Source organism: Geopseudomonas aromaticivorans, from assembly GCF_019097855.1.
GTDB classification, from domain to species: domain Bacteria; phylum Pseudomonadota; class Gammaproteobacteria; order Pseudomonadales; family Pseudomonadaceae; genus Geopseudomonas; species Geopseudomonas aromaticivorans.
The window spans coordinates 154,315-264,140 of the sequence record NZ_JAHRGL010000049.1 but is presented as its reverse complement, the minus strand read 5'-3'; the positions used below and the strand labels follow the sequence as shown (position 1 = coordinate 264,140).

The window sequence follows — 109,826 nt, the reverse complement described above, 5'->3', positions numbered from 1 at the left end:
CCGAACAGGCTGATGCCGGCCAGCGCGGCCGAGAGAATCAGGTTACGCATGCTTGACTCCTGAACAGGATGAAGTGGTTTGCCGCACGGCTGATTGGACAGCGAGGCGGTCGACGGATTCCACGCGATTGTAGGCGAGGCGGGCAAAAAAAAGGGTGGCCATGGCCACCCTTTTTTGTGTTGCAGGCTACTGCAGGGGTGCTTAGTGCAGGCCCTGGATATAGCTGGACACCGCTTCGATGTCCTTGTTGCTCAGCTTGGCGGCAATGGAGCGCATGGTCATGGTGTCGCCGTCGTTGGTGCGCACGCCTTCGCGGAAGTTGGTCAGCTGCGTGGCCACGTAGGCCGCGTGCTGGCCGCCCAATTGCGGGAAGCCAGCCAGGTCGTTGCCTTCGCCGTTCGGCGAGTGGCAGCCGGAGCAGGCCGGCATGCCGGCAGCCAGGTTGCCGCCGCGGAACAGCGCTTCGCCGCGCGCCACCAGCTTGGGATCGGCCTGACCGACGCTGCCTTTCTGGCTGGCGAAGTAGGCGGAGATGTCGGCCAGATCCTGATCGCTCAGGTTGTCCAGCAGGCCGGTCATCGGCACCACCGGGCGTGCGCCACTCTTGATGTCCTTCATCTGCTTGAGCAGATAGCGTTCACCCTGGCCAGCCAGCTTCGGGAAGGTCGGTGCCGGGCTGTTGCCGTCAGGACCGTGGCAGGCGCCGCAGACGGCTGCCTTGGTTTGTCCGGCAGTGGCATCACCAGCGGCTTGAGCCAGGCCAGTCACGCCCAGGGTCAACAGCAGACTCACGAGTAGTTTGTTCATCAGCTAATCCAACTACGGCTAAGGGGGGAAAGGGGTGTGTCGGGCTTACTTGGGCGTGCTCATCCACTGGATGATGGCCTGGTAGTCCTCGGCGGTGCAGTCCATGCACATGCCGCGGGGCGGCATGGCATTGAAACCATTGGTGACGCTTGCAACCAGTGCGTCCATGCCCTTGGCCAGGCGCGGTTCCCAGGCGGCCTTGTCGCCCTTGACCGGTGCCGTGGGGATGGCGCCCATATGGCAGACGCCGCAAGCACGATTGAAGACCGCTTCCGGATCCTGGGCAGCCTGCACCGAGAAGGTGGCGGCGACGAGCGACACAGCAAGCAACAGTTTCTTCATGGTCGACCTCATTTCATCAGGGGGAAACGGCCCGGCATTCTGCTGGCGGGGTCCGTCCGCATGGGCACTAACTTGAGAACAAAGCGCACACAAAATCCGTGGCATTATATACAGGCGACGTCAAAACGGAAACGGAACCGCCGCGCGCGACACTTCGTCGCAGCTCACCCCAGTCCCAGCCTGCCATGCATGTGTGCAGGCGCAGCACAGGCCCACGCCATGTTCGTCAAGAATCCCATCCTCGGTCTGTGTCAGCAGGCCTCCTTCATCAAGAGTGCCGCGCAGGTCGATCAGTGCCCGCCGGACGAGGGCTGCGAAGTGGCCTTCGCCGGGCGTTCCAACGCCGGCAAGTCCAGTGCGATGAACACCCTGACCCATGCCCGCCTGGCGCGCACCTCGAAGACTCCGGGGCGGACCCAGCTGCTCAACTTCTTCCGTCTCGACGACCAGCGCCGCCTGGTCGACCTGCCCGGCTACGGCTACGCCAAGGTGCCGATCCCGCTCAAGCAGCACTGGCAGCGCCACCTGGAGGCCTACCTGGGCAGCCGCCACAGCCTGGTCGGCGTAGTCCTGCTGATGGACATCCGTCATCCGCTGACCGAATTCGACTGCCTGATGCTCGACTGGACCAAGGCCAGCTGCCTGCCCATGCACATCCTGCTGACCAAGGCCGACAAGCTGACCTACGGGGCGGCGAAGAACGCGCTGCTCAAGGTGCAGAAGGACATCCGCCAGGGCTGGGGCGAGGTGGCCAGCGTGCAGCTGTTCTCCGCGCCCAAGCGGCAGGGCATCGAGGAGGCGCAGGCGGTGCTGGCCGGCTGGATGGGCCTGCTGGGGGCGGAAGACGCCGAGGAAGCGGCGGACGCCTGAGGTTGGCGGCGGACAAAAAAAACCCGGTCTTCCGTTGGGGGGATGGAAGTCCGGGCTTCAATACCGGATCGCCAGGGCGGGGGATCCGGATTCTCAGTGTGAACAGAACAACAACAATCCACAGAGGGGTCTGCCAACCACTCAATCAATCTGACTGAGTGCCCTGGCGAAAGTTCAGCCGTTGGTCGGCTTTCGGCGACGTCGAGCGACTGCCGCCGGCCGCGTCTCAGTGCGCCTCGTCCCAGTTGCTGCCCACCCCGGCCTCCACCAGCAGCGGCACGTCCAGCTGGGCGGCACCGCTCATCAGCGGCAGCAGGCCGGCCTTGAGCGCCTCGACCTGATCCTCGCGCACCTCCAGCACCAGTTCGTCGTGCACCTGGAGGATCATCCGTGCATCCAGTCCGGACGCCGGCAGCCAGGCGTCCACCGCCACCATCGCATGCTTGATGATGTCCGCCGCGGTGCCCTGCATCGGCGCGTTGATTGCCGTGCGCTCGGCCGCCTTGCGCATGGCGCCGTTCTTGGCATGGATCTCCGGCAGGTACAGGCGGCGGCCGAACAGCGTCTCCACAAAGCCCTGCTCGGCGGCCTGCGCGCGGGTGCGCTCCATATAGGCCAGCACCCCAGGGTATCTGGCGAAGTAGCGATCGATGTAGGCCTGCGCCTGCTTGCGGTCGACGCCGATCTGCTTGGCCAGGCCGAAGGCGCTCATGCCGTAGATCAGGCCGAAGTTGATCGCCTTGGCGCTGCGCCGCTGCTCGGTGGTCACCTGCTCCAGCGCGACGCCGAACACCTCGGCGGCGGTGGCGCGGTGCACGTCGCGGCCGTGGCGGAAGGCGTCCAGCAGGCCCTCGTCCTGGGCCAGGTGGGCCATGATGCGCAGTTCGATCTGCGAGTAGTCGGCAGCGACCAGCCGGTAGCCCGCCGGGGCGATGAAGGCCTGGCGGATGCGCCGGCCCTCGGCGGTGCGGATCGGGATGTTCTGCAGATTCGGGTCCGAGGAGGACAGCCGGCCGGTGGCGGTCACCGCCTGGTGGTAGCTGGTGTGGATGCGCCCGGTGCGCGGGTTGATCTGCTCCGGCAGCTTGTCGGTGTAGGTGCTTTTCAGCTTGCTGACGCTGCGGTAGTCCATCAGCACCTGCGGCAGCGCGTAGTCCATCTCGGCCAGTTCGGCCAGCACGCTTTCCGCGGTGGAGGCCTGGCCCTTGGCGGTCTTGCTGAGGATCGGCAGGCCGAGCTTGTCGTAGAGGATGGCGCCGAGCTGCTTGGGCGAGGCGAGGTTGAACTCCTCGCCGGCCAGCTCGAAGGCCTGGCGCTGCAGCTGCTGCATCTTCTCGCCCAGCTCGACGCTCTGCTGGCCGAGCAGCCTGGCGTCGACCAGCGCGCCGTGGCGCTCGATGCGCGCTAGCACTGGCACCAGCGGCATCTCGATCTCGGTCAGCACCTTGGCCAGCGACGGGATGGCTTCCAGCTTGCCCCACAGGGCCTGGTGCAGGCGCAGGGTGACGTCGGCGTCCTCGGCGGCGTAGGGGCCGGCCTGCTCGAGGGCGATCTGGTCGAAGGTCAGCTGCTTGGCGCCCTTGCCGGCGATGTCCTCGAAGCGGATGGTGCCGTGGCCGAGGTACTTCAGCGCCAGGCTGTCCATGTCGTGGCGGGTCGCGGTGGAGTCCAGCACGTAGGATTCCAGCATGGTGTCGAAGGCCACGCCGCGCACCTTGATGCCGTAGCGGGCGAGGATGTTCATGTCGTACTTGGCATGCTGGCCGACCTTGGCCTTGGCCGGGTCTTCCAGCAGCGGCTTGAGCGCGGCCAGCACCGTGTCGCGGTCGAGCTGCTCGGGAACGCCCATGTAGCTGTGCGCCAGTGGCACGTAGGCCGCCTCATGGGCGCTGACGGCGAAGGAAATGCCGACCAGCTCGGCCTGCTGGGCGTCGAGGCCGGTGGTCTCGGTGTCGAAGGCGAACAGCTCGGCCGCCTTGAGCTTGGCCAGCCAGGCGTCGAACTGCGCGGGTTCCAGCACGGTCTCGTAGTGCTGCTCGGGCGCGGCGGGCGCTGGCTCCGCGCTCTCGGCGGCGTCCGCGGCAGGGGCCGCGAGGTCGGCGGCCGGAGCGCCGGCCGCAGGACCGCCTGCCGCCTTGGCCTCGCGCAGCAGGTCGTCCAGCCAGTTCTTGAATTCCAGCTCGCGGTACAGCGGGACCAGCGCCTCGCGGTCCGGCGCGCTCGGGTGCAGCTGGTCGAGGCCCAGCTGCAGCGCCACGTCGGTCTTGATGGTGGCCAGCTGGTAGGACAGGTAGGCCATCTCGCGGTGTTCCTCGAGCTTGGCCGGCAGCGACTTGGCGCCGCGGATCGGCAGCGCCGGCACCTGGTCGAGGTTGGCGTAGATCACGTCGAGGCCGCCGCCCAGGCCCTGCAGCAGGCCCAGCGCGGTCTTCTCGCCGACCCCCGGCACGCCGGGGATGTTGTCGACCTTGTCGCCCATCAGCGCCAGGTAGTCGATGATCAGCTCCGGGCCGATGCCGAACTTGGCCGTGACGCCGTCGCTGTCCATATAGGTCGGCGGGTTGGTCATGGTGTTGACCAGGATGATGTGGCCGTTGACCAGCTGGGCCATGTCCTTGTCGCCGGTGGAGATCACCACCGGGCGGTCGGCCGCCGCGCTGGAGCGCGCCAGGGTGCCGATCACGTCGTCGGCCTCCACCCCCTCGATGCATAGCAGTGGCAGGCCCAGCGCCTTGACGCAGGCGTGCAGCGGCTCGATCTGCACCCGCAGGTCGTCCGGCATCGGCGGGCGGTGCGACTTGTAGTGCTCGAACAACTCGTCGCGGAAGGTCGGCCCCTTGGCATCGAACACCACCGCGAACGGGCTGTCCGGGTACTGGCGGCGCAGGCTCAGCAGCATGTTCAGCACGCCCTTCACCGCCCCGGTGGGTAGGCCGCGCGAGGTGTGCAGCGGCGGCAGCGCGTGGAAGGCGCGGTACAGATAGGAGGAACCGTCCACCAGGACGAGAGGGGCTAGACTCATAGGGAAATCGACTCTTGGGCAATGCGACCGAGGTAAGATGACGGGGTCATTCACTTCAAAGGGACAAGGTTACCATCATGCGTGCAATCAACCTTCTGCTGCTCGCCGGCCTCCTGGCCGCCGCCCCGCTTGCCGCCATCGCCCAGGACGAGGCGCCGAGCGCCGAGCCGGACGTGACCATCCGCCAGGAGGGCGACAAGACCATCCAGGAATACCGCGTCAACGGCTTCCTCTACGCCATCAAGGTCACGCCGAAGATCGGCAAGCCGTACTTCCTGGTGCGCGCCGACGGCGACAGCAACTTCATCCGTTCGGACAAGCCGGACATGCTGATTCCGCAGTGGGAAATCTTCCGCTGGTAAGGCGCACCACGAACTGCCGCAGGTAACCGTCATGTCCGTCTTCACCCCGCTGGAACGCCACGAACTGGAAGCCTTCCTCGCGCCCTATGGGCTCGGCCGCCTGCTGGAGTTCGAGGGCATCGCCGCCGGCACGGAGAACAGCAACTTCTTCGTCAGTCTGGAGCGCGGCGAGTATGTGCTGACCCTGATCGAGCGCGGGCCGCGGGAGGACCTGGGCTTCTTCATCGCCCTGCTCGACGTGCTGCAGCAGGCCGGCCTGCCGGTGCCCTACGCGGTGCGTACCGCGGACGGCCAGGCGCTCGGCGAACTGGCCGGGCTGCCGGCGCTGCTGCAGCCGCGCCTGCCCGGCCGCCACGTGGCGCAGCCCAACCCGCACCACTGCCACGCGGTCGGCGAGCTGCTGGCGCGCCTGCACCTGGCCACCCGAGGCGAGATGATCGAACGGCCGAGCGACCGCGGCCTCGACTGGATGCTCGCCGAAGGCCCGCTGCAGGCCCTGCGCCTGGACGACGACAGCCGCCAGCTGCTGAAGACGGCCCTGGCGGAAATCGTCCAGCTGCGCCCGCGCCTCGCCCACCTGCCGCAGGCCAACCTGCATGGCGACCTGTTCCACGACAACGTGCTGTTCGACGGCAACCGGCTGAGCGGGGTGATCGACTTCTACAACGCCTGCTCCGGGCCGATGCTGTACGACTTGGCGATCGCCGCCAACGACTGGTGCGCGGAGCCGGGCGGCCAGTTCGATGCGCAGCGCCTGCACGCCCTGCTGGGTGGCTACGCCGCCCTGCGACCGTTCAGCGCCGCCGAGGCCGAGCTGTGGCCGGCCATGCTGCGCATCGCCTGCGTGCGCTTCTGGCTGTCGCGGCTGATCGCCGCCGAGACCTTCGCCGGCCAGGACGTGCTGATCAAGAACCCCGACGAATACCGGCGGCTGCTGGCCGCGCGGCAGACGCTGGATGCCGGGCTGGGCCTGCCGTTCGCCCTGTGAGGACGGCCGGTCGGTCGCTCAGCCGAGATACTTCGCCTTCAGCTGGTGCAGCAGCGTATGCAGCTGTTCGTGGCGCCCCTGGCCGATGACCTTCTCCTCGTGCGCCGCGAAACCCTGCTGCAGCGCCGCCAGGGTGGCATCGTCGAGCAGGCGCTCGGCCATGGGGAACAGCACGTCGTTCTCCTTGGCGATGTGCGCGCGCAGGTGCTCGGCGTAGGCCGTGGTGGTGGCGGCGAGCTCGGCGGCGTTGATGGTCGGTGTGCCGGCCTGGCTCATGGCCTGGACCAGAGCGCGGCCCTGGGCGTGCTCGGCCAGCAGTTCGTCGATGAAGCCGCCGTGTTCGGCGAGGCCGGCCCTGGCCATGGCCGGAAACAGCAGGCCTTCCTCCTTGCCGTGGTGGCACTGGTCGACGAACTCGCGAAGGAAGCCGAGGAACTCGGCCAGGTCGCCGGGCGCCAGTGCGTTGCGCTGCGCCCGCTCGGCCATGCGCTCGAGAATCCGCAGGGCGGAGAGGATGGCGTCGTGCTCGTGGGTGAGATCGCTGATGATCTGGCTCATGGGGCTCTCCGCAGCAAGGGCAGGCTTTCAAGGCAGTCTAGGGGGCCGCGGTGGCTTGTCCAGCGGGACTGCCGCAGGCCCTGGCGCGAGCCCGGCTGTCGGCCCGCCGCCGGCCGGCATGGCGGCGCGCGGTCGTCCACCTAGACTTGTCAGCCTCTTCTGCGGCGCGCTGCCGCTGTGCGGAGGTTGCCATGAAAGTCGAACCCTACCTGTTCTTCAACGGCTGCTGCGAGGAGGCGCTGGACTTCTACGTCAAGGCGCTGGGCGCCGAGATCACCTTTCTGATGCGCATGAAGGAGTCGCCCGAGCCGATGGAGCTGCCGCCCGGCGCGGAGGACAAGGTGATGCACGCCAACCTGCGCGTCGGCGACAGCAGCCTGATGATGTCCGACGGCATGTGCGCCGCGCCGACGACGTTCAGCGGCTTTTCGCTGTCGCTGGCGGCCGCGACACCGGAGCAGGCCGCGGCCTGGTTCGCCGCCCTCGGCGAGGGCGGCAAGGTCGAGATGCCGCTGCAGAAAACCTTCTGGGCCCGGTCCTTCGGCATGCTCAACGACCGCTTCGGGGTGAGCTGGATGGTCATCTGCGAGTAGCGTCGCCAGGTCGCGCCGTTGCGCAGGCCGCGCGCAGCGGGGAGCCGTGGTACTCCCCGCGCTGGCGTCGCAGCGACTCGCGCGGCCGCCGGGTTCAGGCCGGCGCCGCGTCTGCGGCGGCGGCTGGCGCCAGGGGCTGGGCCGCCAGCAGTTGTTCGGCCTGCTCCAGCGGCAGGGGCTGGCCGAACAGATAGCCCTGATAGGCCTGGCAACCCAGGCTGGCGAGCAGATCGCGCTGGCTGGCGCTCTCCACCCCTTCGGCGATCACCGCCAGGCCCATGGTCTGGCTGAGGACGATAATGGTGTGGGCAATCGCTGCGCTGTTGGGGTCCACCAGCAGGTCGCGCACGAAGGACTTGTCGATCTTCAACTGGTCCAGCGGCAGGCGCCGCAGGTAGGCGAGGGACGAATAGCCGGTGCCGAAGTCATCCAGCGAGAAGCCCACGCCGCGGGCCTTCAGAGCGGACATCTTGGCGATGACTTCCTCCACCCGCGCCACCAGCAGGCTCTCCGTCAGCTCCAGCTTCAGCCGCCGGGGGTTGGCGCCCGTTCTGGCCAGCACCTCCAGCACCTGCTCGACGAAGTCCGCGCGGGCGAACTGGCTGGCGCTGACATTGACGGCCAGGCTCAGTCCGGCGCTGGCCGGCTGCCGCGCCCAGGCGGCCAGTTGGCTGCAGGCGCTTTCCAGCACCCACAGCCCCAGTGGCAGGATCAGTCCGGATTCCTCGGCGACGGGGACGAACTCCGCCGGCGATACCAGGCCGCGCTGCGGGGATTGCCAGCGCAGCAGCGCCTCGAAGCCGAGCAGGCGGCCGTCGCGGTCCACCTGCGGCTGGTAGTACAGCCGGAACTGCTGCTTGCGCAGGCCCTCGCGCAGGCCGCTGACCAGCGCCGCGCGCTGGGTGACGGCGGCCTGCATCTGCGGATCGAAGAAGCGCAGGGCATTGCGCCCCGCTGCCTTGGCCTCGTACATGGCCAGGTCGGCCTGCTTCATCAGCTCATCGGTAGAGCTGTCCTGGGTCGGGAACAGGGTGATGCCGATGCTCACGCTGCCCTCGTAGCCATGGCCGCGCAGGCGGTAGCGCTGGTTGAGGGTGGCGAGGAGCTTGCGGCCGGCGGCTTCGGCCCGGCTGGCCGCCTCCTGCGGACTCTGGCCCAGGTCCTCGAGCATGACCACGAACTCGTCGCCGCCCAGGCGGGCGGCGGTGTCCTTGTCGCGGATGCTGGCGATCAGGCGCGCCGCCACCTGTTGCAGCAGCAGGTCCCCGGTGTCGTGGCCGCGGGTGTCGTTGAGGGTCTTGAAGTTGTCCAGGTCGATGAACAGCAGGGCCCCGCCGCTGTGGTTGCGCTGGCTGGCCGCCAGCGCCTGTTGCAGGCGGTCGAGCAGCAGGCGCCGGTTGGGCAGCCCGGTCAGCGGGTCATAGAAGGCCAGCTGCAGGATCTTGGCTTCCGCCTCCTTGCGCTGGGTGACATCGGTCTGGGTGCCCACGTAGTGGGTCACGCGGCCCTGGGCATCCCTGACCGCGGTGATGGTGACCCAGTCCGCATACTCTTCGCCGTTCTTGCGGCGGTCCCAGATCTCGCCCTGCCAGCTGCCGTTGTCCTGCAGGCTCCGCCAGATGGCCGTGTAGAAGTCCGGGGTATGCCGGTTGGACTTGATCAGGCGCGGCGTATGGCCGACGGCTTCCTCGGCCGCATAGCCGGTGGTCCGGGTGAAGGCCTGATTGACCCGCAGGATCACGCCGCGGGCGTCGGTGATGAACATGCCCTGCTGCGACTCGAAGGCGGCGGCGGCCACGCGCAGTTCGGTCTCGGCCTGCTGCAGGTGGCTCATGTCCGCATCCATGCAGAACAGCACCGGCGGATGGCCGGGGACGGTGACCAGCGTGTGGCTGGAATAGACCGGCACGCGCTGCCCGTTCTTGTGCCTGAGCTGCAGGCGCGCCGGCGGTATGCCCTGGCCGGACTCGAACATCCAGCGCATGGCGGCTTCTACCTCGTGGTGCAGGTCGGCCGGAATGATCAGCTCCAGCAGGTTGGCGCCGAGGGCTTCGCTAGCGCTGTAGCCGTAGATCCGCTCCGACGCGCGATTCCAGTAGACCACGGTGCCGTCGGCCAGATAGCCCTGGATCGACATGGCGTCCGCCTCGTCGAACAGCTTCTGGAAGCGCGCCTCGCTGACCTCCCGCGCGGGTTCCCCGGCCCACAGGGCCGGGCAAGTCGATGCCTTGGTCATGATCGTCCCTACTTCCCTGTGTGACGCGCTGCGTTAAGCATATGCCTCCGATCCGTGGGGGCGAGGTTATTTTTCAACTGTCGGCCTGGGCGAGGCCGGTGCCCTGCCGATCCGCGTCGCCGCGCGGCGGCTGGCGGCCCTCGTGGCGGCTCCGGCCGCCAGCCGCGGGGTTACGGTGCGCAGTGCGGCTGGTGGGTGAAGGTGCGCGACACGTCGATCGGGCCGAGCTTCTCCAGGGTGCGCCGACCGATCAGCACGGGATAGAGCATGTCGCCGCGGTCATTCAGGGAGAACTGCTCGGAGTAGACGCGCTGGCCGATGCACATCTGCATCAGCACCACCGGGCGGCTCTCCGCGCCGCCGGCGCCGCGCACCTTGATGCTGCGCTCGATCTTGCGCTCGAACGGTGCGCTGACCTGGGCGCCGGACTTGCTGTCCTTGACCTCGACGTTGAAACGCACCCATTTCTCGCCGTTCTTCTGGAAATGCTGGAGATCCTTGGCATCCATCGACGAGGTCAGGGCGCCGGTATCCATCTTGATCTTCACCGAAATATTCTCCGGCTGGATGATGCCTTCCTCGATCCAGCCGTACACTTCGCGCGGCTGGCTGGCGGCGAATGCCGCCGGAACCGCGAGCATGCCGAGCAGGGCCGCTGCCAGCCATTTGCGGGTTGTCTGTGCCAAGGTGTTGCCTCCTGTGGGGTGAGTGCGCCGACTATGCGCGCCGGCGGGTGAAAGCTTCGTCAACGGCAGTGGAAAAAGCCAGGGTCGACGCCGGCCAGCGGCCTGCTCGATTGCGATCCGCCGAATTCTCGTTCAATACTCCGCGCAACGCCCCCGCCAGGGGCCGGACAATAACGCCGAGAAAGTCGCATGAACGAGTTCGAATCCCCCCTGTCCCCGCCCAGCCTCGCCCCGCCGTCGCAGGTATCGCCCGCCCGGCGCATCGAGGAAATGGGCGGCGATCCGAACTTCATGAGCTCGCTGGCGCGCGGGTTGGCGGTGATCGACGCCTTCCACGAGCGCAAGCGCCAGTTGACCATCGCGCAGATCAGCCATCGCACGGCGATTCCGCGCGCGGCCGTGCGCCGTTGCCTGCACACGCTGGTCAAGCTCGGCTACGTGGGCAGCGACGACGGGCGGACCTACACGCTGCTGCCCAAGGTGCTGACCCTCGGCCACGCCTACCTGTCGTCGACGCCGCTGGCGGTGGCGGCGCAGCCGTTCCTCGACCGCCTCAGCGAGCAGCTGCGCGAGGCCTGCAGCCTGGCCACCCTGGAGGGCGACGAGGCACTCTACCTGGCCTGCACCGCCACCGCGCAGCGCTTCCTCTCGGTGGAGATCCGCGTCGGCACCCGCCTGCCGGCCTACTGCACCTCGCTGGGCCAGGTGCTGCTCGCCGCGCTGGATGAGGCGTGCCTGGACGAGTACCTGGCCGGCGCCACGCTAGCGGCGCGCACCAGCCGCACCCTGTGCGAGCCGCAGGCGCTGCGCGAGCGCCTAGCCGAGGTGCGCGCGCAGGGCTGGTGCTTCATCGACCAGGAGCTGGAAGCCGGGCTGCGCTCGATTGCCGTGCCGGTGCACGACGCCGAGGGCCGCGTGCTGGCGGCGATGAGCGTCAGCGGCCATGCCGCGCGGGTCAGTCGCGCCGAGGTGGAGGGGCGCTACCTGCCCGCCCTGCTGGCGGCCAGCCGCGAGCTGAGCGCGCAGCTGCTACGCTGAGGCAGTCGTCACGAAAGTGGGCGATTACCGCCCGCGGCCCTGTTCGGGGCAGGGCGCAATCCCTTAGTGTGCGCGCGGTCATTGCCGGTCGTCGCTGCCGCACAGTTGCCCGCGGCCCTCGCGGCTGGCCGCAAGCGCTCTGGCGCGCGGCTTTCGAGCGTTCCGGCGGCTTTCGCCAGGGGCCGCGCGGCTTTCGGCTGGGTTGCCGGGGACGCAGCGTTGTGGGTCAATGCACAAAACAGGCTGCCGCCCCGTATCCCGGGCCGCCGTCAGTGCCCATAAAAAATACAAGAGCACCGCGAGTCATGGACCGTCGTTTGTTGAACGAAAAGAGTCTGGTTTTCGCCAATGCCGATCCCCATGCGGTATCGGACTACGTCAACCAGCATGTCGGCGCCCATCGCATCCTCCTGCCCAACAGCGGGCATCCGGAGGCGAGCCTGAGCCATCGTGCCTTCGGCAGCCTGGACCTGTGCCAGATCAGCTACGGCGGCCGCGTGCATGTCACCTCGCCGGCGCTGGAAACCCTCTATCACCTGCAGATCCTCCTGCGCGGGCACTGCCTGTGGCGCGGTCGCGGCGAGGAGCACTACTTCACCCCCGGCGAACTGCTGCTGATCAACCCCGACGATCCGGTCGACCTGACCTACTCGGACGATTGCGAGAAGTTCATCGTCAAGCTGCCGGCCACCTTGCTCGACAAGGCGTGCAGCGAGAACCAGTGGCGCCATCCCGGCGAGGGCGTGCGTTTCGCGCCGCGCCACCGCCTCGAGGAGCTGGACGGCTTCGTCAACCTGATCAGCCTGGTCTGCCAGGAGGCGGAAGCCGAGCAGACGATTCCCCAGGTGCAGGAGCACTTCGCCAAGATCATCGCCAGCAAGTTGCTCGGCCTGCAGGGCAGCAACGTCAGCCGCGAGCCGCTGACGGCGGGCTGCCCGTCGTTCGAGCGGCTGGTCGAGTTCATCGACAACAACCTCAAGCAGGACATCAGCCTCGAGCAGCTCGCCGAGCTGGCGCACATGAGTGCGCGCTCGCTATACGCGCTGTTCGAAAAGCATGCCGGCACCACGCCCAAGCACTACATCCGCCAGCGCAAGCTGGAGACCATCCATGCACGGCTGAGCGACCCGCGAGCTGCGGTGCGCAACGTCACCGAAGTCGCCCTGGACTACGGTTTCCTGCACCTCGGGCGCTTCTCCGAGTGCTACAAGAGCACCTTCGGCGAGCTGCCCTCGGACACCCTGCGCCGCCGCAACTGAGCCCTCCCCGAGCGGCGGGCGCCTGCCCGCCGCGCCGCTGTCGCCTTCGTCTGCCTCCTCCGCCCCCTGCTCGCCCTGCGCTGCCGCGCGGGCCTGTCCGCTTTCGACGCGACTGTCCGCTCTGTGCAGAAAGCGGATAGCGATCGTGCAGAAAGCGGATATTGCCCGCCCGGTCGCGGGCTTAGTCTGATCTCCACAGCACAAAAACAACAACGGAGAGCACAGCCATGTCCGTGGGTCCTGATTATCTCAATTCCCTGCTCGAAGAAGACCAGGAAAAGGGTATCTACCGCTGCAAGCGGGAGATGTTCACCGACGCCGAGTTGTTCGAGCTGGAGATGAAGCACATCTTCGAGGGCAACTGGATCTATCTGGCCCACGAGAGCCAGATCGCCGAGAAGAACGACTACTACACCGTCACCATGGGCCGTCAGCCGGTGTTCATCGCCCGCAACCGTGCCGGTGAGCTGAACGCCTTCATCAACTCCTGCAGCCACCGTGGCGCCACCCTGTGCCGCTTCAAGCACGGCAACAAGGCGACCTACACCTGCCCGTTCCACGGCTGGACCTTCGACACCAACGGCAAGCTGCTCAAGGTCAAGGATCCGCTCGAAGCCGGTTACCCGGACAGCTTCAACTGCGACGGCTCCCATGACCTGACCAAGATCGCCCGCTTCGAGTCCTATCGCGGCTTCCTGTTCGGCAGCCTGAATGCCGACGTGGTCCCGCTGGTCGAGCACCTCGGCGAGTCGGCGAAGATCATCGACATGATCGTCGACCAGTCGCCGGAAGGCCTGGAAGTGGTCCGCGGCTCCTCCACCTACGTGTTCGAAGGCAACTGGAAGCTGCAGGCCGAGAACGGCGCCGACGGCTACCACGTCACCGCCACCCACTGGAACTACGCGGCCACCCAGGGCAACCGCAAGGAAAAGGATGCCGGCGACGACATCCGCGCCATGAGCGCCGGCGGCTGGGCCAAGAAGGGCGGCGGTTTCTACTCCTTCGAGAACGGCCACCTGCTGCTGTGGACCCGCTGGGACAACCCGGAAGACCGTCCGCTGTACGAGCGTCGCGACCAGCTGGCCGAGGAAGTCGGCCCGGCCCGCGCCGACTGGATGATCCAGAACTCGCGCAACCTGTGCCTGTACCCGAACCTGTACCTGATGGACCAGTTCAGCTCGCAGCTGCGCATCGCCCGGCCGATCTCGGTCGACAAGACCGAAGTCACCATCTACTGCATCGCGCCCAAGGGCGAGAGCGCCGAGGCGCGTGCCCACCGCATCCGCCAGTACGAGGACTTCTTCAACGTCAGTGGCATGGCCACCCCGGACGACCTCGAGGAATTCCGTGCCTGCCAGGAAGGCTTCCAGGGTCGCGCCCTGCCGTGGAACGACATGTCCCGCGGTGCCAAGCACTGGATCGACGGTGCCGACGAGGCTGCCAAGGAAATCCAGCTCAAGCCGCTGATGAGCGGCGCGCGCGCCGAGGACGAGGGTCTGTTCGTCCTCCAGCACCGCCACTGGCTGGCCAGCATGAAGAAGGCCGTCGAACAAGAACAACAGAACCTGATCCCCGTGGAGGCCGTGAAATGAGCATCTCCTACGAAGCCGTACGCGATTTTCTCTATCAGGAAGCGCGCTTCCTCGACGACAAGGACTGGGACAGCTGGCTCGAGCTGTACGCCGAGGACGTCAGCTTCTGGGTGCCGGCCTGGGACGACAACGACGAGCTGACCGAGGATCCGCAGAAGGAAATCTCGCTGATCTGGTACGGCCGCCGCGCCGGCCTCGAGGACCGCATCTTCCGCATCCGCACCGAGCGCTCCAGTGCGAGCATCCCGGACACCCGGACCTCGCACAACATCAACAACCTGGAGATCGTCGAGCAGGGTGAAGGCTTCTGCAAGGTGCGCTTCAACTGGCACACCCTGAGCTTCCGCTACAAGACCGTGGACCAGTACTACGGCACCAGCTTCTACACCCTGGATACCCGCGGCGCCAACCCGCTGGTCAAGGAGAAGAAGGTGGTCCTGAAGAACGACTACGTGCGCCACGTGATGGATATCTACCACATCTAAAAGAGGCGAGCGGGCCGCCCCGGCGGCCCGCATCGCTCCGGAAGGCGCGCCTTCCACCCTGCGTGCGCGCAAGGCTGCGGCCTGCGCGAAATACCAGCTCCAAGCGAGGTGCAGCATGTCGCACAAAATCGCACTGAATTTCGAAGACGGGGTTACCCGCTTCATCGACGCCAAAGGCAGCGAAACCGTGGCCGACGCCGCGTACCGCCAGGGCATTAACATTCCGCTGGACTGCCGGGTCGGCGCCTGCGGCGCCTGCAAGTGCCAGGTCGAGTCCGGCAACTACGAACTCGGTGAGGATTTCATCGAAGACGCCCTCAGCGCCGACGAGGCCGCCCAGGGCATGGTGCTGACCTGCCAGATGCGCGCGCAAAGCGACTGCGTGGTGCGCGTACCGGTGGCCTCCAGCGCCTGCCGCATCAAGCAGGGCAGCTTCCGCGCCGCCATTCGCGAGGTGAAGGCGCTGTCGGACAGCACCATCCGCCTGGCCGTCGAGGGTGACGAACTGGGCAAGCTGGCGTTCCTGCCCGGCCAGTACGTCAACCTGCAGGTACCGGGCAGCGAGCAGAGCCGCGCCTACTCGTTCAGCTCGATGCCCGAGGACGGCAAGGTGTCGTTCCTGATCCGCAACGTGCCGGGCGGCCTGATGAGCGGCTACCTCACCCAGCTGGCTAAGGTCGGCGACGTGATGACCATGACCGGCCCGCTGGGCAGCTTCTACCTGCGCGACGTGCGCCGGCCGCTGCTGCTGCTGGCCGGCGGCACCGGGCTGGCGCCGTTCCTGGCCATGCTGGAAAAGCTCGCCGCCAGCGGCAGCGAGCAGCCGGTGCACCTGATCTACGGCGTCACCAACGACTTCGACCTGGTGGAGATGGACAAGCTGGCGGAATTCGCCCAGCGCCTGCCCAACTTCACTTGGAGCGCCTGCGTGGCCAATCCGGACAGCCAGTACCCGCACAAGGGCTACGTGACCCAGCACATCGCGGCGGGCCAGCTGAACGACGGCGACGTCGACATCTACCTGTGCGGCCCGCCGCCGATGGTCGAAGCGGTCAACCAGGATCTGCGCCAGCGCGGAATCCAGCCGGCCAACTTCTACTACGAGAAGTTCGCGGCCAGTGCCTGACAGTCCTTTGGGCCCGCGGTCCGGCTGAAGCCGCGCGGGCTATTTTTTTCACGGATGCCTCGCCATGCACAAACAACAAGTACAACAACGCTTTGAACAAAAGGTGGCGGTGATCACCGGCGCCGCCCAGGGCATCGGCCGTCGCGTCGCCGAGCGGATGGCCGCCGAGGGTGGTCGTCTGGTGCTGGTCGACCGCTCCGAGCTGGTCCACGAGCTGGCCGACGAGCTGGCCGGCGTCGCCGAGGTGCTGACCCTCACCGCCGACCTCGAACAGGCTGGCGACTGCCAGCGGGTGATGGCGGCGGCGGTCGAGCGCTTCGGTCGCCTCGACATCCTGGTCAACAACGTCGGTGGCACCATCTGGGCCAAGCCGTTCGAGCACTACCGGGAAAACGAGATCGAGGCCGAAGTGCGTCGCTCGCTGTTCCCCACCCTGTGGTGCTGCCACGCGGCGCTGCCGCAGATGCTCGCCCAGGGCAGCGGCGCCATCGTCAACGTCTCCTCGGTCGCCACCCGCGGCGTCAACCGCGTGCCCTACGGCGCGGCCAAGGGCGGCGTCAACGCGCTGACCGCCTGCCTGGCGCTGGAGACCGCCGAACGCGGCATCCGCGTCAATGCCACCGCACCGGGCGGCACCGAGGCACCGCCGCGGCGCATCCCGCGCAACAGCGCCGAGCAAAGTGCCGAGGAGAAGGTCTGGTACCAGCAGATCGTCGACCAGACCATCGACAGCAGCCTGATGAAGCGCTACGGCACCATCGACGAGCAGGCCGCGGCGATCCTGTTCCTCGCTTCCGACGAAGCTTCCTACATCACCGGCGTGACCCTGCCGGTCGGTGGTGGCGACCTCGGCTGAACCGCCTGTTTGACTCCCCGCCCGCTGCTCCCACGAGCCGCGGGTTTTTCCTGTGCTGCAAATAAAAACAAGAGAAAAGCCATGAGAAAGATCGACGTTCACGACATCATCGACAATGCGTCCTTCACCCGCTTCCACTGGATGGTCATGTGCCTGTGCGCACTGCTGCTGATCTTCGACGGCTATGACCTGTTCATCTACGGCGTGGTCCTGCCGGTGCTGATGAAGGAGTGGGGGCTGACCCCGTTGCAGGCCGGCGCGCTGGGCAGCTATGCGCTGTTCGGCATGATGTTCGGCGCCCTGTGTTTCGGCACCCTGGCCGACAAGATCGGCCGCAAGAAGGGCATCGCCATCTGCTTCGTGCTGTTCAGCGGCGCCACCGTGCTCAACGGCTTCGCCAGCGGCCCGACCGAGTTCGGCCTGTTGCGCTTCGTCGCCGGCCTCGGCTGCGGCGGCCTGATGCCCAACGCGGTGGCGCTGATGAACGAGTACGCGCCCAAGCGCCTGCGCAGCACGCTGGTGGCCATCATGTTCAGCGGCTACGCGGTGGGCGGCATGCTCTCCGCCGGCGTGGGCATGTACATGCTGCCGACCTTCGGCTGGCAGGCGATGTTCTTCGCCGCCGCCGTGCCGCTGCTGCTGCTGCCGGTGATCATGCTGTTCCTGCCCGAGTCGGTCGGTTTCCTGGTGCGCCAGGGCCGCAGCGAGCAGGCCCGCGCCCTGCTCAAGCGGGTCGATCCGGCGCGCCAGCTGCGCGCCGACGACGTGCTGGACATGGCTGACGTGAAGGGCAAGGGCGTGGCCGTACTGGAGCTGTTCCGCGAGGGCCGTGCCGTGCGCACCCTGTCCATCTGGGTGGCCTTCTTCTGCTGCCTGCTGATGGTCTATGCGCTCAGCTCCTGGCTGCCCAAGCTGATGGCCAACGCCGGCTACAGCCTGGGCTCCAGCCTGTCGTTCCTGGTCGCGCTCAACTGCGGATCGGTGGTCGGCGCCATCGGCGGCGGCTGGCTGGGTGATCGCATGAACCTGCCGCGGGTGCTGGTGGCGTTCTTCATCATTGCCTCGGTGTCGATCAGCCTGCTCGGCTTCAACAGCCCGATGCCGGTGCTCTACCTGCTGATCGCCGTCGCCGGTGCCACCACCATCGGCACGCAGATCCTCCTGTACGCCCTCGCCGCGCAGTTCTACGGCCTGTCGATCCGCTCCACCGGCCTCGGCTGGGCCTCCGGCATCGGCCGCAACGGCGCCATCGTCGGGCCGCTGCTCGGCGGTGCGCTGCTCGGCATCAACCTGCCGCTGCAGCTCAACTTCATGGCCTTCGCCATTCCCGGCGCCATCGCCGCCATCGCCATGCTGGTGTTCTCGCTGAGCGGCCGCGAGGCCGTGCCGGCACGCCTGGCGGATCCCGCCGTCTGATCCAGACTGCCGGCCAGCGCGGCGTGCGCTGGCCGGCAGTCGGTCAGGCCGCGCGCACTCCAGTCCGCATTCGCGGACCTATATTGCGCCGTCGTTGCGGGGGGGGATTGTTCAATTATCCCGGCAGGATTTCTGCTGCCTGTTCTGCCCGACCGGATAGCGTTCGGTGAACTTATTGGGTGTGCGGTAAACGCACAGATAAGCCGGCGCGATGTTGTTTTGCGCGGGAAAAACTAGAAGATAGGGCTGCAGCTGTTGCGCAATATCCGTCGGGTGGCGCTGCAGTAAAAGCCGGCGAATTACCTGTGGTGACAATGGATTGATTGGCGTCTTTTCGGAATAGCGCCGAAGGGACGTTGCTTGGCCTGTCGTCCTGTGGCGGCGGTGTTTCTCAAAAATAAAAAGCCAAATAATAAGAAGAGTTAGCACATGAACAAAAAAGCGAATCTTCCCCTGTTGATGATGGCCTCCAGCGGTATGGCGCTGGCACTCCCGGTCGCGGCCTTGGCGGCCGAGGGCGGCTTCATCGAGGACTCCACCGCCACCCTGACGGCGCGCAACTACTACTTCAGCCGCGACTACTCCGACATCGTCGGCAGCCCGGCGGCGCAGAACAAGTCCAGGGCCGAGGAGTGGGCGCAGGGCTTCATCCTCAACTTCAAGTCCGGCTATACCCCCGGCACCGTAGGCTTCGGCGTCGACGCCATTGGCCTGCTCGGCCTCAAGCTGGACAGCGGCAAGGGCCGGGTCGGCACGGGCCTGCTGCCGGTGCAGGAAGACGGCGAGTCCGCCGACGAATACAGCCGCCTCGGCGCGGCGCTCAAGGTCAAGCTGTCGAAGACCGAGCTGAAGGTCGGCGAGCTGCAGCCCAACCTGCCGGTGCTGACTTTCTCCGACATCCGCCTGCTGCCGCCGAGCTATCAGGGCGCCAGCCTCGTCTCCCAGGAAATCAGCGGACTGACCCTGCAGGGCGGCCATCTGCGCTCCACCAGCCTGCGCGACGAGGCGGGCGACGACAAGATTCGTGCGCTGATCCCGACCGGCAGTGTCTACCGGCGGACGACCGTCAGCGACGGCTTCAACTACGCCGGTGCCGACTACGCCTTCAACCAGAACCGCACTTCGGTGGGCGCCTGGTACGCGCAGCTGGAAGACATCTACAACCAGCGCTTCTTCAGCCTCAAGCACAGCCAGCCGCTGGGCGCCTGGACCCTGGGTGCCAACCTCGGCTACTTCGACTCCGCCGAGGACGGCAACGAGCTGGCCGGCGAGATCGACAACCAGGCGTTCTATTCCCTGCTGTCGGCCAAGCGCGGCGCGCATACCTTGTATGTCGGCTACCAGGCCATGTTCGGTGAAAACGGCCTGCCGCGGGTGTTCGCCAACGTGACGCCGCTGGGCAACGAAGTGCCGACCTTCGAGTTCGCCGCGCCCGACGAGCGCTCCTGGCAGGCGCGTTACGACTACGATTTCAGCTCCCTCGGCATTCCCGGTCTGACCACCACCGTGCGCTACATCACCGGCGACAACGTCGACGCTGCCAACGCCGGTGGCCGCTTCGAGGGCAAGGACTGGGAGCGCGACCTGGATATCGCCTATGTGGTGCAGAGCGGGCCGCTGAAGAATGTCAGCGTGCGGCTGCGCAACGTGACCGCGCGTTCCAACTACCGTACCGATATCGACGAGAATCGTCTGATCATCAGTTACACGCTGGCATTGTTCTGATCTGACCGGCAGATAACCGGCAGTTCAAAGGTGCACGACGGGGCTTGCCCGCCGCCAGGCGGGCTTTTTTAACCCGTAACCAATATCCGGATGCACTAACTGGCGAGTGGAACTCGCCCCTGCTGTTGCGGATATATCCGCTGATCCTGCGTGAAACTCAAATAACGAAGTTGCAGTCATGTTGTTCCGGTGACGGGATGGCTGCACCTGTCGTTCGTCTGCTTGGTTCTGGAGAAAGCAATGCACAACAACAAGAAAGCATTTCAGGCCTGTTTGAATACTCCGCGCAAACTGTTCGCGGTCAGTGCCATGGCGTTGGCGCTGAGTACCTCCCTGGTCGCCTCCGTGCAGGCGGCCGATGCGGTCAAGGTCGGCATCCTGCTGCCGTTCACCGGTACCTTCGCCGCCCTCGGCGAGGCCACCAACAACGGCCTCAAGCTGGCCATCGAGCAGCAGGGCGGCACCCTCGGCGGCCGCGCGGTCGAGTACGTGGTGGTCGACAGCGAGGCCGATCCGGGCAAGGCGGTGCAGAACATGCAGAAGCTGGTGTCCGGCGCCAAGGTCGACGTGGTGGTCGGCCCGGTGCACTCCGGCGTCGGCATGGGCGCGGTCAAGGTCGCCCGCGAGAGCGGCGTGCCGCTGATCATCCCCAACGCCGGCTTCAACGCCGCCACCGGCCCGCTGTGCGCGGCCAACATCTTCCGCACCTCGTTCACCTCCTGGCAGACCGCCTTCCCGATGGGCAAGGTCGCCGCCGACAAGGGCTACAAGAACATCGTCACCGTGGCCTGGCGCTACGGCTTCGGCACCGAGTCGGTGGACGGCTTCAAGGAAGGCTTCGAGCAGGCCGGCGGCAAGATCACCAAGGAGATCTACCTGCCGTTCCCGGAAGTCGAGTTCCAGTCGCAGCTGACCGAGATCGCCGCGCTCAAGCCGGACGCGGTGTTCGTGTTCTTCGCCGGCGGCGGCGCCGCCAAGTTCGTCCAGGACTACGCCGCGGCCGGCCTCAAGGGCAAGATCCCGCTGCTCGGTTCGGGCTTCCTTACCGAGGGCACCCTGGCCGCCCAGGGCCAGGCCGCCGAAGGCCTGCTGACCACCCTGCACTACGCCGACTCGCTGGAGACGGAGCAGAACGCCAAGTTCCGCAGCGCCTACAAGCAGCAGTTCGGCAAGGAAGCGGACATCTACGCGGTGCAGGGCTACGACACCGGCCTGCTGCTGGCGCAGTCGTTGCAGGCAGTGGCCGGCGACACCGCGGACCGCGCCGCCTGGATGCAGGCCATGGAAAACGCGCGCATCGCCAGCCCGCGCGGCGAGTGGACCTTCTCCAAGGCGCACAACCCGGTGCAGAACGTCTACCTGCGCGAAGTGCGCAACGGCGCCAACGTGGTGGTCGACGTCGCCCGCGAGAAGCTCAGCGATCCGGCGCCGGGCTGCAAGCTTGCGCAGGTGGCGGCGAACGCGCGCTGACCTGCCGATGACCCGCGCGGCCGGTCCGCGCGGGTCGCTCGTGTTCACCCCCGGGCGCCGGCGGCACTCCCATCCCCTGGCTGTCGGCGTCCGGGCCTTCTGCACCCCATCGCGTGGGTAAGTAGCACATGGACCTTTCCAGCATTCTCATCCAGACCCTGAACGGTCTGCAGTACGGGCTGCTGCTGTTTCTGATCGCCAGCGGTCTGACGCTGATCTTCGGCATCATGCACATCATCAACCTGGCCCACGGCGCGCTGTACATGGTCGGCGCCTACCTGGCCTGGTGGCTGACCGCGCTGGTCGGCCACCTGTTCCTCGCCATCCTCCTCGCCGTGCCGCTGGCGGTCGGCCTCGGCGTGCTGATCGAGCGCTTCCTGATGCAGGCGCTGTACCGGCGCAACCACCTCGACCAGGTGCTGCTGACCTTCGGCCTGATCCTGGTGTTCGACGCGCTGCAGGGCATGCTCTGGGGCAACGACGTGCACAGCGTGGCGATCCCGGCGTTTCTCGCCGGTTCCATCGCCCTCACCGACACCCTCGACTACCCGGTCTACCGCCTGTTCGTCTCCGCGCTGTGCGCGCTGATCGCCCTGACCATGTACCTGATCCTGCAGCGCACCCGCCTGGGGATGATCATCCGTGGCGGCGCCAGCAACCGCGAGATGGTCCAGGGTCTGGGCATCGACATCCGCCGCATCTACACCCTGGTGTTCGCCGCCGGCGCGGCGCTGACCGCCTTCGCCGGGATGATCGCCGCGCCGCTGTCCTCGGTGTATCCGGGGATGGGCAACCAGGTGCTGATCATCGCCTTCGTGGTGGTGGTGATCGGCGGCCTCGGTTCGATCCGCGGCGCCTTCCTCGGCGCCCTGCTGGTCGGCCTGACCGCCACCTGGGGCGCGGTGCTGGTGCCGGACTTCGCCGGCATGGTGGTCTACGTGCTGATGGCGGCCGTGCTGCTGTTCAAACCCCGCGGCCTGTTCGCCTGACTGGAGACCCTATCCATGCGCATTCTGCCCACCCCGGTCCGCCTGCTGCTGCTCGTGCTCACCCTGCTGCTGGCGGCCTATCCGCTGTTCGGCGCGGCATTGTTCGGCGAGCAGCACGACTTCTACCTGCAGAAGCTGACCAGCATCATGATCATCGCCATCGTCGCGCTGAGTCTCGACCTCTTGGTCGGCATCAGCGGCATGGTCAGCCTGGCCCAGGCCGCCTTCTTCGGCATCGCCGGCTACACCCTGGTGCTGGTCGCCCCCGAATACGAGGCGCTGAGCATCTGGATCGCCCTGCCGGTGTGCCTGGGTGTCAGCGCCCTGGCCGCGCTGGTCATGGGCCTCTTGATCATCCGCACCTCCGGCATCTTCTTCATCATGGCGACCATCGCCTTCTCGCAGATGCTGTTCTACCTGTTCCACGACGCCTCCTTCGCCGGTGGCTCGGACGGCGCCTACCTGTTCATGAAGCCGGACGTCAGCATCGCCGGTGTGCAGCTGCTCGACCTGGAGAAGCGCAGCACGCTGTTCTACGTGGCGCTGGCCTCCCTGGTCGGCGTGTTCCTGCTGCTGCGCACCTTCCTGCGCGCGCCCTTCGGCCAGGTGCTGCTGGGCATCAAGGAGAACGAGTCGCGGGTGCGCGCCATGGGCTACAACCCGCTGTTCTACAAGCTGGCCGCCTTCGTCATCGCCGGCACCCTGGCCGGCTACGCCGGCATGCTGTCGGCCACCCAGTACGGCTTCGTCAGCCCCAGCCAGGTCGGCTGGGAGCTGTCGGCGCACGTGCTGGTGATGGTCATCCTCGGCGGCATGGGCAGCCTGTTCGGCGCCATCCTCGGCGCCTTCGCCTTCGAGGGCCTGCATGCCGGCTTCGCCGCGCTGACCCCGCACTGGGAACTGCTGATGGGCCTGGTGGTGATCGGCATGGTGCTGCTGCTGCCGCGCGGCATCGCCGGGCTGCTGCTGCAGTTGAGCGAACGCAAGCGTGTGAAATCCGCCGCCACTCCGCTGGCTGGCGCGCAACCCAAGGAGGCTGCCCAATGAGCGCGATCATTCTGGAAACCCGCGGCCTGACCAAGACCTTCGGCGGGCTGAAGGCGGTCAACGACGTGTCCCTGCAGGTCGGCGAGTGCGAAGTGCACGCCATCATCGGCCCCAACGGCGCCGGCAAGAGCACCATGGTCAACCTGCTGTCCGGGCACCTGCCGCCCTGCGACGGGCAGATCATCTTCAAGGGCCAGGACATCACCGGCACCTCGCCCAACCGCATCTCGCACCTGGGCGTGGGGCGCAGCTTCCAGCGCACCAACATCTTCCCGACCTTCACCTGCATGGACAACTGCTGGCTGGCGGCGCAGTCGCGGCTGAAGAACTCGTTCCGCTTCTTCCGCCGCAGCGAGAGCTACGCCGCGGTGCGCGAGCGCGCCGAGCGGGGTCTGGAGCTGTGCGGTCTCAGTGCCAAGCGCGACGTGATCGCCGGCAGCATGAGCTACGGCGAGCAGCGCCAGCTGGAGATCGGCATGGTGCTGGCCACCGAGCCGAGCTTCCTGCTGCTCGACGAGCCGATGGCCGGCATGGGCAAGGACGAGTCGAGCCGGGTGGTCGAGCTGCTCGCCAATCTTGCCAGGAGCTACTCACTGGTGCTGGTCGAGCACGACATGGACGCGGTGTTCAGCATCGCCGACAAGCTGACTGTGATGGTCAACGGCCAGATGCTGGCCAGCGGCCCGCTGGAGCAGGTGCGCAACGACCCGGCGGTGCAGGAAGCCTATCTGGGCGACGGGGAGGAGAACTTCTGATGAGCGCAGCAACGGCAATCGCCACCCGCAATGAGGCGGCCACCCCGCTGGTCGAGGCCCGCGGCCTGCACACCTACTACGGCAACAGCCACATCCTGCACGGCGTCGACTTCACCATCGCGCCGGGCGAGACCCTGGCCCTGCTCGGCCGCAACGGCATGGGCAAGAGCACCACCATCCGCTCGATCCTCGGCCTCACCGCGCCGCGCCGCGGCGAGGTGCGCATCCGGGGCGAGCTGATGACCGGCCAGCCGACCTACAAGATCATCCGCCGCGGCATCGGCTTCGTCCCCGAGGGGCGCGGCATGTTCCCCAACCTGACCGTGCGCGAGAGTCTGGTGATGGCCGCCCGTCCCGGCGTCGACGGGCGCTGCGACTGGGATCTCGAGCGCGTGCTGGCGACCTTCCCGCGCCTGGCCGAGCGCTTCGCCCACTACACCGGCAACCTCTCCGGCGGCGAGCAGCAGATGGTCGCCATCGGCCGCGCGCTGATGACCAACCCCGAGCTGCTGATCCTCGACGAGGCCACCGAAGGCCTGGCGCCCTTGATCCGCAAGGAGATCTGGCAGGTGATCCGCGCGGTCAAGGACACCGGCATCGCCACCCTGGTGGTCGACAAGAACGTCGGTGTGCTGCTCGACCTGACCGACCGCAGCATGATCATGGTCAAGGGCCGGGTGGTCTACGACGGCCCCAGCAGCGAGTTGAAGCAGCGGCCGGAACTGCTCCAGGAGCATATCGGCCTGTGAGCCGTCCGGGCCGCGGTCAGGATTCTGGCCGCGGCCCGGCGGCCCTTTCGCGGTGGCCGCAGGGAGTCCTGCGTCCACCGCACCATCACTTCAGCGCGCCGCCTGGCCGTTGTATTTGGCCACCAGCTGGCGTGCTGTCTTGAGCAGGCCGGCGCCGTTGGCGTAGCCCTGGCCTTCCACCGCGGTCACCCACTCGCCGTCCAGGCTGCGTGCGGCCTCCATCCAGCGCTGCTGCTCCTCGGGCGCGAGGGTGTGGATCTGGTTGTCCTGGGCGCGGGCCAGCTGGCGGCCGTTTTCTTCCACACGGGTATCCCACAGGCGGCCGGCCTGGGCCGACAGGGCGCGGCCGCTGTTGGCGTCGATGATCTGCCGCAGGTCGGCCGGCAGGCTGTCGTAGCGGGCCTGGTTCATGGCCAGCACCAGGGCCGCGTGCATCAGCTTGGGCATGCCCTCGGCCATCTCGGTGTGGTGCTTGACCCGCTTCTGCAGCTTGACCGCGGTGGCCACGTCCCACGGCACCGCCGCGCCGTCGAGTAGGCCGCGGGCCAGCGCGGCGGGCACCGGGTTGATCGGCATGGCCTGCGGCAGGCCGCCGAACAGCTCGATCAGCCGGCTCTGCACCGGGTTGGCGGTGCGCAGCTTGAGCCCGGCGAAGTCGGCCATGCTGAGGATCGGCTGCTTGCGCGTGTGCAGCAGCACGCTGTCGGTCAGGTGGGTGGCGAGCAGATGGATGCCCTGGTACTCGCGCTGGCCGTTGGCCTGCAGGAAGTCCCACAGCGCCTGGCTGCTGGCTTCGGCGGAGCGGTTCATGAACGGCAGTTCGAAGGCCCCGGTCAGAGGGAAGCGACCGCTGCTGTAGCCGGGCAGGGCCCAGACGATATCCGCCGTGCCGTCGCGCACCTGGTCGACCAGCTGCGCCGGCGTGCCGCCGAGCTGCATCTCCGGGAAGAAGTGGAAGCGGATGCGGCCAGCGGATTCGCGGGTGATCTTCTCGGCCCAGGGCTGGATGAGCTCGCGCTGGGTCAGCGAGTCATTGGGCATGAAGTGGTGCACCTTGAGGGTGACGGTCGACTGGGGGGCGGCTGTGGCCGCCAGGCTGGCACTCATGCAGAGTGCAGCGAGACTGGTGCGCAGAAGTTTCACCGTGACTGTCCTTCTTCTTGTTGGGTCGTGGGTGCCAATGCTGCCCGGCCGGGCAGGCGCGCCTATGCTGGTGCGCGGCCGGGACCGGCGACAATCCGCTGCGGCAGCTTGTGGGCGATAGGCGCACACAAAGTGAGGGGAATGTTCGTGGCTGGGCGCCTGCGGCCCGACTCGCCAGCCGGGCGCGCAATGGCGGGCAGGTCGCCCGCCATGCCGGCATCGAGGCGCCGGGCGACTACTGCAGGCGCACTGCCAGCTTGGCCACGTGCTCGCCCTGGAAGCGCGCCAGGGCCAGTTCCTTGGCGCTGGGCTGGCGCGAGCCGTCGCTGCCGGCGATGGTCGCCGCGCCGTAAGGCGAGCCGGCGCGCAGCTCGCTGGTGTCGGTCAGCTCCGGGGCGCTGTAGGGCAGGCCGACGATGAGCATGCCGTGGTGGGCCAAGGTGTGCCAGAACGAGGTGATGGTGGTTTCCCCGCCGCCGCCGGTGCCGGTGGAGGTGAACACGCTGCCCAGCTTGCCGATCAGCGCGCCCTTGACCCACAGGCCGCCGGTCTGGTCGAGGAAGTTGCGCATCTGCCCGGTCATGTTGCCGAAGCGGGTCGGCGTGCCGAACAGGATGGCGTCGTAGTCGGCCAGCTCCTGCGGGCTGGCCACCTCCGCAGCCTGGTCGAGCTTGGCGCCGGCCTGGCGCGCGAGGTCCTCGGGCATGGTTTCCGGCACGCGCTTGAGGGTCACCTCGACCCCCGGCACGCTGGCTGCGCCGGCCGCTACCGCCTCGGCCATCTGCTCGATATGCCCGTACATCGAGTAGTACAGCACCAGGATCTTCTTCATCGACGAGCCTCCAGACAGGGTGTGCCCGTTCAGCCTAGCAGGGTGGCGGGCGGCTGCCGTTCGTTCAGGGCTGCGCGGCCAACTGCCGCCAGGCGGCCCGTTCCTGCCAGTCGCGCAGCCAGACGGGCAGGTGTTCCGCCGGCATCGGCCGGGCGATGCCGTAGCCCTGGGCAAGGCGGCAGCCGAGGCGCTGCAGGGCCTGGCCGTGCTCGAGGGTTTCCACGCCCTCGGCGATCACGTGGCGGTTGAAGGCGGCGGCCAGGCGAATCACGCCGTCGACGATGGCGCGGTCGTCGGGGTCGACCAGCATGTCGCGCACGAAGCTCTGGTCGATCTTCAGGGTGTCCACCGGCAGCTTGCGCAGGTAGGTGAGCGAGGAGTAGCCGGTGCCGAAGTCGTCGAGGGCGAAGCGCACGCCCAGCCTGGCGCAGCGCTGCATGACCACGATGGCGCGCGGCATGTCGGCGATCGCCGCGGTTTCGAGGATCTCCAGTTCCAGCCGGGCGCGGGGGATCGCGGGGTAGCGGCACAGCAGGCGATCCAGGCTGTCGGCGAAGTCGTCGTGCATCAGCTGGTGGGCGCTGATGTTGACGCTCATGTCGACTTGCAGCCCGCTGCCCAGCCACTGCTCGAGCTGGGCCAGGGCCGTGTCCAGCACCCATTCGCCCAGCGCCCGCTCGAGGGTCCCGACGCTCTCGATGTAGGGGAGGAACTCGCCCGGCGCGATCAGCCCGCGCTGCGGGTCCTGCCAGCGGATCAGCGCCTCGACGCCGAACAGCCGGCCGTCGCCGAGGTCGACCTTGGGCTGGTAGTGCAGCACGAACTCGCCCTGCTGCAGGGCCAGGCGCAGGCGCTCCAGCTGCTGGCGGTGGCCCTGGGCCTTGCGGTCGCTCTCCGGGTCGAACAGGTGGTAGCAGTTCTTGCCGGCCTCCTTGGCCAGGAACATCGCCTGGTCGGCATGGCGCAGCAGGGTGTCGCCGTCGCCGTTGTCCTGCGGGTAGAGGGTCACGCCGATGCTCGCCGTGGTGTGCAGGTGGCTGCCGGCGATGGTCACTGGCGCGGCGATGGCCGCCTGCAGGCCGGTGAGGGTCGACGCGCAGTCCTGGGCGGAGTCGAGGTCGCCGAGCAGCAGGGCGAAGCCGTCGCCGCCCAGGTGGGCCAGGGTGTCGTCGCTGCGCAGCGCCGCGCGCAGGTTGCCGGCCATGCGCCGCAGCAGGGCATCGCCGGCGGCGTGGCCGTGGCGCTCGTTGATCTGGCGGAAGTCGTCGAGGTCGAACTGGCAGACCGCCAGCGACTTGCCGGAACGCGCCGCGCGGGCGATGGCCTGTTCCAGGCGGTCGCCGAGCAGGCGGCGGTTGGGCAGGCCGGTCAGCGGGTCGTAGTGCGCGGCGCGGTCCAGCTCGGCCTGGTGGTTCTTCAGCTGGCTGATGTCGGAGAACAGCCCGACGTAGTGCTGCACGCTGCCGTCCTGGTTGCGCACCAGCGACAGCGACAGCAGCTGCGCATAGCGCTCGCCGTTCTTGCGCCGGCTGCACACTTCGCCGCTCCAGAAGCCCTGCGCCTGCAGGCTGCGCCACGGGGTGTCGTCGTTGCTGGTGGTGTCGGCGGCCAGCCACGCCGGCTGCTGGCCGAGGGCCTCGGCCGGGCTGTAGCCGGTGATCCGAGTGAAGGCCGGGTTGACGCGGACGATCTGCCGCGCGCCGTCGAGCACCATGATGGCCTCGTAGCTGGATTCGAACACCGCCGCCGCCTCGCGCTGCGCCAGCTCGATGCGCCGGCGCTCGCTGATGTCGCGGGCAATGCCGAACAGGCCGGAGACGGCCCCGGATTCGTCGAGCAGCGGCCCGCGGCTGATCGAGAACACCAGGTTGCGGCCCTGGTCGCTTTCCAGCGCCTCGTCGCAGGTACGCACCTGGCGGCTGGCGATCACCTCGGCGTCGTGCCGGGCGATCAGCTCGGCGCTGGCTGGTGCGAACAGCTCGGCATCGCGCTTGCCGATCAGCTCGTCGAGCGGGCGACCGACGAAGGCGGCCGCGGCCCGGTTGCCCAGCAGATAGCGGCCGCCGCGGTCCTTGACGAAGATGGCGTCCTCGCTGCCCGAGACGATGCCGTCGAGCAGCCGGCGGTTGAACTCCAGCCCCTCGCGGGTGCGCCGGTGCAGCTCGATGATAACGCTGAGGGCGACGGCGATCAGCACGAAGAAGAACAGTTGCAGGCGCTCGGCCTGCGAGTGGATGGCCAGTTCGCCGCTGGGCGAGAGGAACAGGAAGGCAACGCCCAGGGCGGCAACCAGGGTGGCCAGCAGGCCGGGCTGCAGGCCGCCGAGCAGGGCGCTGAGGGCCACCGGCAGGATGAACAGGATCAGCAGCGGGCGGCCGTCGAGCAGGCCGTCGAGGCTCTGCCGCAGCCCCAGCGTGGCCAGGGTGATGGCCAGGGCGAACAGGCAGGCGACGCAGCCCCGCCGGCGCCCCTCCGTCATGCCCATGGCCAGGCGGCCGAGCTGCGCGGCGCTGCCATCGGCCGAGGGTGGCACCGCGCGCAGGGCGAGGTACAGCAGCACGCTGGTGGTCAGCACGAACAGGCCGCCCTTCCAGCTCGAGGCGCGCAGGATGGCGTCCTTGTCGGCGAACAGGGCCAGCAGGTGGTCGGAGAGGAAGATCCAGCCGAGCGCGAACAGGCAATAGGTCAGCGTCACCAGGCGAATGAACGGCGTGCGCGCCAGCTTGACCATAGGGAGTCCCCCTTCTTCTTTCGGGCGATGGTGCCACAGCGCCGTGGGGCCGACCACGCACGGAACGCAAGGTCTTTGCGCTCGCCGCTCCTGCCGGTGCACCGGCCGTTGTGCGCCGTGCCCGCTGCGGTGCCTGCCGCCGCAGCGGATGGGTGCCCCTGGCCGGCGCGGGCCGCTATCATCCGTCGCCTGATCCGGGGGAGATACAACATGCTCAACGGCCTGTGGCTGGGGTTTTTCGTCGTCGCGGCCATCGCCGCCTGCAGTCGCTGGCTGATCGGCGACGATGCCGGGGTGTTCGCCGCCATGGTCGAGAGCCTGTTCGCCATGGCCAGGCTGTCGGTCGAGGTGATGGTGGTGCTGTTCGGCACCCTGACCCTGTGGCTGGGTTTCCTGCGCATCGCCGAGCGCGCCGGCCTGGTCGAGCGCCTGGCCGTGCTGCTGGCGCCGCTGTTCCGCCGGCTGATGCCGGAGGTTCCGAGCGGCCATCCGGCGCTCGGGCTGATCACCCTCAATTTCACCGCCAACGCCCTCGGCCTCGACAACGCGGCGACGCCGATCGGCCTCAAGGCGATGCGCGCGCTGCAGGACTTGAATCCCAGCCAGACCACGGCGAGCAACGCGCAGATCCTGTTCCTGGTGCTCAACGCCTCGTCGCTGACCCTGCTGCCGGTGTCGATCTTCATGTACCGGGTGCAGCAGGGCGCCGCCGACCCGACCCTGGTGTTCCTGCCGATCCTGCTGGCCACCAGCGCCTCGACCCTGGTCGGCCTGCTGTCAGTGGCCTTCATGCAGCGCCTGCGCCTGCACGATCCGGTGGTGCTGGCCTGGCTCGGCACCGGTGCGCTGGTGCTGGGCACTTTCATGGCCTTCCTCGCCGGGCTGTCGGCCGCCGCGCTGGCTTCGCTGTCCTCGCTGCTCGGCAACCTGACCCTGTTCGGTCTGATCCTCGCCTTCCTGCTGTTCGGCGCGCTGCGCCGGGTGCCGGTATACGAGGCGTTCGTCGAGGGCGCCAAGGAAGGCTTCGAGGTGGCGAAGAACCTGCTGCCCTACCTGGTCGCCATGCTCTGTGCGGTGGGCGTGCTGCGCGCCTCCGGGGCGCTGGAGTTCGGCCTCGACGGCATCCGCTGGCTGATCGAGGCGCTCGGCTGGGACACCCGCTTCGTCGACGCCCTGCCCACCGCGCTGGTCAAGCCGTTCTCCGGCAGCGCGGCGCGCGCGCTGCTGATCGAGACCATGCAGAGCCACGGCGTCGACAGCTTCCCGGCGCTGGTCGCAGCGACCATGCAGGGCAGCACCGAGACCACCTTCTACGTGCTGGCGGTGTACTTCGGCGCCGTCGGCATCCAGCGCGCCCGCCACGCGGTGGGCTGCGCGCTGCTCGCCGATCTGGCCGGGGTGCTGGCGTCGATCGGCGTGTGCTACTGGTTCTTCGGCTGAGGCTCGCGGGTGCGCGCGGTGCACCCTAGCGCACGGGCGCCCGCCTCGTAGGGTGCGCCGCGCGCACCCGCGGGGACTTTGCTGACGTCACTCAGAACGCCGGCAGCACTGCGCCCTGGTACTTGTCGGCGATGAACGCCTTCACTTCCGGGCTGTGCAGGGCCTGGGCCAGCTTCTGCATGGCTTCGCTGTCCTGGTTGTCGGCACGGCTGACCAGGATGTTGACGTAGGGCGAGTCGCTGCCCTCGATGGCCAGCGCGTCCCGGGTCGGGTTGAGGCCGGCTTCCAGCGCGTAGTTGGTGTTGATCAGCGCCAGGTCGACCTGCTTGAGCACCCGCGGCAGGGTGGCCGCCTCCAGTTCGCGCACGCGGATGTGCCTGGGGTTGGCGGCGATGTCCTTGGGCGTGGCGGTGATGCCGGCGCCGTCCTTGAGGGTGATCACCCCGGCCTTGGCCAGCAGCAGCAGGGCGCGGCCGCCGTTGGTGGCGTCGTTGGGGATGGCCACGCTGGCGCCCTCGGGCAGCTCGGCGAGCTTCTTGTACTTGCTGGAGTAGGCGCCGAACGGCTCGATGTGCACGCCGGTCACGCTGACCAGCGCGGTCTTGCGGCTGGCGTTGAATTCGTCGAGGTAGGGCTGGTGCTGGAAGAAGTTGGCGTCGAGGTTCTTCTGCTGGACCTGCAGGTTGGGCTGCACGTAGTCGGTGAACACGCGCACCTTGAGTTCCACGCCCTGCTTGGCCAGCAGCGGCTTGACCACCTCGAGGATCTCGGCGTGCGGCACCGGGGTGGCGGCGACGCTGAGGGTTTGCGCCTGGGCGGTGGCGGAGCAGGCGGCGAACAGGGCCAGAGCGGCCAGCCGTTTTTTCATGGTCGAACTCCTTGTGGGATGCGGCGCCGGGGCGGCGGATGGCCGGCCCGGGCGGGTCATTTGCGCGAGAAACGGATCACCAGGCGGTCGCCGACGCCCTGCAGCACCTGCACCAGCACCAGCAGCAGGACCACGGTGACCGCCATGACGTCCGGCTGGTAGCGCTGGTAGCCGTAGCGCACCGCCAGGTCGCCGAGGCCACCGCCGCCGATCAGGCCGGACATGGCGGTGTAGGACACCAGGGTGATGGCGGTGACGGTGAGGGCGGCGAGCAGGCCCGGGCGCGCCTCGGGCAGCAGGGCGTTGAGGACGATCTGCCGGGTGGTCGCGCCCATCGCCTGGGTCGCCTCGATGATGCCGCGATCCACCTCGCGCAGCGCGGTCTCCGCCAGACGGGCGAACAGCGGCGTGGCGCCGACCACCAAGGGCGGGATGGCGCCGAGCGCGCCCAGCGAGGTGCCGACGATCAGCTCGGTCAGCGGGATCATCAGGATCAACAGGATGACGAAGGGCACCGAGCGCAGCACGTTGACCACCAGGGAGAGCAGGCGGTAGACGGGTTGGTTGTCGAACAGCTGGCGCGGGCCGCTGAGAAACAGCAGCACGCCGAGCGGCAGACCGAACAGCACGGTGAACAGCAGCGAACCGCCGAGCATCGCCAGGGTGTCGAGGCTGGCCTGCCAGATTTCCGGCCAGAACACGTTGGGCAGCAGTGTCTCCAGCATCAGCGCAGTACCTCCACATGCACGTCGGCGGCGGCGAGGCGCGCCAGGGCGGAGTCCGGGTCGCCGCCGCTGAGGGCCAGGGTCAGCTGGCCGTAGGGGGTGTCCTTGATGCGGTCGATGCGCCCGGCGAGGATGCTGTAGTCGACCCCGGTGTCGCGCGCCAGCTGGCCGAGCAGCGGCGCGTAGGTGGCCGCACCGCGGAAGGTCAGGCGCAGGATGCGCCCCGGCACCTGGGCGAAGTCGCCCTGCTGCTCGCCCTCGTCGACGTGCTCGGCCTCGAGTACGAAGCGCCGGGTGGTCGGGTGCTGCGGGTGGAGGAACAGGTCGGCCACGGCGCCCTGCTCGACGATCTCCCCGCCGTCGAGGACCGCCACGCGGTCGCAGACGCGGCGGATCACCTCCATCTCGTGGGTGATCAGCACGATAGTCAGGCCCAGCTCGCGGTTGAGTTCGGCGAGCAGCTGCAGCACCTGGCCGGTGGTCTGCGGGTCGAGGGCGCTGGTCGCCTCGTCGCACAGCAGGATCTTCGGCTCCAGGGCCAGCGCGCGGGCGATGCCGACGCGCTGCTTCTGCCCGCCGGACAGCTGCGCCGGGTACTTGTCGGCGTGCTCGCTGAGGCCGACGCGCGCCAGCAGCTGGGCGACGCGCGCGTCGATGGCCGCGCCCTGCCGCTCGCCGGCGAGCTTGAGCGGCAGGGCGACGTTGGCAGCCACGCTCTGCGAGGCCAGCAGGTTGAAGTGCTGGAAGATCATGCCGATGCGCTGGCGCAGGCGGCGCAGGCCGGCGGCATCCAGCGCGGTGGCGTCCGCGCCGTCGATCAGGATGCGCCCGCCGGAGGGCTCCTCGAGGCGGTTGATCAGGCGCAGCAGGGTGCTCTTGCCGGCACCGGAGTGGCCGATCAGGCCGAAGATCTCGCCGGCGCTGATCTGCAGGGAAGTCGGCTGCAGGGCGGGGATATCGCGGCCATTGACCCGGTACGCCTTGTGGACGTTGTCGAAGTGGATCACGGGAAAACCTTGTCGGTGGAGCGCGGACCGCGCAGAGGAGCCGCGGTCGGCTTGCGGCGCGTGCCGGAGGCCGGCGCGGGCGGGTTGCCAGGGCGGCCGCGGCAGCCGGGTCATGCGGAGCGGCGCCGGCGAGCCGCCGTACTGTGGTCAGTCTAGCGGCTCGTTTTGGAACGAGAAATTCTTTGGACGACTATTGATATAGCCGAATGCTGAAGGGCGCGCTTACTGGCTGCCGGCCGCTGGCGCCTTGCGCTGCACGTTGCCGCCGAGGCCGTTGGTCAGCGCCGGCGCCTTGGGCATCAGCGCGCGGGCCTTGGCCAGCGCGGTGGTGGCGGCATTCAGGTCGCCCTTCTCGAGCGCCCGCTGGCTGCGCTGCAGCCAGGCATCGGCGAGCAGCTGCTGGTAGTCCTGGAGACGTTGCCCGTCGCCCTGCTGGCGCAGGCGGTCGAAGGTGCGGCTGGCGGCATCCAGGTCGTCGGCCGCCAGCTGCGCCTCGAACTGCTGGGCCAGGGTCTGCGGCTGATCCTGGGCCTGCGGGGCAGCCGGGACCGCGGTCTGCGGCGCAGGCTGCACCGGGTCCAGGGCGCGCGGCGATGGGCTCTGGCAGGCGCCGAGCAACAGCAGGGCCAGCAGCGGCAGGCAGCGAAGGGCGGTGGACATGGCAGGAAGGCCTCGGGGTGTGCACAAACTGAGCAAAGTCTACACCGCCCGGCGCGGCAGCAGGAAGCTGGGCGAGGCGGGCGCCGGGAGCGTGGCGTACAGCTCTTAAAATCTTGTACACAAGTTGTTCTATAATATGATCATGTATAGGATCTTGCGCCTGACCGGTATCGGCGCCTCTGCCACTGCCCACATGAGGGATTGCCCATGAACACGCCCGCCGATGCGCCCCAGGCCCGCACGCCCCGGCTGAAGACTGCCTGCCAAGAGCAACTGGCCGCGCTGGCTGCGTCGATGGACGGCCTGCGCGTGGCGGTCGTCGCCTCGGCCGACGGTTTCCCGCTGGCCAGCGTCGGCCTGCAAGCCGAGGAGAGCCGGCGCATCACCGCGATGGCCGCGGCGCTAGACGCCCTCGGCCAGCGGCTGGTGCAGGAGCTGGCGCTGGGCGCGCAGGAAAGCGCGCTGATCGAGTCCGCTGAGGGGCTGGTGCTGTGCCGCCAGGTGGTCAACGGCATCACCCCGATGATCCTGCTGGTGGTCACCGGCGAAGGCAGCAATCCCGGCTATGCGCTGTGGGCGGTAAAGAAGGCCGCCCGCGCGCTGAGCGAATCCCTGGGCGCGCCGGGGAGCGGCGCGCCAACCACAAGCGAGAGAGAGCAATGAGCGCAATCAACGACAGTCTGCAACAACTGATGGCCATCGACGGCGCCCAGGCCTGTGCGGTGGTCGATTACGGCAGCGGCATGCTGCTCGGCGCGGCCGGCGGCGGCCTCGACCTGGAGCTGGCGGCCGGCGGCAACACCGAGGTGATGCGCAGCAAGGTGAAGACCATGCAGATGCTCGGCCTGGACGACAGCATCGACGACATCCTGATCACCCTGGGCAAGCAGTACCACCTGATTCGCCCGCTGGCCAAGGCCAGCGACCTGTTCGCCTACTACGTGCTGGACAAGTCGAAGGCCAACCTGGCCCTGGCGCGGCGCAAGCTGGCCGAGGTGGGCGACGCGCTGGAGGTGTGAGGCTGCGGGAGTCGCTGAACAGGGCGCTGTTGCCGTTCTCGGCTCACCCCGGGACCGGCCGCAGCCAGCGCCGCAGCCAGCTCTGCGTGGGGGCGCGGAAAGCGGCCAGCAGGCCGGCGACGTCGATGCGGCGCTGTATCGGATCGAGAGCCAGCGCCGTGCGCAGCGCTGGCCAGCAGTGCGTCGGCAGGTTGGCCGGGCGCTGCAACTGGCAGTCCAGCGCCTGTTCGCGCGCCTGCCTGGCGTCGAGGCGGCCGAACGGGTGACTGCCGCTGCACAGCTCGAACAGCAGGCAGCCCAGGGCGTAGACGTCGGCGGCGGCGGCCAGCGGGGCGCCGTCGAGCAGTTCAGCGGCGGCGTAGCGCGGCGTCCAGGCGGTGATGCGCTCGCGGCACAGGCGGGGCAGGCCGGGCAGCCGGCCTGCGACCGCCTGGCCGAGGCCGAAGTCGAACAGGCGCAGGCCATCGGCGGCGAGCAGCAGGTTGCCGGGCTTGAGGTCGCCGTGCAGCACGCCGAGGCTGTGGGCGTGGGCCACGGCTTCCAGCAGGGGCACGGCGATGTCGCGCAGCTCGGCCCACGGCAGGCCGCCAGGCCGCTCGTCGAGCAGCTGGTCGAGGGTCGGCCCCTTGAGCAGTTCCAGGGTGATGAAGGCGCGCTGGCTGGCGCTGTCCACCTCGAAGTTGAACAGCCGCACCACATGGCGATGGTTGACGCGGGCGGTGAGGGCGAACTCGCTGTACAGCAGCGCGTGGGCGTCCGGGTAGTCGGCGCAGTCGTCGCTGAGGGTCTTCAGCGCCACCCAGGGCTCGGGATCGCCGAACTGTTCGCGCAGCAGGTCGCGGGCGCGGTACACCGCGCCCATGCCGCCGACGCCGAGCAGCCGTTCGATGCGGTAGCGCCCGCCGAGCAGCTCCGGCAGTGCGCCGACGGGTCGCGCCGTGCCGCGCGGCGCCGCGGGCGTGGCAGCGCTGGCGAAGGCGAAGTAGGTCAGGTTGGCCGCCGCCGCGGCCGGCAGGCGGTCGTTCATCGGCGAATCACCACGGCGCTGAGGTTGTCGCGCGCCGGCCCCTGCAGCGCCTGGTCGAACAGGCGCTGCAGGGCCAGGCTGGCGGTGGGCAGGCTGAGGGCGGCGCCGAGGGCCTCCGGCGCCAGTTCCTGATACAGCCCGTCGCTGCACAGCAGGAAGGTGTCGCCGGGCAGCACCTCGAGCTCGAGGATCTCCAGCGCCAGCTGCTCGCCGGCCCCCACGGCGCGGGTCAGCGCGTGGGCGGCCGGATGCTCGGCCGCCTGCTCGGGCGTCAGTTGCTGCTGGTCGATCAGTTGCTGGAGCAGCGAGTGGTCACGCGACAGCTGGTAGAGCCGGCCCGCGCGCCACAGGTAGCAGCGGCTGTCGCCGGCCCACACGCAGGCGACGCGCGCGCCGCTTGCCAGCAGGGCGACCACCGTGCTGCCGATCACCGGGTCGGGGCGCGTGGCGGTCACCGTGAGGGTCTGGCCGAGGCGCCGGTTGAGGTCGTGCAGGCAGCGGCGCAGCTGCGCCAGGCGCTGTGTCAGGTCGCCGGCCTCGGGCAGTTCGGCGAGGCTGTCGACCACCAGGCGGCTGGCCAGCGCGCCGTTCTGGTGGCCGCCCATGCCGTCGGCGACCACCCACAGGCCCTGCTGCGGGCGGTCGAGCAGCGCATCCTCGTTGCGCGTGCGGACCTTGCCGGTATCGGTGCGCGCGGCGCTGCGCCAGGCCGTGGCAACCGGGCCCATCACAGCACCGCCGGCAGCTTGAAGTCGCGCAAGCGCGCGACGTCGAACGGGTTCGGCGCGCGCTGGCTGTGCAGCAGGTAGTTGGCGCGGCGGCCGCCAATGCTGGCCTTGACCAGCAGCACGTCGCGCCCGCTGTGGTAGCCGACCTCCATCAGGTCGAGCAGGCGGAACAGCGCCCAGGGTCCGCTGTTCTTGCGGATGCCCAGCTTGCGCCCGCCCAGCTCCTCCACCACCAGGCTGGTCTGGCCGTTGTCGGCCTCGCTCGGCCAGTGGAAGGCGGCCGGCACGATCGGGCCGTGGCGGTACTCCAGCTGCTGGTCGCCGAGGCGGAAGTCGGCACGACCGAGGCTGGAGTCCAGCGAGTAGGGCTCGAGTTTGAACAGCACCTGCGGCTCGTTGGGGTTCTCGGCGAAGAAGCTGCGGCGGATGGTCTGCGCGTGGCCCATCTGGGCGAGAAACTCGCTGGACAGCGGCAGGCCGCGGCCCTCCAGGCGGCGCAGCCGGTATTCGCCGGCGCTGCCGCTGACGAAGGGCTTGAGGTAGCGCTCGAAGAAGCTGTCCGCCACGCCCTGGGCCTTGAAGAACTCGCGGAAGTCGGCCAGCGCCACGTCGCTCTCGCTGTCGGCGCTGAACGGGTAACGCTGGCGCAGGGAGTGCTGGTACACGGCGTAGAGCTCGCTCTGGTAGCGCTGGTTGAGGTACTCGTAGGCGTCGCTGAGCACCAGCGTCCAGCTGTCCTCGGCGAGCAGGACCAGCCAGCTGCCGAGCGGCTGCGGCAGGCGTGCGGCGCTGCTGCGCAGGCGCTGGATGGCGTCGCGCTGGCCGTCCATGCGTGCCTTGGCCAGCTCGAAGGCGGCCTGGTCCGGCGCGCTGGCGTGGCTCAGCTCGGCGAGCTGTTGCTGCAGGGCATCCAGGGCCTGCAGGGCTGTCGCCAGCTCCGCACCGGCCCCGCCGTTGTCGTCGAGCAGCTGGTGCAGTGGCGCGAAGCGCCGCTCCAGGGCCTTGCGCGCGGTGTCCGGCAGGCTGTTCGCCAGTGCGGCCTCGGTCTTCTGCGCCGCGGCGGCGGCCAGCTGGACGGCGTTGCCGAGCTTGCCGCCCTGGTCGCCGAGCGCCTCGCCAGCCGCGGCGGTCTGGTCGGCGGCACTGGCCAGGCCGGGGAAGCGGGTGTTGTCGCGCACTTCCACCAGCAGGGCCAGCAGCGGCGAGTTGGCGGCGGTCAGCCCTGCCAGCTGCTCGGCACCCTGCTGGGTGCTGCCGAGCGGTTCCAGCGCCAGCTGCGCCAGGGCCTCGCCCCAGTGATTGGCGTAGTCGCGGAAGTACAGCTGCTCCATTTCCACCAGCAGGCGGCCGAGGTCGTTGACGCTGAGGCTCTCGCCCTCGCCGAGCACCCAGTTGTCGCGCAGGATCTCGCGCACCAGTCCGCTGCCCTGGGCGACGAAGTACTGCTGGTAGCCGCGCTGGGTATAGAAGCCGGGGATGGCCTGGTCGCTGCCGGCGAGCAGCGCGCCCTGCGGGCCGAGCTTCTGGTTCAGGCGGTAGTCCGCCAGGCTGCGCGCCTGCTCGCGGAGCATGCGGTAGACCACGCTGGCCAGCGACTCGCGGCGCAGCACCTCGCGGGCCTGGGCGACCAGCTGGTCATTCAGGGCGTAGGGCGCGAAGGCGCCGTCGAGCAGGCGGGCGAAGTGGCCGTTCAGGCCGTCCTGCGCCGCCGTGTTGCCGGCGTGGCGCTGCGACCAGTCGGCGGCCAGCCATTCCTTGAGGAAGGCCGGGTCGCGGCGCTCCTCGAGGCCCAGCATCAGGTAGGCGCGCAGGCTGCCGAGCAGGCGCTCGCGGTCATTCAGGTTGGCGCGGATCTGCGCCTCCAGCTGGCGGCCGACGCGCGGCAGCAGCAGGCCTTCCAGCTCGCGGCGGTAGGCTTGCTGCAGGATCGGCAGGGCCTTCTCGCCCTGGTACAGGCCGCCGCGCTGCGCCCAGGGAGCCTCGGCGGCGGACGGGAACAGCTGGGTCGCGGCATGGCTGCGGTCCAGCGCCGCGAGGGTGCGCAGGGCGTCGTCCTGGGCGGCGATGCCCTGGCGCTCGCGGCCCAGTTGCTGGGCATGCTCGCGCAGCTGTTCGAGCCGGCCGTGGTTGGCCGAGTAGCTGTTCGCCCAGGTCAGGCCGAACAGCGCCAGGCAGGCCAGGGCGCCGGCGTACAGCGCGCGCTGGCCCCAGTCGATGCGCCGCACTTCCTGCTGGTCGAGGCTGGCGAGGTCGGCCTCGGGGAAGATCACCCGACTCAGCAGGTTGTGGATGAAGCGTGTGCGCCCGCTGCGCAGGGTCGGCAGGACGCTGCTGGCCAGGCCCAGATTGCGGCCGATGCTGGCGCTCAGCGGGTCCAGCGGGCTGTCCAGCCGCGGCGCACTGGTCAGGTAGAAACCGCGCAGCTGGCTGGCGCGCTGGTAGCGGTTGCCGGCGAAGGCCAGCTCGACGAACAGGCACAGGCGCTCGCCGATCTGTCCCAGCTGGTGCGGGAAGTCGAGGATCCGCCCGCGGCGCTGGGTGTCGCGCTCCTGGTGCATGCGCTGGATCACCTGGCTGTTCAGGCGGCGCAGCAGCTCCTCGAATTCCTGGCGCACCACCGAGGCAGCGGTGCTGTCCTGCTCCTTGCGGAAGCTGGCGCCGAGCACCTGCTCGCTCTCCTCGCGCGACAGCTGGTCGAAGAACTCGTCGAAGCCGAGCAACTGGTCGGCCTTGCTCAGCACTAGATAGACCGGCAGCTCGGCGCCGAGGCGCTGGTGCAGTTCCTGCAGGCGCTGGCGGACCTGGCGGGCCAGGGCCTCCAGCTCCAGTTCGTTGCCGCCCTGCAGGCGCTCCAGCGGGATGTTCACCAGCACGCCGTTGAGCGGCCGGGCACGGCGCTTGCGCAGCAGGCCGAGCAGGCAGTCCCAGGCGCTGGCGTCGACCTGGGCGTCGGGCTGGGTCAGGTAGCGGCCGGCGGTGTCGATCAGCACCGCATGCTCGGCGAAGTACCAGTCGGCGTGGCGGGTGCCGGAGACGTCGCGGGTCAGGCGCTGGCTGTCGCCACGGTTGAGCGGGAAGTCCAGGCCGGAGAAGTCCAGCAGGCTGGTCTTGCCGCTGCCCTGCGGGCCGAGCAGCAGGTACCAGGGCAGCTCGTTGCGCCACTGCTCGCTGTGGCCACGGTACAGGCTGGAGTGCTTGAGAGTGCGCAGGGCGTCCTGGTAGCGCTGGCGCAGGATGCCCTGCTCCTCGCTGACCTGCTCCTCGCGGCGCAGGCGATCCTGGGCGGCCTGGTCCTGTTCCTCGGCCTGCTGGCGGCGGTTGCTGCGCCAGCCGGCGAAGACCACGAACAGCCCCCACAGCAGGCACAGCGCGGCGATGCTCAGCAGGCGGCTGGTCGGCTCTGCCCAGAACTTGTGTTCGGCGACCGCCAGCAGCGGGCCGGCGAACCAGACCAGCAGGGCCAGCACCAGCAGCAGGCACAGGCTCCACACCCAGGTCTGGCGGAAAAAGGCGCCGAGTTTGGCGAAGAAATCTTTCATCGTGCATTCATCCCTGAATTACGGCTGCCCGGCGGCGTTGCCGCCGAGCGACTGATACGGCTGCAGAACGGTGTCGCGCTGTTCGCCCAGCACCCAAGCGAAGCCGCCGTACATCATGGTCAGGCAGGCGAGGGTGAACAGCGCCACCAGCCACCAGGGCACGATGCGCACCCGATGGCGGCGGGTGTCCTTGAGGCCCTGCCAGTGCGGCGACACTTCGCGCGGCACGTCGCCGCGCAGCTGGCGGATCTGTCGGTACAGGCTGTCGCGGATCGCCTCCAGTTCGAGCATGCCGCGTGGCTGTACGCGGTACTTGCCCTCGAAGCCCAGCGCCAGGCACAGGTACATCAACTCGAGCATCGGCAGGTGCTTGACCGGATTGCGCGACAGGCGCTCGAGCAGCTGGAAGAACTTCTCGCCGCCGAAGGTTTCGTTGTGGAAGCTCGACAGCAGGCTCATCTGCGACCACTCGCTCTCGTTGCCCCAGGGCGTGGTCACCACCGCCTCGTCGAGCACGGTGCACAGCACGTAGCGCGCGGCCATCACCTGGCTGCTCTCGGCGCCGTCGTGCAGGGCACGGTGCTCGAACAGCTTGAGCTCGCCGCTCAGGCGCTGGTGCAGCGCATGCAGGTCCTCGGCCTCGCCGCTGTGCTTGAGGCGCACGGCCTCGGAGAGCAGCACGGCGGCGGCGTCCACCAGCGGATTGAGGCCCACGTTGAAGCTCTCCGCCGGGCGCAGGCGCGCGGCGTAGACCATGCGCTCCTCCAGCTGTTCGTATCTCGGCGGGCTGGCGAAGTCGGTCAGCGGGCTGTGGGCCGCGGCATCGCCGTGGCGGTTGAGGATGACCGTGCGGTCGTCCTGGGCATAGTCCATTGCGCGGGTCATGTCGGTCAGTTCCTGATCGCCCAGAATTTCAGTTCAAGCCCGGAAAACTCGCCGGAGACGTGGAAGGCGAAGCCGCCGGAGCGCTCCAGCTGGGCCAGCTCCTCGGCGCTCAGCTCGAGGGCGAAGTAGGTCTTGCCGGCGTGGAAAGGGATCTGCCGCGGCGCCACCGGCAGCGGCTTCACCTTGATCCCCGGCAGGTGCAGGTTGACCAGCTGGCGGATGCGCTCCACCGCGCCGACCTTGAGGTGTGCCGGCAGGCGCGAGCGCAGCTCTTCCGAGTCGCACTGGGCGCTGGCGGCGAGCACGAAGGCGGCCGAGCCGAGCAGCTGGTGGTCGTGCAGCGGCGCCACCTGGATGCCGTACTGGCGCTGCTGCAGGGCCAGCTCGATGGCGTGCTGCTCGAGCACCATCGACAGCACCTGGCGGATGGCGTCCATCAGCCTGCGGAAGCTGGCGCCCTGGTCGCTGTGCTGGTAACGGCTGTCCAGGCGCGGGCGCTTGCTCTCGCTGGAGAAGGTCGCCAGTTCGCCGAGCAGGCCGAGCAGTTCGCGGTAGATCTGCTCCGGGTGCACCTGCTCGAGGCCGAGGTAGTGGCGCAGCACCGGCTCGTGGCGGTTGATCAGCTGCAGCATCAGGAAGTCGCCGACCTCGGCGCCGCCGACCTTGCCGGTGGCGCGGATGCGTTCGGCGAGGATGTCGCCGCGGTGGCCGAGCATGCTGATCACTTCCTTGAGGCAGGACAGCAGGTAGCCGGAAGCTTGGAAGTCGATGAAGGTCGGGATGAATTCGCCATCCAGGGCGATCACCCCGTCCGGGGTGGTGTCGAGGATGTCGCACAGCTTGAGCCTGACGTAGGCCTGGTCGCTGCGCTGCTCGCCGAGCAGCAGACGGAAGTCCGGGCGGGCGGTGCTGACCTGGCTGCTGCTGCCGTCGCCGGCGTTGGAGTCGGCGACCTCCTCGTCGCAGGCGGTGTAGCGCGCCAGCACGTCCTTCTGCTCCGGACGGCGGCTCTCGATGTGGTTGCCGGTGACCAGCGGCAATGCCAGGTACACCGGGGTGTTGCCGGTGTTCGGCGGCACGTCGACGGCCAGCGGTTCGCGGCCGCCGTCGAGTTCGAACAGGCTGCCATCGGGGAGGATGCCGCTGGCCTGGCTGAGCACCAGCTTGCCCATGTTGAGGAACTGGCGGTCGATCTCCAGGCTGAAGAAGCCCCAGGCGTAGTGGCCCAGCTTCTGGGTGCGGGTCTTCAGCTGCTGTTCGTAGTACCGGTCGTTCTGCTGGAAGTGCTGCGGGCGCAGCAGCATGCCTTCCTGCCAGACCACCTTGTGCTGGCTCATGGCTCAGTCCTCGCCCTGGGTTTTCGGCTGGTCAGCGGCGGCGAGATCGCGAATGCCGCGCTCGTCGAGGCTCAGCGTGCTGCGGTTGCGCGCGGCGGCCTCGAGCGGGATGACGAAGCGCCATTGGGCTTCCGGCAGATCGCGGTAGGCGGCGAGCACGCCGACGTAGCGGCTGTCGGACTGCACCGACAGCTTCAGCTCGCGGGTCTCGCCGGGACGCAGCTCGAGCTCCTCGAGGGTCACCAGGTCGGGCGACAGGGCTTCCTTGGGGCGCTGGTAGAGGCTGAAGAAGTCGGCGCTCTCGAACGCCACCGGATGCTTGAGCTCGAACAGGCGCAGCACGATCGGCGACGGCCGGCCGTTGAGGTCGGGGTTGAGCTGGTCGCTGCCGGCCAGGCTGAGGTCCAGCTTGGTCAGGTGCGAGTATGGCGACAGCGCCGAGCAGCCGCCCAGGCCGAGCAGCGCGGCCAGCATGGCCAGGGGAAACAGGCGAGGCATGCGGATCATCCTTGCAGGTCGGTATCGAGGGTGGCGATCAGGCGCACCTGTTCTTCGTAGGTCTTGGCGAAGTCGCGGGCGAACAGGCGTTCGCTCCAGTCGTCGTCCTGCGCCAGCGTCTCGTGCAGGCGACGGTAGGCGCGCCAGCGGCTGCCGGCGGTGGCCAGCAGCGGCTTGTGCTCGCGCTCGAAGCGCAGGGTCAGCTGCTCCGGGGCCAGCTGGACGAGCATGCCCTTGACTGCGGCGCGGCTGGCGGCGAGCAGCGCCACCTGGTGCGCCTGCAGGTCGCGGAAGGCACGGCCGAGCGCCTGGCCGGCCGGCAGCTGGCCGGGCTTGCCTGGGCGCAGCAGGGCGGCGAGGGCCGCATCGGCATCGCTACTGTGCTTGAGCGGGTTGTTGCCGGCGCTCTGCACCGTGGTCAGCGCCAGGCGCAGCTCGTTCTTCAGCTCGCTGCGGGTGCGCAGGCTCTGCTGCAGGCCGGCGATGCTCTGGCGCAGCAGCCGCGCGGCGTGCAGCGCCAGCGCCTCGCGGGCGTCGTCGTCGAGGCCGTCGAGGCTGACGCCGAGGTCTGCGCCGAAGCGCTGCCAGAAGGCTGCAGGCAGGCGCGCGGGCTCGGCAGCCGGCCTGGGCTGCGCTGCTGGCCTGGGCATCACCAGCTCCGGTACCGGCAGGTTTTCCTCGTCGATCTGCGCATAGTCGCGCTGCTGCGCCTGGGCACGCGGCGGCTGGAGGATCGCGCTCAGCTCGTCGACCTCGGCATAGCCGCGTTCCTGTTGTTCCAGCGCGGTCAGCGGGTCGAGATCGAGGAAGGCATCGTCGGGGATGATGCTGCCGGCCGGCAGCGGGCGGCCGATCTCGCCGGCGAACGGTGCCGGGTCGCGGACCAGCCGCGCGCGGATCTCGAAGTCGCCCAGACAGTAGGTGCTGCCGTGTTCGATGCGCTGCGGCTGTCCCCTGGTCAGGCTGGCGCCGCTGTCCCTGAGCTGGATGCCGTTGCTGCTGGTGTCGGTGAGGTAGAAGGCGCCGTCGCGGTAGCTCACCTCGGCGTGGCGGCCGGAGAGGATGCGCTTGCGATCGGGGATCACCCAGTCGCAGTCCTCGGCGCGGCCGATGCTGCCGCCGGCCTGCGTGAAGGTCTTGCTTGTCAGCAGGCCCGGGCCGAACTGCTGGGCAGCGAGCATTTCGAAAACCAGTTCCATGGTTGTTGTCCTCCCTGGCGGTCAGTTGCCGCGGTTTTCCACGTGCGGATCGCCCAGCGGGCGGTAGTCGGCGTCGCTGAACTTGTAGTTGCCGCTGCAGCCGGCCAGGCACAGGGCCAAGGCGAGCAGGGCGGCGGGGTAGAGACAGTGCCGCATGGCGGGCTCCCTTCCGGTTGCGATGGGTAAATGGGCTGTGGACATCAGGCGTGCTCCTCGCCGGACCAGTACCAGAGCGTGTCGCCCCAGCTGGAGCCGGTGAAGCAGGGCATGATTTCGCCTTGCTGGAAGTGGCGGCGGGAGTTGGCCTGCGCCGGGGTGAACCAGTAGCCGGCACGCGGGCAGGGCTGACCGGCCTCGACGCGGCCGATCTGAGTCGAGCCGGCCGGCGGGGTGAAGTTGCGCGCATAGGCAACCAGGTCCTTGGGGTAAACCATGTGGTCGATCTGGCTATCGTCGATGCCGTAGAGGAAGGCGATGGCGCCGGCTTCGAAGGCCCAGTAGCCGACGTAGGAGCCCTCTTCGCCATCCAGATGCGAGTCATGCCAGGGTGCCTGCTCGAAGGCGGGATACCACTGGTTGCAGTACTCCTCGAGCAGGCGGGCGGCCTCGACCTTGTCCTCCACGTAGATCGCGCGAATCAGGGGGGTATAGAGGTCGTGATACCACTCGTCTATGTCATGGCGGCCGGGAAGAACCTTGGCGAGCAAGTCTTCGTATAGAGTGTCTTCGCCCGCATAGCCGGCATTATCTATCAGGGCGACGAAACGCTCGAGTAGATCGATGCGGTGCAGCAGAATGCACAGGCTGATTACCTGAACACATTCCTCGTATTGATATGGCCAGTCGTCAATAGCTAGTGGGCATATGTTTGGTGATTTTTCGTAAAGTGCCAAGGATTTTTGAAAGTCCTCGTAAAGAGATATGAGACTCTCTAAAATGGGAGGCAGGTTTTCTATTGGCTCTCCAGCAGTGTAGGTAATAGTTAGCTTGTCTAGGGCTACGGCCTGAAAGTGTCTTGCTCGGAGCGATTTTTCTTGCTCGGGGGAGTCGGATTCCATGAGGTGAATTTTCCAGAACTCCACTGTTTCACTGCAGTATTCCAGGAAATTTTTATACTGGCCGTTGTTAAGGAATTGTTGTCTTCTTTTCATTTTCAGCTCTCGAGCTTCAGTGATTCGTAGTAGCCGTATTTCGAGGTAAGCGCCTTCTTGCGATGATTCACAAGCTCCCTCACTTCGCTTTCTCCGTAATGAAGGGCAGCGTGTTCGCTATGCGCTTGGCTATCGGAGCTTTTCAAGCGGGCCTGAGCATGAGCTTTAGGGCTTAGGCTCGGGTGGTATAGCGGTGAATAGAACAAGTGGCGGCTATATGAGCTGCGGATCAGGTCCAATAGGCGCAGAGGTGCTGATCTCTTAAGGTTTACGTAGATCCACTCTTTGCTAAGCTGAACAAGAATCTCTTTTTCTGCCTTATGTGGAGAAGTTGATGCGGTTTTTTGGTTGGGTGTCTTATTTTTTGATTTAACTTTTGGTTTTTTTGCATTTCCAGATGAATTTTCTTCTTCGACTGGCTCAATGAGCTCGCTCGGATCTGTCAATCCACCTACGCCAAGTCGCGTAGATATTCTAGGTTTGCGCGTGTTATTGGGTTTTCGCATGAACTTCGGCGCATCTTCATTCTTGCTGGCCTTGGCCTCGATAATCGCGAACAACTTGCCGTTGTTGGTGCTCGGGTCGGCACGCCATACCGCGTCGATTCCCGTGCCATTGGCGCCGTCGGTGAGCTTGTAGAGCACATGCGGGGTCTTTGGATTGCCGCCTTTCGACAGCTTGCCCATCTTGGTCGCGCTGGGTTTACCTTGTAGCCATTGCCCGTCAGCTCCGCGGTCGTGGCCATCCCAGTCCTTGCCCCACCCGAGCTCATAGGCGCAGATGTAATCGGCGATGTGCTCGCCGCTGACGCCGAGCCCCTCGTTGGTGAGCCTGGCCAGACTTTGCTGGCCGAGTGTGGCGTGGTCCGCGCTGTTGCTGCGGGTTCGGCTGGCGCCATCGGCAGTTTGGGTATCGTGACTGGCGGGTTTGCGTCCCTCGGCTGGCTTGCTGCTGCCGAAGCTGGTTGCCGCACTGTTGCGCTGCAGGTTTTTCCACTTGTTCAGGCGCTTTTCGACAATGCCGAGCATGGCCGGCATGTTGTCGCGGGCGCCGGCAAGAACGGTCAACACGGCCGACTGCAACAGCGCAGGCAATGCCTCGAAGGCGGACGAGTTCTTTACGCCCGCGATGACTTCGTCCAGTTCGGCGCGCAGTGCCGCGGAATTGAAGATCTGGGCGAGGAGGGCTTCCGGGCTGGTCTTGATCCCGCACTCCTGAAGCACGAAGCGCAGCAGGTCGAACAGCACCGGGGCATAGCGCTGCGGGTCGCGATTGACGATCCGCAGGCTTTTCTTGACGCCGTCACCGGGGCCGGGAATCCAGCCGATGATTGCCAGCAGCAAATCGAACTGGGCGTCTTCTCTGCCGCTCGGGGATTTTTCCCGGTGCAGGCGGGTGGCGGACTCGACCGTGTCCCAGGCATCGACGGCTTGGCCGAGGAAGGGAACGGCGCCAAGTGCAATCCCCTTGGCAAGCTCGATTGCGGCTTCTTCGTAGGCCGCGCGGCGACCCGCGTCTTCATCGTGGTCGTTGCTCTGCTTCACATCATCCTCCCGGCGGCCTGTTCGATCAGGGCCTGCAGATCGATTGCATCCGGCTCAAGGCCGAGTTTGCGCAGATCGTCTTCTATGTTCTGTTCGGTGGTTCGTACGCTCTTGATCGCGTGGCGTGAATATGGGCGCGGGTCTTCGCCGTAATAGACCTTGATCGGCCCGATAGGCACATCCTCCAGGCGGGCATGCCCCTGGGCATCGAGCTGGCCCTCGCGTTGCGAGCCGTCGCTGAGCTCGACGCGGTACGCTGCGTGAGGCACGGGCTCCAGATTCGGGTAGTGCAGGTTCAGCTCCAGCCAGGAGGTATTGGCCTTGGTACGGCCGAGTCGTTCGCCCGCCTTGGCCGCATCGGCGGCGCCGGGGATCACCGGGCCGATGATCTGGATCCCGGAACCGCTGCCTGGTGCCCCGCCCGAATTGATTCGGATGGTCGCGCCGCTCAGGGTGACGCCGCTCGGATCGAGCTTGATCCAGCTGCCGCCGCCCTGGGCGGTGAGCTCCAGGCCGGCGTCGATCACCACCTTGTCGCCGGCGTAGTAGTGGATCTCGTTGCCGGCCTCGACGAAATGGCCGCTGCCGAGCTTGACGTGCTGGCTGCTGCCGACACTGAGGTGGTCGTTGGCGCGTACCTCGGTCTTGCGCTCGCCGTGGGTGGTGCGGTGTTCCTCGGCCTTGAATTCGCTGTAGCTGTTGGCCTCGACGCTGTCGTGGCGCTGATGGCCGACGCGGATGGTCTGGTCGTGCTCGATGTTCTGGTCCCAGTCGCGCTGGGCGTGCAGGTAGATCTGCTCCTGGCCCTGGCGGTCCTCGATACGCAGCTCGTTGTAGCCGCCACCGCCGGGGCTGCTGAGGGTCTTGAACAGGCTGCGGGTCTTGTTGGCCGGCAGGTCGTAGGGGACCACGTGCTCCTTGTGGTACAGGCAGCCGGTGACCAGCGGCTGGTCGGGGTCGCCTTCGAGGAAGCTGACCAACACCTCCATGCCGACCCTCGGGATGGCGATGCCGCCGTAGCGGTCGCCGGCCCAACTGCTCGATACGCGCAGCCAGCAGCTGGTGGTGTCGTCGGCCTGGCCCTCGCGGTCCCAGTGGAACTGCACCTTGACGCGACCGTACGGGTCGCAGTGGATTTCTTCCCCTTGCGGGCCGGTGACCACGGCGCTCTGGCTGCCGAGGAGGCGCGGCTTGGCATGGGCCAGCGGCGGGCGGAAGGGCACGTCCCAGGGCGTGGCGACGAAGCGGTTGCGGTAGCCCTGGGTGAAGCCGTCGCTGGTCGCCGTATCGCTGGTGACCGACTCCTCGAGCACCTGCGGTTGCTTGCTTTCGTGGTGGACTTCGCTGAGTAGCCACAGCTGGTTCCACTCGGGGCGCGGATGCTCGCCCAGCTCGAGGAAGTGCCCGCTGCGCAGGGTCGGCTGGTCGCTGTCGCCCTCGGCCAGCTGGTAGTCGGCACGGTGGCGCTCGAGGGCACGGCGGGCGAGGTGTCGACCGCGGCTGCGGTCGGTGTAGCGGCCGGGGTAGTCGTAGTCCTCCAGGTCCGGGGCGAACTCGCTGGCGAAGGCGCTTTCCAGCGCCAGGCGCGGCTGCTCGAAATCGTAGTCGCGCCGGCTGACCCGGCTGGTACGGGTTTCCAGGCGCACGCCAAAGCGCTTGACCACTCGCGCGTCGGCGACCAGACCGGAGTCCTGCTGGTAGCTCACCGGCGCCAGTCTGGGGAACACGGTCTGGTCGTCGCCGAATACCAGCAGGTGCTCCTCCGGGCTGTGCCGGAAGTGGTAGTGGAGGCCTTCCTCCTCGCACAGGCGCTGGATGAAGTGCAGGTCGGACTCGGCGTATTGCACACAGTAGTCGCGAGGGGGATAGCCGGCCGGGCCGAGCTGGAAGCGGTAGCCACTGCCTTCGAGGATGCCGTGCTCCTCGAGTACCCGGGCGACGATCTGCGGCACGCTGAGGTGCTGGAAGATGCGCCGGTTGCTGCGGTGGGCCAGGTAGGCCAGGCGTGGTACCAGGCTCAGGCGGTAGCGGGTCAGGCGCTGGCCGGAGTCGCCCTGGGCGATCTGGTAGACCAGACCATGCACCCCGGCGCCATCCGGGGCGAAGGCAAGGAAGGCCGGGCGGTTGAGCAGGCTCTGCAGGTCGAGATCGGGACGTTCGCCGACCAGTTCCAGGTCGAAGCGCCAGGGCTGGCTGATGGCTTCGCGGCCGTGGAACTCGAGCACCTGCAGGTCGTGCTCGACGCCGTCGATGCGCAGGCAGAAGTGGGGTTGGTTGGCTGGATTGAACATGCTCTTCTCCCTGAGCCTCAGATATCGCTCGCGCTGATGTTCAGCTTGTCCATGCGGTACAGCAGGGTGCGCCGCGGCAGGCCCAGTTCGCGGGCGGCGTGGGTCTGGTTGCCGCGGTTCTTGCGCAGGCAGTCGAGCAGCAGATTGCGCTCCACCCGTTCGAGACGTTCGCGCAGGCTGAGGGTGCTGTCGGTGGCGTTGTCGACGTGGCGCAGGTTGAGGTGCTCGGGCAGCAGCTCGCCGCCTTCGCAGAGCAGCACGGCGCGCTCGACGATGCTCTTCAGCTCGCGCACGTTGCCGGGGAAGTCGTAGCTGGCCAGACGCTCCTGCGCGGCATCGGACCAGCGGCACGGGTCGCGCTGCAGGAAGGCGCAGGCGTTGGCGGCGAAGTGGCGGGCCAGGCGCAGGACGTCGCTGGAGCGCTCGCGCAGCGGCGGCAGCTCGATGGGGAAGTGCGACAGGCGATAGAACAGGTCCTCGCGAAAGCGGCCTTCCTCGACCTGGCTGCGCAGCTGGCGATGGGTGGCGGCGATGATGCGCACGTCGACCCGGTGGGTCTCGGTCGAACCGAGCGGGCGTACTTCGCCTTCCTGCAGCACGCGCAGCAGCTTGGCCTGCAGGGCCAGCGGCATGTCGCCGATCTCGTCGAGGAACAGGGTGCCGCCGTCGGCGGCATCGAACAGGCCGGCGCGGTCGCGGTCGGCGCCGGTGAAGGCGCCCTTGCGATAGCCGAACAGCTCGCTTTCCAGCAGGTTCTCCGGCAGCGAGGCGCAGTTCTGCACGATGAACGGCCGGCTGCGCCGCAGGCCGCAGTCGTGGATGGCGCGGGCGACCAGCTCCTTGCCGGTGCCGGTCTCGCCGGTGATCAGCACGCTCACCGGGTTGTGCAGGACCTTGCCGATCAACTGGTACAGCTCGCGCATGCGCGGGCTGTCGCCGATCAGGCCGTAGCCGCTGGCCAGAGGGGCCGGTACGGCGGGGCTGGCGTCCTCCGCCGGGCGGGGCGCGCGCAGGCGCTGCAGCAGCTGCAGCTGGGCCAGGGCGAAGCCGCCGAGCCGGCCGAGCGAGCCGGCAAAACCCAGCAGGTCACGGGAACTCTGGCTGGCGACCAGCAGCAGGCCGGCGCAGCGCTGCCGTTCGTCCAGCAGCGGCAGGCACAGCAGGCTGCACCAGGGCTGGCGGGCTGGTGGCAGGAAGCTGGCGTCGTGCAGGCTGGCGTCGAGCCCCGCCAGGCTGAGCACGCGGTTCTGGCACAGGCAGTATTGCAGCAGCTGCTCGTCGCGATAGTCGCTCGGCAGGCTGGCGGCTTCGCGTGGCTGCAGCAGGTCCTCGAGCCATTCGGCCGACAGGCACAGCCGGGTGTGGCTGTCGTCGAGCAGGTACAGCTGGCTCAGCTCGCCGCCGGACAGCTGCGCGGCAGAGCGCACCAGCTCGCCCAGCAGGCTGTCGCCGCTGGCGGTGCGGGCCAGGCTGGCGTAGCACTCCAGCAGGGCTTCGGCGTAGCGCAGCGGCTGCGGGACCTGGGCGAACAGCGGCGCGGCGTCAGGAGAATTCACAGATCAGCGCTCCTTCGCCGTCGAGGGTGGCGTGCACGTGCTGCAGGGGGGCGCCGCCGGCCATGGCGGCGAGCAGACGGTCGACCACCAGCGGCTGCAGGTGGCGGTCGATCAACTGGTCGATCAGCCGGGCGCCGCTGTCGCCGTGGCTGCAGCGACCGCCCAGGTGCTCGACCAGCGCCGCGCAGTGGCTGAAGCGCAGCTGGCGGCGGGCCAGGCGTTCGCCGAAGCGGGCCAGTTTGAGTTCGACCAGTTCGCGCAGCACCTCGCCGGCCACCGGGTAGTAGGGCACCACGCGCATGCGTGCCAGCAGCGCCGGCTTGAAGTGCTGGCTGAGTTGCGGGCGGATGGCCTGCTCCAGCTCGTCGGCATCCGGGCGCTGGCCGCCGGCGCAGAGCGCGGTGATGCGCTCGCTGGCGAGGTTGGAGGTGAGCAGGATCAGACAGTTGCGGAAGTCGATCGCGCGCCCTTCGCCGTCGTTGGCCACGCCCTTGTCGAAGATCTGGTAGAAGAGGTTGAGCACGTCCGGGTCGGCCTTCTCCACCTCGTCGAGGAGGATCACCGAGTAGGGTTTCTGGCGCACCGCCTCGGTGAGCATGCCGCCCTCGCCATAGCCGACGTAGCCGGGCGGGGCGCCGATCAGCCGCGACAGCGAGTGCTTCTCCTGGAACTCGGCCATGTTGATGGTGGTGAGGAAGCGCTCGCCGCCGTACAGCAGGTCGGCCAGGGCCAGGGCGGTCTCGGTCTTGCCGACGCCACTGGGGCCGACCAGCAGGAACACGCCGACCGGCGCGTCGGCCTTGTTGAGGCCGGCGGCGCTGGCGCGCATGGCGCGGTCGAGGGCCTGCACTGCCTGTTGCTGGCCGCGCACGCGCAGGCCGAGGTCGGCGGCGAAGCCGGCCACCTTGCTGCTGTGCTCGCGGGCCAGCTGGGCCAGCGGCACGCCGGTCCACTGGCTGATCACCTCGGCCACCAGGCGCGGGCAGACTTCGTGGCTGACCAGGCGCTCGGCGCTCTGGGCGCTTGCGAGTTCGGCCTGCAGGGCGCGCAGCTCGTCTTCCAGTTGCTCTGCGGTGGGTTGAACTACGTCCCCGGCATCCGCCGCGGCAGTAGTCAGGCGTGCAGTGGAGCAACGCTGGCGCAGCTCGAGCAGCCGCTCGGCCAGTTCGCGCTGGCCGCGCCAGCGCTCTTCCAGTTGTTGCCGTTCGCTGCGCGCGGCGTCCAGGCGGCTTTCCAGTTGCGCCAGGGCATCGCCGTCGATGGCCAGTCCGGCGTCCAGGTCACGGCTCAGGGCCTGCTGCTGGCGCTCGCCTTCGGCGATTTCGCCGCGCAGGCGCTCCAGCGCCGCAGGGGCGGCCGCCAGGCTGATGCGCACCCGCGCGCAGGCGGTGTCCAGAACGTCCACCGCCTTGTCCGGCAGCTGGCGGCCGGCGAGGTAGCGGGCGGACAGTTCGGCGGCGGCCACCACGGCATCGTCGCGCAGGTAGATGCCGTGGCTGCGCTCGTAGACCGGCGCCAGGCCGCGCAGGATGGTCACCGCCTCGGCCACCGTCGGCTCGAGCAGCTGCACCGGCTGGAAGCGCCGGGCCAGCGCCGGATCCTTCTCGAAGTACTTCTTGTATTCACTCCAGGTGGTGGCGGCGATGGTGCGCAGCTCGCCGCGCGCCAGTGCCGGCTTGAGCAGGTTGGCGGCGTCCGAGCCGCCGGCTTGGCCGCCGGCGCCGATCAGGGTGTGCGCCTCGTCGATGAACAGGATGACCGGCCGGGGCGCACCCTTGACCTCGTCGATCACCCCCTGCAGGCGGCGCTCGAACTCGCCCTTGACGCTGGCGCCGGCCTGCAGCAGGCCGAGATCGAGGCCCAGCAGCTCGACGCCCTTGAGCGCCTCCGGCACCTCGCCGTCGGCGATGCGCAGGGCCAGGCCCTCGACCAGCGCGGTCTTGCCGACGCCGGCCTCGCCGACCACGATGGGGTTGTTCTTCCGCCGCCGGGCGAGGATGTCGATCATCTGGCGGATTGCCGCGTCGCGGCACAGCACCGGGTCGAGCTTGCCGTCCCGGGCCTGCTGGGTGAAGTTGTGGGTGAAGCGCGCCAGCGCCGATTCGCCGCCTGCGGCGGGCTGGCCGGCGCTCGGCTGCGGCTGCTGGCTGCGGGCGAAGTCGCGCAGGCGTTCGGCATCTAGCCTGGCCAGCAACGGCTGGTAGCGGGTGCCGGCATGGCGCAGCGGGTTGCGCAGCAGGGCAAGGAGCAGGGCCGCCGGATCGATCCGGCTCTGGCCGAGCTCCAGGCTGGCAACCAGCAGGGCATCCTGCAGCCACCGCACCAGCTCGCTGGCGAACACTGGGTTGCGCGACGCGCTGGCCTCGCCGCGCGGCTGCAGCACGCCGGCCAGTTCGCCGGCGTCCACCCCGGCATCCTGCAGGGCGCGGGCCAGCAGGCCGTCCGGGCGCTCGAGCAGGCCGAGCAGCAGGTCCTCGACCAGGATCCTGCTGCCGCCGCGGGCCATGCAGCGCTCGGCGGCACCTTCCAGGTCGCCGCGGGTCGCGGCGTCGAGGGCCTGGACCAGCTGTTGCAAATCGACGTTGATCATTTCATCGCTCCTTGATTGATGCGGCTGCCCAGGGTGACCAGGCCGTCGGCGCGCTCGCGGCCGAGCCAGCTGGTCCAGCCCAGGCGGCAGGGGTTGGCGGCGCCGATACGCAGCTCGCGGATTTCGTCCCGGCGCAGCTCCAGGCGGATGTCGTAGTCGAGCGGGTCGCGCAGGGTGAAGCGCACCAGCGCGCAGAGCGGCTGGTAGCCGTCGCCCGACGGCAGGAAGGCGTGGAAGCCTTGCCAGTCGAGCTGGCGGATGTGGATGCGGAACTTGCCGCCGCGGTCGCGCACCTGCTCGCCGAGCACCAGACTTTCGCCCAGCTGGCTGTTGGCGCGGCCGAGGCGGTTGCGCTGATCAAAGAGGATGGTCACCCGGCGCTCCAGGCACTGCTCGATGTGCAGTTCGGCGTGCTTGAAGTAGTAGCGCAGCACCGATTCGATCAGCGCTGCCGAGTGGGCGCGCAGGCTGAGCAGACCGAGGTAGGGCAGCAGACGTTTCCAGTTCAGCTCCGCAGCGCTGCGGATCGGCTCGCCGCCGAGGCCAATCAGGGCGAACAGCTGGGCGGACAGCGGATCGCGGGCACCGCGGGCGAAGCGCGCGTGGTAGCGGTATTTTTGCCAGATCGGCAGCAGCAGGCGCTGCAGGCGGTCGTTGAACAGGTCGAGGAAGTGGCGGGTCGGGTTGTCGACCGCGCTGTCGCCCAGCGCCTGTTCGCCGTAGAACGTCGGCAGCGGCGAACCGGCGCCGCACAGGCCGACCAGGTTGACGCACAGGCGCGCGCGCAGCTCGCCGTGCTCCTCGAAGAACTGCACGCGCTCGATGTCGCAGCCGGGAAAGCCCAGGCTGGGGTTGGCCTGGAATTCCAGACGTTCGTACAGCGCCTGCTCGTCCAGCTGCGGATGGGCGGTCTGCAGGCGGTTCAGCACCCGCTGCACGCCCTGGAACAGGCTGTACTCGCGGATGCTCCGGCCGAGCCGGTTCAGAGCAGGGGCTGCTGCCCCATGCGCGGCGTCCATTGGTACACCTCTCCCTGGGTGCTCTGCACGCGCAGCTCGTGGTACGAGTTGAGGCTGGCGTACAGGGCAAAGAATTCGTTGAGCACCGAGGCGAAGAGGAACAGGTCGCCCTCGCCCAGGTAGCAGTCGGCGGCCATGACCAGCTCGGTGCGCACGCCGCGCACCGGCAGGCCGCGGTGCAGGCGATCGACGTGCCGGTGGCCGATCTGCTGCAGTCCGCCGAGCAGGCGCCGGCTGACCTTTTCTGCGTGCTGGTCGTAGTGGCGCGGCAGGTCGTAGGTCTCGAGGATCGCCTTGAGCGCCTCGACGTTGGCCAGCGACAGGTAGTTGAGCGACATGTTGGAAATCAGCTTCCACAGGTAGTCGCGGTGCAACGGCGGTGCATAGCTGGGGGTCACCGCGCCGATGTTGCGGAACGCCAGGAACTCCGGGGTGCCCTCGCAGGGCCGGCAGATGTCGCCGATCCCCAGCTGGCGCGGCAGGTTCTGGTTGGTGCAGGTCAGCTCGACGGACAGGGTTTCCTGCTGGTCGGCCTGGCGCGTGCCGAAGCTCAGCCAGGTCTCCAGGCCGTCGCCCAGCAGCGACGGCTGCTGGCGCACGCTGTAGTGCGGGCGGGCGTGGGGCACATCGAAGCTGGCGTCGTGCTCGAACGATTCGAACGGCACGTACTCCTCGTAGCCCATGCCGCCGGGCCGCCAGCCGGTGACCCGGTCGACCGAGAACACCGCGCAATGCTGCGGGTCGTATTCGGCCGGGCGCAGCAGGTACTGGTCCTGGCGGCCGTCGAGGCGGATCGGCGTGGCGTCGTGGGCGAACAGGTTGACCACCGGGGTGCAGTACAGGCGCAGGTTGTCCAGGGTCGGGCGAATGCGCTGCACGCCGGCCTGGCGGATGTCGAAGCGCAGCTCCAGACCGCGGACGCGCTTGAGCTGCTCATCCGGCAGACGCCGCAGGGCATCCAGGCCGTGCAGGTCGACGAACAGGAACTTGTCCTGGAAGGCGAAGTACTCCTGCAGGAAGCGATAGCCGCGGAAGGTGTTGAGCGGGTAGGGGATCAGCGCCTCGTCCTCGGCGAAGCCGACCGGCTGCACCTGCGCGGCATCCAGGCGCAGGGCGGGCAGCGGTTGGTCGTGGGCATCGCGCAGCGGCCGGCCGTCGGCGTCGAGGGCGACCAACTGGATGCCGTCGAGGTGGCGCAGCAGGCCGAGGTAGAGCAGCTGGCTGATGTAGCGCTCGCCACTCAGGTGCAGGCGCAGCCGGCGCAGGTCCAGCTCGCCGAGATGACCGTCGGCGCTCATGGTCAGGCGCAGGCTGAGCAGCGCGCCCTCACCCTGCACCGCATAGTCGAGGGCGCTCAGCGCCAGCGGCAGCACCTCGGTGGCGTAGGCGGTGCGGAAACGGCAGGTCGCGCCCTGGATCGGCTTCGACTCCACCGGCGTGTGGCGCGCTACCGTCAGCGCCGGTCCCGGGCGCTTGAGTGGCTCGAACTGCAGCATGCTGAGCGCCGGCAGCGGGCGCATGTAGTTCGGCCACAGCAGGTGCATCATCGAGTGGGTCAGCTCCGGCAATTCGTCGTCGAGCTTCTGGCGCAGGCGCCCGGTGAGGAAGGCGAAGCCCTCGAGCAGGCGCTCGACATCCGGATCGCGCCCGCTCTGGCCGAGGAACGGCGCCAGCGCCGGGCTGCGCTCGGCAAAGCGCTTGCCGAGCTGGCGCAGGGCGTTGAGCTCGCTCTGGTAGTAGTGGTTGAAGGACATCAGTTCTACATCCCTGCCATTGGGGCGTTACATGGCCAATCACTAGCTGCTTGGATTTTTGCGTAGTTGTTGGGCTGGTGTTGTGGGATCAGCTTCAAATCCTTGAAGGCCGATGAGGGGATGTCGCCGCTACACCAGTGCGAAGTCATCCAGATGCAGTAACGGGGCTTATAACCGGATGCCTCAATGGCCATAAGGTGCCTGCAGTTCGCCTTAAAAGATTTCACTGAAGACCCAGCCGTTGAAACGAATCAGGGCGCAAAGAGGAAGCAATGCGAAAATCAGCAACGACCAAAGCGACAAGGCATTGCGTGTCTTGAGGAAGCGCGAGAAATAGCGGATCAGCATCACGGCACTAATCCCAAGCAGGGGAATGTAGGCCACAAGAAAGACTGAAAACAGCCAGCCAAAAGCATTGCCTTGAAGCGAGTGGCCGAGCAGCGTCAGATCAACGGGCCAGTAGCTGTCAGGCTCATTGAATGTCATGGCGAGCATCAGCAGGGAGAGGGCGAGGAGCGTGTAACGAAGCATGTTCAGCGCAGTCCCTTTGCATGGAGGGATTTGGCCAGTTGACGACGCCTTGCTCGCCCTGCAGGGTTGTTTCCCGAGTAATGGAAGTGTCCCTCGGCGGTAGGCATCTGATTGGCCAGCTTGAGTGCAGAGTCAACGATCTGTTGGTCACTCATTCCTGCGAAAATAGGGTCACCCTGACTCACTAGATCGACGATGTGGGTGTTTAGAATCTTGGGGTGGTTGCATACTGCCGCTTTAAGGCTGGCATTGATCGGGGCGCCGATTAGAACCAGATGGTTCACAGTGACCCCTTTGCGGGCGTGGAAGATTGCGGTGCGTGCAGCGATCACCGCTCCCCATGAATAGCCAATGATGTTGAACTGGCCTGCTGCTGGCAGGGACTTGCCGATACCTATGCTGGCAAGTGAAAAGTCTGTGCTTTTTATCGCTTTCAGATCTCGGCCGAGTTTGATGGCGAGCAGGTCGCTGGTTGGTATGCACTCGACCCTGTCGTACTGGCGGACGGTGATAAGTCCGAACAGGTATTTCTTCTCGATGTATTCACTGCCGTAGGTGCATTTCTGCAGCTCGCCATACTCGAAAACCACCGGGTCGGTTTCGTCCTGGTTATAGAGGGCCACTGCAGAGGCATCGCCAAGCATGTCGACCAGGGATGGGACGTAGCTGTCCAGCCCGGTGACAAGGGATGAGTAGTTTCCATGGACTGGGTTTGCTATCCCGACCTCCTGTAGCGCGGAGACCATATCCTCGTTGTAGGAGCCGACCATGCCGGCACCGCCGAGAAATACAGTCAGTCCTCGTTCAACGACCAGCGCTTTGGGGGCCGTGTCTGACGCGGGAGTGCTTTGCCGCGATGCAATCTTCTTGTAAGTGCCGGATTGGCTGCTGATCACTTCCTGAGTCATAAGTATCAGTCTTCCATGGCTACGTAGATGTCGATCTTTTCAGCTTTTGCGTGGCGCGCGATGCGGTGTGTCCTACCTTGGGCGTCAGTGGTTCCAGATTCTTGGATACCGTTTTCCCGGACGAGCAGATATGGCTGATTGGCTATGGGGGTACCTTGCTCATCCGTGAGCACGAACTGCTCATCGAACCCGGGAATTTCCACAGGGAGGGGGGAGACAAATGACGCTCCACCCCCACTGGTCCCGATCAACACCGTCCCCGACCCCCCCACCACCACATTGCCATGGCTGCCTACCGAGCCCAGCACCACCGCCGGCTTGCCGTTGATCAGCACGTTCGGAATCAGATTGCCGCTCATGGCGCCCCCACAAGAGGACGCATCGCCCATGCGTGCGGCCGGCAGGCCGTCGAACAGCACGTCGGGCGAGCCGGCGGCGATCGGGTTGCTGCCGTGGCCCGGGAGCGGGCAGGCGGTGGGGTCGCCCAGGCGGGCGGCGGGTTTGCCGGACATCCTTGTTCTCCTTAACTGACCTTGACCTGGCCGCTGCCGTCCAGGCGCGCGGCGAAGCTGACCTGGCGGCTGAAGCCGTCCACTTCCAGCCAGCCCTCGATGGCGAAGGCGAGGCTGAGCGGGTCGTGGTCGCGCGGCAGGGAAACCACCCGCACCTGACGCAGGCGCGGTTCGTAGGCCTCGATGAAGCGCTCGATGGCGGCACGCGCCTGCTGCAGCGAGTCGTGCAGCGACAGGCGCATGTCGTTGAGATCGGGCAACCCGTAGTCGGGCAGCGTCTGCACGCTACCCGCCCGGGTGCTGAGCATCTTGGCCAGGTGGGCAGCCACCGAGGCCATCACGGCGACTTCGTGACTCCAGCCAGCGCGCTGGCCGGCTTCACCGCCGAGACGTTCGAACAGGCTGCCGTAGGCCATGGCCGCTTACTCCTTGTCCAGCTTGCCGACCAGCGACAGGGTGAAGTCCGCCCCCATGTACTTGAAGTGCGGGCGCACGCTGAGGCTGACGCGGTACCAGCCCGGCTCGCCGTCCACCTCGCTGACGGCGATCTGCGCGGCGCGCAGCGGACGGCGGCCGCGCACTTCGGCGCTGGGGTTGTCCTGGTCGGCGACGTACTGGCGGATCCACTTGTTCAGCTCGCGCTCGAGGTCGCTGCGCTCCTTCCAGGAGCCGATCTGCTCGCGCTGCATGACCTTGAGGTAGTGGGCCAGGCGGTTGACCACGAACAGGTAGGGCAGCTGGGTACCGAGCTTGTAGTTCAGCTCGGCGGCCTTGCCTTCCGCGCTGTTGCCGAAGAACTTCGGCTTCTGCACCGAGTTGGCGGAGAAGAACGCGGCGTTGTCGCTGCCCTTGCGCATGGTCAGGGCGATGAAGCCTTCCTCGGCCAGCTCGTACTCGCGGCGATCGGACACCAGTACCTCGGTGGGGATCTTGGTCTCGATCTCGCCCATGCTCGCGAAGTGGTGCAGCGGTAGGTCCTCGACCGCGCCGCCGCTCTGCGGGCCGATGATGTTCGGGCACCAGCGGAACTTGGCGAAGCTGTCGGACAGGCGGCTGGCGAAGGTGTAGGCGGTGTTGCCCCACAGGTAGTGCTCGTGGCTGGCGCTGACGCCTTCCTTGTAGACGAAGGTCTTCACCGGATTCTCTTCCGGATCGTACGGCGTGCGCAGCAGGAAGCGCGGCACGGTCAGGCCGACGTAGCGGGCGTCTTCCTGCTCGCGGAAGCTCTGCCACTTGGCGAACTGCGGGCCGTCGAAATGGTCCTTGAGGTCCTTGAGGTCGGGCAGGCCGGTGAAGCTTTCCAGGCCGAAGAACTTCGGTCCGGCGGCGGCGATGAACGGCGCGTGGGCCATGCTGGCGACGCTGGCGACGTACTGCAGGGTCTTGACGTCCGGCGCGCTGGGATCGAAGAAGTAGTTGGCGATCAGCGCGCCGACCGGCTGGCCGCCGAACTGGCCGTACTCGGCGGTGTAGACGTGCTTGTACAGGCCGGACTGGAAGATCTCCGGGCTGTCCTCGAAGTCCTCCAGCAGGTCCTGCTTGGAGGCATTGAGCAGCTCGAGCTTGATGTTCTCGCGGAAGTCGGTGCGGTCCACCAGCAGCTTGAGGCCGCGCCAGGACGACTCCAGCGACTGGAACTGCGGGTGGTGGAGGATTTCGTCCATCTGCCGGCTGAGCTTGGCGTCGATCTCCGCGATCATGCGGTCGACCATGGCCTTCTTCACCGGCTCGTGTTCGTTCTGCGGCTTGAGCAGCTCCTCGATGAAGGCCGACACGCCGCGCTTGGCGATCGAGTAGGCCTCGTCATCCGGGGTCAACTTGGTCTCGGCGATGATGCGGTCGAGAATGCCGGCATCGGCGGTATTGCGACTGCTTGCTACTGCTGCACGGGTACTCATGAATCAGCGTCCTTGTCGGTTGAGATCAGGAATCCAGCTTGTCCTGGGCGGCCAGGCCCAGCTCGGCGAGCACGCGCTCGCGCGAGTCGTCGTCGGCCAGCACGCTCTCGATGGCCTTGCGGAAGGCCGGCGCATTGCCCAGCGGCCCCTTCAGGGCGACCAGGGCATCGCGCAGCTCCATCAGCTTCTGCAGCTCCGGCACCTGCTCGACCAGGTTGGCCGGGTTGAAGTCCTTCATCGACTCGATGCGCAGCCGTACGGCCAGCTCTTCGTCGCCCGGCTCGTCCTGCAGCCGGTTGGGCACGGCGAGGGTCAGGCTCAGCTCCTGCTTGGCCAGGACGTCGTCGAAGCTCTGCTTGTCGATGGCGATCGGCTTGCGGTCCTCGATCTTGCGGTCGTCGCTGCGCTGGGTGAAATCACCGAGCACCATCATCTTCAATGGCAGCTCGATCTCTTCCTGGGCACCGCCGGCGGCGGGCTTGAAGGTGACGTTGATGCGTTCCTTGGGGGCTACCGTGCCTTCTTTGGCCATGTGGGTTCTCCATGTCGGTCATTCCAGTACCACCTCGAGGTCGAGGTGGCACAACCTGCGGTAGATCTCTTCCTTGCGTTCGCGCACCACGTGGCTCTGCGGCAGCAGCTCGCAGCAGCTGTGCAGAAGTCGCAGCACTTCCAGGGCGAGATCGGGCTCCCAGTCGCCCAGGCCGGCGGCCTGCAGCGTCTGGTCGAGCGATTCGAGTTGGGTCTTGGCCAGTTCGTACTTCTTGGCGGCCAGGCACAGGCGGACCAGGCTCAGTTGCCAGAAGAAGCGTTCCCGTCCGCCGCGAGCCTGGCCCAAGCCCCGCTTGAGCTGCTGCACGGCGGGCTTCAGGCCGTCCGCGCGCAGCTGCGGCAGCACCTGTTGCAGGGCCTCCTCCCAGGCCGGCAGCGCTCCCGCATCCACCGGCACCGCCGGGTGCCCGGCCTGCGGCAGCTGCAGGTGCGGCAGCACATGGCTGGCGATCCAGGCGCGGGTGTGCGCATCGGCGAACGGCGCGCCATCGTGAAAGCGCAGCTCCTCGATGCCAGGCACCCGTTGCAGGAACAGCGCCAGCTGGATCTCCACCTCGCGCATGGCCTGGGCGGCATCCAGCTCCTGCAGGCATTCCCACGCCAGGCGCTGGCCGTCGAGCCAGAACGGCGCGCGGGCCATGCTGGCCTCGAGGTCGACCAGCAGGTCGGCGTACAGGCCCTGGGCAAAGCGCTCGCGAAACCCCGCCAGCTTGTCCGCGGGCAGGCCGCGCAGCGGGGTGACCTGCTCGGCATTGCGCTCCGGCAGGCTGTCGATCGGCAGCCACAGCAGGGTACGGCTCAGGCGCAGGGCGCGCAGGTCGCTGGCCTTCTGCTTGAGCCACCAGGCGCAGAGCGGGCGGGCGGCCTCCTGCTGGCTGCGCAGCGCCTTGTGGGCGTCCTTGTCGTTGTCGACGGGGCTGTTGGCAGCGAGGATCTGGGTGGCGACCTGCTTGACCTGGGCCAGCGCGGCGCCGACCTTGCCGGGTTCCGGGCGGCCCTGGGCGGCCCGTTCGACCAGCTCGTCGAGGCGCCGGCAGAACGGCAGCAGCAGCGGGGCCGCGTCGCCCAGCTGCTCGCTCAGGCAGGCTTCGAGCGCTCTCAGCAGCTCGGCGAGGGCGCGGAACAGCGGCAGCTGCTCGCCGATCGGCACGTCCTCGGCCAGCGCCTGTTCCAGGCGCGGCACCAGCCAGCCGATGGCGGCCGCACGGGTGCGTGGCTTGCGGGGATGCAGTTCGTCCCAGTGCTGTAGGCAGAGGTGATGCAGCAGGCTGAGCCCGGCGTGCAGGCCGGTGAAGGAGTCCCGCTGGTACAGGCTCCAGGTCAGCCAGGCGGCGACCCGCAGATCCTTGGACTGCTCGCGCAGCACGGCCTCGCTGCCGGAGCGCACCAGCTCCCAATCGATGCCGGCGGTTTCGTGCAGGGACGCACTCTTGCCCAGCTCGTTTTCGAGCTGCTCGAAGGCGGTCGAATAGCGCACGTCGCCGCCGGAAAATTCGCCCGGACTAATTGGCGTGCAGGCCACTTCCATATAATGAGTGGCCAACTTGCTGGAATAGGTCATCCGTTGACTCAATATATAGAGAGGTATTATTCAAGTTGCCGCGAGAAACATTACGGGCGCCTGTCGATATCTTTGCTGTGCAACTTCTTGCGCACTTGTGGTGGCAGAAAGCTGCGCACATCCCTTGCTCGGCGGGCATCCTAGAGCGCTGTCGGCGGTTTAACAATGTGCCGGCGAATAAACCATGCTGTTCATATGGAAATATGGGAGTGGTGGCACAGTTTGTGTGTGAATGGTTTCCATATTGTCCGGGGGGATTGCTGCGATATTCCGCCTTGTGGATATTCGCGGCAGGTTTGGCGAGTACGGGTGATATTGCCGTGATGGCAGTTGGATAGACTTTTGCGATGTGGCGTTCGGCTGGCAGAGTGCGAATGGCGAGGCGGGATTTGGCGGCGGGCGGCGGCGTTTGCTTGCGCGGCCGTGCTCGATCGGGTGCGACCGCCTGCCGTCAGGAGGGTTACCCCGCCCAGGGCTGCGCGGCCTGGGCGGGGTGGTGCGCAGGCCTTAGGCAGCCCGACGCGGCAGCAGGAAGCTGAAGAGGAACAGCCCGGCGGCGCTGACCACGATGGACGGCCCGGCCGGGGTGTCCTGGTACCAGGACAGGGCCAGGCCGCCACACACCGCGACCAGGCCGACCAGGCTGGCGCCGGCGGCCATCTGCTCGGGGCTGCGCGCATGGCGCTGCGCGGCGGCGGCGGGGATGATCAGCAGCGAGGTGATCAGCAGCACGCCGACGATCTTCATCGCCACGGCGATCACCACGGCGATCAGCAACATCAGCGCCAAGCGCAGGGCGCCGACCGGCAGGCCCTCGACCCTGGCCAGCTCCTCATGCACGGTGAGCGCCAGCAGCGGGCGCCACAGCCAGGCGAGCACGGCCAGCACCAGCAGGCTGCCGCCGATGATCCACAGCAGGTCGCCCTGGCCCACCGCCAGCAGGTCGCCGAACAGGTAGGCCATCAGGTCGACGCGCACCTCGTCGAGGAAGCTGATGGTGACCAGGCCCAGCGACAGGGTGCTGTGGGCGAGGATGCCGAGCAGGGTGTCGGCGGCCAGCGGCTGGCGCTGCTGCAGGGTGACCAGCAGCACGGCGAGGATGATGCAGCCGACGGTCACCGCCAGGGTCGGGCTGACGTCGAGCAGGAAGCCCAGCGCCACGCCGAGCAGGGCGGCGTGGGCGAGGGTGTCGCCGAAGTAGGCCATGCGCCGCCAGACCACGAAGGAGCCGAGCGGGCCGGCGACCAGCGCCAGGGCGAGGCCGGCGAGCAGGGCGTTGAGCAGGAAGTCAGCCATGGTTGCAGTGGGGGCCGTGGATGTGGGGTTTCTTGGGCAGCACCACACCGCCGTGCAGGTCGTGGGCGTGGTCGTGCTGGTGGTGGTAGATCGCTAGGGCGCGCGCGTCGTTGCCGAACAGCTCGCGGAACGCCGGGTCGCCGCTGACCTTGTCCGGGTGTCCAGAGCAGCACACGTGGCGGTTGAGGCAGATCACCCGGTCGGTGGCGCTCATCACCAGGTGCAGATCGTGGGAGACCATCAGCACGCCGCAGCCGTAGCGCTGGCGCAGGCGGCCGATCAGCCGGTACAGCTCGGCCTGGCCGGCGACGTCGACGCCCTGCACCGGCTCGTCGAGCACCAGCAGTTCCGGCTGGCGCAGCAGGGCGCGGGCCAGCAGCACGCGCTGCAGTTCGCCGCCGGAGATGCGCTGCAGCGGGCTGTCGATGACGTGGGCCGCACCGACCTCGCCCAGCGCGCTGAGGGCGCGAGCGCGGTCGACGCCCGGCACCAGGCGCAGGAAGCGCAGCACCGACAGCGGCAGGGTCGGCTCGACGTGCAGCTTCTGCGGCATGTAGCCGATGCGCAGCTTGTCGCGCCGCCACACCTCGCCACCGTGCGGCTTGAGCAGGCCGAGCACCACGCGCACTAAGGTGGTCTTGCCGGCGCCGTTGGGGCCGATCAGGGTGACGATCTCGCCGGGCTTGAGCTCCAGCTGCACGTCTTCCAGCACCGCCTTGCCGGCGAAGTTCACGCCGACGCCGTCGAGGCGGATCAGGGTGTCGCTCATGCGGCCTCCCGGCACTGTGCGCACAGGCCGACCACTTCCACCACCTGGCCTTCCGCGGCGAAGCCGACGTCGGTCGCGGCGGCGAGGATGGCCTCGCTGATGGTCGGCTGCTCCAGCTCGATGGCGGTGCCGCACTGGCGGCAGATGAGGAAATGCCCCTGGTGGGTCTGCCCCGGATGGTTGCAGCCGATGAAGGCGTTCAGCGAGGCCAGGCGGTGGATCAGGCCCTGTTCGAGGAGGAAGTCCAGCGCCCGGTAGACGGTCGGTGGCGCCGCGCGGCGGCCATCCTCGCTGCTCAGCACGCCGAGGATGTCGTAGGCGCCGAGCGGCCGGTGGCTGGCCCAGACCAGCTCGAGCACGCGGCGGCGCAGGGCGGTCAGGCGCGCACCGTGTTGCGTGCACACCTCATCGGCAGCGCTCAGGGCGCTGCTCACGCAGTGGCTGTGATCGTGGGGATGGCAGGCCAGCGGAGTGGACGTCATGGCAGACACTCCATGGGAAAGGGATGTTATTGTATAACAATTTCCTCCCCGAGAGAGGCTCCATCATGTTCCGTCCGTCTTCTCTGCTGCCCGCCGCCGCCTTAGCCTGGCTGCTGGCCACCCCGGCGCTGGCGCTGGCCGAGGTCCGCGTGCTGACCAGCATCAAGCCGCTGCAACTGATCGCCGCCGCCGTGCAGGAGGGCGCCGGCAGCCCCGACGTGCTGCTGCCGCCGGGTGCCTCGCCGCACCACTACGCCTTGCGTCCCTCGGACGTGCGCCGGGTGCGCGAGGCCGCGCTGCTGTACTGGATCGGCCCGGATCTGGAGGTGTTCCTGCCGCGGGTGCTGGACGGTCGCCAGCAGCCCAGCCTGGCCGTGCAGGAGCTGGCCGGCTTGCACCTACGCCGTTTCGGCGCCGAGCACCGGCACGACGAGGAGGGGCATGCCGACGAGCATGCTGCCCACGCGGACCAAGAGGAACACGACGAGCACGGCCATGACGAGCATGCCGCCACGCCGGGGCACGCCGAGCACGACGAGGCGCACCGCCCCGGCAGCCTGGATGCCCATCTCTGGCTGCTGCCGGCCAATGCCCGGCTGATCGCCGCGCGCATGGCCGCCGACCTGGCCCAGGCCGACCCGGCCAACGCCGCGCGTTACCAGGCCAACCTGGCGGCCTTCGAGCAGCGCCTGAAGGTCGTGGATGACAAGCTCAAGGCGCGTCTGGCGCCGCTGGCCGGCAAGCCGTTCTTCGTCTTCCACGAGGCCTTCGACTACTTCGAGGAGGCCTATGGCCTGCAGCATGCCGGGGTGTTCGCGGTGAGCGGCGAGGTACAGCCGGGCGCCCGCCACGTCGCGGCCATGCGCGAGCAGCTCAAGGCCGCCGGGCCGAGCTGCGTGTTCAGCGAACCGCCGCTGCAGCCGCGGCTGGCGCAGACCCTCAGCGACGGCCTGCCGGTGCAGCTGGCCGAGCTGGATGCCCTGGGCTTCGAGCTGCCGGCCAAGGCGGGCGGCTACGAGCGCCTGCTGGAGAGCCTCGGCGACGGGCTGGCGGGCTGCCTGGAGCAGCTCTGAGCTTCACAGCCAGTAGCGCGGATAGCTGTTGCGACTGCGGGCGTTGTTGAGTCCCCAGGCGACCAGCACCACGATCAGCGAGCCGGTCAGCACTGGCGTGAACAGGAAGCTCAGCGGCGCGTGGCTGGCCAGGACCACCAGCGGATTGGCCCCGGCGGGGGCGTGCAGCGTGCGGGTTTGCTGCATGAGCGCCAGGGCCAGGCCGACGGCGATGGCTCCCGCCCACCAGGCATCGCCCAGGGTGTGCAGCACCAGCAGGCCGACCAGCGTGGCCAGCAGATGCCCGCCAACGATATTGCGCGGTTGGGCCAGCGGCGAGTCGGGGAGGCCGAAGGCCAGTACGCAGCTGGCGCCCAGGGACGCCATGAGCCATGGCGCGCCTGATACCCGGCTCAGCCAGCCCGCGGCACCGATGGCCAGCACGGCGCCGAGCAGCGAGAGGATGGTGAAGCGCCATGAGGGGGCTGGCGGCGCAGCCGATTTGAGCAGGCGGGCGAGGGGCATCGGAGATCTCCGGAAGGGGGAAACGAGGCGGTGTATACTGATCGGTATACTTTGCGAGTGTCAACCGATCGGTATACTTGTGTTCCCGTTTTCAAGAGGCGCAGTCCATGAGCACCGCCGAGAAGATCGCCGAATCGGCCCTGAACCTGTTCTACCGGCAGGGCTATCACGCCACCGGCGTGGAGCAGCTCAGCCAGGTCGCCGGAGTGACCAAGAAGACCCTCTACCGGTACTTCCCCAGCAAGGAGCAACTGGTCGAGGCGGCGCTGCAGCGCCGCGACGTCGAGTTCCTGGCGCGTCTGCAGCAGGAGCTCGCAGCGGCGCCGGCCGAGCAACGGCCGCAGACCTACGTCGAGTTCATCGCGGCCTGGGCGCAGGAGGCCGACTTCAACGGCTGCGCGTTCATCAACGCTGCGGCGGAATACGCCGCCCCGAGCGAGCGGCCGCATGTCCTGGCCAAGGCGCACAAGGAAGCGCTGCTTGCCCGGCTGGTCGAAGTCTGCGCCGCTGCCGGGCTGGCGCAGCCCGTGCTGGCGGCGCACCAGCTGTTCCTGATCGGCGAGGGCTTGATCGTGGCCTGTCAGGTCAACGGCGTGCAGGCGTCAACCTTGGCGGCGGCGCGGCAGATGGTAGCCTGGCTGGTCAGCGGGGCTGGCACGTCCGCCCCGGCCTGAGCCTTCGTCGCGGGGCGGCGCTCGGCTACAGCCAGCGCCGTACCCGCGCGCAGTAGGCCCGGTATTCGTCGCCGAACAGCCGCTGCAGCGCCCGTTCCTCCGGGGCGATCTGGAAGCGGCCGATGAACCCGACGAACAGCGGCAGCAGCAGGAAGTTGAGCCAGTTGCCGAAGACCAGCACCAGGGCGACGAGGATCAGCGCATCGCCCAGGTAGATCGGGTTGCGCGAGCGGGCGAACACCCCGCCGGTCACCAGTTGCGTGGCGCGCTCGGGCTTGAGCGGATTGACCGTGGTGCGCGCGCGCAGCATCGTCCAGGCCGCCGCCGCCATCAGGCCGAGGCCGGCCAGCGCCACCAGTCCGGCCAGCGGCCGCTGCAGGGCGAAGGCGAAGCCGCCGAACGGCAGGTGCCTGGCGAGCTGCCACATGAGGCCGGCGAGCAGCACGACCACCAGCGGCGGGGGGAACAGCAGGGACATGGGCTACTCCTTCGGCTCAGGCGGCAATCGCGCTGACTGCAGCGTAGAACACTCGGCGAGTCGCTCGCCTCATTCTTCCTGCCACGCGCAATAGCAGCCCACCGCCAGACTGCCGGTGCTGTGCACCGCCCGCCCGGCCAGCAGTGCCTCCAGCACCGGCTCGATGAAACTGTTGCCGGAGGTGCAGGTGGCGCCTTCGCTGTAGGGGCCGACGTAGGCCAGCTTGCCGTCGCGATCCCAGATCGCCACTGCCGGGCTGGCCGGCAGGTGTTCGGCGCCGGGCAGCTCGGCCAGCGGCTGCAGGGCCTTGAGGGTGTCCGGCAGCTGGCCGCGGCTGCCGGGTTTCTGCCAGACATGGAAGCTCACGCCCTGGCCGGCGAAGCGCTGCACCAGTTCGGCCAGGTGCTGCTGGTTGCCGACGTTACACGGGCAGGGCGGGTCCCACAGGTGCACCACGCGGATCGCGCCCGGCCCGGCCAGTCCGGCGGGCAGGCGCAGGCCGGCGGCGTCGAACAGCACGGTAGTCTCGCTGAACGGGCGGATGTAGCGGGCCTGGTACCACTGGTACAGGCTCCACAGCGCGACGGCGGCGATCAGGACGAGCAGGCTGGTGATGACGGTCTTGCGGCGAGGCAGGGGCATGGCGGGCGCGTCGGCGGAAAATGACGGTCAAGCTTGCCATGTCGCGCGTCCGGTCTGAAGATCGACATTAGCCACCCATCAGCACAGTCCGCCGCCGCGCGGCCGAGTCCATGAACGAAACCTTCGATCCCCAGCGTCTGCGCCAGCAACTGCCCCCTCTGTCCGCCGCGGCGGCGGAGAGCGGCCCGCAGGTGCAGGCCTACCGGCGCTACTACGGCCTGCAGCACCGCGCGGACATCCACAGCCGCCTCGGCTGGGTCGAGGTCGAGGGGCGCAAGCTGGCCGTGCAGGGCTGGTGGCGTGACGACGCGCGGGCGACCATCCTGCTGCTGCACGGCTACTACGACCACATGGGCCTGTACCGCCACGTGTTCGACTGGGCGCTGGCGATGAACTTCGCCGTGCTGTCCTGCGACCTGCCCGGCCACGGCCTGTCCGAGGGGGCGCCGGCGAGCATCGGCGACTTCGCCGAATACCAGGCCGTACTGGCCGCGCTGTTCCAGGCCGCGGAGTTGCTGCACCTGCCGCAACCCTGGCACCTGTTCGGCCAGAGTACCGGCGGCGCCATCCTGCTCGACTACCTGCTGACCGGCGCGCCGCGGCCCGACCTCGGCCAGACCGTGCTGCTCGCCCCGCTGGTGCGCCCGCACGCTTGGGCGCGGGCCAAGCTCAGCTACCACCTGCTCAACCCCTTCGTCAGCCAGATCGCCCGGCGCTACAGCGACAACTCCGGCGATACGGCCTTCCTCGACTTCGTCCGCCGCGACCCCATGCAGGCGCAGATCCTGCCCACCGCCTGGGTCGGCGCGCTGGCGCGCTGGATCCCGCATATCGAGAGCGCCCCGCGCTCGGGGCAGAGCCCGCTGATCATCCAGGGCGACGCCGATACCACGGTGGACTGGCAGCACAACCTGGGCGTGCTGCAGGACAAGTTCCACCAGCCCGAACAGCTGATCCTGTCCGGCGCGCGCCATCATCTGGTCAACGAGGACGAGGCGCAGCGTCGGCGGCTGTTCGAACTGCTGGGCGAACGTTTCGCCTGAGCGGTGCAGCCGGCGGCGCCTTCCGGGCTGCGCCGCTGTTATCATGGGCGCAGACTCAACCCGTGCGGAGCACGGCATAGACAACCCAGGCGCGCTGGCGCGAGAGAGTTCCACGAATGTTTGAAGGCATAGTCGATTTCATCGGGCAGACGGGCTACCTCGGCGTGTTCCTGCTGATGGTCTTGGAAAACGTCTTCCCGCCGATCCCCTCCGAGCTGATCATGCCGCTGGCCGGCTTCGCCGCTGCCAAGGGCGAGATGAGCGTGCTCGGCGTGCTGCTGGCGGGCACCGCCGGTTCGGTGTTCGGCGCCCTGCCCTGGTACTACGCCGGCTATTTCTTCGGCAGCGCGCGGCTGAAGAAGCTGGCCGGGCGTTTCGGCCGGGTGATGACGCTGTCGCCGCGCGATGTGGACGTCGCCTCCGAATGGTTCGAGCGCCACGGCTGGCAGGCCACCCTGTTCGGCCGCCTGGTGCCGGCGGTGCGCACCCTGATCTCGGTGCCCGCCGGCATGGTGGCCATGCCGATGCGCGCCTTCCTGTTCTATTCGACCCTCGGCTCGCTGGTGTGGACTGGGCTGCTGACCTGCGCGGGCTACCTGCTGCACGGCCAGTACGCACTGGTCGCCGACTACGTCGACCCGCTGTCCAAGGTGGTGGTGCTGGTGGTGGTCGGCGTGTACCTGTACCGCCTGGTGACCCACAAGGGCGCCAGCGCCGAGGCCTGAGCCGGCGGCCCCGCACTCTCGTCATCCAGCCCGAGGCCCGTGCCTCGGGCTTTTTGTTTCTGGCCTTGGGGTCTGTGCGGGCCGCGGCTCAGCCCTTGACGCACACCAGCGGGCGCAGCCGCGCCACCCGCCGCGCCAGGCCGGCGCGCTCGGCGGCCTCGACCACTGCGCCGACGTCCTTGTAGGCCAGCGGCGCCTCCTCGGCGACGCCGCGCAGGCTCGGGCTGCGGATCAGGATGCCGCGCCGCGCCAGCTCGTCGACCACGCCGCGGCCCTGCCAGCGGCGCAGCGCCTCGTGGCGACTCATCGCCCGCCCGGCGCCGTGGCAGGCCGAAGCGAAGGCGTGCTCCGGGTTGCCGCCGCTGCCGGCGAGAATCCACGAGCTGGTGCCCATGCTGCCGCCGATCAGCACCGGCTGGCCGACCGCACGGTACTCGGCCGGCAGCTCATGGTGGCCGGGGCCGAAGGCGCGGGTGGCGCCCTTGCGGTGGACGAATAGGCGGCGGCGCTCGCCATTGACGATATGGCTCTCCTCCTTGCAGGTGTTGTGCGATACGTCGTAGAGCAGCGGCATTTGGATGCCGGGGAACAGCTCGGCGAACGCCTGGCGGGCCAGGTGGGTGAGGATCTGCCGGTTGGCCAGCGCGCAGTTGATCGCCGCGCGCATGGCGCCCAGGTAGCTCTGCCCCAGGTCCGATTTCAGCGGCGCGCAGGCCAGCTCGCGGTCGGCGAGCGCGATGCCGGCGCGCGGCGCGGCGATCACCATCTCTCGCAAAAAATCCGTGCCGATCTGGTGGCCCATGCCGCGCGAGCCGCAGTGGATGGTGGCCAGCACGTCGCCAACCGCCAGGCCGTAGGCCTGCGCCGCCTTGAGGTCGAACAGCTCGTCGACCACCTGCACCTCCAGGTAGTGGTTGCCGGAGCCGAGGGTGCCCATCTCGTCGCGCTGGCGGTGCTTGGCCTCGGCGGACACCTCGGCCGGCACGGCGCCGGCCATGCAGCCGCCTTCCTCGATCCGCGCCAGATCTTCCAGGCTGCCGAAGCCCTGCTCCACCGCCCACTTGGCGCCGCCGCGCAGCATGGCGCCCATCTCCGCGCCGGTCAGGCGCAGCGCGCCAGTGCTGCCGAGGCCGGCCGGGATGCGCCGGAACAGCACGTCGGCGAGGCGCTCCTTGACCGCCTCGATGTCGGTCTCCTGCAGGCCGGTGTGCAGGCTGCGCACCCCGCAGGAAATGTCGAAGCCGACCCCGCCGGCGGACACCACACCGCCCGCGTCAGGATCGAAGGCGGCCACCCCGCCGATCGGGAAGCCGTAGCCCCAGTGGGCGTCGGGCATGGCGTAGGCGGCGTCGACGATGCCGGGCAGGGCGGCGACGTTGGCCAGCTGCTCGCCGACCTTGGCGTCCATCGCCTCGAGCAGCTCGCGCGAGGCGAAGATCACCCCCGGCACGCGCATGGCGCCGTGTTGGGGCATTTCCCACTCGAAGGGGGCGCGCTGGCGGAACTGGTTGAGGTTCATGGTTTGCTCCTGCCGGCCGCTTCGCGCAGCCGGCGCAGTTGTTCGTAGAGGCTGCGCTCCTCGGTCGTGAGGTGCGCCGGCACCTGCAGCACGAGGCGCAGCAGCAGGTCGCCGCGGCCGGCGTGGCCGAAGTGCGGCAGGCCCTTGCCGCGCAGGCGCAGCACGGTGTCGGGCTGGGTGCCGGGCGGCACCCTGACCTTGGCGCTGCCGTCGAGGGTCGCCACCGACAGCTCGGTGCCGAGCACCGCATCCAGCAGCGCCAGCTCCTGCGGGCGCCAGAGGTCGGCGCCGTCGCGTTCGAAGCGCGGGTCGGGTTGCGAGCGCACCACCACGAACAGGTCGCCGGCCTGGCCGCCGGGCGGCGCCGGCATGCCGTGGCCGGGGATGCGCAGGGCCATGCCTTCCTCGACGCCGGCCGGCACCTTGACCGTCAGCGTCTCGCCGCGCTCCAGGCGGCCGCTGCCGTGGCAGTCCGGGCACGGCTGGTCGATGAAGCTGCCGACGCCATGGCATTCGGCACAGGGGCTGATCTGCTGGTAGAGCACGCCGCCCTCGCGGCGGCTCTTTACCGCCTGGCCGCTGCCCTTGCAGGTCGCGCACTGGCGCGGCACCGTGCCGGCCTTGGCGCCGCTGCCCTGGCAGGCCGGGCAGGGTTGCGGGCGTTCGAGGTGCAGCCGCTCCTCGCCGCCGTGTAGCACCCGCTCCAGCGGCACCTGCAGCAGCATCTCGATGTTCTCGCCGCGCGGCGGGCCGGTGTGGCGCGCGTGGCCGCGGCCGCCGAAGAAGCGCTCGAACAGCCCGCCGCCGTCGAAGCCCATGCCGCCGAGTAGGTCCTCGAAGTCGATGCCGCCGAACAGGTCTTCCGGGCGCAGGCCCTCGACCCCGGCGAAGCCGCCGGCGTCGTAGTCGGCGCGCTTCTTCGGGTCGGAGAGCACCGCGTAGGCCTCGGCGATCTCCTTGAAGCGCGCTTCGGCGCCCGGCGCCTTGTTGCGGTCGGGGTGGTACTGCATGGCCAGGCGGCGGAAGGCGTCCTTGATCGCCTTGGCGTCGGCCTCCTTCGCCACGCCGAGCACCTCGTAGTAGTCGCGTTTCGCCGCCGCGGCCTCGGCCATCGCTCACTCCTGGTGGTAGTCGGCATCCACCACGCGGCCGCCGGGACCGGGCTTGGGCTCGTTCGGCTGGGCGCCGGGCGGGTAGCGCACCTCCTGGTAGGGACCGCCCGCGCCGGGCGGCTGGGTCTGCGCATAGATCACCGTGCCGGCCTCCTTGAGCAGCTTGCGCAGAGTTTCGACGCGCTCTTTGGCCAGCGCCACGTCGCGCTGGTCGCAGGCCGCCTTGGTCTGGCGGCGGGCCTGTTCCAGGCGCTCCTTCATCTCCTGGGTCAGCTTGTCGGCGAAGTCGGCGAGCAGCTTCTCGGCCTGGTAGCTCAGGCTCTCGGCGCCGTTGAGCGTTTCGGCGTCCTCGCGGCGCTGCTTGTCGGCGTCGGCGTACTGCTCTGCTTCCTTGACCATGCGCTCCTTGACGTCGCGGGCCAGGCGCGTCGAGCCGCTGATGCGCACCGACTGGCTCTTGCCGCTGGCCAGGTCCTTGGCCGACACCTCGAGGATGCCGCTGGCGTCGATGTCGAAGCTGACCTCGATCTTCGGTACGCCGCGCGGCGCCGGCGGGATGCCGTCGAGGTTGAACTGGCCGAGGCTGACGTTGTCGGCGGCCATCGCCCGCTCGCCCTGGAACACGTGGATGGTCACCGCGCTCTGCAGGTCGGCGGCGGTGGTGAAGGTCTCGGTCTTCTTCACCGGCACCGGGGTGTTGCGCGCGATCAGCGGCGTGGCCACGCCGCCGAGGGTCTCCACGCCGAGGGTCAGCGGCGTGACGTCGACCAGCACGATGTCCTGCACCTCGCCGGTGAGCACCCCGGCCTGGATCGCCGCGCCGCAGGCCACGCACTCCATCGGATCGACGCCCAGCTCGGCCTGGCGGCCGAGCAGCTCCTCGAAGAAGGCGCGCACCACCGGCATGCGCGTCGGCGCGCCGACGAAGACGATGCGGTCGATCTGCCGGGGAGTGATGCCGGCGTCGCGCAGCGCCTGCTCGACCGGCGCGCGGCAGCGCTCAATCACCGGGCGCACCAGGCGCTCCAGTTCGGCGCGCGACAGGTCCAGCTCCAGGTGCTGCGGCTGGCCGCCGGCCACGCCGATGTACGGCAGGCTGAGGTGCGCGGTGACGCTGGTGGACAGCTCGATCTTGGCCAGCTCGGCCGCCTCCAGCAGGCGCGCGGCGGCCTTCGGGTCCTGGCGCACGTCGATGCCACTCTGTGCGCGGAAGCGCTCGGCCAGCGCCTCGAACAGCACCTGGTTCATGTCGGTGCCGCCCAGGCTGGTGTCGCCGCTGGTGGCCTTGACCTCGAACACACCCTTGCCGAACTCCATGACGGTGACATCGAGGGTGCCGCCGCCCAGGTCGATCACCGCGATGCGCAGCTCCTCGCCGGCACGATCGAGGCCGTAGGCCAGCGAGGCGGCGGTCGGCTCGTTGACCAGGCGCACCACCTCCAGCCCGGCGATGCCGGCGGCGTCCTTGGTGGCGCTGCGCTGGTTGTCGTCGAAGTAGGCCGGCACGGTGACCACCGCCTGGGTCACCGGCTCGCCGAGGAACGCCTCGGCGTCGCGCTTGATCTTCTGCAGCAGGAAGGCCGACAGCTGCTCGGGGCTGAACTCGCGCTCGCGCAGGCGGATGCGCTCGCGGCTGCCCATGCGCCGCTTGAACGCGGTGGTGGTGCCCTCCGGGTTGGCCGCCGCCTGGCGCCGTGCCGGCTCGCCGATCAGCATCTGCCCGTCGGCGGTGATCGCCACGTAGCTGGGGAAGGCCTTGCCGCCGAGGCTGATGCCCTCGGCGCTGGGGATCAGCACCGGCCGCCCGCCGCGCAGCACCGCCGCGGCCGAGTTGGAGGTGCCCAGATCGATGCCGATGATGGCCATGGCGTGGTTCTCCGTTGGGGGAGTGGCGCCGTCCCGGGCACGGGTGTCATCGAGTCACTATAGGTCAGCGATTGGTGACGGAGCGGGCCGGTCATCCGCCCGCCAGCCGCTGGGCCAGATAGGCCAGCAACACGTCCAGCGTGGTCAGTTGCTGGTAGTCGGCCTCAGGGATGTTCACCCCCAGGCGCTGGTGCAGGGCGGCGAGAAAGCGCAGCCAGTCCATCGAGTCGAGGTCGACCTCGTCGCGCAGCGGGCGGTCGCCGCGCAGGGTGTCGGGCTCGACTTCCGGGGCGATGCCCTGCAGGGCGGCGAACACCTCGCGGCGCAGCTGGACGTCATCCATCGGTTTTTCTCTCCTCACAGGCAGTCGGGTTGCTGCAGGCGGCGGCGCACCTCGGCGAGGAAGCGCGCGCCGTAGTGGCCGTCGCTGGCGCGGTGGTCGGCGGCCAGGCTGAACTGCGCGGTTGGAATCGCGCACAATTTTCCATCATCCACCCACGGCCGCTCGGCGATGCGGCCGACGCCGACCAGCGCCACCTGCGGCGGGTAGATCACCCCGAACACGCCATCCACCCCCTGGTCGCCGAGCTGGGTGACGGTGAGGGTGGCCTCGCTCAGCTCCGAGCTGCGCAGGGAAAAGCTGCGCGCGCGCTGCACCAGATCGCCCAGCTCCTCCATCAGCTGTGGCAGCGGCTTGGACGCGACGTCGTGCAGCGCCGGGGCGATCAGCCCGCCCTGGCGCAGCGCCACCGCCACGCCGAGGTGGATGCCCGGCCCCGGCTGGAAGGCGCCGTCGATCCAGAAGCCGTTGAGCTGGGGGTAGTCGCCGAGGGCCAGGGCCACCGCCTTGAGTACCAGCACGCCGGGCAGCAGGCGCCGCTCCGGCGGCAGCTCGGCGTTGTACGTCGCCAGCCAGGCCAGCGCGGCGGCCATGGGCACCGTCTCGCTCAGGTAGTAGTGGGGGATCTCGCGCTTGGAGCGGCTCATCGCCGCGGCGATGGCCTGGCGCATGGCGGCGTGGCGCTCCTGCGCGGTCGCCGGTTGCGCGGCGGGCCTGCTCGCGGCAGCGGCTTCGACGTCGGCCAGGCTCACCGCACCCTGCGCGCCGGTGCCGGCCAGAGCGGCGGGATCGATGCCCAGCTCGGCGGCGCGCTGGCGGGCGGCGGGGGTGATGCGCGGGCGGCTGGTCGGCTGTGTGCCGGGCGTCGGTGCAGCCGGAGCTGGTGCCGGTTGGACGGGCTGTGGCGCGGCGACGGTTGGAGGCGGGGTGCGCGGCGCGGTTTCCGGCGACTCGCCGGCTTCCAGCAGGGTGGCGATGGGCGTGCCCACCGGCACCTTGGCGCCGGGCTGGATCAGCAGCTCGAACACAGAGCCTTCCTGCCAGCACTCGATCTCCACCGCGGCCTTGGCGGTGTCGACTACCGCGACCACCTGGCCGCGTTTGACCGGATCGCCCGGGGCGACCTGCCACTCGACCAGCGTGCCCTCGTCCATGTCGGCGCCGAGGGAGGGCATCTTGAATTCGATCATCGGTTCCCCTCACCACGTTGATGGCTCCCACGCTCCGGCGTGGGAGCTCAGGGCCGGGCGCTCCTGCGCCCTCGGGACGCCGGAGCGTCCCCGGCGGCGTGCCCACGCGGGAGCGTGGGCACGATCACGACAGCAGCCCCTTCGCCGCCGCCACGATGCCCGGCACCTGCGGCAGCGCGGCGTCCTCCAGGTGCTTGGCGTAGGGCGTCGGCACCTCGGCGCTGCATACCCGCGCCGGCGGGGCGTCGAGGTCGAAGAACGCCTGCTCGACGATGCGCGCGATGATCTCGGCGGCCAGGCTGCCGCTGCGCCAGCCTTCGTCGACCACCAGGGCGCGGCGGGTCTTGCGCACCGAGGCGATCACGGTGGCGTCGTCCAGCGGGCGCAGCACGCGCAGGTCGAGCACCTCGGCGGAAATGCCCTCGCCGGCCAGCTGTTCGGCGGCCGCCAGCGCCTTGCCCAGGGTGCCGCCGTAGGCGATCAGGGTCAGGTCGCTGCCCGGCCGGCGCACCCGCGCCGAGCGGATGTCGACCACTTCCGTCTCGTCCAGCTCGCCCTCCATGTTGTACAGCGCGCCCTGCTCGAACAGCAGCACCGGATCGGGATCGGCCAGCGCCAGGGCGAGCATGCCGCGGGCGTCCTCCAGGGTGGCCGGGGCGAGGATCTTCAGGCCGGGGATGTGCGCCAGCCAGCCCTCCAGGCTGTGCGAGTGCTGCGCCGCCAGCTGGCGGCCGGCGCCGGTGGTCATGCGCACCACCAGCGGTACCGAGAACTGCCCGCCGGACATGTGGCGCAGGGTGGCGGCGGTGTTCACCAGCGGGTCGAGGGCCAGCAGGCTGAAGTTCACCGTCATCACCTCGACGATCGGCCGCAGGCCGCCGAGCGCCGCGCCGACGCCGGCGGCGACGAAGCCCAGCTCGGACAGCGGCGTGTCGCGCACCCGCTGCTCGCCGAACTCCTCGAGCAGGCCTTTGGTCACCGCGAAGGTGCCGCCGTAGCGGCCGACGTCCTCGCCCATCAGGAACACCCGCGGATCGCCCGCCAGTGCCTCGCGCAGCCCCTGGCGCAGCGCCTCGCGGTAGGTGATGCGGCTCATGCTCCGCCCTCCGGGGTGTACACGTCGCGTTCAAGATCCTCGACTGGCTCCAGCGTACCGGCCTCGGCGAAGGCCACCGCGGCCTCCACCTCGGCGGCTGCCTCGGCTTCCAGCGCCGCCACGCCGCTCGCAGCGAGCAGCCCGTCGGCAATCAGCCGCGCGCTAAAGCCCTGGACCGGGTCGCGCTGCTTCCAGGCCTCGACCTCGGCCTTGTCGCGGTACAGCTCGGGGTCGAACATCGAGTGGGCGCGGAAGCGGTAGGTCTGGTATTCGAGGAACACCGGGCCGTGGCCGGCGCGCACCTGCTTGGCGGCCAGCCGGGTGGCCTGCTGCACGGCGACCACGTCCATGCCGTCCACCGCGCGGGCCGGCACCTTGAACGCCTCGGCCTTGGCGCACAGGTCGGTCTGCGCCTGCGAGCGGGCCAGTGCGGTGCCCATGGCGTAGTAGTTGTTCTCGCAGCAGAACAGCACCGGCAGCTGCCACAGCGCGGCGAGGTTCAGCGACTCGGCGGCGGCGCCCTCGGCCAGCGCGCCCTCGCCGAAGAAGCAGGCGGTGATGCGCTTGCCGCCCTGCATGCGCTCGGCCAGCGCCAGGCCGACCGCCAGCGGGATGCCGCCGCCGACGATGGCGTTGCCGCCGTAGAAGCGCGTGGCGGCGTCGAACAGGTGCATGGAGCCGCCGCGCCCGTGGCAGCAGCCCTCCGCCCGGCCGTACATCTCAGCCATGATCGCCGCCATGCTCACCCCGCGCAGCAGCGCGTGGCCGTGCTCGCGGTAGGTGGCGACCACCGCGTCGTCGGCCTCGAGGGCGTGCAGCGCACCGGTGGCCACCGCCTCCTCGCCGATGTACAGGTGCAGGAAGCCGCGGATCTTACCCTCGCCGTACAGCTCGGCGGCGCGCTCCTCCATGCGGCGGATGCGCTGCATGTCGCGCAGCAGGGTCGTGGCGAACTCCGCCGGGTAGGGCACTGAGCTCGTACTGGGGCTCATGTCGGGTTCTCCAGGGTCGAGGTGTCGCCCTCGGGCAGGCCCAGCTCGCGGGCCTTGAGCAGGCGGCGCATCAGCTTGCCGCTGCGGGTGCGCGGCAGGCTGGGCAGGATATCCAGCTCCTTGGGCGCCACCGCCGCGCCGAGGCGCTTGCGCGCGTGGCCGAGCAGCTCGTCGTGCAGCGCCGCGCTGGCCTGGTAGTCGCCCTTGAGCGAGACGAAGGCCTTCACCGCCTCGCCGAGGATCTCGTCGGGCTTGCCGATCACCGCTGCCTCGGCCACCGCCGGGTGCTCGAGCAGCGCGCTCTCCACCTCGAACGGGCCGATCAGGTGGCCGGCCGACTTGATCACGTCGTCGCTGCGGCCGACGAACCAGTAGTAGCCGTCGGCATCGCGGCGGGCCAGGTCGCCGCTCAGGTACCAGTCGCCGGCGAAGCAGCGCCGGTAGCGCTCCTCCTGGCCGAGATAGGCGCGGAACATCCCCGACCACGGCTGCTTGAGCGCCAGCTCGCCGATGGCCTCGTCACCGAGGATTTCCAGACTGCCGTCCTCGCGCTGGTGGACGATGGCCGCCTCGATGCCCGGCAGCGGCTGGCCCATCGAGCCCGGCTTGATCGCCATGGCGGCGGTGTTGGCCAGCATGATCCCGCCGGTTTCGGTCTGCCACCAGTTGTCGTGGATCGGCAGGCCGAGCACTTCCTGGCCCCACCACACCGCCTCCGGGTTGAGCGGTTCGCCGACGCTGGCGACGAAGCGCAGGGCCGGATACGGGTGCGCGCGCGCCAGCTCGTCGCCGGCCTTGATCAGCAGGCGGATGGCGGTCGGCGCGGTGTACCAGACACTGACCTGCTCGCTTTTGAGGATGCCGTACCAGCGCACCGCGTCGAAGTCGGCGCAGTCGACCACGCTGGTGACGCCGAGCAGCAGCGGAGCGAGGATGCCGTAGGAGGTGCCGGTGACCCAGCCGGGATCGGCGGTGCACCAGAACACGTCGTCCGGGTGCAGGTCGAGGGCGTACTTGCCGGTGACGTAGTGGGTCAGCGCCGCGCCGTGCACGTGCAGGGCGCCCTTGGGCGTGCCGGTGGTGCCGCTGGTGAAGTGCAGCAGCGAGGGGCTGTCCGCCGTGGTCGGCGCCACCGGAAAGTCGTCGCCGGCCTGGTCCAGCAGCCGGCGCAGGTCGTGGGTGGCGGGGATCTGCACGCTGCCGCCGTTGTCGTCGAACAGCAGCACGTGTTTCAGCTGCGGCAGCCGCTCGCGGATCGCCGCGACCTTGCGCCGGTACAGGGATTCGCTGGTCAGCAGCACGCTGCCCTCGCCGAGGCGCAGGCGGGTCTCCAGCGGCTCCGGGCCGAAGGCGGAAAACAGCGGCGACACCACGCAGCCGGCCTTGAGGCCGCCGAGCACGCCCAGATACAGCTCCAGGCCGCGGTTGCACAGCACGAACAGCCGCGCGCCGGGTTGCACGCCAAGGTTGCGCAGCACATTGGCGAAGCGGCTGGTCTGCCGCGCCAGCTCGCCATAGCTGACCTCGCGGCGGCAGCCGTCGCGGAACAGCAGGCGCAGGGCGCAGTGTTCGCGCAGTGGCCCGGCGGCATGCCGGTCGACCGCCTCGTAGGCCAGGTTGAGCCCGCCGCCGGGCAGGCCGGTCAGGCCCTTGGCCTCCTCCTCCCAGGAGAAGGCGGCGCGCGCCTGCGCGGTGGCCGGCCAGTTAGGCGTCACCCGCAGCTCGGCGGGCGTCTTGTCGATCAGGTTCGGGCGCATCGCTGTTCCTCACTCCATGCCCGGCATGGGCGGCTCGTGTTCGTCCTTGCCGGGGATCTCGGTCAGGGTCGCTTCTGTGAGCAGCAGCACGCTGGCCACCGACACCGCGTTCTCCAGGGCGATGCGCACCACCTTGGTCGGGTCGACGATGCCGGCCTGGTACATGTCGACGTACTGGTTGGTCGCCGCGTCGAAGCCGATCGAGCCCGCTTCGCCGAGGATGCGCGCCACCACCACGCCGGCGTCCACCGCCGAGTTCTCGGCGATGCTGCGGGTCGGCGCCTCCAGCGCGCGACGGAGGATCTGCACGCCGGTCCGCTCGTCGCCGGCGCATTGCTCCTCCAGTGCGGTCAGCGCCGGCACCGCGCGCAGCAGGGCCATGCCGCCGCCGGGGACGATGCCCTCCTCGATGGCCGCCTTGGTGGCGGCGATGGCGTCGTCGAGGGCGTCCTTCTTGGTCTTCATCTCCGCCTCGGTGGGCGCGCCGACGCGGATCACCCCGACCCCGCCGGCCAGCCGCGCCAGACGCTCCTGCAGCTTCTCGCGGTCGTAGTCGCTGCTGGCGCTGTCGATCTGCTTGCGGATCTGCGCGATGCGCGCCTCGATGGCCTCCTTGCGCCCGCCGCCGCCGATCAGCGTGGTGCTCTCCTTGTCGACCACCACCCTCTTGGCGCGGCCGAGCTGGCGCAGCTCGACCTGCTCCAGGCGCAGGCCCAGCTCGCTGGAGATCACCTGGCCGGCGGTGAGCACGGCGATGTCCTGCAGTAGCTCCTTGCGCCGGTCGCCGAAGCCCGGCGCCTTCACCGCCACCGCGCGCAGCACGCCGCGGATCTGGTTGACCACCAAGGTGGCCAGCGCCTCGCCCTCGATGTCCTCGGCGATGAACAACAGCGGGCGGCCGCTCTTGGCGATCTGCTCGAGCAGCGGCACCAGCTCCTTGAGCAGGCCGATCTTGTGGTCGCAGAGCAGCAGGAAGGGGTCTTCCAGCACCGCCTGCATCTTGTCGGCGTCGGTGATGAAGTAGGGCGAGATGTAGCCGCGATCGAAGCGCATGCCCTCGACCACGTCGACCACCGTCTCGGTGGTCTTCGACTCCTCGACGGTGATCACCCCCTCGCCGCCGACCCGCTCCAGCGCCTCGGCCACCAGCTCGCCGATGCGCGCCTCGTTGTGCGCCGAGATGGCCGCCACCTGGGCCTTCTCCTTGCGCGTCTGCACGGTGCGCGACTGCGCCTTGAGCGAATCCACCGCCGCCTGCAGGGCGCGGTCCAGGCCGCGCTTGAGGTCGATGGCACTGGCCCCGGCGACCACGTTGCGCACGCCGTCGGCGAGGATGGCGTGGGCCAGCACGGTGGCGGTGCTGGTGCCGTCGCCGACCGCCTCGCCGGTGCGCTCGGCGGCCTGGCGCAGCATCTGCGCGCCGAGGTTCTCCTCGGGGTCCTCCAGCTCGACCTGCTTGGCGATGGTCACGCCGTCGTTGCACACCAGCGGGGTGCCCCACTTCTTCTGGATCAGCACCGACTTGGACTTCGGCCCCAGGGTCACGCGGATCGCGTCAGCCAGCTGGGTGGCGCCGCGCAACACCTTCTCGCGCGCGGCATTGCGGAACAGCAGCTTGGTGTGGGGCATGGGGGCGCCTCCCTCGTCGTCGTGGGGCGGCGGCCATGGGCTGGACAGGATCGGCTCGCCGCCGGAGTCCTTTCAGCGTAGCGAGGGGATGGGGAGTTCGCCGGGCCGTTCGGCCTTGGCGAGGGAGCATGGTGCGCACGGCGCACCCTACGGATGAGCACCCTCCGGGTAGGGTGCGCCGTGCGCACCAAGACTCAGACGTCGGCCACCGCCTGGCGCAGGCCTCCTCCAGCCTGGCACCGGTGCCGCGCACGCCGATGTCGGCTTCGTGGGGGAAGGTTTGGGAGGGCATGGGGTGGGCCTGTGAAGATATTTGGTTAGCGTAGCTGGCGAGAGGCAAGCTGTTTTCTTAATGGTGCTGTGCTGTCGAGTGCTTTGGGGTGTTGCTCGCAGCTCGGTTGGCGCAATAGGATGGCCACTTAATTTACCAAGGAGGTCGAAATGGAATTCTTCGAAAAGCTGAACAGTCTTTCAGCCAAGGTTAGGCAGCAAGGTGCGTCGATTCAGACGGAAGAAGCTACAAAAAATGCTTTCGTCATGCCCTTCATTCACTCCGTGCTTGGGTATGACGTTTTTGATCCTGCCGAGGTGACTCCAGAATTTGTCTGCGATGTTGGCATCAAGAAGGGTGAGAAAATTGATTATGCCATCCTTAAGGATGGTGAAGTTCAGATTCTGATTGAGTGCAAAAAGGTTGGCGAGCCACTGAATATTAATCATGCGGCCCAGCTGTTCCGCTACTTTCATGTCACCAATGCCCGTATTTCCATTCTCACCAATGGTCAGGTTTACAAGTTCTTCACGGATCTTGATGCTCCGAACAAGATGGATGAAAAGCCATTCCTTGAATTGGATCTGCTTGACATCGATGAACATGCCGTTCCGGAGCTGATTAAGCTGACAAAGTCGGCCTTTGATGTGGACTCCATCATCAGTGCTGCGGGCGAATTAAAGTATGTGAGTCAGATCAAGAAACTCATCGCCGCTCAGTTCAGCAAGCCTGATGACGACTTTGTGAAATTCTTTGCCTCTCGCGTCTATGACGGAATGATTACCCAGAAAGTCCGCGAGCAGTTCGGAGAGCTAACCCGCAAAGCCGCAAGCCAGTTCTTAAGTGATCAAATTAACGATAGGCTTAAGTCGGCTATGAGCGGAGCGGTACAGTCAACGGTTACACCTTCGGCAGTCGGTTCCGAGAAAGCGGCTAATGATGAGAGCGATACAGCCGAAGACAAAGTGGTGACCACACTTGAGGAAATGGAGGGCTTCCATATTGTAAAGGCGATTGTGCGGTCGGTCGTCGACGCCAAGCGAATCGTTCAGCGCGATACTCAAAGTTATTGCGGTATTTTGTTGGATGATAATAACCGCAAGCCTATCTGCCGGCTTCATTTCAATCGTAGCCAAAAGTATATTGGTATTTTTGATAAGGAGAAAAATGAAACCCGTCACCCTGTTGGGTCAGTCGATGAGATTTATGACTTCGCCGATCAGCTGAAGGGGACGGTCGAGTTTTACGCCTGAAGATTAAATGTTCTGAAATAAAGCCCAGGCTCTGCGCTGGGCTTGTTTCTGTGCCCTTGGCATGGGCGCAGTTCTGCGGGTGAAAGTCCCGTCGTAAGTTGATCTCTGCGAACGAAGTGAAGCGCAACTGCGCGACCGTGACTGGTCGCAGATCGTTCCGGTCTAGGCCAGCTCCGTGCCCCCCGGCCCCGACTTCGAGGGGCAAGGCATGCAATAGCATGGAAAGTCGGCCAGTAGCTGCCCCTCCAAGTACTCACGCCTCCTCAGCGTCGCCACCCTCTTGCCACTCCAGAAACGCCTTCACCGCCTTGCGCATGGTCGGGAAGTACAGGGTGTCATCATCCTCGAGCGCATGCGCCTTGCGCCACGCCATGAGCTCCTGGTAACGCCCGGCGACGACCAGCTGGACGCCCTGCTGGCGTAGCGTTGCCCTCAGCTCCTCGACTGCGAGATAGCCCGTCACATCCATCTGCGTGATCGGCATGGCATCCAGCACCAGCCAGTGCAGACCAGCGCCGGCACGCTCGACGGCGTGCTCCACCTGTTGCCTGAAGTAGTTGGCGTTGAAGAACACCACTGGCGCATTGAAGCGCAGCAGCAGCAGGCCGGGCCAGGTGGTTGCCTGCGGATGGTTGGCCAGGTGATGGAATCCGGAGATGCCGGCGACCTTGCCGAGCACATCCACCCGCGGCCGCGAGGAGAGCCTGACGAAGCGGATCAGCGAGAGGACCAGCACCACCAGGATCGCCTTGATGGCGCCCACCCAGATCACGCCGAGGGTGGCCAGCATCGCGAAGACGAATTCGATCCGGCTGAAGCGCAACAACAGGACCAAGCCGCGCACATCCAGCAGCGATATCGACGCCATGATCAGCACCGCGGCCAGCGCGGCGATCGGTACGAAGCGCAGGGGCCCGCTGAGGAACAGCAGCACCACGGCAATCGTCAGTGCGGCGATGACGCCGGCCAGTTGGGTTCGGCCGCCCGCGGCATCGCTCATCGCCGTGCGCGAGTCGGCGCCGCTGATGGCGAAGCTCTGGGTCAGCGCCGCCGCGATGTTGGCGGCGCCCAGGGCGGCGAGTTCGCGGTCGGCATCGATCTCGTAGTGGTTCTTGGCGGCGAAGCTGCGCGCGGTCAGCATCATGCTGGAGAAGCTGACCAGCGCCACGCCCAGCGCGGCCGCCACCAGTTCGTCGAGCAGCTCCCAGGGCACGGCCGGCAGCTTCAGTTCCGGCAGGCCGGCCGGTACCGCGCCGACCACTGTCACCCCGAGCTGATCGAGACGGAAGACCGCGACCACGACCGCGGCAACCACCAGGGTTACCAGGGCCGCCGGCAGCCGTGGCAGCAGGCGCGGCGAGAGCAGCAGCACGGCAAAGGCGCTGAGCCCGACCAGCAGGGTCGGCCAGTGAAAGTCGGCGTACTGTTCGAGCAGCTGCACCGCCGCCGGCACCACGCCGGGCGCAGCGACGGACACCCCGGCCAGCTTGCCCAGCTGGCCGGCGAGGATGTGCACGGACACGCCGTTGAGGAAACCGACCAGGATGGGCTTGGAGAGGAAGTCGGCCAGCGCGCCGAGGCGGATGAAGCTCGCCAGGATGCAGAACACCCCGGTCAGCCCGGCGAGGGCGACCGACAGCGACAGATAGAGCTCGCCATCGCCGGCGGCGAGCGGAACCAGCGCCGAGGCGACCAGGGCGCAGGTCGCCGCGTCCGGCCCGACGATCAGCTGGCGCGAGGTGCCGAACAGGGCATAGACCAGCAGCGGCAGGATGCTGGCATACAGGCCGACCACGGGACTGAAGCCGGCGAGCTGGGCATAGGCGACGCCGACCGGCAGGGCGACGGCGGCCACCGACACGCCGGCGACCAGGTCGCCCGGCAGATCGCGGCGCCGGTAGGCGAGCAGCGCGGCGAGGCCGGGAGCCAGGCGCTGCAGTCCTCGGGAGAATCGACCGTGCTGCGCTTTGCCCATGCTGGAGATCCTCTGCCAGAGGCCGGAAGTCAGCGGACGCGTCCTGGCCAGACAAGCCAGGGCGCCCTCCGGCATGGCTCGGCCGACTGCCGCGAACGCAGGCAATTGCCGCGCCGTGGGTTCAACCAGGCCGCCGGGATCACTTCAGCGTAGCGAGGGGGAGGGAAGTTCGCCGGACCGTTCGGCCTTCGCGAGTGAGCATGGTGCGCACGGCGCACCCTACGGATGCGCACCTTCCGGGTAGGGTGCGCCGCGCGCACCGTGGCGTCTCAGACGTCGACCACCGCCTGCGCCAGCCACTGGCCGTCCGCCTGCCGGCAGACCTTCAGCTCGCAGAACGACACGCCCTTGGCCTCCGCCGCCGGCTGGTGGCGTGCCACGTCGATGGGCTCGCCCCAGGCGGTGGCGTGCAGACGGGTGCCGGCGATCTTCACCTCGAAGCGCGCGAACAGCAGGTGGCGGGTGGCCATACGGTAGATCAGCGCGTTGAGCCAGTCGACCAGCAACAGCTCCACATCCGGCGCGGCGCAGTCGATGGTCAGCGCCTCGCGCGGCACGACGGTGGCCGGGTCGCAGATCACCGCGGTCAACGCCAGCGCCGCGCCGGCGAAGGCCTCGTCCAGCGTGGCGCCGGTGCCGCGCACGCCGATGTCGGCTTCGTGGGGAAAGGTCTGGTGGGGCATAAGCTGGGCCGGGCGTGTGGGTGGTTGAGGGAGCGTAGCTGGCTTGATCGCTTGGCACCTGCGGCCAGTTTTGCCCCGCCTTCGGGGCTCGGCACCGATCATCAACCAGATGATCCAGCCACGTTGGCCATCCGGGGCTGCACCCGCGTGGGTCTGCCCGGCACACGCACACATCGGCTACTCGCCGCCAGCCAGGCGTGCTCTTGAGCAACAACACATCCGTATTGGATGTGAATTTTTGCACACTTGGTCTGTAGTTTTGCCTCTGCTGGTTTGGAAGTTTGCACACATATACTCGGGTCGGGCAGTGGCCATCTGCGCTGCCTTGCGTACTTGCAAAGCCCTAACGACAAAAACAATAGAGCAGGCAATTATGAGCGAATCGCTATCGACAGCTGGCCGTTCCGGCCGCAAGCACTACCGCATCGCTGGCCTCGCCAGCATGGCGGGGACCACCATCGAGTGGTATGACTTCTTCCTCTACGGCACTGCTGCGGCGTTGGTCTTCAACAAGCTCTTCTTCCCGGCCCTCGACCCGATCACCGGCGTGCTGGCCGCGTTCGCCACCTATGCCGTCGGCTTTATCGGCCGCCCGCTGGGCGGCATCGTCTTCGGCCATTTCGGCGACCGCATCGGCCGCAAATCGATGCTCCTGCTGACCCTGCTGATGATGGGTATCCCGACCATCGCCATCGGCCTGATTCCCACCTACGAGCAGATCGGCTATTGGGCCGCGCTGCTCCTGGTGTTGATGCGCTTTCTGCAGGGCATGGCGGTCGGCGGCGAGTGGGGCGGCGCGGTGCTGATGGCCGTCGAGCACGCTCCGGAAGGCAAGAAGGGCTTCTACGGTAGCCTGCCCCAGACCGGCGTCGGTGCGGGCCTGGTGCTGGCGTCGCTGGCCATGGGCGCGGTCGCCGCGCTGCCGGAAGAGCAGATGCTGAGCTGGGGCTGGCGCCTGCCGTTCCTCGCCAGCGTGGTGTTGCTCGGTATCGGTTGGCTGATCCGCGTCAAGGTGGCCGAGTCGCCGGATTTCGAGAAGATGAAGCATCAGGGCCGTCAGGTGCGTCTGCCGCTGCTCGAAGTGCTGCGCAATCATCCGCGGGCCACTCTGACCATCATCGGTGCGCGCACCGCGGAGAATGCCTGGTTCTACATGGCGGTGACCTTCGCCCTGGCCTACGCCGCCAACCAGCTGCAGATCCCGCGCGCCGAGGTCCTGCACGCGATCACCGCGGGTGCTGCGCTGTCGCTGCTGACCATGCCGTTCTGCGGTTGGCTGTCGGACAAGGTCGGCCAGAAGCGCCTGTATTTCACCGGCCTGCTGCTGCTCTGCGCTTTCGTCTATCCGTTCTTCACCATGCTGGGTACCCGCGAGCCGCTGCTGGTGTGGTGGGCCATGGTGCTGGCGGTGGGCGTGGTCTTCCCGATCCTCTACGCACCGGAGTCGCTGCTGTTCGCCCGCCAGTTCCCGGCCGAGATCCGCTACAGCGGCATTTCCCTCTCGGTGCAACTGGCTGGCGTGCTCGGCGGCGGCTTCGCGCCGATGATCGCCACCTCGCTGCTCGGCGCTGCCGACGGCAGCCCGCGCTATGTGATTTTCTACCTGGTCGGCATGGGCATCGTCGCGCTGTTCTGTACCTCGCTGATGCAGGGTGACCGGGCGGCAGCCAGCAACATGAGCATGTCCCGCAGGCCCGCCACGCCGGCGCTGGAAACGCTCTGAGCGTGCCCCCTGCGCGGGATTCCCGCGCAGGCTTCAGGAGCCGGCCGCAGGACCGCGAGCGCCGGTTCGATGGGGTCGGCGCGCCCCTCAACTTGCGCTGCGTCCCGCTATCCGTCGGAGTCGCAGGTTATGCTGCTTGCGGATTCCGCCTGCCGGCCGACTCCCGGCAGGGACACTCGCTCTTATGGAGAAGCCGCATGTTCAAGTCGCGTTCAACCGTCGTGCTGTTCACCGGTCTGACCCTGCTGGCCGGGTCGTCGGCCTTGCTGGCCGAGCCCAAGGGCCAGGAGGAGCATCCGCAGCAGATGCACTCGTCGCAGCAGGGCAAGGGCCATCAAGGCCAGAACGGGGCCGCGCCGCAGGGGCATAAGCCGCAGAACGGCAGCCCGGCGCAGCGGGGCGGCAAGTCGGCGAGCGGCGGGCCGTCCTACTCTGACGATCACCGCAGCTTCCATGTCGACGGAGACCGCATCCGCGTGACCATCGGCGACAGCCGCGGCTACTGGAGCCCGGGCAAGGCGTTGCCGCCAGGCATCCGCAACAACCTGCAGCGCGGCAAGCCGCTGCCGCCGGGGATCGCCAAGCAGCAGCTGGACAGCCGCCTGGTCAGCCGGCTGCCCTACTACGAGGGCTATCAGTGGCTTCAGGTGGGGACCGATCTGGTGCAGGTGTCTATTTCCACCGGGCTGGTCAACGAGGTGCTCAACGACCTGTTCCACTAAGCAGCGCCATCAGCGGCAGCAGGCCGTCACTGGTCTGCGCCTCGTCAGTGCCCGCTGGCGTTCTCCGCGCCAGCCGGCGCGGTGCGGGTGACCATCACCTGGTCGATGCGGTAGCTGTCGACGTCCATCACCTCGAAGGTGTAGCCGCCCCAGGTCACGCTGTCGGTGCGCTTGGGCACGCGGCGCAGCATGGTCATCAGGAAGCCGGCGAGGGTTTCGTACTCGTCCTCGTGGGGCACGCTGTCGATCTCCAGCGCGCGGCGCACGTCCTGGATCGGCGTGACGCCGTCGATCAGCCAGGAGTTCTCGTCGCGGCGGACGATCTGCTCCTCGTACCAGGGTGAGACCATGTCGCCCATGACGATGCTCATCACGTCGTTGAGGCTGATCAGGCCGACCACCAGGCTGTATTCGTTGACGATCAGGGCGAAGGTTTCGCCGGCCTGGCGGAATTGCTTGAGCACTTCGGCCAGGGTCAGGCGGTCCGGCACCACCAGCGGCTTGCGGATCAGGGCGGGGTCGGCGAGGGAGATCGGCTGGTCGTTGAGCACCCGCTGGAACAGGTCCTTGATGGTGACGTAGCCGACGATGTGGTCGATGTCGCCGTCGCAGACCGGATACGCGGAGTAGGGCTCGTCGGCGATCCGCGAGCGGATCAGCGCATCGGGGTCGTCGCGCAGGAAGTAGACGATGCCTTCCCGGTGGGTCATGGCGCTGGGCAGGGTGCGGGTTTCCAGCTCGAAGATGTTCTCGATGACCTGCTGCTCGCTGGCTGCCAGGGTGCCGGACTGGGCGCCGGCCTGGGTCATGGCCATGATGTCCTCGGGAGTGACGCTGTCGTCGCGCTGCTTGGGCAGCTTGAGCAGGTTGATCACGCTGCTGACGATCCACGAGTAGAGCAGCACCAGCGGCTTGAGCAACGTGGAGAGTATGCGCATCGGGCCGATGACGCGGATGGCGAGCTGTTCGGGAACCGCCATGGCGACCTGCTTGGGAATCAGGTCGGTGATGACGATGAACAGCGAGGTGGTGAGGGTGAACGACACCACGAAACCCAGGGTGGCCGCCTGCTGCGCCTCCAGCCGCAGTGCGAACAGCTCGCTGAACAGCGGGCTGAACAGGCCCTCGCCGACGATGCCGCCGAGGATGGCCAGCGCATTCATGCCGATCTGCACCACGGTGAAGTAGTGGCCGGGCTTTTCCTGGACCTGCATGACCCGCAGGGCGTTGCTGATGCCTTCATCGGCCATCTGGCGGAGCTTCACCGGGCGCGAGGCGGCCAGGGCGATTTCGGCGAGGGAGAAGAAGGCGCTGATCAGGATGAGCAGCAGGAGGAGAAGCAGGCTTTGGCTGACGCTCATAGAGGCTGCATGCACTACGCATGAAAAGTGGATGACGGCTGGAGAGTAGCATGCGGGCATGCGGCGGACATGACAGCGATGGCCCAGGGCGCGGGCTCTGCGCGTGGCGGATTGCCGCCCGCGGCGCGGTTGGCCGATTCTGCTATTTGCGGCGCCGGCCGTTCGGCTACCCTGCAGCTCAGGGGTGGGTGCTGAGGCTTGGCTCGGGGTTGCCGGCCAGCCGTGGCGCCGCTGTGGCGACCCTGCCGTGGGCGGGACAGGAGGGGCAGGCATGAAGGGACAGCCGTTCATCAAGCGCGTGGGCTTTGCCCTGCACGGCCTGCGCCTGGCGGTGCAGCGCGAGGGGAGCTTACGCACCCATCTGCTGGCCGCCGCGGCGGTGCTGGCGGTGCTGCTGGCGACGCGGCCGGCGGCGCTGTGGTGGGCGCTGCTGGCGCTGGCGGTGGGCCTGGTGCTGGTGGCCGAACTGGTCAACAGCGCGCTGGAGACGCTGATCGACCACCTGCACCCCGAGCGCCATCCGGAGATCGGCGCGGCCAAGGACATCGCCGCCGGCGCGGCGCTGGTGGCCAGTGCGGTGGCGCTGCTGGTCGGCGTGGCCTTCGTGCTGCAGTGGTGGTGAGCCTGCGCCGCGCTCAGCCCTGGTCGTAGTCCAGCACCACCGTGGCGCTGCGCGGGTGGGCCTGGCAGGACAGCACGTAGCCGGCCGCGACCTCATGGTCCTCCAGGGCGAAGTTGGCGTCCATCGCCACCTCGCCCTCGACCAGCTTGCACTTGCAGGTGGCGCATACCCCGGCCTTGCACGAGTAGGGCAGCTCGAGACCCTGGGCGAGGCCGGCGTCGAGGATGCTCTGCCCGTCGCCGGCGAGGGCGAAGCTCTGCCGGCGACCGTCGCAGATCAGGGTGACCTGGCTGAGCGCGAGGTCGGCGACCGCCGCGCTGGCGGCGGCTTCGCGAGCGGGGGCGGCGGCGGGCAGGTCGATGTTGAACAGTTCGAAGTGGATGCGCTCGGCCGCCAGGCCGTGGCGTTGCAGGGCGTCGCGGACCGCCTCGGTCATCTCCTGGGGGCCGCAGAGAAAGGCGGCGTCCAGCCCGGCCACCTCGATCCAGCGCGAAAACAGCAGCTCGCACTTGGCGGCGTCGATGCGTCCGCTGTACAGCTCGACTTCCTGCGCCTCGCGACTGAACACGAAGATCAGCTGCAGGCGCGCCAGGTACTGGTTCTTCAGCTGTTCGAGCTGCTCACGGAACAGGGTCTCGGCGCTGCTGCGGTTGCCGTAGAGCAGGGTGAAGCAGCTGTGCGGCTCGCTCTCCAAGGTGGTCTTGACGATCGACAGGATCGGCGTGATGCCGCTGCCGGCGGCCACCGCCAGGTAGCGGCCGGCGCGCGCCGGGTCGAGGGGGACGAAGAAGTGTCCGGCCGGCGGCAGCACCTCGAGGGTCTGTCCGGCCTTGAGCTGGTCGTTGGCGAAGTTGGAGAAGCGTCCGCCGGCCACCCGCTTGATCGCCACGCGCAGCTCGGCGTCGGCCACGCTGGTGCAGATCGAGTAGGGCCGGCGCACCTCTTCGCCGTCGAGGGTGGCGCGCAGGATCAGGTGCTGACCCTGCACATAGAAGAAGGTGTCGCGCAGCTCGGGCGGCACGGCAAAGGCCACCGACACGCTGTCGCGGGTTTCCGGACGCACGTCGCTGATGGTCAGCGGGTGGAACTTGCTCATCCCGGTTTCTCCCTGTGCGGCCTGGGCTGGCCATGCGGATGCACGTGAACGGCCCGCTGGGCAACGGCCTGGCCGAGGCGTTCGACGCTGATGGCAGACGTCCCGCGCGGTGGCCGTTTATCCTGAGTATACGAGCCCGGCGCGTCTGGGCAATTTTCCGGGCAGGCCTGCCGCGCCTCCCGTGAGCCCATATGGAGTCCGAGCATGCCCTGCTACCGTTACGCCGGCGTCACCCCGGTGGTGTCCCCCGACGCCTTCGTCCACCCCACCGCGGTGCTGATCGGCGACGTGATCGTCGGCCCCGGCTGCTACGTCGGGCCGCTGGCCAGCCTGCGCGGCGACTTCGGGCGCATCGTCCTCGAGGAAGGGGCCAACCTGCAGGACACCTGCGTGATCCACGGCTTTCCCGGCAGCGTGACCCGCATCGAGCGCCACGGCCACATCGGCCACGGCGCGGTGCTGCACGGCTGCCGGATCGGCGAGGATGCCATGGTGGGGATGAACGCGGTGGTGATGGACGATGCGCAGATTGCCGCGCGCTCGATCGTCGCCGCCTGCAGCTTCGTCAAGGCGGGTTTCGTCTGCGCGGAGCAGTCGCTGGTGATGGGTGCGCCGGCGCGGGTCAGCCGCCAGCTGACGGCCAAGGAAGTGGCCTGGAAGCAGGCCGGCACCCGCGAGTACCAGGTGCTGGCGCAGCGCTGCCGGGACGCGCTGGAGGAGTGCGAACCGCTGGCCGAACTGGAAGCCGCGCGGCCGGCACTGCCAGCGTCGGCAGTGCGGCCGAAGGGCCAGGGCTAGGCGATCAGACCGCGACCGCCGCCTTGATGTGCGGATGAGACTGGTAGTCTGTCAGCTCGAAGTCCTCGAACTTGAAGGCGAACAGGTCCTTCACGTCCGGGTTGAGCTGCATCTGCGGCAGCGGGTAGGGCGCGCGCGACAGCTGCAGGTCGGTCTGCTCCAGGTGGTTGCTGTACAGGTGGCAGTCGCCGCCGGTCCAGATGAACTCGCCGGGCGCAAGGTCGCAGACCTGCGCCACCATCAGGGTCAGCAGGGCATAGCTGGCGATGTTGAACGGCACGCCGAGGAAGATGTCGGCCGAGCGCTGGTACAGCTGGCAGCTGAGCTTGCCGTCGGCGACGTAGAACTGGAACAGCGCATGGCAGGGCGGCAGGGCCATCTGCTCGACCAGCGCCGGGTTCCATGCCGAGACGATCAGCCGGCGCGAGTCCGGATTGTTCCTGATCATCGCGATCAGGTTGCTGATCTGGTCGATCGACGCGCCGTTGGGCGCCGGCCAGTTGCGCCACTGGTAGCCGTACACCGGGCCGAGGTCGCCGTTGCCGTCGGCCCACTCGTCCCAGATGCGCACGCCGTGGTCCTGCAGGTACTTGATGTTGGTGTCGCCCTGCAGGAACCACAGCAGCTCGTGGATGATCGACTTGAGGTGGCACTTCTTGGTGGTCACCAGCGGGAAGCCGTCAGCCAGATTGAAGCGCATCTGGTGGCCGAACACGCTGTAGGTGCCGGTGCCGGTGCGGTCGCTCTTGAAGGTGCCGGTCTCGCGCACCAGGCGCATCAGGTCGAGATACTGTTTCATCGCAGGCTCGCGGCTCGGAAGGAGCGGAAATGGTAAGTGTCGCCTCGGTGGCGCTCAAGGCAGGCCGCCGGGCGGTATTGGTAGGGTGCGCCCTGCGCACCGAAAGGCCAGCCCATGGTGCGCAGGGCGCACCCTACGGGCCGGCGCCGGTTCAGGCCGCGTGCGCCTGGCGTCGGTAGGCGTAGGCCATCAGCCCCAGGCCGCCGAGGATCATCGGCAGGCTGAGCAGCTGGCCCATGGTCAGCCAGCCGAACGCCAGGTAGCCGAGCTGGGCGTCGGGCACGCGGACGAACTCGACGATGAAGCGGAACAGGCCGTAGCAGGTGGCGAACAGGCCGGACACCGCCATGGTCGGCCGCGGCTTGCGCGAGTACAGCCAGAGGATGGCGAACAGCGCCACGCCTTCGAGAGCGGCCTGGTACAGCTGCGAGGGGTGGCGCGCCAGCTGGGCGGGGTCGCTCCACGCCGGGAACACCATCGCCCACGGCACGTCGCTGGGCTTGCCCCACAGCTCGGCGTTGATGAAGTTGCCGATGCGCCCGGCGCCGAGGCCGATCGGCACCATGGGGGCGATGAAGTCGAGCAGTTCGAACAGGCTCTTGCCGTGGCGCTTGCCGAACCACCACATGGCCAGCATCACGCCGAGGAAGCCGCCATGGAACGACATGCCGCCTTCCCACACGCGCAGCAGCCACAGCGGGTCGCGGAGGAACTGCTCGAAGTTGTAGAACACCACGTAGCCGAAGCGCCCGCCGAGAATCACCCCGCAGGCGGCCCAGAAGATCAGGTCGGACAGGGTGTCGCGGGTCCAGGCGGCGTCGAAGCGCGCCAGGCGGCGGGAGGCCAGCCACCAGGCACCGCCGATGCCGACCAGGTACATCAGGCCGTACCAGTGGATCTTCAGCGGGCCGAGGGCGATGGCCACCGGGTCGATCTGCGGGTAAACCAGCATGTCAGGTCCTCAGAGCAGGAAATTCAGGCCCACGCAGAGCAGCAGCAGGGCGAACAGGCGCTTGAGCATGAGCGGCGACAGGCGGTGGGCCAGCTGCGCGCCGAAGCGGGCGAAGAACATCGAGGTGGCGGCGATGCCGACCAGCGCCGGCAGGTAGACGAAGCCGGCGCTCCACTGCGGCAGCTGCGGCTCGTTGTGGCCCAGCCACATGAAGCTCAGCGCGCTGGCGATGGCGATCGGCAGGCCGCAGGCCGCCGAGGTGGCCACCGCCTGCTGCATCGGCACGCTGCGCCAGGTGAGGAAGGGCACGGTCAGCGAGCCGCCGCCGATGCCGATGATCGCCGAGGCCCAGCCGATCACCCCGCCGGCGACGCCGAGGGCGGTCTTGCCGGGCACCGCGGAGCTGGCCTTGGGTTGCAGGTTGAAGGCCATCTGCGCCGCCACGCTGATGGCGAACACGCCGATGATCTTCTGCAGCCATTCACCGTGCAGCAGGGAGGCGGTCAGGCCGCCGAGCACGCTGCCGCCGAGGATGCCGACCGCCAGCCAGCGCACGATCTCCCAACGCACCGCGCCGCGCCGGTGGTGGGCGCGGATCGAGTTGATCGAGGTGAAGGCGATGGTCGCCAGCGAGGTGCCGACCGCCATGTGGGTGAGCACTTCCGGGGCGAAGCCCTGGGCCTGGAAGCTGTAGATCAGCACCGGCACGATGATCATGCCGCCGCCGACGCCGAACAGTCCGGCCAGCACGCCCGCAGCGGCGCCCAGCAGCAAGTACAGAAGAAATTCCATCGATGGCCTCCAGAACGGCCGCCCATGGTACCGGAAGCGCCCGCGGCCCGCAGCAGCCGGGGGCCGCCTTCAGTTCTGGGTGGAGGCGCCCGGGTTGAGCATGCGCGCCAGGCCGAGGTGGCGCAGGGCCAGGCTGAGGGTGCTGTGGATCAGCGGGGCGTGGTCGATGAGCAGCACCTGGTCGAGCAGTTCGCGGGCCTGCTGCAGGGAGACCTGGCGCAGCAGCCACTTCACCTTGGGCAGGTTGGTGGCGTTCATCGACAGCGAGTCGAAGCCCATGGCCATCAGCAGCATGGCGGCGCTCGGGTCGCCGGCCATCTCGCCGCAGATGCTCACCGGCTTGCCGACGCTGTGCGCATCGTCGACCACGCGCTTGAGGGCGTGGAGGATCGACGGGTGCAGGTAGTCGTAGAGGTTGGCCACCCGCGGGTTGTTGCGGTCCACGGCGAGCAGGTACTGGGTCAGGTCGTTGGAGCCGACCGAGAGGAAGTCGACCTGGCGGGCCAGCTCGCGGGTCTGGAACACCGCGGCGGGAATCTCGATCATCACCCCCACCGGCGGCATCGGCACGTCGACGCCTTCCTCGCGCACCTCGCTCCAGGCGCGGTGCAGCAGACGCTGCGCCTCTTCCAGCTCGGGCAGGCCGCTGATCATCGGCAGCAGGATGCGCAGGTTGTCCAGCCCCTCGCTGGCCTTGAGCATGGCGCGCGCCTGGACCAGGAAGATCTCCGGGTGATCGAGGGTGATGCGGATGCCGCGCCAGCCGAGGAAGGAGTTGTCCTCCTTGATCGGGAAGTACGACAGCGCCTTGTCGCCGCCGATGTCGAGGGTGCGCATGGTCACCGGCAGCGGGTGGAAGGCGGCCAGCTGCTGGCGGTACAGGGCGACCTGTTCCTTCTCGCTGGGGAAGCGCTCGTTGGTCATGAACGGCACTTCGCTGCGGTACAGGCCGACGCCCTCGGCGCCGCGCTCGTGGGCGCGGGCGATGTCGGCGAACAGGCCGGTGTTGGCCCACAGCGGCAGGCGGTGGCCGTCGAGGGTCTCGCAGGGCAGGCAGCGCAGGGATTCGAGGCCGAGGTTGAGCTGGCGCTCCTCCTCGGCGATCTCGGCGAACTGGCGGCGCAGGCCGGGCGAGGGGTTGGTGAACACGTCGCCGCGATAGCCGTCGACGATCAGCTCGATGCCGTCGACCATGCTGTAGGGCAGGTCGGCCGCGCCCATCACCGTGGGGATGCCCATGGCGCGGGCGAGGATGGAGACGTGCGAGTTGCTCGAGCCGCGCACCGAGACCAGACCGACCAGCTTGCCGGGCGGCACTTCGCCGAGCATCGCCGGCGACAGCTCCTCGCTGACCAGGATAGTGTTGTCCGGGTACACCAGCTTCTGCTGGCGGGCCTGCTGCAGGTAGGCGAGCAGGCGCCGGCCAATGTCGCGCACGTCCGAGGCGCGCTCGCTGAGGTAGGCGTCGTCCATCTGCTCGAAGCGCTGCACGTGGCCGTTGACTACCTGGCGCAGGGCGCCCTGCGCCCACTGACCGGTCTCGATCACCTTGATCACCTCGCCGCCGAGCGAGGCGTCGTCGAGCATCATCAGGTAGACGTCGAACAGCGCGCGCTCCTGCTGGCGCAGCTGGCTGGCCAGGCGTGCGGACAGCGCATGGATGTCGGCGCGCACCGCCTCGAGGGCGTTGTAGAAGTAGGCGATCTCGCCGTCGATGTCGCTGACCTGGCGATCCGGCACCACCTCCAGGTCGGCGGCCGGCAGCACCACCACGGCGCTGCCCAGGGCCACGCCCGGCGAGCCGGGCACGCCGACGAAGCGGGTGTCCTCGATGGCCTTGCCCTGCTTGCCGAGGCCGCGGATCGAGCCGGTGGCCTCGGCGTGGGCGATGACGCCGGCGAGCTGGGCGCTCATGGTGACCAGGAAGGCTTCCTCGCCCTCGTCGAACTGGCGGCGCTCCTTCTGCTGCACCACCAGCACGCCCATCACCCGCCGGTGGTGGATGATCGGTGCGCCGAGGAAGGAGGCGTAGCGCTCCTCGCCGGTTTCGGCGAAGTAGCGGTAGCGCGGGTGGCTGGCGGCGTCCTCGAGGTTGAGCGGCTCCTCGCGGGTGCCGACCAGGCCGACCAGGCCTTCGCTGGGGGCCATGCTGACCTGGCCGATGGCGTCCTTGTTGAGGCCTTCGGTGGCCATCAGCACGAAGCGGTTGCTCTGCGGATCGAGCAGGTACACCGAGCAGACCTGGGTGCCCATGGCTGCGCGCACGCGCTCGACGATGATCGTCAGGGCGGTGTCCAGATCCCGGGCGGAGTTGACCTCCTGGATGATCTTGCGCAGCGTGTGGAGCATGGTCAAAGGGGCGTCGCTCCCAAGAGAAGGCGGTGGTCGGTGGGTGGTGGTCAGGCGCGGATCGGCAGGCGCGGGGCCAGCTCCTTCAGGGCACGACGATACACCTCGCGCTTGAAGGAAACGACCTGACCCAGCGGATACCAATAGCTGACCCAGCGCCAGTCGTCGAACTCCGGCTTGCCGGTCAGGTCCATGCGCACCCGCTGTTCGTCGCCGGTCAGGCGCAGCAGGAACCACTTCTGCTTCTGGCCGATGCACAACGGCTGGCTGTGGGTGCGCACCAGGCGCTGCGGCAAACGATAGCGCAACCAGCCGCGGGTGCAGGCGAGAATGCGCACATCTTCGGGCTCCAGGCCCACTTCTTCATTCAATTCGCGAAACAGCGCATCTTCCGGCGATTCCTGCGGGTTGATCCCGCCCTGGGGGAACTGCCAGGCGTCCTGGTTGATGCGCCGCGCCCACATCACCTGGCCGACCTCATTGGCCAGAATGATGCCGACATTCGGTCGGAAGCCATCGGGATCGATCATGGCAGGCACCTCAAAACAGATATGCCCGGATTGTTCCACAAAGCCCGTCACAGCGGCAACGCGCGTGCGTCCGCGCATGGGCAGTCCTGGCAAAACGGGGTACGCTAGCCCATTCCCATCCTGCCTTGAGAGAGCCTATCCGTGCGTCTGGCGCTTTTCGATCTCGACAATACCCTGCTGGCCGGCGACAGCGACCACGCCTGGGGCGACTGGCTGTGCCGGCGCGGCATCCTCGACGAAGCCGTCTACAAGGCGCGCAACGACGAGTACTACGAGGACTACCTAGCCGGGCGCCTGGACATCAGCGCCTACCTGAACTTCTGCCTGGCCGTGCTCGGCCAGTACGACCGGGCGCAGCTGGACGCCTGGCACCGCGAGTTCATGGCCGAGTGCATCGAGCCGATCATCCTCGCCAAGGGCGAGGCGCTGCTCGCCGAGCACCGCGCCGCCGGCGACCAGCTGGTGATCATCACCGCCACCAACCGCTTCGTCACCGGGCCGATCGCCGCGCGCCTGGGCGTCGACACCCTGCTGGCCACCGAGTGCGAGATGCAGGGCGAGCAGTACACCGGGCGCACCACCGACATCCCCTGCTTCCGTGAGGGCAAGGTGACCCGCCTGGAGCGCTGGCTGCTGGAGAACGACCTGAGCCTGGAGGGCAGCTGCTTCTACAGCGACTCGCGCAACGACCTGCCGCTGCTGGAGCTGGTCGACTGCCCGGTGGCGGTCGATCCCTGCGCGGAGCTGCGCGCCATCGCCGAACAGCGCGGCTGGCCGGTGCTCTCGCTGCGCTGATTGTTCAGCCACAAACGACAACGGCGCCTGCGGGCGCCGTTGTCGTTTGTGGGCTGGCCGCCGCCGTGTCGTTGCTCCCTGCCGGCGACGAGTGGCGTTGGTTCAGACCGGCTTGTTCACCATCAGGAAGAAGATCGCCAGGAAGGCAATGAACGCCGGCCAGCCGAGGGCGAACCACCAGGCCATGTAGCGCCCGGCCATGGCGGGCAGCGGCGTGCCGTCGCGTTCGGCCTGCACGGCGAGGTCGCGCACGCGGATCTGCAGCCACACCACCGGCAGCCAGCACAGTCCGGCCAGGGCGTAGAGCAACAGGGTCGCCAGCAGCCAGGTGTGGCCGAGCGGCCAGCCTGCCAGGTAGACCATGGCCAGTCCGCTGGCCGGCTGCAGCAGCGCGCAGGGGGTGGTGAACAGCCAGTCGGCGGCGACCACGTGGCGGAAGGTGGTGGCGATGGTCGCCAGCTGCCCGCTGCGCCAGGCGCGCCAGGCGTAGTAGGCCGAGCCGAGGCCGGTGCCGAACAGCAGGGTGGAGGAAAGGATGTGCAGGGTCTTGAGCAGCAGGTAGGGGATCATGCGCGAGTCCGTTCGCCGGAGGGCTGTAGCCACAGCAACCATAGGCTGGCGCCGAGCAGCACCAGGTTCTTGCCGACGCCCTGGAACGGATCGAACCAGTAGTGCGGCAGCAGCCAGGTGATCAGCGCCGTGTAGCCAAGCATCAGGGCGATCTGCGCCTGCAGGGCGTGGCGTCGCCAGCGCCGCCACAGCAGGCCGAGGCCCAGCGCGCCATCGAGCAGGGCGCCGCTGACCACGGCGATCCGCGCTGGCCAGCCGTCGATGCCCGCTTCGGCAAGGATGCGCAGGCTCCAGGCGAAGCCGGGGCCGAGACAGGCCAGCGCGGTACCCAGCCAGACCAGCACCAGCAGCGCGAGCAGCAGCGGCGGCACGATCAGGCCGGCGCTGTCCGCCGCCTGCGGCCAGTCGTGCAGACGGGCCGTCAGCGGTAGGCAGCGGTAGCCGCAGGCCTCGGCCAGTGGCTCGGCCGCGGCGAGGTTGTCACGGCGGGCCAGGCGCAGGGTCTGGCAGTTCAGTGCGCGCCATCCAGCGCGCTCGCCAAGCCAGGCACCGAGGGCGGCCAGCGGCCGCGGCAGCGTCGAGTAGCGCCCCGCTCCCCGGCCCTGGGCGGCACGCAGGCGGTCGACTATCTGGCCCTGGGTCAGCGCCTCGGGACCGACCAGCGCCAGGCTGCACGGTTGCTCCGGCCAGCGCTGCAGCAGGGCGAGCACCGCGGCGCACAGGTCGTCGATATGCAGCGGCTGCAGGCGTGCGCGGTTGTCCAGCAGCGGCGTCCACGGCCAGGGCGACAGGCGCAGCAGCCAGCGGCTGCTGGCCGCGCCGGGGCCGAGCACCAGCGAGGGGCGCAGCACCACCGCAGCAATGCCGAGGCTCAGTAGGTGGCGCTCGGCCGCGGCCTTGGTGGCGAGAAAGTCGGTGTCCGGCCCGTCTTCGGCGCCGAGTGCGGAGATCTGCAGCACCCGCGCGCCCCGAGCGGCGGCCAGTTCGAACAGGGCGCAGGCACCCAGGTTCTGTACCTCGTCCAGCTGCGTGCGGTCGGTGGAGAGCAGGCCGGCGGCGTTTATCACCAGCTCGATGCCTGCGGGCCAGGCAAAGGCGCGCGGATCGCGGGCCAGCTCGGCCAGGTCCAGCCGGCACCAGTCGCCGCTGGCGCCGGAGTCGGGCTGGCGGGCGGTGGCGAGCACCTGGTGGCCGGCCGCACTCAGCGCGACATGCAGGTGGCGGCCGATGAAGCCGCCGGCACCGACCAGCAGGATGCGCATCAGCGCGTCCTCCGGGGCGGCAGGTGGAGCGGGTGGGGCATGGCGATCACCTCCCTGTGATCGGTCTGGCCGGGGTCAGCCGAGGAACAGCCGGTAGGCCGGGTCGTTGCTCTCGTCCCAGTACGGATAGCCGATACCGTCGAGGGCCTCGGTGAGCAGCGCCCGCTCGTCCTCCGGCACCTGCAGGCCGACCAGCACGCGGCCGTCGGCGGCGCCGTGGTTGCGGTAGTGGAACATCGAGATGTTCCAGCGCCCGCCGAGCTTGTTGAGGAAGTTGAACAGCGCACCGGGGCGCTCGGGGAATTCGAAGCGGTACACCCGCTCGTTCTCCGCGCCCGGCGCGTGGCCGCCGACCATGTGGCGGATGTGCAGCTTGGCCAGCTCGCTGTCGGTCAGGTCGAGCACCGGGAAGCCCTGCTCGCGCAGCATCGCCACCAGCTGTTCGCGCGGGTCGTTCTCCGGATGGGTCTGCACGCCGACGAAGATCTGCGCCTCGTCCGGCGACTTGTAGCGGTAGTTGAACTCGGTGATCGCGCGCTTGCCGATGGCCTGGCAGAACGCCTTGAAGCTGCCCGGCTTCTCCGGGATGGTCACCGCGATGATCGCCTCGCGCTGCTCGCCCAGCTCGGCGCGCTCGGCGACGTAGCGCAGGCGGTCGAAGTTGACGTTGGCACCGGAGTCGATGGCCACCAGGGTCTGCCCGCTGACGCCGCGGCGCTGCACGTAGCGCTTGATCCCGGCGACGCCGAGGGCGCCGGCGGGCTCGGTGATCGAGCGGGTGTCGTCGTAGATGTCCTTCATCGCCGCACAGATCTCGTCGGTGCTGACGGTGACCACCTCGTCGACGAAGGCGCGACAGATGCGGAACGGCTCGGCGCCGATCTGCGCCACCGCCACGCCGTCGGCGAACAGGCCGACCTGGCTGAGGATCACTCGCTCGTCGGCGGCCAGCGCGGCGCGCAGGCAGTCGGACTCCTCCGGCTCGACGCCGATCACCTTGATGTCCGGGCGCAGGTACTTCACGTAGGCGGCGATGCCGGCGATCAGCCCGCCGCCGCCGACCGGCACGAAGATCGCGTCGAGGCGGCCCGGCTGCTGGCGGAGGATCTCCATGGCGATGGTGCCCTGGCCGGCGATCACGTCCGGATCGTCGTAGGGATGCACGAAGGTGTAGCCCTTCTCCTCGACCAGCTTGAGGCAGTGCGCCAGCGCCTCGGGGAAGGCGTCGCCGTGCAGCACCACGCGGGCGCCGCGGGCGCGCACCGCCTGCACCTTGATGTCCGGCGTGCTCTTGGGCATGACGATGATCGCCTTGATGCCGAGCTTCTTCGCACTCAGCGCCAGGCCCTGGGCGTGGTTGCCGGCGGAGGCGGCGATCACCCCGCGGGCCTTTTCCTCCTCGCTGAGCTGGGCGACCTTGTTGTAGGCGCCGCGGATCTTGAAGGAGAACACCGGCTGCAGATCCTCGCGCTTGAGCAGGATCTGGTTGTTCAGTCGTTCGGACAGGCTGCGCGCCGGTTGCAGGGGGGTTTCCACCGCCACATCGTAGACGGGCGAGGTGAGGATCTTCTTCACGTACTGTTCGAGCATCGGAGAGTTCGCAGACGGGGTAGGCGGAATGGGCCCGAGTCTACTCTCGCCACCGCCCATCGGCCACCGGCAAAAACCCGCCCGCTGCGCCGATCCGCGCCGTCTTGACGTTATAATGCCGGTCGATTTTTCTCTTCGCGGAATCCGCCATGAACCAGGATCAGCTCAAGCAGGCGGTGGCCCAGGCCGCTGTCGATTTCATCCATCCGCGCCTCGAGTCGCGCAGCATCGTCGGCGTCGGCACCGGCTCCACCGCCAACTGCTTCATCGACGCCCTGGCGAAGATCCGTCACGACTTCGATGGCGCGGTGGCCAGCTCCGAAGCCACCGCCGCCCGCCTGAAGAGCCACGGCATCCCGGTGTACGACCTCAACAGCGTTGCCGAGCTGGAGTTCTATGTCGACGGCGCCGACGAGACCAATGCGCGCCTGGAGCTGATCAAGGGCGGCGGCGGCGCGCTGACCCGCGAGAAGATCGTCGCGGCGGTGGCCAAGACCTTCATCTGCATCGCCGACGGCAGCAAGCTGGTCGAGCGCCTCGGCGAGTACCCGCTGCCGGTGGAAGTGCTGCCGATGGCGCGCAGCCATGTGGCCCGCGAACTGGTCAAGCTGGGCGGCGACCCCGAGTACCGCGAAGGCTTCGTCACCGACAACGGCAACCTCATCCTCGACGTGCACAACCTGCTGATCGGCGATGCGGTGGCCTTGGAGCAGCAGATCAACAACATCGTCGGCGTGGTCACCAACGGCCTGTTCGCCGCCCGCCCGGCCGACCTGCTGCTGCTCGGCACCAACGAGGGCGTGCGCCGCCTCGAACGCTGAGTTTCGGCGTGCCCCCGCGGAAGGCCGGCCACCCTGGGGGGGGACGGCCTTCTTGCTGTCTGGGGTGCGGATTTCCCGGTTGGCGGCGGCGTGGTCCGGCAGGCCACGCAAATAGCGTCTAGTTTTATCCGCAAGCGATCCGCCAACCAAGGAGGTATGCCATGTCCGGCAAGTTTCGCCTGAAGAAAGCCAGCAACGGCCAGTTCCAGTTCAACCTGGAGGCCAGCAACGGTCAGCCGATCCTGAGCAGCGAGCAGTACAAGGCCAAGGATTCGGCGCTCAACGGCATCGAGTCTGTGCGCAAGAATGCCGTGCGCGAAGGGGCCTTCGAGCCGCTGACCGCCAAGGACGGGCGGCCGTACTTCGTGCTCAAGGCCACCAACGGCCAGGTGATCGGTCAGAGCCAGATGTATGCCAGCGCCGCCAGTTGCAACCAGGGCATGGAGTCGGTCAAGAAGCACGCGCCCGAGGCGCTGCTGGTGGACGAGACGCTGGCCGGCTAGGCGCTCAGCGCGGCGTGCTGCCCGGCTGGCGGCTGAACACATAGAAGCGGTTGGGCTCGCCGACCACGTAGATGTTGCCCTGCGCGTCCATGGTCACGCCCTCCGGCTGCGCGATGCTGCCGGTCAGGCCGTTGCGGCCGCCGAACAGGCTGAGGAAGCTGAAGGGCCTGCCCTGTTCGTCCAGCTCCAGCAGCAGGCGCGACTCGTCGGAGAGCAGCAGGGTGCGGCCGCTGCGCGGGTCGACGGTCAGCGAGGACAGGTCGCGCACCGGCAGGCTCGCGCTGGGCAGCGCCTCGAGCGTCACGCCGGCGTCCGCCGCGTCGGGAAGCGGCAGGCTGAACAGGCCCAGCGGGTCGCGCTCCTTGGCCAGCAGCAGGCGCCGGGTGCGCGGATTCCAGGCCAGGCCTTCGAAGCCCTTGTTGCCGGCGTCGGCAAAGCCGAGGTCGTAGCGGGCGGTGTCCGCCAGGTCGAGGCGTTGCGCGTCCGCGGCGAGGCGGAACACCGCCAGCAGGTGGTGGCGCTCGTCGACGATGGCCAGGCGGCCGTCGCCCAGCGCTTCCACCGCTTCCGGGTCGGCGAAGCCGACCAGCGCGATGCTGCGCAGCACCTGGCCGTCCCGGCTCAGCTCGACCAGCTTGGGGTGCTTGCCGGTGACGGTGAACAGGGTGTCGCTCGGCGGGTTCCAGGTCAGTCCGGAGGTTTCGTCCTGTTCCAGCCCCGAGAGGGTGGCTTCCCGCGCCAGGCGGTAGTCCGGCAGCCAGATGCCGGCGGCGCGCGCCGCGGGGGGCACCGCCTGCTCGCGCCAGTACAGTTCCAGCTGTGCGCCCCAGTGCATGAAGTGGCTGTCGATCAGCGCTCCGGCGCCGATCGACAGCAGGAGGGCGGGCAGCAGGAAGCGGCGGGCAGTGCGAGGCGGCATGGGCGACAGGCTCTCAAGGTGGCGGATGCCGCAGCATGCCTGCAGCCTGTTGAAAACGATGTGAATGTCTGCGCAGCGGAGCCACGAGCCGGTACTCGCCCGGCTCGTGGCGTGGCTCAGAGCACGCGGCTCTCGAAGCGGCACAGCTCGGGCAGCTCGACCACCAGGTGGTCGCCGCTGGCCAGGGCGCCGACGCCGGCCGGGGTGCCGGTCAGCACCACGTCGCCCGGCTGCAGGGAGAAGTGGCCGCTGATGTAGCGGATCAGCTCGAGGATCGGCGTCAGCATGTCGCGGCTGTTGCCGTCCTGGCGCAGTTCGCCGTTGATGCTCAGGCGCACGCCGATGTCGGCCAGGTCTTCCACGGCATCGCCGGGGACGAACGGCGACAGCGGGCAGGCACCGTCGAAGGCCTTGGCGATTTCCCACGGGTGGCCCTTGTCCTTGAGGCGGCTCTGCACGTCGCGCAGGGTCAGGTCGAGGGCGACGCCGAAACCGCTGATGGCATCGCGGATTTCCTCGTCGTTCGGCCGGGTCGACAGCGGCTTGCCGATCAGCACGGCGATTTCCGCCTCGTAGTGCACGCTGCCGCGTTCCTGTGGAAGGGCGAAGCCGCCCTCCAGCGCCACGGCGGCGGTGGCCGGCTTGATGAACAGCAGCGGTTCGCTCGGCACCGGGTTGTTCAGTTCCTTGGCGTGTTCCGCGTAGTTGCGGCCGACGCAGACCAGCTTGCCCACCGGGAAGTGGATGCGGGTGCCGTCGACGTACTGGTGCTGGTAGCTCATGACAGACTCCTGATAATCCATAGGGTGGAAAACGGCCGGCGGCCTTTTCCACCGTTCGCGGTCAGGGTGGAAAACGCTACGCGGTTTTCCACCCTGCGCGAGTCAGGCGAAGATCTTGCCGGGGTTCATGATGCCGTTGGGATCGAACACGGCCTTGATCGCCTTCATGCAGGCGATCTCTTCCGGCGAGCGGCTGTAGCCCAGGTAGTCGCGCTTGGTCATACCCACGCCGTGCTCGGCGCTGATCGAGCCGTGGTACTTCTCGACGGTCTCGAATACCCACTTGTTGACCGTGGCGCACTTGGCGAAGAACTCTTCCTTGGCCATGGCGTCGGGCTTGAGGATGTTCAGGTGCAGGTTGCCGTCGCCGATGTGGCCGAACCAGACGATCTCGAAGTCCGGGTAGTGTTCGCCGACGATGGCGTCGATTTCCTTGAGGAAGTCCGGCACCTTCGACACGGTGACCGAGATGTCGTTCTTGTACGGGGTCCAGTGCGAGATGGTCTCGGAGATGTACTCGCGCAGCTTCCACAGGTTCTGCAGCTGCTGCTCGCTCTGGCTCATCACGCCGTCGAGCACCCAGCCCTGCTCGACGCAGTGCTCGAACAGCTCCAGGGCGGCGTTGGCCACCTCCTCGCTGCTGGCTTCGAACTCGAGCAGCGCGTAGTACGGGCACTCGGTCTCGAACGGCGCCGGCACGTCGCCGCGCCCCAGCACCTTGGCCAGCGCCTTGTCGGAGAAGAACTCGAAGGCGGTCAGGTCGAGCTTGCCCTGGAAGGCGTGCAGCACCGGCATGATCGAGTCGAGATCCGGCGTGCCGAGGACCATGGCGGTGAGGTTCTTCGGCGCTCGCTCGAGGCGCATGGTGGCCTCGACCACGAAGCCGAGGGTGCCTTCGGCGCCGATGAACAGCTGGCGCAGGTCATAGCCGGTGGCGTTCTTGATCAGGTCGCGGTTCAGCTCGAGGATCTCGCCGGCGCCGGTGACCACCTTGAGGCCGGCCACCCAGTTGCGGGTCATGCCGTAGCGGATCACCTTGATGCCGCCGGCATTGGTGCCGATGTTGCCGCCGATCTGGCTGGAACCGGCCGAGGCGAAGTCCACCGGGTAGTACAGGCCCTGCTCCTCGGCGAAGTTCTGCAGCTGCTCGGTGACCACGCCGGCCTGGCAGCGCACGGTGCGGTCGAAGGCGTTGAAGTCGAGAATCTTGTTCATGTAGTCGAACGACACCACCACTTCGCCGTGGGCGGCGACGGCGGCGGCGGACAGGCCGGTGCGCCCGCCCGAGGGCACCAGGGCGACCTGGCGCTGGTTGGCCCAGCGCACGATGGCCTGGACTTCCTCGATGCTCTTGGGGAAGACGATGGCCAGCGGATTGGGCTCGAACTGCTTGGTCCAGTCCTTGCCAAAGGCGTCCAGGGAGGAGGCGTCGGTGAGCACCTTGCCGGGCTCGACCAGGGTCTTCAGTTCATCGATCAGGGCAGCTTGCGTCATCTGCGGGAATCTCGGGCAATTCATGGTCACCCTGAGCAGGCTTCATGCTCGGGGATGGGCGCTTCGCGGGGGGGCTATGTTAACATACGCCCCCCGCCAATCGCGCCCGCCGCCGACTCGCGGGTCGGCCAGCCCGCGCTGTCCACCGCCCAGCCAATTTCCCGGGACAACAGGTTTACGCAGATGAGCAAGACGACCTCTCTCGACAAGAGCAAGATCAAGTTCCTTCTTCTCGAAGGTGTGCACCAGAACGCCGTGGATACCCTGAAGGCCGCCGGCTACACCAGCATCGAGTACCTGAAGGGCGCGCTGTCCGAAGAGGAGCTCAAGGAAAAGATCGCCGACGTGCACTTCATCGGCATCCGTTCGCGTACCCAGCTGACCGAGGAAGTCTTCGACTGCGCCAAGAAGCTGGTCGCCGTCGGCTGCTTCTGCATCGGCACCAACCAGGTCAACCTGAACGCCGCCCGCGAGCGCGGCATCGCGGTGTTCAACGCGCCCTACTCGAACACCCGTTCGGTGGCCGAGCTGGTGCTGGCCGAGGCCATCCTGCTGCTGCGCGGCATTCCGGAGAAGAACGCCTCCTGCCACCGCGGCGGCTGGATCAAGAGCGCGGCCAACTCCTTCGAGATCCGTGGCAAGAAGCTCGGCATCGTCGGCTACGGCTCCATCGGCACCCAGCTCTCCGTGCTGGCCGAGGCGCTGGGCATGCAGGTGTTCTTCTACGACACCGTGACCAAGCTGCCGCTGGGCAACGCCACCCAGGTGGGTAGCCTGCACGAACTGCTGGGCATGGCCGACATCGTCTCCCTGCACGTGCCGGAACTGCCGTCCACCCAGTGGATGATCGGCGAGAAGGAAATCCGCGCCATGAAGAAGGGCGGCATCCTGATCAACGCCGCCCGCGGCACCGTGGTCGAGCTGGATCACCTGGCCGAGGCGATCAAGGACGAGCACCTGATCGGCGCCGCCATCGACGTGTTCCCGGTCGAGCCCAAGTCCAACGACGAGGAATTCGAGAGCCCGCTGCGCGGCCTGGATCGCGTGATCCTGACCCCGCACATCGGCGGCTCCACCGCCGAGGCGCAGGCCAACATCGGCCTGGAAGTGGCCGAGAAGCTGGTCAAGTACAGCGACAACGGTACCTCGGTGTCCTCGGTCAACTTCCCGGAAGTGGCCCTGCCGGCGCACAAGGGCAAGCACCGCCTGCTGCACATCCACGAGAACATCCCGGGCGTGATGAGCGAGATCAACAAGGTCTTCGCCGAGAACAACATCAACATCGCCGGCCAGTTCCTGCAGACCAACGAGAAGGTCGGCTACGTGGTGATCGACGTTGACGCCGAGTACTCCGATCTGGCGCTGGAAAAGCTGCAGCAGGTCAAGGGCACCATCCGCAGTCGCGTGCTGTTCTAAGCGCTCTGCACGGATGAAAAAAGGGAGGCCTCGGCCTCCCTTTTTCGTTGCCGCGCTTATTTCACGGTGACGGTGATCTTCTCCGACTGCACCGGCGGGTCGAGCGGCACGTGGTTCTTGTCGCCCACCAGCAACTGCAGGGTGTGCTTGCCCGGCGGCAGGGTGAGCTCGGTTTCGGTCTGGCCCTTGCCGAAGTGGCGGATGTTGTCGCTGGCCGGCAGCGGCTGGTCGAGTGCCGGCGCCTCGCTCACGTCCACCAGCAGGTGGTGATGGCCGGTGGCCGGCGCATCGGTGCCGGCCGGGGCCACGCCCATGCCCTTGAGGCCGAACTTGACGGTGAAGGTCTGGCCGACGGTGGCGCCGCTGGCCGGCTCGATGAAGTACACGGCGGCGCCGGCCGGGGCCGGGGTGCGCGGCGTTTCGGCCAGGGCCGGGGTGGCCAGGATGACGGCGGCCAGCAGGCCGCAGGTGGCAAGCAGGGATTTCATCGCAAGGTTCCTTATGCGTGGGGAAGTCCAGTACAGACTAGCCGCTGTCGCGAAAGGTTCCAGTCGATGGCAGGCCGCGGGCTAGAGCGGCCCGTTGCCGCGACGGCGATACCAGCCGGTGAGCGACAGGCGCTCGCGGCTGGCCGGCAGCACCTCGTGGGGGAAGTCGCCCGACATGAACACCACCAGGGTGCCGGCGGCCGGCGGCACGTCGTGCTCGCGGCCGTCGGCCAGCTCGATGCGCAGGGCACCGCCGTGCTCCGGCCGCCAGTCCTCGTTGAGGTAGAACACCGTGGTCACCGTGCGGCGGTCGTCGTCGCGGAAGCGGTCCAGGTGGCGGCGGTAGAAGCTGCCCGGCGGGTACAGGGCGAAGTGGCACTCGTAGTCCTCGAGGCCGAGGAACAGCTCGCGGTTGAGGCGCTCGCGCAGGCTGTCGAGCATCCCCAGGTAGGCGTCGGTGGTGGCCGTTTCGCCGGCGGCGAGCCACTGGATATGGTCGCCGCGGATGCTCTCGTCGAGGGTCTGCCCGCCGGCACGGCCGATCGCGGCGCGGGTCAGGGCGCCGGCGGCGTAGCGGCGCCGGCACTCGGTGGCCAGCGCGGCGGTCAGTTCGGCCGGCAGGGCGAGTGACTGCACCGACCAGCCCTGGCTGGCCAGGTCGTCGAGGATATCGTCGAGGAGGGGAAGCGGCGTGTTGTGCTCGGTCATGGCGCATTCTATTGAGCCGTTTGGCGAACAGGCAACTGCGGCGCGAGGGGGCCGCTCGAGGGCGGTGACGGACAAAAGCACTTTTCGGCTGTCCAATCCGGCTGGACGGTCCCCGTTGTCCGCGCCGGCGCCTCGACAAGCCGGACCTCGGGGTCGACAATACGCACCTGTTTCGCGGGAGTTGCCATGCGCGTCCTGATTGCCCTTGCCTTGAGCCTTGTCAGCCTGTTCAGTCATGCCGACGAGCATGACCTGCTCTACGAACTGGCTGGCTGGCCGCAGCAGCGGGAAAACTTCAGTGCCGCCGTGGTCGCGGCCCAGCAGCGCTATCAGGGCAGCCTGCCGCCGGCGGTCTACCAGACCCTGGTGGCCAACAGCAACCGCCGCTTTGCCGCGCAGGCGATGGACCAGCGCGCGCTCGCCAGCCTGCGCAGCAGCCTGCCCGATCCGCTGCCGGCGATCCGCTTCTTCGACAGCCCGCTGGGCCGCGCGGTGGTGCAGCGCGAGGTGCGCGCCAGCTCGCCGGCCGAACTGGCGCGCAATGCCAAAGGTCTGCCGCGGCTGGACGCCACGCCGGCGCGCCGCGCCCTGGTCACGCGCCTGGGCAAAGCCCTGCCGGCACGCGAGGCGGGCGCGGAAGTCAGCCTGGCGCTGGCCGGCGTCGCCGCCGACAGCCTCACCCAGATGCTGCCGGGCCTGCCCGGCCTGCTCGGCAACGGTGGCTCGCAGGAGCTGCTGGGCGGCCAGCGCGAGCGGCTGCAGCAGCAGATCGGCAGCGAGCTGGAGAACACCCTGCTGTACGTCTACCGCGACCTCGGCGATGCCCAGCTGGGCGAGTACGCGGCCTTCGCCGAGTCGGCGGAGGGCCAGGTCTACTACCGCGCCGCGC

The 109,826-nt window shown here is 68.3% G+C and carries 102 protein-coding genes (2 of these 102 only partly in view); 34 read left to right on the top strand and 68 right to left on the bottom strand.

The features are described from left to right. From KRX52_RS15805 to KRX52_RS15795, 3 genes are all read right to left on the bottom strand, one after another. Positions 1 to 50, bottom strand: the 5' portion of a protein-coding gene (locus KRX52_RS15805) for a thiol:disulfide interchange protein DsbA/DsbL (protein ID WP_217682678.1). The gene continues 595 nt to the left of window position 1, outside the view; the window shows 50 of its 645 coding nt (coding positions 1–50); the start codon lies at positions 48 to 50; its stop codon lies off the left edge, out of view. A gap of 151 nt (positions 51 to 201) precedes the next feature. Next, entirely contained in the window at positions 202 to 807 is a 606-nt protein-coding gene (locus tag KRX52_RS15800; RefSeq protein WP_217682677.1) for a c-type cytochrome, read from the bottom strand. 45 nt (positions 808 to 852) lie between these two features. Beyond that, positions 853 to 1,149 (bottom strand): c-type cytochrome, encoded by a 297-nt coding sequence (locus KRX52_RS15795; RefSeq protein WP_217682676.1) that lies wholly within the window; start codon positions 1,147 to 1,149, stop codon positions 853 to 855. A gap of 219 nt (positions 1,150 to 1,368) precedes the next feature. Here KRX52_RS15795 and yihA point away from each other — a divergent pair, with 219 nt between their 5' ends. After that, complete coding sequence (gene yihA, locus KRX52_RS15790) at positions 1,369 to 2,019, top strand: ribosome biogenesis GTP-binding protein YihA/YsxC (protein ID WP_217682675.1); 651 nt, start codon at positions 1,369 to 1,371, stop codon at positions 2,017 to 2,019. Between the two features lie 226 nt (positions 2,020 to 2,245). Here yihA and polA read toward each other — a convergent pair whose 3' ends face one another. After that, on the bottom strand, positions 2,246 to 5,041 hold the full coding sequence (polA, locus tag KRX52_RS15785) for a DNA polymerase I (RefSeq protein WP_217682674.1): 2,796 nt from the start codon (positions 5,039 to 5,041) through the stop codon (positions 2,246 to 2,248). Positions 5,042 to 5,118: 77 nt separating this feature from the next. Here polA and KRX52_RS15780 point away from each other — a divergent pair, with 77 nt between their 5' ends. Next, positions 5,119 to 5,403 (top strand): DUF2782 domain-containing protein, encoded by a 285-nt coding sequence (locus KRX52_RS15780; RefSeq protein WP_217682673.1) that lies wholly within the window; start codon positions 5,119 to 5,121, stop codon positions 5,401 to 5,403. Between the two features lie 31 nt (positions 5,404 to 5,434). Next, a complete protein-coding gene (locus tag KRX52_RS15775) occupies positions 5,435 to 6,391 on the top strand; it encodes a homoserine kinase (protein ID WP_217682672.1) in 957 nt (318 codons plus the stop codon). An 18-nt stretch (positions 6,392 to 6,409) separates the two neighbouring features. On the opposite strand, the gene KRX52_RS15770 is transcribed toward KRX52_RS15775, so the two are convergent. Next, entirely contained in the window at positions 6,410 to 6,949 is a 540-nt protein-coding gene (locus KRX52_RS15770) for a hemerythrin domain-containing protein (RefSeq protein ID WP_217682671.1), read from the bottom strand. A 191-nt stretch (positions 6,950 to 7,140) separates the two neighbouring features. Here KRX52_RS15770 and KRX52_RS15765 point away from each other — a divergent pair, with 191 nt between their 5' ends. Further along, on the top strand, positions 7,141 to 7,542 hold the full coding sequence (locus KRX52_RS15765; RefSeq protein ID WP_217682670.1) for a VOC family protein: 402 nt from the start codon (positions 7,141 to 7,143) through the stop codon (positions 7,540 to 7,542). A 94-nt stretch (positions 7,543 to 7,636) separates the two neighbouring features. Here the strand turns inward: KRX52_RS15765 and KRX52_RS15760 are convergent, their stop codons facing one another. Both KRX52_RS15760 and rloA3 read right to left on the bottom strand, forming a co-directional pair. Then, positions 7,637 to 9,778, bottom strand: a complete 2,142-nt coding sequence (locus KRX52_RS15760) for a putative bifunctional diguanylate cyclase/phosphodiesterase (protein WP_217682669.1) — start codon at positions 9,776 to 9,778, stop codon at positions 7,637 to 7,639. 170 nt (positions 9,779 to 9,948) lie between these two features. Continuing rightward, positions 9,949 to 10,419: a retropepsin-like aspartic peptidase RloA3 gene (gene rloA3, locus KRX52_RS15755; protein WP_217682702.1), complete on the bottom strand. Its 471-nt coding sequence runs from the start codon at positions 10,417 to 10,419 to the stop codon at positions 9,949 to 9,951. A 234-nt stretch (positions 10,420 to 10,653) separates the two neighbouring features. On the opposite strand from rloA3, the gene KRX52_RS15750 reads away from it, so the two are divergent. From KRX52_RS15750 to KRX52_RS15690, 13 genes are all read left to right on the top strand, one after another. Further along, positions 10,654 to 11,502 carry an IclR family transcriptional regulator domain-containing protein gene (locus KRX52_RS15750; RefSeq protein WP_217682668.1) on the top strand — a complete coding sequence of 283 codons (849 nt, stop codon included), beginning with the start codon at positions 10,654 to 10,656 and terminating at the stop codon, positions 11,500 to 11,502. Between the two features lie 305 nt (positions 11,503 to 11,807). Beyond that, positions 11,808 to 12,761, top strand: coding sequence for an AraC family transcriptional regulator (locus tag KRX52_RS15745; RefSeq protein ID WP_217682667.1), 954 nt, complete (start codon positions 11,808 to 11,810; stop codon positions 12,759 to 12,761). A 227-nt stretch (positions 12,762 to 12,988) separates the two neighbouring features. Further along, entirely contained in the window at positions 12,989 to 14,353 is a 1,365-nt protein-coding gene (benA, locus tag KRX52_RS15740) for a benzoate 1,2-dioxygenase large subunit (RefSeq protein ID WP_217682666.1), read from the top strand. Beyond that, positions 14,350 to 14,838 (top strand): benzoate 1,2-dioxygenase small subunit, encoded by a 489-nt coding sequence (gene benB / locus KRX52_RS15735; RefSeq protein WP_217682665.1) that lies wholly within the window; start codon positions 14,350 to 14,352, stop codon positions 14,836 to 14,838. The genes benA and benB overlap by 4 nt, the downstream gene beginning before the upstream one ends. Positions 14,839 to 14,953: 115 nt before the next feature. Beyond that, the gene (gene benC, locus KRX52_RS15730; RefSeq protein ID WP_217682664.1) at positions 14,954 to 15,964 is read left to right on the top strand and encodes a benzoate 1,2-dioxygenase electron transfer component BenC; all 1,011 of its coding nucleotides are present in this window, start codon (positions 14,954 to 14,956) and stop codon (positions 15,962 to 15,964) included. Between the two features lie 64 nt (positions 15,965 to 16,028). Further along, a complete protein-coding gene (locus KRX52_RS15725; RefSeq protein ID WP_217682663.1) occupies positions 16,029 to 16,820 on the top strand; it encodes a 1,6-dihydroxycyclohexa-2,4-diene-1-carboxylate dehydrogenase in 792 nt (263 codons plus the stop codon). 81 nt (positions 16,821 to 16,901) lie between these two features. Next, complete coding sequence (locus KRX52_RS15720; protein WP_217682662.1) at positions 16,902 to 18,236, top strand: MFS transporter; 1,335 nt, start codon at positions 16,902 to 16,904, stop codon at positions 18,234 to 18,236. Between the two features lie 459 nt (positions 18,237 to 18,695). Continuing rightward, complete coding sequence (locus tag KRX52_RS15715) at positions 18,696 to 19,961, top strand: OprD family porin (protein WP_437439709.1); 1,266 nt, start codon at positions 18,696 to 18,698, stop codon at positions 19,959 to 19,961. Positions 19,962 to 20,201: 240 nt separating this feature from the next. Then, entirely contained in the window at positions 20,202 to 21,431 is a 1,230-nt protein-coding gene (locus KRX52_RS15710) for an ABC transporter substrate-binding protein (RefSeq protein WP_254797619.1), read from the top strand. Positions 21,432 to 21,559: 128 nt separating this feature from the next. Beyond that, positions 21,560 to 22,420 (top strand): branched-chain amino acid ABC transporter permease, encoded by an 861-nt coding sequence (locus tag KRX52_RS15705; RefSeq protein WP_254797618.1) that lies wholly within the window; start codon positions 21,560 to 21,562, stop codon positions 22,418 to 22,420. A 15-nt stretch (positions 22,421 to 22,435) separates the two neighbouring features. Continuing rightward, the gene (locus KRX52_RS15700; RefSeq protein WP_217682660.1) at positions 22,436 to 23,467 is read left to right on the top strand and encodes a branched-chain amino acid ABC transporter permease; all 1,032 of its coding nucleotides are present in this window, start codon (positions 22,436 to 22,438) and stop codon (positions 23,465 to 23,467) included. Beyond that, positions 23,464 to 24,222, top strand: a complete 759-nt coding sequence (locus tag KRX52_RS15695) for an ABC transporter ATP-binding protein (RefSeq protein ID WP_217682659.1) — start codon at positions 23,464 to 23,466, stop codon at positions 24,220 to 24,222. Before KRX52_RS15700 ends, KRX52_RS15695 begins: the two co-directional genes overlap by 4 nt. Then, positions 24,222 to 24,971, top strand: a complete 750-nt coding sequence (locus KRX52_RS15690) for an ABC transporter ATP-binding protein (RefSeq protein WP_217682658.1) — start codon at positions 24,222 to 24,224, stop codon at positions 24,969 to 24,971. Before KRX52_RS15695 ends, KRX52_RS15690 begins: the two co-directional genes overlap by 1 nt. A 90-nt stretch (positions 24,972 to 25,061) precedes the next feature. Here KRX52_RS15690 and KRX52_RS15685 read toward each other — a convergent pair whose 3' ends face one another. The 3 genes from KRX52_RS15685 to KRX52_RS15675 form a co-directional block, all read right to left on the bottom strand. Next, on the bottom strand, positions 25,062 to 26,114 hold the full coding sequence (locus KRX52_RS15685; RefSeq protein ID WP_367890552.1) for a TRAP transporter substrate-binding protein: 1,053 nt from the start codon (positions 26,112 to 26,114) through the stop codon (positions 25,062 to 25,064). A 235-nt stretch (positions 26,115 to 26,349) separates the two neighbouring features. Then, a complete protein-coding gene (gene wrbA, locus KRX52_RS15680; protein WP_217682657.1) occupies positions 26,350 to 26,946 on the bottom strand; it encodes an NAD(P)H:quinone oxidoreductase in 597 nt (198 codons plus the stop codon). A 64-nt stretch (positions 26,947 to 27,010) separates the two neighbouring features. Next, a complete protein-coding gene (locus KRX52_RS15675) occupies positions 27,011 to 29,677 on the bottom strand; it encodes an EAL domain-containing protein (RefSeq protein ID WP_217682656.1) in 2,667 nt (888 codons plus the stop codon). Positions 29,678 to 29,887: 210 nt separating this feature from the next. Here KRX52_RS15675 and KRX52_RS15670 point away from each other — a divergent pair, with 210 nt between their 5' ends. Beyond that, the gene (locus KRX52_RS15670) at positions 29,888 to 31,117 is read left to right on the top strand and encodes a nucleoside recognition domain-containing protein (protein ID WP_217682655.1); all 1,230 of its coding nucleotides are present in this window, start codon (positions 29,888 to 29,890) and stop codon (positions 31,115 to 31,117) included. A 91-nt stretch (positions 31,118 to 31,208) separates the two neighbouring features. Here the strand turns inward: KRX52_RS15670 and KRX52_RS15665 are convergent, their stop codons facing one another. From KRX52_RS15665 to KRX52_RS15650, 4 genes are all read right to left on the bottom strand, one after another. After that, on the bottom strand, positions 31,209 to 31,985 hold the full coding sequence (locus KRX52_RS15665) for a MetQ/NlpA family ABC transporter substrate-binding protein (RefSeq protein WP_217682654.1): 777 nt from the start codon (positions 31,983 to 31,985) through the stop codon (positions 31,209 to 31,211). 56 nt (positions 31,986 to 32,041) lie between these two features. After that, positions 32,042 to 32,710 (bottom strand): methionine ABC transporter permease, encoded by a 669-nt coding sequence (locus KRX52_RS15660; RefSeq protein ID WP_217682653.1) that lies wholly within the window; start codon positions 32,708 to 32,710, stop codon positions 32,042 to 32,044. Next, positions 32,710 to 33,717 carry a methionine ABC transporter ATP-binding protein gene (locus KRX52_RS15655; RefSeq protein ID WP_217682652.1) on the bottom strand — a complete coding sequence of 336 codons (1,008 nt, stop codon included), beginning with the start codon at positions 33,715 to 33,717 and terminating at the stop codon, positions 32,710 to 32,712. Before KRX52_RS15655 ends, KRX52_RS15660 begins: the two co-directional genes overlap by 1 nt. 222 nt (positions 33,718 to 33,939) lie before the next feature. Then, positions 33,940 to 34,377: a hypothetical protein gene (locus tag KRX52_RS15650; protein ID WP_217682651.1), complete on the bottom strand. Its 438-nt coding sequence runs from the start codon at positions 34,375 to 34,377 to the stop codon at positions 33,940 to 33,942. Positions 34,378 to 34,584: 207 nt separating this feature from the next. Here KRX52_RS15650 and KRX52_RS15645 point away from each other — a divergent pair, with 207 nt between their 5' ends. Beyond that, positions 34,585 to 35,040, top strand: coding sequence for a roadblock/LC7 domain-containing protein (locus KRX52_RS15645; RefSeq protein ID WP_217682650.1), 456 nt, complete (start codon positions 34,585 to 34,587; stop codon positions 35,038 to 35,040). Further along, positions 35,037 to 35,396, top strand: a complete 360-nt coding sequence (locus tag KRX52_RS15640) for a hypothetical protein (protein WP_217682649.1) — start codon at positions 35,037 to 35,039, stop codon at positions 35,394 to 35,396. The genes KRX52_RS15645 and KRX52_RS15640 overlap by 4 nt, the downstream gene beginning before the upstream one ends. 43 nt (positions 35,397 to 35,439) lie before the next feature. On the opposite strand, the gene KRX52_RS15635 is transcribed toward KRX52_RS15640, so the two are convergent. From KRX52_RS15635 to KRX52_RS15515, 25 genes are all read right to left on the bottom strand, one after another. Further along, entirely contained in the window at positions 35,440 to 36,423 is a 984-nt protein-coding gene (locus tag KRX52_RS15635; protein ID WP_217682648.1) for a serine/threonine-protein kinase, read from the bottom strand. Beyond that, positions 36,420 to 37,151: a PP2C family protein-serine/threonine phosphatase gene (locus KRX52_RS15630; RefSeq protein ID WP_217682646.1), complete on the bottom strand. Its 732-nt coding sequence runs from the start codon at positions 37,149 to 37,151 to the stop codon at positions 36,420 to 36,422. Before KRX52_RS15630 ends, KRX52_RS15635 begins: the two co-directional genes overlap by 4 nt. Then, entirely contained in the window at positions 37,151 to 40,690 is a 3,540-nt protein-coding gene (gene tssM, locus KRX52_RS15625) for a type VI secretion system membrane subunit TssM (RefSeq protein WP_217682645.1), read from the bottom strand. Before tssM ends, KRX52_RS15630 begins: the two co-directional genes overlap by 1 nt. A gap of 18 nt (positions 40,691 to 40,708) precedes the next feature. Continuing rightward, a complete protein-coding gene (icmH, locus tag KRX52_RS15620) occupies positions 40,709 to 41,575 on the bottom strand; it encodes a type IVB secretion system protein IcmH/DotU (protein ID WP_217682644.1) in 867 nt (288 codons plus the stop codon). A gap of 5 nt (positions 41,576 to 41,580) precedes the next feature. Next, positions 41,581 to 42,912, bottom strand: coding sequence for a type VI secretion system baseplate subunit TssK (gene tssK / locus KRX52_RS15615; RefSeq protein WP_217682643.1), 1,332 nt, complete (start codon positions 42,910 to 42,912; stop codon positions 41,581 to 41,583). 3 nt (positions 42,913 to 42,915) lie between these two features. Continuing rightward, positions 42,916 to 43,410 carry a type VI secretion system lipoprotein TssJ gene (tssJ, locus tag KRX52_RS15610; RefSeq protein ID WP_217682642.1) on the bottom strand — a complete coding sequence of 165 codons (495 nt, stop codon included), beginning with the start codon at positions 43,408 to 43,410 and terminating at the stop codon, positions 42,916 to 42,918. A gap of 5 nt (positions 43,411 to 43,415) precedes the next feature. Continuing rightward, positions 43,416 to 44,609: a type VI secretion system-associated FHA domain protein TagH gene (gene tagH / locus KRX52_RS15605; RefSeq protein ID WP_217682641.1), complete on the bottom strand. Its 1,194-nt coding sequence runs from the start codon at positions 44,607 to 44,609 to the stop codon at positions 43,416 to 43,418. A gap of 21 nt (positions 44,610 to 44,630) precedes the next feature. Next, positions 44,631 to 44,765 (bottom strand): type VI secretion protein, encoded by a 135-nt coding sequence (locus KRX52_RS15600; protein WP_217682640.1) that lies wholly within the window; start codon positions 44,763 to 44,765, stop codon positions 44,631 to 44,633. A 44-nt stretch (positions 44,766 to 44,809) separates the two neighbouring features. Further along, entirely contained in the window at positions 44,810 to 45,760 is a 951-nt protein-coding gene (locus tag KRX52_RS15595; RefSeq protein WP_217682639.1) for a PoNe immunity protein domain-containing protein, read from the bottom strand. A gap of 2 nt (positions 45,761 to 45,762) precedes the next feature. Beyond that, complete coding sequence (locus tag KRX52_RS15590) at positions 45,763 to 47,304, bottom strand: hypothetical protein (protein WP_217682638.1); 1,542 nt, start codon at positions 47,302 to 47,304, stop codon at positions 45,763 to 45,765. Further along, on the bottom strand, positions 47,301 to 49,595 hold the full coding sequence (locus KRX52_RS15585) for a type VI secretion system Vgr family protein (RefSeq protein ID WP_217682637.1): 2,295 nt from the start codon (positions 49,593 to 49,595) through the stop codon (positions 47,301 to 47,303). Before KRX52_RS15585 ends, KRX52_RS15590 begins: the two co-directional genes overlap by 4 nt. A 17-nt stretch (positions 49,596 to 49,612) precedes the next feature. Then, on the bottom strand, positions 49,613 to 51,127 hold the full coding sequence (locus tag KRX52_RS15580) for a sigma-54 interaction domain-containing protein (RefSeq protein WP_217682698.1): 1,515 nt from the start codon (positions 51,125 to 51,127) through the stop codon (positions 49,613 to 49,615). A gap of 10 nt (positions 51,128 to 51,137) precedes the next feature. After that, entirely contained in the window at positions 51,138 to 53,741 is a 2,604-nt protein-coding gene (gene tssH, locus KRX52_RS15575; protein ID WP_217682636.1) for a type VI secretion system ATPase TssH, read from the bottom strand. After that, positions 53,738 to 54,760 carry a type VI secretion system baseplate subunit TssG gene (gene tssG, locus KRX52_RS15570; RefSeq protein WP_217682635.1) on the bottom strand — a complete coding sequence of 341 codons (1,023 nt, stop codon included), beginning with the start codon at positions 54,758 to 54,760 and terminating at the stop codon, positions 53,738 to 53,740. Before tssG ends, tssH begins: the two co-directional genes overlap by 4 nt. Continuing rightward, positions 54,724 to 56,514, bottom strand: coding sequence for a type VI secretion system baseplate subunit TssF (gene tssF, locus KRX52_RS15565; RefSeq protein WP_217682634.1), 1,791 nt, complete (start codon positions 56,512 to 56,514; stop codon positions 54,724 to 54,726). Before tssF ends, tssG begins: the two co-directional genes overlap by 37 nt. 213 nt (positions 56,515 to 56,727) lie before the next feature. Next, positions 56,728 to 57,045 carry a hypothetical protein gene (locus KRX52_RS15560; RefSeq protein ID WP_217682633.1) on the bottom strand — a complete coding sequence of 106 codons (318 nt, stop codon included), beginning with the start codon at positions 57,043 to 57,045 and terminating at the stop codon, positions 56,728 to 56,730. Positions 57,046 to 57,047: 2 nt separating this feature from the next. Next, entirely contained in the window at positions 57,048 to 57,953 is a 906-nt protein-coding gene (locus KRX52_RS15555) for an alpha/beta hydrolase family protein (protein ID WP_217682632.1), read from the bottom strand. 5 nt (positions 57,954 to 57,958) lie between these two features. Beyond that, positions 57,959 to 58,465 (bottom strand): PAAR domain-containing protein, encoded by a 507-nt coding sequence (locus KRX52_RS15550; protein WP_217682631.1) that lies wholly within the window; start codon positions 58,463 to 58,465, stop codon positions 57,959 to 57,961. Between the two features lie 11 nt (positions 58,466 to 58,476). Then, positions 58,477 to 58,881: a type VI secretion system baseplate subunit TssE gene (tssE, locus tag KRX52_RS15545; protein WP_217682630.1), complete on the bottom strand. Its 405-nt coding sequence runs from the start codon at positions 58,879 to 58,881 to the stop codon at positions 58,477 to 58,479. A gap of 6 nt (positions 58,882 to 58,887) precedes the next feature. Continuing rightward, positions 58,888 to 60,363: a type VI secretion system contractile sheath large subunit gene (tssC, locus tag KRX52_RS15540; protein ID WP_217682629.1), complete on the bottom strand. Its 1,476-nt coding sequence runs from the start codon at positions 60,361 to 60,363 to the stop codon at positions 58,888 to 58,890. Positions 60,364 to 60,388: 25 nt separating this feature from the next. Then, a complete protein-coding gene (tssB, locus tag KRX52_RS15535; protein ID WP_217682628.1) occupies positions 60,389 to 60,895 on the bottom strand; it encodes a type VI secretion system contractile sheath small subunit in 507 nt (168 codons plus the stop codon). 18 nt (positions 60,896 to 60,913) lie between these two features. Then, the gene (tssA, locus tag KRX52_RS15530) at positions 60,914 to 62,476 is read right to left on the bottom strand and encodes a type VI secretion system protein TssA (protein ID WP_217682627.1); all 1,563 of its coding nucleotides are present in this window, start codon (positions 62,474 to 62,476) and stop codon (positions 60,914 to 60,916) included. Positions 62,477 to 62,983: 507 nt separating this feature from the next. After that, positions 62,984 to 63,772 (bottom strand): zinc ABC transporter permease subunit ZnuB, encoded by a 789-nt coding sequence (gene znuB, locus KRX52_RS15525; protein ID WP_217682626.1) that lies wholly within the window; start codon positions 63,770 to 63,772, stop codon positions 62,984 to 62,986. Then, entirely contained in the window at positions 63,765 to 64,541 is a 777-nt protein-coding gene (gene znuC / locus KRX52_RS15520) for a zinc ABC transporter ATP-binding protein ZnuC (RefSeq protein WP_217682625.1), read from the bottom strand. The genes znuB and znuC overlap by 8 nt, the downstream gene beginning before the upstream one ends. After that, positions 64,538 to 65,023, bottom strand: coding sequence for a Fur family transcriptional regulator (locus tag KRX52_RS15515; RefSeq protein WP_217682624.1), 486 nt, complete (start codon positions 65,021 to 65,023; stop codon positions 64,538 to 64,540). Before KRX52_RS15515 ends, znuC begins: the two co-directional genes overlap by 4 nt. Positions 65,024 to 65,088: 65 nt before the next feature. On the opposite strand from KRX52_RS15515, the gene KRX52_RS15510 reads away from it, so the two are divergent. Next, on the top strand, positions 65,089 to 66,096 hold the full coding sequence (locus KRX52_RS15510; RefSeq protein WP_217682623.1) for a zinc ABC transporter substrate-binding protein: 1,008 nt from the start codon (positions 65,089 to 65,091) through the stop codon (positions 66,094 to 66,096). Between the two features lie 3 nt (positions 66,097 to 66,099). Here the strand turns inward: KRX52_RS15510 and KRX52_RS15505 are convergent, their stop codons facing one another. Continuing rightward, positions 66,100 to 66,600: an HPP family protein gene (locus tag KRX52_RS15505; RefSeq protein ID WP_217682622.1), complete on the bottom strand. Its 501-nt coding sequence runs from the start codon at positions 66,598 to 66,600 to the stop codon at positions 66,100 to 66,102. A 107-nt stretch (positions 66,601 to 66,707) separates the two neighbouring features. Here KRX52_RS15505 and KRX52_RS15500 point away from each other — a divergent pair, with 107 nt between their 5' ends. Continuing rightward, a complete protein-coding gene (locus tag KRX52_RS15500; protein ID WP_217682621.1) occupies positions 66,708 to 67,274 on the top strand; it encodes a TetR/AcrR family transcriptional regulator in 567 nt (188 codons plus the stop codon). A 25-nt stretch (positions 67,275 to 67,299) separates the two neighbouring features. On the opposite strand, the gene KRX52_RS15495 is transcribed toward KRX52_RS15500, so the two are convergent. Both KRX52_RS15495 and KRX52_RS15490 read right to left on the bottom strand, forming a co-directional pair. Then, the gene (locus KRX52_RS15495) at positions 67,300 to 67,752 is read right to left on the bottom strand and encodes a methyltransferase family protein (RefSeq protein WP_217682620.1); all 453 of its coding nucleotides are present in this window, start codon (positions 67,750 to 67,752) and stop codon (positions 67,300 to 67,302) included. A 69-nt stretch (positions 67,753 to 67,821) separates the two neighbouring features. Next, positions 67,822 to 68,394: a DUF6436 domain-containing protein gene (locus KRX52_RS15490; RefSeq protein ID WP_217682619.1), complete on the bottom strand. Its 573-nt coding sequence runs from the start codon at positions 68,392 to 68,394 to the stop codon at positions 67,822 to 67,824. Between the two features lie 110 nt (positions 68,395 to 68,504). On the opposite strand from KRX52_RS15490, the gene bipL reads away from it, so the two are divergent. Next, positions 68,505 to 69,437 carry a phospholipase BipL gene (gene bipL / locus KRX52_RS15485; RefSeq protein WP_217682618.1) on the top strand — a complete coding sequence of 311 codons (933 nt, stop codon included), beginning with the start codon at positions 68,505 to 68,507 and terminating at the stop codon, positions 69,435 to 69,437. Positions 69,438 to 69,553: 116 nt separating this feature from the next. Further along, positions 69,554 to 70,162 (top strand): DedA family protein, encoded by a 609-nt coding sequence (locus tag KRX52_RS15480; RefSeq protein ID WP_217682617.1) that lies wholly within the window; start codon positions 69,554 to 69,556, stop codon positions 70,160 to 70,162. 88 nt (positions 70,163 to 70,250) lie between these two features. Here the strand turns inward: KRX52_RS15480 and KRX52_RS15475 are convergent, their stop codons facing one another. The 9 genes from KRX52_RS15475 to groL form a co-directional block, all read right to left on the bottom strand. Then, entirely contained in the window at positions 70,251 to 71,681 is a 1,431-nt protein-coding gene (locus KRX52_RS15475; protein ID WP_217682616.1) for an RtcB family protein, read from the bottom strand. Then, a complete protein-coding gene (gene dnaJ, locus KRX52_RS15470; protein ID WP_217682615.1) occupies positions 71,678 to 72,793 on the bottom strand; it encodes a molecular chaperone DnaJ in 1,116 nt (371 codons plus the stop codon). Before dnaJ ends, KRX52_RS15475 begins: the two co-directional genes overlap by 4 nt. Before the next feature lie 3 nt (positions 72,794 to 72,796). Then, the gene (gene dnaK, locus KRX52_RS15465) at positions 72,797 to 74,659 is read right to left on the bottom strand and encodes a molecular chaperone DnaK (RefSeq protein ID WP_217682614.1); all 1,863 of its coding nucleotides are present in this window, start codon (positions 74,657 to 74,659) and stop codon (positions 72,797 to 72,799) included. Between the two features lie 91 nt (positions 74,660 to 74,750). Next, positions 74,751 to 75,002 (bottom strand): acyl carrier protein, encoded by a 252-nt coding sequence (locus KRX52_RS15460; protein WP_217682613.1) that lies wholly within the window; start codon positions 75,000 to 75,002, stop codon positions 74,751 to 74,753. Positions 75,003 to 75,016: 14 nt separating this feature from the next. Further along, positions 75,017 to 76,189, bottom strand: coding sequence for a dihydrolipoamide acetyltransferase family protein (locus tag KRX52_RS15455; protein WP_217682612.1), 1,173 nt, complete (start codon positions 76,187 to 76,189; stop codon positions 75,017 to 75,019). 124 nt (positions 76,190 to 76,313) lie between these two features. Then, positions 76,314 to 77,285, bottom strand: a complete 972-nt coding sequence (locus KRX52_RS15450; protein WP_217682611.1) for an alpha-ketoacid dehydrogenase subunit beta — start codon at positions 77,283 to 77,285, stop codon at positions 76,314 to 76,316. Next, complete coding sequence (pdhA, locus tag KRX52_RS15445; protein ID WP_217682610.1) at positions 77,282 to 78,277, bottom strand: pyruvate dehydrogenase (acetyl-transferring) E1 component subunit alpha; 996 nt, start codon at positions 78,275 to 78,277, stop codon at positions 77,282 to 77,284. The genes KRX52_RS15450 and pdhA overlap by 4 nt, the downstream gene beginning before the upstream one ends. Next, positions 78,274 to 80,034, bottom strand: a complete 1,761-nt coding sequence (acsA, locus tag KRX52_RS15440) for an acetate--CoA ligase (protein WP_217682609.1) — start codon at positions 80,032 to 80,034, stop codon at positions 78,274 to 78,276. The genes pdhA and acsA overlap by 4 nt, the downstream gene beginning before the upstream one ends. A gap of 9 nt (positions 80,035 to 80,043) precedes the next feature. Then, complete coding sequence (gene groL / locus KRX52_RS15435; protein WP_217682608.1) at positions 80,044 to 81,663, bottom strand: chaperonin GroEL; 1,620 nt, start codon at positions 81,661 to 81,663, stop codon at positions 80,044 to 80,046. Between the two features lie 441 nt (positions 81,664 to 82,104). Between groL and KRX52_RS15430 the strand changes: the two genes are divergently transcribed. Continuing rightward, entirely contained in the window at positions 82,105 to 83,187 is a 1,083-nt protein-coding gene (locus tag KRX52_RS15430; protein WP_217682607.1) for a type I restriction endonuclease, read from the top strand. A 253-nt stretch (positions 83,188 to 83,440) separates the two neighbouring features. Here the strand turns inward: KRX52_RS15430 and KRX52_RS15425 are convergent, their stop codons facing one another. Next, entirely contained in the window at positions 83,441 to 85,162 is a 1,722-nt protein-coding gene (locus KRX52_RS15425) for a SulP family inorganic anion transporter (protein WP_217682606.1), read from the bottom strand. A gap of 269 nt (positions 85,163 to 85,431) precedes the next feature. Beyond that, positions 85,432 to 85,845, bottom strand: coding sequence for an archease (locus KRX52_RS15420; protein ID WP_217682605.1), 414 nt, complete (start codon positions 85,843 to 85,845; stop codon positions 85,432 to 85,434). A gap of 373 nt (positions 85,846 to 86,218) precedes the next feature. Here KRX52_RS15420 and KRX52_RS15415 point away from each other — a divergent pair, with 373 nt between their 5' ends. After that, positions 86,219 to 87,568: an MFS transporter gene (locus KRX52_RS15415; protein ID WP_217682604.1), complete on the top strand. Its 1,350-nt coding sequence runs from the start codon at positions 86,219 to 86,221 to the stop codon at positions 87,566 to 87,568. A gap of 197 nt (positions 87,569 to 87,765) precedes the next feature. Further along, positions 87,766 to 88,290, top strand: coding sequence for an anti-virulence regulator CigR family protein (locus KRX52_RS15410; protein WP_217682603.1), 525 nt, complete (start codon positions 87,766 to 87,768; stop codon positions 88,288 to 88,290). 44 nt (positions 88,291 to 88,334) lie between these two features. On the opposite strand, the gene paeA is transcribed toward KRX52_RS15410, so the two are convergent. Further along, a complete protein-coding gene (gene paeA, locus KRX52_RS15405; protein WP_217682602.1) occupies positions 88,335 to 89,651 on the bottom strand; it encodes a polyamine export protein PaeA in 1,317 nt (438 codons plus the stop codon). A gap of 271 nt (positions 89,652 to 89,922) precedes the next feature. Between paeA and KRX52_RS15400 the strand changes: the two genes are divergently transcribed. Then, a complete protein-coding gene (locus KRX52_RS15400; protein WP_217682601.1) occupies positions 89,923 to 90,273 on the top strand; it encodes a diacylglycerol kinase in 351 nt (116 codons plus the stop codon). Between the two features lie 13 nt (positions 90,274 to 90,286). On the opposite strand, the gene paaE is transcribed toward KRX52_RS15400, so the two are convergent. Further along, positions 90,287 to 91,369, bottom strand: a complete 1,083-nt coding sequence (paaE, locus tag KRX52_RS15395) for a 1,2-phenylacetyl-CoA epoxidase subunit PaaE (protein WP_217682600.1) — start codon at positions 91,367 to 91,369, stop codon at positions 90,287 to 90,289. A gap of 204 nt (positions 91,370 to 91,573) precedes the next feature. Here paaE and paaY point away from each other — a divergent pair, with 204 nt between their 5' ends. After that, the gene (gene paaY / locus KRX52_RS15390; protein WP_217682599.1) at positions 91,574 to 92,167 is read left to right on the top strand and encodes a phenylacetic acid degradation protein PaaY; all 594 of its coding nucleotides are present in this window, start codon (positions 91,574 to 91,576) and stop codon (positions 92,165 to 92,167) included. A 4-nt stretch (positions 92,168 to 92,171) separates the two neighbouring features. Here paaY and KRX52_RS15385 read toward each other — a convergent pair whose 3' ends face one another. The 5 genes from KRX52_RS15385 to KRX52_RS15365 all read right to left on the bottom strand — a co-directional run bounded on the left by KRX52_RS15385 (position 92,172) and on the right by KRX52_RS15365 (position 97,589). After that, entirely contained in the window at positions 92,172 to 92,966 is a 795-nt protein-coding gene (locus KRX52_RS15385; protein WP_217682598.1) for a thymidylate synthase, read from the bottom strand. 151 nt (positions 92,967 to 93,117) lie between these two features. Next, positions 93,118 to 93,918 (bottom strand): prolipoprotein diacylglyceryl transferase, encoded by an 801-nt coding sequence (gene lgt, locus KRX52_RS15380; RefSeq protein WP_217682597.1) that lies wholly within the window; start codon positions 93,916 to 93,918, stop codon positions 93,118 to 93,120. A 9-nt stretch (positions 93,919 to 93,927) separates the two neighbouring features. Further along, positions 93,928 to 94,710 carry a sulfite exporter TauE/SafE family protein gene (locus tag KRX52_RS15375; protein ID WP_217682596.1) on the bottom strand — a complete coding sequence of 261 codons (783 nt, stop codon included), beginning with the start codon at positions 94,708 to 94,710 and terminating at the stop codon, positions 93,928 to 93,930. A gap of 69 nt (positions 94,711 to 94,779) precedes the next feature. Further along, positions 94,780 to 97,059 (bottom strand): phosphoenolpyruvate--protein phosphotransferase, encoded by a 2,280-nt coding sequence (ptsP, locus tag KRX52_RS15370; protein ID WP_217682696.1) that lies wholly within the window; start codon positions 97,057 to 97,059, stop codon positions 94,780 to 94,782. Positions 97,060 to 97,109: 50 nt separating this feature from the next. Beyond that, positions 97,110 to 97,589, bottom strand: coding sequence for an RNA pyrophosphohydrolase (locus KRX52_RS15365; protein ID WP_217682595.1), 480 nt, complete (start codon positions 97,587 to 97,589; stop codon positions 97,110 to 97,112). 141 nt (positions 97,590 to 97,730) lie between these two features. Here KRX52_RS15365 and KRX52_RS15360 point away from each other — a divergent pair, with 141 nt between their 5' ends. Beyond that, a complete protein-coding gene (locus KRX52_RS15360; RefSeq protein WP_217682594.1) occupies positions 97,731 to 98,384 on the top strand; it encodes a histidinol-phosphatase in 654 nt (217 codons plus the stop codon). A gap of 102 nt (positions 98,385 to 98,486) precedes the next feature. Here the strand turns inward: KRX52_RS15360 and KRX52_RS15355 are convergent, their stop codons facing one another. The 3 genes from KRX52_RS15355 to ilvA all read right to left on the bottom strand — a co-directional run bounded on the left by KRX52_RS15355 (position 98,487) and on the right by ilvA (position 101,866). Continuing rightward, entirely contained in the window at positions 98,487 to 98,954 is a 468-nt protein-coding gene (locus KRX52_RS15355; RefSeq protein ID WP_217682593.1) for a DUF2269 family protein, read from the bottom strand. Beyond that, positions 98,951 to 100,216: an SDR family oxidoreductase gene (locus KRX52_RS15350; RefSeq protein WP_217682592.1), complete on the bottom strand. Its 1,266-nt coding sequence runs from the start codon at positions 100,214 to 100,216 to the stop codon at positions 98,951 to 98,953. The genes KRX52_RS15355 and KRX52_RS15350 overlap by 4 nt, the downstream gene beginning before the upstream one ends. Before the next feature lie 75 nt (positions 100,217 to 100,291). Then, entirely contained in the window at positions 100,292 to 101,866 is a 1,575-nt protein-coding gene (gene ilvA / locus KRX52_RS15345) for a threonine ammonia-lyase, biosynthetic (RefSeq protein WP_217682591.1), read from the bottom strand. 89 nt (positions 101,867 to 101,955) lie between these two features. Between ilvA and rpiA the strand changes: the two genes are divergently transcribed. Both rpiA and KRX52_RS15335 read left to right on the top strand, forming a co-directional pair. After that, positions 101,956 to 102,627 carry a ribose-5-phosphate isomerase RpiA gene (gene rpiA / locus KRX52_RS15340; RefSeq protein ID WP_217682590.1) on the top strand — a complete coding sequence of 224 codons (672 nt, stop codon included), beginning with the start codon at positions 101,956 to 101,958 and terminating at the stop codon, positions 102,625 to 102,627. Between the two features lie 161 nt (positions 102,628 to 102,788). After that, the gene (locus KRX52_RS15335) at positions 102,789 to 103,130 is read left to right on the top strand and encodes a YegP family protein (RefSeq protein ID WP_217682589.1); all 342 of its coding nucleotides are present in this window, start codon (positions 102,789 to 102,791) and stop codon (positions 103,128 to 103,130) included. Positions 103,131 to 103,134: 4 nt separating this feature from the next. Here KRX52_RS15335 and KRX52_RS15330 read toward each other — a convergent pair whose 3' ends face one another. From KRX52_RS15330 to KRX52_RS15320, 3 genes are all read right to left on the bottom strand, one after another. Beyond that, a complete protein-coding gene (locus KRX52_RS15330) occupies positions 103,135 to 104,049 on the bottom strand; it encodes an SdiA-regulated domain-containing protein (RefSeq protein WP_217682588.1) in 915 nt (304 codons plus the stop codon). Between the two features lie 116 nt (positions 104,050 to 104,165). After that, complete coding sequence (locus KRX52_RS15325; protein WP_217682587.1) at positions 104,166 to 104,831, bottom strand: fumarylacetoacetate hydrolase family protein; 666 nt, start codon at positions 104,829 to 104,831, stop codon at positions 104,166 to 104,168. A gap of 102 nt (positions 104,832 to 104,933) precedes the next feature. Next, on the bottom strand, positions 104,934 to 106,325 hold the full coding sequence (locus KRX52_RS15320) for a D-2-hydroxyglutarate dehydrogenase (protein ID WP_217682586.1): 1,392 nt from the start codon (positions 106,323 to 106,325) through the stop codon (positions 104,934 to 104,936). A 183-nt stretch (positions 106,326 to 106,508) separates the two neighbouring features. Between KRX52_RS15320 and serA the strand changes: the two genes are divergently transcribed. Next, positions 106,509 to 107,741 (top strand): phosphoglycerate dehydrogenase, encoded by a 1,233-nt coding sequence (gene serA / locus KRX52_RS15315; protein ID WP_217682585.1) that lies wholly within the window; start codon positions 106,509 to 106,511, stop codon positions 107,739 to 107,741. Positions 107,742 to 107,797: 56 nt separating this feature from the next. Here the strand turns inward: serA and KRX52_RS15310 are convergent, their stop codons facing one another. Both KRX52_RS15310 and KRX52_RS15305 read right to left on the bottom strand, forming a co-directional pair. Then, on the bottom strand, positions 107,798 to 108,229 hold the full coding sequence (locus tag KRX52_RS15310) for a DUF4399 domain-containing protein (RefSeq protein WP_217682584.1): 432 nt from the start codon (positions 108,227 to 108,229) through the stop codon (positions 107,798 to 107,800). Between the two features lie 81 nt (positions 108,230 to 108,310). Then, on the bottom strand, positions 108,311 to 108,937 hold the full coding sequence (locus tag KRX52_RS15305; protein WP_217682583.1) for a 2OG-Fe(II) oxygenase: 627 nt from the start codon (positions 108,935 to 108,937) through the stop codon (positions 108,311 to 108,313). Between the two features lie 186 nt (positions 108,938 to 109,123). Between KRX52_RS15305 and KRX52_RS15300 the strand changes: the two genes are divergently transcribed. Then, positions 109,124 to 109,826 carry the 5' portion of a hypothetical protein gene (locus KRX52_RS15300; RefSeq protein WP_217682582.1) on the top strand. 38 nt of this gene lie beyond the right edge of the window, so 703 of the gene's 741 nt are visible here — the first part of the coding sequence; it begins with the start codon at positions 109,124 to 109,126; its stop codon lies off the right edge, out of view.

Coding starts and splice junctions, on each gene's coding strand:
- KRX52_RS15750 (WP_217682668.1), top strand. CDS start 10,654: ATGAACGAGTTCGAATCCCCCCTGTCCCCGCCCAGCCTCGCCCCGCCG.
- KRX52_RS15305 (WP_217682583.1), bottom strand. CDS start 108,937: ATGACCGAGCACAACACGCCGCTTCCCCTCCTCGACGATATCCTCGAC.
- KRX52_RS15745 (WP_217682667.1), top strand. CDS start 11,808: ATGGACCGTCGTTTGTTGAACGAAAAGAGTCTGGTTTTCGCCAATGCC.
- KRX52_RS15430 (WP_217682607.1), top strand. CDS start 82,105: ATGGAATTCTTCGAAAAGCTGAACAGTCTTTCAGCCAAGGTTAGGCAG.
- tssB (WP_217682628.1), bottom strand. CDS start 60,895: ATGGCCAAAGAAGGCACGGTAGCCCCCAAGGAACGCATCAACGTCACC.
- KRX52_RS15325 (WP_217682587.1), bottom strand. CDS start 104,831: ATGAGCTACCAGCACCAGTACGTCGACGGCACCCGCATCCACTTCCCG.
- KRX52_RS15675 (WP_217682656.1), bottom strand. CDS start 29,677: ATGGTCAAGCTGGCGCGCACGCCGTTCATTCGCCTGGTGACGCTGACC.
- KRX52_RS15425 (WP_217682606.1), bottom strand. CDS start 85,162: ATGGGCAAAGCGCAGCACGGTCGATTCTCCCGAGGACTGCAGCGCCTG.
- KRX52_RS15690 (WP_217682658.1), top strand. CDS start 24,222: ATGAGCGCAGCAACGGCAATCGCCACCCGCAATGAGGCGGCCACCCCG.
- KRX52_RS15415 (WP_217682604.1), top strand. CDS start 86,219: ATGAGCGAATCGCTATCGACAGCTGGCCGTTCCGGCCGCAAGCACTAC.
- znuB (WP_217682626.1), bottom strand. CDS start 63,772: ATGGCTGACTTCCTGCTCAACGCCCTGCTCGCCGGCCTCGCCCTGGCG.
- paaY (WP_217682599.1), top strand. CDS start 91,574: ATGCCCTGCTACCGTTACGCCGGCGTCACCCCGGTGGTGTCCCCCGAC.
- KRX52_RS15495 (WP_217682620.1), bottom strand. CDS start 67,752: ATGTCCCTGCTGTTCCCCCCGCCGCTGGTGGTCGTGCTGCTCGCCGGC.
- KRX52_RS15555 (WP_217682632.1), bottom strand. CDS start 57,953: ATGACTCAGGAAGTGATCAGCAGCCAATCCGGCACTTACAAGAAGATT.
- benC (WP_217682664.1), top strand. CDS start 14,954: ATGTCGCACAAAATCGCACTGAATTTCGAAGACGGGGTTACCCGCTTC.
- serA (WP_217682585.1), top strand. CDS start 106,509: ATGAGCAAGACGACCTCTCTCGACAAGAGCAAGATCAAGTTCCTTCTT.
- KRX52_RS15410 (WP_217682603.1), top strand. CDS start 87,766: ATGTTCAAGTCGCGTTCAACCGTCGTGCTGTTCACCGGTCTGACCCTG.
- ptsP (WP_217682696.1), bottom strand. CDS start 97,059: ATGCTCCACACGCTGCGCAAGATCATCCAGGAGGTCAACTCCGCCCGG.
- KRX52_RS15600 (WP_217682640.1), bottom strand. CDS start 44,765: ATGCGGCACTGTCTCTACCCCGCCGCCCTGCTCGCCTTGGCCCTGTGC.
- paeA (WP_217682602.1), bottom strand. CDS start 89,651: ATGAGCGTCAGCCAAAGCCTGCTTCTCCTCCTGCTGCTCATCCTGATC.
- KRX52_RS15505 (WP_217682622.1), bottom strand. CDS start 66,600: ATGCCCCTCGCCCGCCTGCTCAAATCGGCTGCGCCGCCAGCCCCCTCA.
- KRX52_RS15455 (WP_217682612.1), bottom strand. CDS start 76,189: ATGATCGAATTCAAGATGCCCTCCCTCGGCGCCGACATGGACGAGGGC.
- KRX52_RS15310 (WP_217682584.1), bottom strand. CDS start 108,229: ATGAAATCCCTGCTTGCCACCTGCGGCCTGCTGGCCGCCGTCATCCTG.
- KRX52_RS15695 (WP_217682659.1), top strand. CDS start 23,464: ATGAGCGCGATCATTCTGGAAACCCGCGGCCTGACCAAGACCTTCGGC.
- wrbA (WP_217682657.1), bottom strand. CDS start 26,946: ATGAAGAAGATCCTGGTGCTGTACTACTCGATGTACGGGCATATCGAG.
- icmH (WP_217682644.1), bottom strand. CDS start 41,575: ATGACCCGCGCAATGGACTATGCCCAGGACGACCGCACGGTCATCCTC.
- KRX52_RS15650 (WP_217682651.1), bottom strand. CDS start 34,377: ATGTCCACCGCCCTTCGCTGCCTGCCGCTGCTGGCCCTGCTGTTGCTC.
- KRX52_RS15365 (WP_217682595.1), bottom strand. CDS start 97,589: ATGATCGATCCCGATGGCTTCCGACCGAATGTCGGCATCATTCTGGCC.
- KRX52_RS15385 (WP_217682598.1), bottom strand. CDS start 92,966: ATGAAACAGTATCTCGACCTGATGCGCCTGGTGCGCGAGACCGGCACC.
- lgt (WP_217682597.1), bottom strand. CDS start 93,918: ATGCTGGTTTACCCGCAGATCGACCCGGTGGCCATCGCCCTCGGCCCG.
- KRX52_RS15700 (WP_217682660.1), top strand. CDS start 22,436: ATGCGCATTCTGCCCACCCCGGTCCGCCTGCTGCTGCTCGTGCTCACC.
- KRX52_RS15725 (WP_217682663.1), top strand. CDS start 16,029: ATGCACAAACAACAAGTACAACAACGCTTTGAACAAAAGGTGGCGGTG.
- paaE (WP_217682600.1), bottom strand. CDS start 91,369: ATGAGCAAGTTCCACCCGCTGACCATCAGCGACGTGCGTCCGGAAACC.
- ilvA (WP_217682591.1), bottom strand. CDS start 101,866: ATGGGCGGTGGCGAGAGTAGACTCGGGCCCATTCCGCCTACCCCGTCT.
- rpiA (WP_217682590.1), top strand. CDS start 101,956: ATGAACCAGGATCAGCTCAAGCAGGCGGTGGCCCAGGCCGCTGTCGAT.
- KRX52_RS15630 (WP_217682646.1), bottom strand. CDS start 37,151: ATGGGCCCGGTTGCCACGGCCTGGCGCAGCGCCGCGCGCACCGATACC.
- tssE (WP_217682630.1), bottom strand. CDS start 58,881: ATGGCCTACGGCAGCCTGTTCGAACGTCTCGGCGGTGAAGCCGGCCAG.
- KRX52_RS15660 (WP_217682653.1), bottom strand. CDS start 32,710: ATGCTGGAGACACTGCTGCCCAACGTGTTCTGGCCGGAAATCTGGCAG.
- KRX52_RS15765 (WP_217682670.1), top strand. CDS start 7,141: ATGAAAGTCGAACCCTACCTGTTCTTCAACGGCTGCTGCGAGGAGGCG.
- KRX52_RS15480 (WP_217682617.1), top strand. CDS start 69,554: ATGTTTGAAGGCATAGTCGATTTCATCGGGCAGACGGGCTACCTCGGC.
- KRX52_RS15705 (WP_254797618.1), top strand. CDS start 21,560: ATGGACCTTTCCAGCATTCTCATCCAGACCCTGAACGGTCTGCAGTAC.
- KRX52_RS15665 (WP_217682654.1), bottom strand. CDS start 31,985: ATGAAAAAACGGCTGGCCGCTCTGGCCCTGTTCGCCGCCTGCTCCGCC.
- acsA (WP_217682609.1), bottom strand. CDS start 80,034: ATGCGCCCGAACCTGATCGACAAGACGCCCGCCGAGCTGCGGGTGACG.
- tssF (WP_217682634.1), bottom strand. CDS start 56,514: ATGTCCTTCAACCACTACTACCAGAGCGAGCTCAACGCCCTGCGCCAG.
- KRX52_RS15450 (WP_217682611.1), bottom strand. CDS start 77,285: ATGAGCCGCATCACCTACCGCGAGGCGCTGCGCCAGGGGCTGCGCGAG.
- KRX52_RS15645 (WP_217682650.1), top strand. CDS start 34,585: ATGAACACGCCCGCCGATGCGCCCCAGGCCCGCACGCCCCGGCTGAAG.
- KRX52_RS15715 (WP_437439709.1), top strand. CDS start 18,696: ATGATGGCCTCCAGCGGTATGGCGCTGGCACTCCCGGTCGCGGCCTTG.
- KRX52_RS15595 (WP_217682639.1), bottom strand. CDS start 45,760: ATGAAAAGAAGACAACAATTCCTTAACAACGGCCAGTATAAAAATTTC.
- KRX52_RS15670 (WP_217682655.1), top strand. CDS start 29,888: ATGCTCAACGGCCTGTGGCTGGGGTTTTTCGTCGTCGCGGCCATCGCC.
- KRX52_RS15640 (WP_217682649.1), top strand. CDS start 35,037: ATGAGCGCAATCAACGACAGTCTGCAACAACTGATGGCCATCGACGGC.
- KRX52_RS15510 (WP_217682623.1), top strand. CDS start 65,089: ATGTTCCGTCCGTCTTCTCTGCTGCCCGCCGCCGCCTTAGCCTGGCTG.
- KRX52_RS15515 (WP_217682624.1), bottom strand. CDS start 65,023: ATGACGTCCACTCCGCTGGCCTGCCATCCCCACGATCACAGCCACTGC.
- KRX52_RS15560 (WP_217682633.1), bottom strand. CDS start 57,045: ATGCTTCGTTACACGCTCCTCGCCCTCTCCCTGCTGATGCTCGCCATG.
- KRX52_RS15635 (WP_217682648.1), bottom strand. CDS start 36,423: ATGAACGACCGCCTGCCGGCCGCGGCGGCGGCCAACCTGACCTACTTC.
- KRX52_RS15335 (WP_217682589.1), top strand. CDS start 102,789: ATGTCCGGCAAGTTTCGCCTGAAGAAAGCCAGCAACGGCCAGTTCCAG.
- tssC (WP_217682629.1), bottom strand. CDS start 60,363: ATGAGTACCCGTGCAGCAGTAGCAAGCAGTCGCAATACCGCCGATGCC.
- pdhA (WP_217682610.1), bottom strand. CDS start 78,277: ATGAGCCCCAGTACGAGCTCAGTGCCCTACCCGGCGGAGTTCGCCACG.
- benA (WP_217682666.1), top strand. CDS start 12,989: ATGTCCGTGGGTCCTGATTATCTCAATTCCCTGCTCGAAGAAGACCAG.
- rloA3 (WP_217682702.1), bottom strand. CDS start 10,419: ATGCTCGCGGTTCCGGCGGCATTCGCCGCCAGCCAGCCGCGCGAAGTG.
- KRX52_RS15400 (WP_217682601.1), top strand. CDS start 89,923: ATGAAGGGACAGCCGTTCATCAAGCGCGTGGGCTTTGCCCTGCACGGC.
- KRX52_RS15585 (WP_217682637.1), bottom strand. CDS start 49,595: ATGTTCAATCCAGCCAACCAACCCCACTTCTGCCTGCGCATCGACGGC.
- KRX52_RS15330 (WP_217682588.1), bottom strand. CDS start 104,049: ATGCCGCCTCGCACTGCCCGCCGCTTCCTGCTGCCCGCCCTCCTGCTG.
- tssM (WP_217682645.1), bottom strand. CDS start 40,690: ATGAAAGATTTCTTCGCCAAACTCGGCGCCTTTTTCCGCCAGACCTGG.
- KRX52_RS15770 (WP_217682671.1), bottom strand. CDS start 6,949: ATGAGCCAGATCATCAGCGATCTCACCCACGAGCACGACGCCATCCTC.
- KRX52_RS15490 (WP_217682619.1), bottom strand. CDS start 68,394: ATGCCCCTGCCTCGCCGCAAGACCGTCATCACCAGCCTGCTCGTCCTG.
- znuC (WP_217682625.1), bottom strand. CDS start 64,541: ATGAGCGACACCCTGATCCGCCTCGACGGCGTCGGCGTGAACTTCGCC.
- KRX52_RS15355 (WP_217682593.1), bottom strand. CDS start 98,954: ATGATCCCCTACCTGCTGCTCAAGACCCTGCACATCCTTTCCTCCACC.
- KRX52_RS15760 (WP_217682669.1), bottom strand. CDS start 9,778: ATGACCAAGGCATCGACTTGCCCGGCCCTGTGGGCCGGGGAACCCGCG.
- KRX52_RS15795 (WP_217682676.1), bottom strand. CDS start 1,149: ATGAAGAAACTGTTGCTTGCTGTGTCGCTCGTCGCCGCCACCTTCTCG.
- dnaJ (WP_217682615.1), bottom strand. CDS start 72,793: ATGGCCGAGGCCGCGGCGGCGAAACGCGACTACTACGAGGTGCTCGGC.
- KRX52_RS15720 (WP_217682662.1), top strand. CDS start 16,902: ATGAGAAAGATCGACGTTCACGACATCATCGACAATGCGTCCTTCACC.
- KRX52_RS15375 (WP_217682596.1), bottom strand. CDS start 94,710: ATGGAATTTCTTCTGTACTTGCTGCTGGGCGCCGCTGCGGGCGTGCTG.
- KRX52_RS15800 (WP_217682677.1), bottom strand. CDS start 807: ATGAACAAACTACTCGTGAGTCTGCTGTTGACCCTGGGCGTGACTGGC.
- tagH (WP_217682641.1), bottom strand. CDS start 44,609: ATGGAACTGGTTTTCGAAATGCTCGCTGCCCAGCAGTTCGGCCCGGGC.
- KRX52_RS15710 (WP_254797619.1), top strand. CDS start 20,202: ATGCACAACAACAAGAAAGCATTTCAGGCCTGTTTGAATACTCCGCGC.
- KRX52_RS15500 (WP_217682621.1), top strand. CDS start 66,708: ATGAGCACCGCCGAGAAGATCGCCGAATCGGCCCTGAACCTGTTCTAC.
- KRX52_RS15775 (WP_217682672.1), top strand. CDS start 5,435: ATGTCCGTCTTCACCCCGCTGGAACGCCACGAACTGGAAGCCTTCCTC.
- KRX52_RS15420 (WP_217682605.1), bottom strand. CDS start 85,845: ATGCCCCACCAGACCTTTCCCCACGAAGCCGACATCGGCGTGCGCGGC.
- KRX52_RS15550 (WP_217682631.1), bottom strand. CDS start 58,465: ATGTCCGGCAAACCCGCCGCCCGCCTGGGCGACCCCACCGCCTGCCCG.
- polA (WP_217682674.1), bottom strand. CDS start 5,041: ATGAGTCTAGCCCCTCTCGTCCTGGTGGACGGTTCCTCCTATCTGTAC.
- KRX52_RS15475 (WP_217682616.1), bottom strand. CDS start 71,681: ATGAACCTCAACCAGTTCCGCCAGCGCGCCCCCTTCGAGTGGGAAATG.
- KRX52_RS15780 (WP_217682673.1), top strand. CDS start 5,119: ATGCGTGCAATCAACCTTCTGCTGCTCGCCGGCCTCCTGGCCGCCGCC.
- dnaK (WP_217682614.1), bottom strand. CDS start 74,659: ATGGCCATCATCGGCATCGATCTGGGCACCTCCAACTCGGCCGCGGCG.
- tssH (WP_217682636.1), bottom strand. CDS start 53,741: ATGATCAACGTCGATTTGCAACAGCTGGTCCAGGCCCTCGACGCCGCG.
- KRX52_RS15320 (WP_217682586.1), bottom strand. CDS start 106,325: ATGACGCAAGCTGCCCTGATCGATGAACTGAAGACCCTGGTCGAGCCC.
- yihA (WP_217682675.1), top strand. CDS start 1,369: ATGTTCGTCAAGAATCCCATCCTCGGTCTGTGTCAGCAGGCCTCCTTC.
- KRX52_RS15460 (WP_217682613.1), bottom strand. CDS start 75,002: ATGGATGACGTCCAGCTGCGCCGCGAGGTGTTCGCCGCCCTGCAGGGC.
- tssK (WP_217682643.1), bottom strand. CDS start 42,912: ATGAGCCAGCACAAGGTGGTCTGGCAGGAAGGCATGCTGCTGCGCCCG.
- tssJ (WP_217682642.1), bottom strand. CDS start 43,410: ATGCCTCGCCTGTTTCCCCTGGCCATGCTGGCCGCGCTGCTCGGCCTG.
- groL (WP_217682608.1), bottom strand. CDS start 81,663: ATGCCCCACACCAAGCTGCTGTTCCGCAATGCCGCGCGCGAGAAGGTG.
- benB (WP_217682665.1), top strand. CDS start 14,350: ATGAGCATCTCCTACGAAGCCGTACGCGATTTTCTCTATCAGGAAGCG.
- bipL (WP_217682618.1), top strand. CDS start 68,505: ATGAACGAAACCTTCGATCCCCAGCGTCTGCGCCAGCAACTGCCCCCT.
- tssG (WP_217682635.1), bottom strand. CDS start 54,760: ATGGACGCCGCGCATGGGGCAGCAGCCCCTGCTCTGAACCGGCTCGGC.
- tssA (WP_217682627.1), bottom strand. CDS start 62,476: ATGACCTATTCCAGCAAGTTGGCCACTCATTATATGGAAGTGGCCTGC.
- KRX52_RS15350 (WP_217682592.1), bottom strand. CDS start 100,216: ATGCGCATCCTGCTGGTCGGTGCCGGCGGCTTCATCGGCCGCCACCTG.